The 113764-nt window shown below is 70.9% G+C and carries 99 protein-coding genes and 3 pseudogenes (2 of these 102 running past the window's edge); 53 read left to right on the top strand and 49 right to left on the bottom strand.

Annotated elements, in window-relative coordinates; translation table 11 throughout:
• From glyA to AB5L52_RS14365, 12 genes are all read left to right on the top strand, one after another.
• Window positions 1-1235: the 3' portion of a serine hydroxymethyltransferase gene (glyA, locus tag AB5L52_RS14420; RefSeq protein ID WP_369364350.1), read on the top strand. 4 nt of this gene lie to the left of the window's left edge; 1235 of the gene's 1239 nt are visible here — the last part of the coding sequence; the start codon falls outside the window, past its left edge; it ends in the stop codon at window positions 1233-1235.
• Window positions 1236-1391: 156 nt separating this feature from the next.
• On the top strand, window positions 1392-2717 hold the full coding sequence (locus tag AB5L52_RS14415) for an MraY family glycosyltransferase (RefSeq protein ID WP_351573510.1): 1326 nt from the start codon (window positions 1392-1394) through the stop codon (window positions 2715-2717).
• A 302-nt stretch (window positions 2718-3019) separates the two neighbouring features.
• Window positions 3020-3457, top strand: a complete 438-nt coding sequence (locus tag AB5L52_RS14410) for a hypothetical protein (RefSeq protein ID WP_369364348.1) — start codon at window positions 3020-3022, stop codon at window positions 3455-3457.
• Window positions 3458-3730: 273 nt separating this feature from the next.
• Window positions 3731-4501, top strand: coding sequence for a F0F1 ATP synthase subunit A (gene atpB / locus AB5L52_RS14405; RefSeq protein WP_369364346.1), 771 nt, complete (start codon window positions 3731-3733; stop codon window positions 4499-4501).
• Window positions 4502-4578: 77 nt separating this feature from the next.
• Window positions 4579-4827: an ATP synthase F0 subunit C gene (atpE, locus tag AB5L52_RS14400; protein ID WP_023546735.1), complete on the top strand. Its 249-nt coding sequence runs from the start codon at window positions 4579-4581 to the stop codon at window positions 4825-4827.
• 39 nt (window positions 4828-4866) lie between these two features.
• On the top strand, window positions 4867-5415 hold the full coding sequence (locus AB5L52_RS14395; RefSeq protein ID WP_369364344.1) for a F0F1 ATP synthase subunit B: 549 nt from the start codon (window positions 4867-4869) through the stop codon (window positions 5413-5415).
• Window positions 5416-5420: 5 nt separating this feature from the next.
• Complete coding sequence (locus AB5L52_RS14390) at window positions 5421-6236, top strand: F0F1 ATP synthase subunit delta (RefSeq protein WP_369368873.1); 816 nt, start codon at window positions 5421-5423, stop codon at window positions 6234-6236.
• Between the two features lie 129 nt (window positions 6237-6365).
• Window positions 6366-7958, top strand: coding sequence for a F0F1 ATP synthase subunit alpha (atpA, locus tag AB5L52_RS14385; protein WP_351029297.1), 1593 nt, complete (start codon window positions 6366-6368; stop codon window positions 7956-7958).
• A gap of 21 nt (window positions 7959-7979) precedes the next feature.
• The gene (locus AB5L52_RS14380) at window positions 7980-8897 is read left to right on the top strand and encodes a F0F1 ATP synthase subunit gamma (protein ID WP_351029299.1); all 918 of its coding nucleotides are present in this window, start codon (window positions 7980-7982) and stop codon (window positions 8895-8897) included.
• On the top strand, window positions 8897-10333 hold the full coding sequence (atpD, locus tag AB5L52_RS14375) for a F0F1 ATP synthase subunit beta (RefSeq protein WP_351029301.1): 1437 nt from the start codon (window positions 8897-8899) through the stop codon (window positions 10331-10333). Before AB5L52_RS14380 ends, atpD begins: the two co-directional genes overlap by 1 nt.
• 129 nt (window positions 10334-10462) lie before the next feature.
• A complete protein-coding gene (locus AB5L52_RS14370) occupies window positions 10463-10837 on the top strand; it encodes a F0F1 ATP synthase subunit epsilon (protein WP_023546729.1) in 375 nt (124 codons plus the stop codon).
• Between the two features lie 151 nt (window positions 10838-10988).
• Entirely contained in the window at window positions 10989-11435 is a 447-nt protein-coding gene (locus AB5L52_RS14365) for a DUF2550 domain-containing protein (protein WP_351029303.1), read from the top strand.
• 17 nt (window positions 11436-11452) lie between these two features.
• Here AB5L52_RS14365 and AB5L52_RS14360 read toward each other — a convergent pair whose 3' ends face one another.
• The 3 genes from AB5L52_RS14360 to AB5L52_RS14350 form a co-directional block, all read right to left on the bottom strand.
• On the bottom strand, window positions 11453-13279 hold the full coding sequence (locus tag AB5L52_RS14360; RefSeq protein WP_369364340.1) for a glycosyl hydrolase family 18 protein: 1827 nt from the start codon (window positions 13277-13279) through the stop codon (window positions 11453-11455).
• Between the two features lie 131 nt (window positions 13280-13410).
• Window positions 13411-14052 carry a response regulator transcription factor gene (locus AB5L52_RS14355; protein WP_351029307.1) on the bottom strand — a complete coding sequence of 214 codons (642 nt, stop codon included), beginning with the start codon at window positions 14050-14052 and terminating at the stop codon, window positions 13411-13413.
• Entirely contained in the window at window positions 14049-15290 is a 1242-nt protein-coding gene (locus AB5L52_RS14350; protein ID WP_369364338.1) for a sensor histidine kinase, read from the bottom strand. The genes AB5L52_RS14355 and AB5L52_RS14350 overlap by 4 nt, the downstream gene beginning before the upstream one ends.
• A 151-nt stretch (window positions 15291-15441) precedes the next feature.
• Here AB5L52_RS14350 and AB5L52_RS14345 point away from each other — a divergent pair, with 151 nt between their 5' ends.
• Entirely contained in the window at window positions 15442-15975 is a 534-nt protein-coding gene (locus AB5L52_RS14345) for a hypothetical protein (protein ID WP_351029310.1), read from the top strand.
• 18 nt (window positions 15976-15993) lie between these two features.
• Here the strand turns inward: AB5L52_RS14345 and AB5L52_RS14340 are convergent, their stop codons facing one another.
• The 3 genes from AB5L52_RS14340 to AB5L52_RS14330 are packed head-to-tail and all read right to left on the bottom strand — an operon-like array spanning window position 15994 to window position 18128.
• Window positions 15994-16569 (bottom strand): cob(I)yrinic acid a,c-diamide adenosyltransferase, encoded by a 576-nt coding sequence (locus tag AB5L52_RS14340; protein WP_369364336.1) that lies wholly within the window; start codon window positions 16567-16569, stop codon window positions 15994-15996.
• Window positions 16570-16582: 13 nt separating this feature from the next.
• Window positions 16583-17332: an ABC transporter permease gene (locus AB5L52_RS14335; protein ID WP_351029314.1), complete on the bottom strand. Its 750-nt coding sequence runs from the start codon at window positions 17330-17332 to the stop codon at window positions 16583-16585.
• 10 nt (window positions 17333-17342) lie between these two features.
• Window positions 17343-18128: an ABC transporter ATP-binding protein gene (locus AB5L52_RS14330; RefSeq protein ID WP_369364334.1), complete on the bottom strand. Its 786-nt coding sequence runs from the start codon at window positions 18126-18128 to the stop codon at window positions 17343-17345.
• 113 nt (window positions 18129-18241) lie between these two features.
• Between AB5L52_RS14330 and AB5L52_RS14325 the strand changes: the two genes are divergently transcribed.
• The 3 genes from AB5L52_RS14325 to AB5L52_RS14315 all read left to right on the top strand — a co-directional run bounded on the left by AB5L52_RS14325 (window position 18242) and on the right by AB5L52_RS14315 (window position 19518).
• Complete coding sequence (locus AB5L52_RS14325; protein WP_369364332.1) at window positions 18242-18883, top strand: TetR/AcrR family transcriptional regulator; 642 nt, start codon at window positions 18242-18244, stop codon at window positions 18881-18883.
• 132 nt (window positions 18884-19015) lie between these two features.
• Complete coding sequence (locus AB5L52_RS14320) at window positions 19016-19246, top strand: hypothetical protein (protein ID WP_369364330.1); 231 nt, start codon at window positions 19016-19018, stop codon at window positions 19244-19246.
• Window positions 19243-19518: a hypothetical protein gene (locus tag AB5L52_RS14315; RefSeq protein ID WP_369364328.1), complete on the top strand. Its 276-nt coding sequence runs from the start codon at window positions 19243-19245 to the stop codon at window positions 19516-19518. Before AB5L52_RS14320 ends, AB5L52_RS14315 begins: the two co-directional genes overlap by 4 nt.
• A gap of 30 nt (window positions 19519-19548) precedes the next feature.
• Here the strand turns inward: AB5L52_RS14315 and AB5L52_RS14310 are convergent, their stop codons facing one another.
• The 3 genes from AB5L52_RS14310 to AB5L52_RS14300 are packed head-to-tail and all read right to left on the bottom strand — an operon-like array spanning window position 19549 to window position 21403.
• Window positions 19549-20247, bottom strand: a complete 699-nt coding sequence (locus tag AB5L52_RS14310) for a hypothetical protein (protein ID WP_369364326.1) — start codon at window positions 20245-20247, stop codon at window positions 19549-19551.
• Between the two features lie 11 nt (window positions 20248-20258).
• Complete coding sequence (locus tag AB5L52_RS14305) at window positions 20259-21146, bottom strand: XRE family transcriptional regulator (RefSeq protein WP_351029328.1); 888 nt, start codon at window positions 21144-21146, stop codon at window positions 20259-20261.
• Complete coding sequence (locus AB5L52_RS14300; protein ID WP_351029330.1) at window positions 21143-21403, bottom strand: hypothetical protein; 261 nt, start codon at window positions 21401-21403, stop codon at window positions 21143-21145. The genes AB5L52_RS14305 and AB5L52_RS14300 overlap by 4 nt, the downstream gene beginning before the upstream one ends.
• A 343-nt stretch (window positions 21404-21746) precedes the next feature.
• Between AB5L52_RS14300 and AB5L52_RS14295 the strand changes: the two genes are divergently transcribed.
• The 3 genes from AB5L52_RS14295 to AB5L52_RS14285 all read left to right on the top strand — a co-directional run bounded on the left by AB5L52_RS14295 (window position 21747) and on the right by AB5L52_RS14285 (window position 25877).
• On the top strand, window positions 21747-22595 hold the full coding sequence (locus tag AB5L52_RS14295; protein WP_351029331.1) for a 3-hydroxyacyl-CoA dehydrogenase family protein: 849 nt from the start codon (window positions 21747-21749) through the stop codon (window positions 22593-22595).
• A 223-nt stretch (window positions 22596-22818) separates the two neighbouring features.
• The gene (locus AB5L52_RS14290; RefSeq protein ID WP_351029428.1) at window positions 22819-23142 is read left to right on the top strand and encodes an STAS domain-containing protein; all 324 of its coding nucleotides are present in this window, start codon (window positions 22819-22821) and stop codon (window positions 23140-23142) included.
• A 314-nt stretch (window positions 23143-23456) separates the two neighbouring features.
• Window positions 23457-25877, top strand: a complete 2421-nt coding sequence (locus tag AB5L52_RS14285; RefSeq protein ID WP_369368872.1) for an ATP-binding protein — start codon at window positions 23457-23459, stop codon at window positions 25875-25877.
• A gap of 77 nt (window positions 25878-25954) precedes the next feature.
• Here the strand turns inward: AB5L52_RS14285 and nucS are convergent, their stop codons facing one another.
• Entirely contained in the window at window positions 25955-26626 is a 672-nt protein-coding gene (nucS, locus tag AB5L52_RS14280; RefSeq protein WP_351029333.1) for an endonuclease NucS, read from the bottom strand.
• 276 nt (window positions 26627-26902) lie between these two features.
• Between nucS and AB5L52_RS14275 the strand changes: the two genes are divergently transcribed.
• Window positions 26903-27295 (top strand): SCO5389 family protein, encoded by a 393-nt coding sequence (locus tag AB5L52_RS14275; RefSeq protein WP_369364323.1) that lies wholly within the window; start codon window positions 26903-26905, stop codon window positions 27293-27295.
• A gap of 117 nt (window positions 27296-27412) precedes the next feature.
• Here the strand turns inward: AB5L52_RS14275 and AB5L52_RS14270 are convergent, their stop codons facing one another.
• Complete coding sequence (locus AB5L52_RS14270; protein WP_351029337.1) at window positions 27413-28441, bottom strand: LLM class flavin-dependent oxidoreductase; 1029 nt, start codon at window positions 28439-28441, stop codon at window positions 27413-27415.
• Between the two features lie 226 nt (window positions 28442-28667).
• Between AB5L52_RS14270 and AB5L52_RS14265 the strand changes: the two genes are divergently transcribed.
• Window positions 28668-29000: an ATP/GTP-binding protein gene (locus AB5L52_RS14265; protein WP_351029339.1), complete on the top strand. Its 333-nt coding sequence runs from the start codon at window positions 28668-28670 to the stop codon at window positions 28998-29000.
• 20 nt (window positions 29001-29020) lie between these two features.
• Here AB5L52_RS14265 and AB5L52_RS14260 read toward each other — a convergent pair whose 3' ends face one another.
• The 7 genes from AB5L52_RS14260 to mce all read right to left on the bottom strand — a co-directional run bounded on the left by AB5L52_RS14260 (window position 29021) and on the right by mce (window position 38979).
• Window positions 29021-29908, bottom strand: a complete 888-nt coding sequence (locus AB5L52_RS14260) for an ABC transporter permease subunit (protein ID WP_351573562.1) — start codon at window positions 29906-29908, stop codon at window positions 29021-29023.
• A complete protein-coding gene (locus AB5L52_RS14255; protein ID WP_369364320.1) occupies window positions 29905-31251 on the bottom strand; it encodes an ABC transporter ATP-binding protein in 1347 nt (448 codons plus the stop codon). Before AB5L52_RS14255 ends, AB5L52_RS14260 begins: the two co-directional genes overlap by 4 nt.
• 131 nt (window positions 31252-31382) lie before the next feature.
• Window positions 31383-32153 carry an ABC transporter permease gene (locus tag AB5L52_RS14250; RefSeq protein ID WP_369364318.1) on the bottom strand — a complete coding sequence of 257 codons (771 nt, stop codon included), beginning with the start codon at window positions 32151-32153 and terminating at the stop codon, window positions 31383-31385.
• A 3-nt stretch (window positions 32154-32156) separates the two neighbouring features.
• Entirely contained in the window at window positions 32157-33110 is a 954-nt protein-coding gene (locus tag AB5L52_RS14245; RefSeq protein WP_369364316.1) for an ATP-binding cassette domain-containing protein, read from the bottom strand.
• A gap of 152 nt (window positions 33111-33262) precedes the next feature.
• Window positions 33263-34198 carry a cellulose-binding protein gene (locus AB5L52_RS14240; RefSeq protein ID WP_351029348.1) on the bottom strand — a complete coding sequence of 312 codons (936 nt, stop codon included), beginning with the start codon at window positions 34196-34198 and terminating at the stop codon, window positions 33263-33265.
• Window positions 34199-34382: 184 nt separating this feature from the next.
• On the bottom strand, window positions 34383-38330 hold the full coding sequence (gene scy, locus AB5L52_RS14235) for a polarized growth protein Scy (protein WP_369364314.1): 3948 nt from the start codon (window positions 38328-38330) through the stop codon (window positions 34383-34385).
• Window positions 38331-38538: 208 nt separating this feature from the next.
• Window positions 38539-38979 (bottom strand): methylmalonyl-CoA epimerase, encoded by a 441-nt coding sequence (mce, locus tag AB5L52_RS14230; RefSeq protein ID WP_351029352.1) that lies wholly within the window; start codon window positions 38977-38979, stop codon window positions 38539-38541.
• Between the two features lie 148 nt (window positions 38980-39127).
• Between mce and AB5L52_RS14225 the strand changes: the two genes are divergently transcribed.
• From AB5L52_RS14225 to AB5L52_RS14215, 3 genes are all read left to right on the top strand, one after another.
• Window positions 39128-40327, top strand: coding sequence for an acetyl-CoA C-acetyltransferase (locus AB5L52_RS14225; RefSeq protein WP_351573574.1), 1200 nt, complete (start codon window positions 39128-39130; stop codon window positions 40325-40327).
• A gap of 48 nt (window positions 40328-40375) precedes the next feature.
• Window positions 40376-41332 (top strand): methylmalonyl Co-A mutase-associated GTPase MeaB, encoded by a 957-nt coding sequence (gene meaB, locus AB5L52_RS14220; RefSeq protein WP_351029356.1) that lies wholly within the window; start codon window positions 40376-40378, stop codon window positions 41330-41332.
• A 146-nt stretch (window positions 41333-41478) separates the two neighbouring features.
• Window positions 41479-42723, top strand: coding sequence for an MFS transporter (locus tag AB5L52_RS14215; RefSeq protein WP_369364311.1), 1245 nt, complete (start codon window positions 41479-41481; stop codon window positions 42721-42723).
• A gap of 48 nt (window positions 42724-42771) precedes the next feature.
• Here AB5L52_RS14215 and AB5L52_RS14210 read toward each other — a convergent pair whose 3' ends face one another.
• The 4 genes from AB5L52_RS14210 to AB5L52_RS14195 all read right to left on the bottom strand — a co-directional run bounded on the left by AB5L52_RS14210 (window position 42772) and on the right by AB5L52_RS14195 (window position 45437).
• Entirely contained in the window at window positions 42772-43248 is a 477-nt protein-coding gene (locus AB5L52_RS14210) for a MarR family winged helix-turn-helix transcriptional regulator (protein WP_023546702.1), read from the bottom strand.
• Window positions 43249-43340: 92 nt separating this feature from the next.
• A complete protein-coding gene (locus tag AB5L52_RS14205; RefSeq protein WP_351029360.1) occupies window positions 43341-44156 on the bottom strand; it encodes an AIM24 family protein in 816 nt (271 codons plus the stop codon).
• Entirely contained in the window at window positions 44153-44803 is a 651-nt protein-coding gene (locus AB5L52_RS14200; RefSeq protein WP_351029362.1) for an AIM24 family protein, read from the bottom strand. Before AB5L52_RS14200 ends, AB5L52_RS14205 begins: the two co-directional genes overlap by 4 nt.
• Window position 44804: 1 nt before the next feature.
• A complete protein-coding gene (locus tag AB5L52_RS14195; protein ID WP_351029432.1) occupies window positions 44805-45437 on the bottom strand; it encodes an AIM24 family protein in 633 nt (210 codons plus the stop codon).
• A 194-nt stretch (window positions 45438-45631) separates the two neighbouring features.
• On the opposite strand from AB5L52_RS14195, the gene AB5L52_RS14190 reads away from it, so the two are divergent.
• Window positions 45632-45976 carry a DUF3817 domain-containing protein gene (locus AB5L52_RS14190; protein WP_351029364.1) on the top strand — a complete coding sequence of 115 codons (345 nt, stop codon included), beginning with the start codon at window positions 45632-45634 and terminating at the stop codon, window positions 45974-45976.
• The gene (locus tag AB5L52_RS14185; protein WP_351029366.1) at window positions 45973-46263 is read left to right on the top strand and encodes an MTH1187 family thiamine-binding protein; all 291 of its coding nucleotides are present in this window, start codon (window positions 45973-45975) and stop codon (window positions 46261-46263) included. Before AB5L52_RS14190 ends, AB5L52_RS14185 begins: the two co-directional genes overlap by 4 nt.
• A 19-nt stretch (window positions 46264-46282) precedes the next feature.
• Here AB5L52_RS14185 and AB5L52_RS14180 read toward each other — a convergent pair whose 3' ends face one another.
• Complete coding sequence (locus AB5L52_RS14180; RefSeq protein ID WP_369364307.1) at window positions 46283-47269, bottom strand: DUF5937 family protein; 987 nt, start codon at window positions 47267-47269, stop codon at window positions 46283-46285.
• 97 nt (window positions 47270-47366) lie between these two features.
• Between AB5L52_RS14180 and AB5L52_RS14175 the strand changes: the two genes are divergently transcribed.
• The 4 genes from AB5L52_RS14175 (at window position 47367) to AB5L52_RS14160 (ending at window position 51390) form a co-directional block, all read left to right on the top strand.
• A complete protein-coding gene (locus AB5L52_RS14175; RefSeq protein WP_369364305.1) occupies window positions 47367-48689 on the top strand; it encodes an MFS transporter in 1323 nt (440 codons plus the stop codon).
• An 11-nt stretch (window positions 48690-48700) separates the two neighbouring features.
• Window positions 48701-49210, top strand: a complete 510-nt coding sequence (locus AB5L52_RS14170; protein ID WP_369364303.1) for a MarR family winged helix-turn-helix transcriptional regulator — start codon at window positions 48701-48703, stop codon at window positions 49208-49210.
• 55 nt (window positions 49211-49265) lie between these two features.
• Window positions 49266-49604: a DUF3817 domain-containing protein gene (locus AB5L52_RS14165; RefSeq protein ID WP_351029373.1), complete on the top strand. Its 339-nt coding sequence runs from the start codon at window positions 49266-49268 to the stop codon at window positions 49602-49604.
• An 85-nt stretch (window positions 49605-49689) separates the two neighbouring features.
• Window positions 49690-51390 (top strand): methylmalonyl-CoA mutase family protein, encoded by a 1701-nt coding sequence (locus tag AB5L52_RS14160; protein ID WP_351029375.1) that lies wholly within the window; start codon window positions 49690-49692, stop codon window positions 51388-51390.
• A gap of 30 nt (window positions 51391-51420) precedes the next feature.
• Here the strand turns inward: AB5L52_RS14160 and AB5L52_RS14155 are convergent, their stop codons facing one another.
• On the bottom strand, window positions 51421-52053 hold the full coding sequence (locus AB5L52_RS14155) for a TetR/AcrR family transcriptional regulator (protein WP_351573593.1): 633 nt from the start codon (window positions 52051-52053) through the stop codon (window positions 51421-51423).
• A gap of 221 nt (window positions 52054-52274) precedes the next feature.
• On the opposite strand from AB5L52_RS14155, the gene AB5L52_RS14150 reads away from it, so the two are divergent.
• From AB5L52_RS14150 to AB5L52_RS14135, 4 genes are all read left to right on the top strand, one after another.
• A complete protein-coding gene (locus AB5L52_RS14150; protein ID WP_351766518.1) occupies window positions 52275-53243 on the top strand; it encodes a tetratricopeptide repeat protein in 969 nt (322 codons plus the stop codon).
• Between the two features lie 623 nt (window positions 53244-53866).
• Window positions 53867-54499 (top strand): DUF6230 family protein, encoded by a 633-nt coding sequence (locus AB5L52_RS14145; protein ID WP_351029381.1) that lies wholly within the window; start codon window positions 53867-53869, stop codon window positions 54497-54499.
• Between the two features lie 116 nt (window positions 54500-54615).
• Window positions 54616-55170, top strand: a complete 555-nt coding sequence (locus AB5L52_RS14140; RefSeq protein WP_351029382.1) for a DUF6114 domain-containing protein — start codon at window positions 54616-54618, stop codon at window positions 55168-55170.
• Window positions 55160-56524, top strand: coding sequence for a hypothetical protein (locus tag AB5L52_RS14135; protein ID WP_369364299.1), 1365 nt, complete (start codon window positions 55160-55162; stop codon window positions 56522-56524). Before AB5L52_RS14140 ends, AB5L52_RS14135 begins: the two co-directional genes overlap by 11 nt.
• Window positions 56525-56622: 98 nt before the next feature.
• Here AB5L52_RS14135 and pyk read toward each other — a convergent pair whose 3' ends face one another.
• From pyk to pta, 3 genes are all read right to left on the bottom strand, one after another.
• Window positions 56623-58050: a pyruvate kinase gene (gene pyk, locus AB5L52_RS14130; protein ID WP_351029386.1), complete on the bottom strand. Its 1428-nt coding sequence runs from the start codon at window positions 58048-58050 to the stop codon at window positions 56623-56625.
• 84 nt (window positions 58051-58134) lie between these two features.
• Window positions 58135-59343, bottom strand: coding sequence for an acetate kinase (locus AB5L52_RS14125; protein ID WP_351029388.1), 1209 nt, complete (start codon window positions 59341-59343; stop codon window positions 58135-58137).
• A gap of 34 nt (window positions 59344-59377) precedes the next feature.
• Window positions 59378-61453: a phosphate acetyltransferase gene (gene pta, locus AB5L52_RS14120; RefSeq protein WP_351029389.1), complete on the bottom strand. Its 2076-nt coding sequence runs from the start codon at window positions 61451-61453 to the stop codon at window positions 59378-59380.
• Window positions 61454-61691: 238 nt separating this feature from the next.
• On the opposite strand from pta, the gene AB5L52_RS14115 reads away from it, so the two are divergent.
• Window positions 61692-62717 (top strand): ATP-dependent 6-phosphofructokinase, encoded by a 1026-nt coding sequence (locus AB5L52_RS14115; protein WP_351029391.1) that lies wholly within the window; start codon window positions 61692-61694, stop codon window positions 62715-62717.
• 6 nt (window positions 62718-62723) lie between these two features.
• On the opposite strand, the gene AB5L52_RS14110 is transcribed toward AB5L52_RS14115, so the two are convergent.
• From AB5L52_RS14110 to AB5L52_RS14080, 7 genes and pseudogenes are all read right to left on the bottom strand, one after another.
• A complete protein-coding gene (locus AB5L52_RS14110; RefSeq protein WP_369364296.1) occupies window positions 62724-63413 on the bottom strand; it encodes an XRE family transcriptional regulator in 690 nt (229 codons plus the stop codon).
• 138 nt (window positions 63414-63551) lie between these two features.
• Window positions 63552-64379 carry a carbohydrate ABC transporter permease gene (locus AB5L52_RS14105; protein WP_351029394.1) on the bottom strand — a complete coding sequence of 276 codons (828 nt, stop codon included), beginning with the start codon at window positions 64377-64379 and terminating at the stop codon, window positions 63552-63554.
• Window positions 64380-64386: 7 nt separating this feature from the next.
• Window positions 64387-65250, bottom strand: a complete 864-nt coding sequence (locus AB5L52_RS14100; RefSeq protein WP_369364294.1) for a carbohydrate ABC transporter permease — start codon at window positions 65248-65250, stop codon at window positions 64387-64389.
• A pseudogene (locus AB5L52_RS14095) lies at window positions 65250-66588 on the bottom strand (extracellular solute-binding protein). The gene AB5L52_RS14100 and the pseudogene AB5L52_RS14095 overlap by 1 nt, the downstream one beginning before the upstream one ends.
• 58 nt (window positions 66589-66646) lie before the next feature.
• Window positions 66647-66802: pseudogene (locus AB5L52_RS14090) on the bottom strand (ABC transporter substrate-binding protein); the annotation flags it as partial.
• 128 nt (window positions 66803-66930) lie between these two features.
• Window positions 66931-67623: a response regulator gene (locus AB5L52_RS14085; RefSeq protein ID WP_351029404.1), complete on the bottom strand. Its 693-nt coding sequence runs from the start codon at window positions 67621-67623 to the stop codon at window positions 66931-66933.
• The gene (locus tag AB5L52_RS14080) at window positions 67620-69248 is read right to left on the bottom strand and encodes an ATP-binding protein (RefSeq protein ID WP_369364292.1); all 1629 of its coding nucleotides are present in this window, start codon (window positions 69246-69248) and stop codon (window positions 67620-67622) included. Before AB5L52_RS14080 ends, AB5L52_RS14085 begins: the two co-directional genes overlap by 4 nt.
• A gap of 133 nt (window positions 69249-69381) precedes the next feature.
• On the opposite strand from AB5L52_RS14080, the gene AB5L52_RS14075 reads away from it, so the two are divergent.
• Complete coding sequence (locus tag AB5L52_RS14075) at window positions 69382-70791, top strand: cation:dicarboxylate symporter family transporter (RefSeq protein ID WP_351029436.1); 1410 nt, start codon at window positions 69382-69384, stop codon at window positions 70789-70791.
• Window positions 70792-70926: 135 nt separating this feature from the next.
• Here the strand turns inward: AB5L52_RS14075 and AB5L52_RS14070 are convergent, their stop codons facing one another.
• Complete coding sequence (locus AB5L52_RS14070; RefSeq protein WP_351029408.1) at window positions 70927-71565, bottom strand: TetR/AcrR family transcriptional regulator; 639 nt, start codon at window positions 71563-71565, stop codon at window positions 70927-70929.
• Between the two features lie 174 nt (window positions 71566-71739).
• Between AB5L52_RS14070 and AB5L52_RS14065 the strand changes: the two genes are divergently transcribed.
• Both AB5L52_RS14065 and AB5L52_RS14060 read left to right on the top strand, forming a co-directional pair.
• Window positions 71740-73413, top strand: a complete 1674-nt coding sequence (locus tag AB5L52_RS14065) for an MFS transporter (protein WP_369364289.1) — start codon at window positions 71740-71742, stop codon at window positions 73411-73413.
• Between the two features lie 108 nt (window positions 73414-73521).
• Window positions 73522-74286: a DUF2127 domain-containing protein gene (locus AB5L52_RS14060; RefSeq protein WP_369364288.1), complete on the top strand. Its 765-nt coding sequence runs from the start codon at window positions 73522-73524 to the stop codon at window positions 74284-74286.
• On the opposite strand, the gene AB5L52_RS14055 is transcribed toward AB5L52_RS14060, so the two are convergent.
• Entirely contained in the window at window positions 74283-75161 is an 879-nt protein-coding gene (locus AB5L52_RS14055) for an aldo/keto reductase (protein WP_369364286.1), read from the bottom strand. The two genes, AB5L52_RS14060 and AB5L52_RS14055, sit on opposite strands and share 4 nt — an antisense overlap.
• Before the next feature lies 1 nt (window position 75162).
• Complete coding sequence (locus AB5L52_RS14050; protein WP_369364284.1) at window positions 75163-76071, bottom strand: NAD-dependent epimerase/dehydratase family protein; 909 nt, start codon at window positions 76069-76071, stop codon at window positions 75163-75165.
• Window positions 76072-76116: 45 nt separating this feature from the next.
• Here AB5L52_RS14050 and AB5L52_RS14045 point away from each other — a divergent pair, with 45 nt between their 5' ends.
• From AB5L52_RS14045 to AB5L52_RS14030, 4 genes are all read left to right on the top strand, one after another.
• Entirely contained in the window at window positions 76117-76638 is a 522-nt protein-coding gene (locus AB5L52_RS14045; RefSeq protein ID WP_351029415.1) for an Lrp/AsnC family transcriptional regulator, read from the top strand.
• Between the two features lie 29 nt (window positions 76639-76667).
• The gene (locus AB5L52_RS14040; RefSeq protein ID WP_351029416.1) at window positions 76668-77096 is read left to right on the top strand and encodes a MerR family transcriptional regulator; all 429 of its coding nucleotides are present in this window, start codon (window positions 76668-76670) and stop codon (window positions 77094-77096) included.
• Window positions 77093-77425 (top strand): thioredoxin domain-containing protein, encoded by a 333-nt coding sequence (locus AB5L52_RS14035; RefSeq protein ID WP_351029417.1) that lies wholly within the window; start codon window positions 77093-77095, stop codon window positions 77423-77425. Before AB5L52_RS14040 ends, AB5L52_RS14035 begins: the two co-directional genes overlap by 4 nt.
• Before the next feature lie 170 nt (window positions 77426-77595).
• Window positions 77596-79827 carry a UvrD-helicase domain-containing protein gene (locus AB5L52_RS14030; protein WP_369368870.1) on the top strand — a complete coding sequence of 744 codons (2232 nt, stop codon included), beginning with the start codon at window positions 77596-77598 and terminating at the stop codon, window positions 79825-79827.
• On the opposite strand, the gene AB5L52_RS14025 is transcribed toward AB5L52_RS14030, so the two are convergent.
• The 5 genes from AB5L52_RS14025 to AB5L52_RS14005 form a co-directional block, all read right to left on the bottom strand.
• Window positions 79814-80674, bottom strand: a complete 861-nt coding sequence (locus AB5L52_RS14025) for a hypothetical protein (RefSeq protein ID WP_351029419.1) — start codon at window positions 80672-80674, stop codon at window positions 79814-79816. The two genes, AB5L52_RS14030 and AB5L52_RS14025, sit on opposite strands and share 14 nt — an antisense overlap.
• Window positions 80675-80719: 45 nt before the next feature.
• Window positions 80720-83053 (bottom strand): 1,4-alpha-glucan branching enzyme, encoded by a 2334-nt coding sequence (gene glgB, locus AB5L52_RS14020; RefSeq protein WP_369368868.1) that lies wholly within the window; start codon window positions 83051-83053, stop codon window positions 80720-80722.
• A complete protein-coding gene (locus tag AB5L52_RS14015) occupies window positions 82987-84390 on the bottom strand; it encodes a maltokinase (RefSeq protein WP_369364281.1) in 1404 nt (467 codons plus the stop codon). Before AB5L52_RS14015 ends, glgB begins: the two co-directional genes overlap by 67 nt.
• An 87-nt stretch (window positions 84391-84477) precedes the next feature.
• A complete protein-coding gene (gene treS / locus AB5L52_RS14010; protein ID WP_369364280.1) occupies window positions 84478-86178 on the bottom strand; it encodes a maltose alpha-D-glucosyltransferase in 1701 nt (566 codons plus the stop codon).
• Window positions 86175-88373: a maltotransferase domain-containing protein gene (locus AB5L52_RS14005; protein ID WP_369364278.1), complete on the bottom strand. Its 2199-nt coding sequence runs from the start codon at window positions 88371-88373 to the stop codon at window positions 86175-86177. The genes treS and AB5L52_RS14005 overlap by 4 nt, the downstream gene beginning before the upstream one ends.
• Window positions 88374-88705: 332 nt before the next feature.
• Here AB5L52_RS14005 and AB5L52_RS14000 point away from each other — a divergent pair, with 332 nt between their 5' ends.
• Entirely contained in the window at window positions 88706-91324 is a 2619-nt protein-coding gene (locus AB5L52_RS14000) for a glycosyltransferase family 1 protein (RefSeq protein WP_351579424.1), read from the top strand.
• A 19-nt stretch (window positions 91325-91343) separates the two neighbouring features.
• On the opposite strand, the gene AB5L52_RS13995 is transcribed toward AB5L52_RS14000, so the two are convergent.
• The 6 genes and pseudogenes from AB5L52_RS13995 to AB5L52_RS13970 all read right to left on the bottom strand — a co-directional run.
• Window positions 91344-91865: a DUF1990 domain-containing protein gene (locus AB5L52_RS13995; RefSeq protein WP_369364276.1), complete on the bottom strand. Its 522-nt coding sequence runs from the start codon at window positions 91863-91865 to the stop codon at window positions 91344-91346.
• 71 nt (window positions 91866-91936) lie between these two features.
• Entirely contained in the window at window positions 91937-93592 is a 1656-nt protein-coding gene (locus AB5L52_RS13990) for a M4 family metallopeptidase (RefSeq protein WP_369364274.1), read from the bottom strand.
• A 238-nt stretch (window positions 93593-93830) separates the two neighbouring features.
• On the bottom strand, window positions 93831-95882 hold the full coding sequence (locus tag AB5L52_RS13985; protein WP_369364272.1) for a M4 family metallopeptidase: 2052 nt from the start codon (window positions 95880-95882) through the stop codon (window positions 93831-93833).
• Window positions 95883-96191: 309 nt separating this feature from the next.
• Window positions 96192-97976 carry an ABC transporter ATP-binding protein gene (locus AB5L52_RS13980; protein WP_369364270.1) on the bottom strand — a complete coding sequence of 595 codons (1785 nt, stop codon included), beginning with the start codon at window positions 97974-97976 and terminating at the stop codon, window positions 96192-96194.
• On the bottom strand, window positions 97973-99703 hold the full coding sequence (locus tag AB5L52_RS13975; protein WP_369364268.1) for an ABC transporter ATP-binding protein: 1731 nt from the start codon (window positions 99701-99703) through the stop codon (window positions 97973-97975). Before AB5L52_RS13975 ends, AB5L52_RS13980 begins: the two co-directional genes overlap by 4 nt.
• A 122-nt stretch (window positions 99704-99825) precedes the next feature.
• A pseudogene (locus tag AB5L52_RS13970) lies at window positions 99826-100383 on the bottom strand (ABC transporter ATP-binding protein); the annotation flags it as partial.
• Window positions 100384-100590: 207 nt separating this feature from the next.
• On the opposite strand from AB5L52_RS13970, the gene AB5L52_RS13965 reads away from it, so the two are divergent.
• The 3 genes from AB5L52_RS13965 (at window position 100591) to AB5L52_RS13955 (ending at window position 105237) form a co-directional block, all read left to right on the top strand.
• The gene (locus AB5L52_RS13965) at window positions 100591-102462 is read left to right on the top strand and encodes an ABC transporter ATP-binding protein (protein WP_369364266.1); all 1872 of its coding nucleotides are present in this window, start codon (window positions 100591-100593) and stop codon (window positions 102460-102462) included.
• Window positions 102459-104336, top strand: coding sequence for an ABC transporter ATP-binding protein (locus AB5L52_RS13960; protein ID WP_369364265.1), 1878 nt, complete (start codon window positions 102459-102461; stop codon window positions 104334-104336). Before AB5L52_RS13965 ends, AB5L52_RS13960 begins: the two co-directional genes overlap by 4 nt.
• Window positions 104337-104712: 376 nt before the next feature.
• Window positions 104713-105237: a hypothetical protein gene (locus AB5L52_RS13955; RefSeq protein WP_369364263.1), complete on the top strand. Its 525-nt coding sequence runs from the start codon at window positions 104713-104715 to the stop codon at window positions 105235-105237.
• 78 nt (window positions 105238-105315) lie between these two features.
• Here AB5L52_RS13955 and glgX read toward each other — a convergent pair whose 3' ends face one another.
• Entirely contained in the window at window positions 105316-107562 is a 2247-nt protein-coding gene (gene glgX, locus AB5L52_RS13950) for a glycogen debranching protein GlgX (RefSeq protein ID WP_369364261.1), read from the bottom strand.
• Between the two features lie 347 nt (window positions 107563-107909).
• Between glgX and AB5L52_RS13945 the strand changes: the two genes are divergently transcribed.
• The 7 genes from AB5L52_RS13945 to AB5L52_RS13915 all read left to right on the top strand — a co-directional run.
• Window positions 107910-109067, top strand: coding sequence for an Ig-like domain-containing protein (locus tag AB5L52_RS13945; protein ID WP_351030020.1), 1158 nt, complete (start codon window positions 107910-107912; stop codon window positions 109065-109067).
• A gap of 167 nt (window positions 109068-109234) precedes the next feature.
• A complete protein-coding gene (locus tag AB5L52_RS13940) occupies window positions 109235-109528 on the top strand; it encodes a hypothetical protein (protein WP_351029995.1) in 294 nt (97 codons plus the stop codon).
• 223 nt (window positions 109529-109751) lie between these two features.
• Window positions 109752-110915 (top strand): Ig-like domain-containing protein, encoded by a 1164-nt coding sequence (locus tag AB5L52_RS13935; RefSeq protein WP_369364259.1) that lies wholly within the window; start codon window positions 109752-109754, stop codon window positions 110913-110915.
• A gap of 114 nt (window positions 110916-111029) precedes the next feature.
• Window positions 111030-111797 carry an enoyl-CoA hydratase/isomerase family protein gene (locus AB5L52_RS13930; protein ID WP_369364258.1) on the top strand — a complete coding sequence of 256 codons (768 nt, stop codon included), beginning with the start codon at window positions 111030-111032 and terminating at the stop codon, window positions 111795-111797.
• 299 nt (window positions 111798-112096) lie between these two features.
• Window positions 112097-112600: an ATP-binding protein gene (locus tag AB5L52_RS13925; RefSeq protein ID WP_351029989.1), complete on the top strand. Its 504-nt coding sequence runs from the start codon at window positions 112097-112099 to the stop codon at window positions 112598-112600.
• Between the two features lie 85 nt (window positions 112601-112685).
• Complete coding sequence (locus AB5L52_RS13920; RefSeq protein WP_351029987.1) at window positions 112686-113504, top strand: polysaccharide deacetylase family protein; 819 nt, start codon at window positions 112686-112688, stop codon at window positions 113502-113504.
• Window positions 113504-113764: the 5' portion of a hypothetical protein gene (locus AB5L52_RS13915; protein WP_351029986.1), read on the top strand. The gene runs 927 nt beyond the window's last position; only the first 261 of its 1188 coding nucleotides appear in the window; it begins with the start codon at window positions 113504-113506; its stop codon lies off the right edge, out of view. Before AB5L52_RS13920 ends, AB5L52_RS13915 begins: the two co-directional genes overlap by 1 nt.

Genomic DNA, 113764 nt, shown 5'->3' with positions numbered 1-113764 from the left:
CGGTCACCCCTACCCTCAAGACCGGCGTCCTGCGGCAACAGGACCCCGAGCTGGCCGAGATCCTGCTCGGCGAACTGCACCGGCAGTCGACCTCCCTGCAGCTGATCGCCGCCGAGAACTTCACCTCGCCCGCCGTGCTGGAAGCGCTCGGCTCGCCGCTCGCCAACAAGTACGCCGAGGGCTACCCCGGCGCCCGGTACCACGGCGGCTGCGAACTCGTCGACGTGGCCGAGCGGCTCGCCGTCGACCGGGCCAAGGCACTCTTCGGCGCCCAGCACGCCAACGTCCAGGCCCACTCGGGCTCTTCGGCCGTCCTGGCCGCCTACGCGGCCCTGCTGCGCCCCGGCGACACCGTCCTCGCCCTCGGCCTGCACTACGGCGGTCACCTCACCCACGGCTCACCCGCGAACTTCTCCGGCCGCTGGTTCGACTTCGTGGGGTACGGGGTGGACGCGGAGACCGGGCTCATCGATCACGACCAGGTTCGCCACCTCGCCCTGGGCCACCGGCCGAAGGCGATCGTGTGCGGCTCCATCGCCTACCCCCGCCACTTCGACTACGCCTTCTTCCGCGAGGTCGCCGACGAGGTCGGCGCCTATCTGATCGCGGATGCCGCACATCCCATCGGGCTGGTCGCCGGGGGAGCGGCGCCGAACCCGGTGCCGTACGCCGACGTCGTGTGCGCCACCACCCACAAGGTGCTGCGCGGTCCGCGCGGCGGGATGATCCTGTGCGGGCGCGAGCTGGCCGAGCGTGTCGACCGGGCGGTGTTCCCCTTCACCCAGGGCGGCGCCCAGATGCACACGATCGCCGCGAAGGCCGTGGCGTTCGGCGAGGCGGCGACACCGGCCTTCGGCGTGTACGCCCATCAGGTGGTCGCCAATGCGCGGGTGCTGGCCGGTCGGCTGGCCGCCGAGGGCCTCGTCGTCAGCACCGGCGGCACGGACACCCATCTGATCACCGCCGACCCCGCCCCGCTCGGCGTGGACGGCCGCAGCGCCCGCGGCCGGCTCATCGCCGCCGGGATCGTCCTGGACTGCTGTGTGCTGCCGCACGGAGACGGCCGCGGCCTGCGCCTGGGCACGGCCGCGGTGACCACGCAGGGCATGGGGGAGCCGGAGATGGCCCGGATCGCCTCGCTGATCGCCGGTGTCCTGAGAGGCGACGCCGAGACGCCCGAGGTCCGGCAGGCCGTCCGGGAACTGACGGAGGCCTTCCCGCCGTATCCGGTCTGACGGGACACGGCACGGGGCGCCCGGCAGACGCCTCGCGTGCGTGTCCGCGTACGGAAACAAGCCTGTGTCCATCCCGTCGCCGGCAGCTCTGGGGCACGAGCCGGGGGTTTATTGTGTGAGCTTGAGGTCGGCTACCGGAACTCGTGGGGCATATCTGTGCGTGAATTTCTGCTGACGTTGCTCATCACGGCCGCGGTCACGTATCTGGCGACCGGACCGGTGCGGAAGTTCGCCATCATGGCCGGTGCGATGCCCGAGATCCGGGCCCGTGACGTGCACCGGGAACCTACGCCCCGGCTCGGCGGTATCGCGATGTTCTTCGGGCTGTGCGCGGGTCTGCTCGTGGCCAGCCATCTCACCAACGTCGGCGAGATCTTCAAGACCTCCAATGAACCCCGCGCGCTGCTCTCCGGCGCCGCCCTCATCTGGCTCATCGGCGTCCTGGACGACAAGTTCGAGATCGACGCGCTGATCAAGCTCGGCGGCCAGATGATCGCCGCGGGCGTCATGGTCGTACAGGGTCTGACCATTCTGTGGCTGCCGGTACCCGGCGTGGGCATCGTCGCGCTGACCTCGTGGCAGGGCACGCTGCTCACCGTCGCGATGGTCGTGATCACCATCAACGCCGTGAACTTCGTCGACGGACTCGACGGCCTGGCCGCCGGCATGGTCGCCATCGCGTCCGTGGCCTTCTTCCTGTACGCGTACCGGATCTGGTACGGCTACAACATCGAGGCCGCCGCCCCCTCGACGCTCTTCGCCGCCTGCCTGATCGGCATGTGTCTGGGTTTCCTGCCGCACAACATGCATCCCGCCCGCATCTTCATGGGCGACTCGGGCTCGATGCTGCTGGGCCTGGTGCTCGCCGCAGCCGCCGTCTCCCTCACGGGCCAGGTGGATCCGGACGCGATGCGGCTGTTCTTCCACGGCAGCGAGCGGCAGACCGTGCAGGCCACCGTTCCGGTCTTCGTCCCGCTGCTGCTGCCGCTGACGGTCATCGCGATCCCGACGGCGGACCTGGTGCTCGCGATCGTCCGGCGCACCTGGCGCGGCCAGTCCCCGTTCGCCGCCGACCGGGGCCATCTGCACCACCGCCTGCTGGAGATCGGCCACTCGCACAGCCGGGCCGTGCTGATCATGTACTTCTGGTCGGCCCTGATCGCCTTCGGCGCCCTCGCGTACTCGGTGAACTCGGCCTCGATGTGGATCGTGCTCGGCGTGGTGTTCCTCAGCGCGGTCGGCCTGGTCCTCCTGCTGCTCCCGCGCTACACGCCGCGGGTGCCGAGGTGGACACAGCGGTTCCTGCCGCCGCGGTACCGCCAGCAGCGCCGTACCAGGGCCGCGGTGGCCGTGGTGAGGGAGGCCGGCGAGCCGGAGGAGACGCAGGGGACGAAGGATCGCGCCCCCGTCGCCGCCGGATTCTCAAGCGTCAACGGGGCGACCGCCATCGGCCCTCGTTCGCGTTTCGTTGATCGCCACTGAGGCGAACAAGGTAAGAATCTGACTAGAGCATTGCCCATTCATGGGGGTGCAAAATTCCCTATACCAGACAAATGGGCGCGGTTTTAGCTCAGGCGTGCACCGTCACTCTCATGTGTGACAGCAAGCACACCGAGCAGGTAAAGACCTCATCAAATAGTTTGTGATACGGTTCACGAGAACCCGGGATGGAGCCGAAGGACCGTAGTGCGACGGTCCATTGGTGTGAGGTCTCGATCACTCAGCCCGGGACTACGCTCGTCCATGACGACACCCTGCCCCCTTGTGAAAGCGGAGTTGCCGCCATGCCGTCCAAAGACGCCCGGAACCTACTGCAGATCGCTGTACCCACAGCGATCGCAGGCGTGATCGCTGTCGCCGTGAGCGCAGCGGTCGCGGGGGGCAAGGGTGCGCTCGGCGCGGCGGTCGGCACGGTGCTGGCCATCCTGTTCATGGGAATCGGCCTGTACGTGCTGCAGTGGACGGCAAAAACGCTCCCCCAGCTCTTCCAGATGATGGGGCTGCTGCTCTACGTAGCCCAGTTGCTGCTCCTCCTGATCTTCGTCGCTGTTTTCAAGGACACCTCTCTCTTCAACGCGAAGACGTTCGCCGTGTCGCTCGTCGTCGCGACCGTCGTGTGGATGGCCGCGCAGGCTCGTGCGCACATCAAGGCCAAGATCTTCTACATCGATCCGGCCCCTGAGAAGAGCGAGAAGCCCGAGAAGACAGGGCCGCCGTCGTGAGGGGTAGGGGCGGGATAAAGGGCTGTGAGATCTCCTGCTATCGTCCGGTGCCAACTGCGGCATCGCGGGCGCGGGCACCTGAGCTGACGCCTGCTCGATCGCGAGGCTCGATGCCCCCCAGCCGCCCCCACATCCGTAACACCAGTCCGGTGCCGATCCGCGGCCGCGCGCCGCGCCGACACAACGAGGTTGCCGTACCCATGCGTCACGCCGAAGGAGCCCGCGGTGAGTGCTGACCAGACCCAGCTCGCCTTTGACTGGAGTTGTCGGGTCATGTCCGACAACGGGTGCGGATTCCCGGCCCCGGGCCTGCAGTCCTTCCTGTTCAAGCCGCTCGTGACGGTCGGGGGCTTCGAGTTCAACAAGGTGATGTTGCTCGCGCTCGTCACCACCCTGCTCATCGTCGGCTTCTTCTGGGCCGCCTTCGGCAAGGCCAAGGTCGTCCCGGGCAAGCTCCAGATGGTCGGCGAGGCCGGTTACGACTTCGTGCGCCGCGGCATCGTTTACGAGACCCTCGGCAAGCGCGAGGGCGAGAAGTACGTCCCGTTCATGGTCTCGCTGTTCTTCTTCGTCTGGATCATGAACGTCTGGTCCGTGATCCCGCTGGCGCAGTTCCCGGTGTCCTCGGTCATCGCCTTCCCGGCGGTGCTGGCCGCGATCGTCTACATCACCTGGGTCTCGCTGACCTTCAAGAAGCACGGCTTCGTCGGCTTCTTCAAGAACGTCACGGGCTACGACAAGTCGCTCGGTGGCGTGCTGCCGCTCGTCATGGTCATCGAGTTCTTCTCGAACCTGCTGGTGCGCCCGTTCACGCACGCTGTGCGACTCTTCGCCAACATGTTCGCCGGTCACCTGATGCTGGTCATGTTCACCGTGGCCTCCTGGTACCTGCTGAACAGCTGGCTGGTCGTGGGCGCCGGCGTCTCCTTCGTGATGACGATGGCCATGATCTGCTTCGAGCTCTTCGTCCAGGCCGTCCAGGCGTACGTCTTCGTGCTGCTGGCCTGCTCCTACATTCAGGGCGCTCTCGCCGAGCACCACTGAGCCGTACCACCCCCGCCAACCCCCAGACGTCCGGTGGCCAACCCCCACCGGTCCATGAAAGAGAAGGAAGAACCGGCATGTCCGCTGCTCTTGAGACCCTCGCCGCCACCGCTGGTGTCCACGGCTCCGTCGGCTCGATCGGCTACGGCCTCGCTGCGATCGGCCCCGGCATCGGCGTCGGCATCATCTTCGGTAACGGTACGCAGGCCCTGGCCCGCCAGCCCGAGGCCGCCGGTCTGATCCGCGCCAACCAGATCCTGGGCTTCGCCTTCTGTGAGGCGCTCGCCCTGATCGGCATCGTTATGCCGTTCGTGTTCGGTAAGTAATCACCCCTTACCCGACACGAATCGACGAAAGGCACTGATGTGATCGCCAACCTGGTACAGCTGGCGGCCGAGACCGAGCAGAACCCGCTCGTTCCCGAGAGCCCTGAGCTGGTCGTCGGCACCATCGCCTTCGCCATCGTGTTCTTCTTCTTCTGGAAGAAGCTGCTTCCGAACATCAACAAGGTTCTGGAGGAGCGCCGCGCGGCGATCGAAGGTGGTATCGAAGAGGCCGACGCCATGAAGGTGGAGGCCGCGAGCGTCCTTGAGCAGTACAAGGCACAGCTCGCCGAGGCCCGGCACGAGGCCGCGCGCCTGCGCCAGGAGGCGCAGGAGCAGGGTGCCGCGCTCATCGCCGAGATGCGTGCCGAGGGTCAGCGGCAGCGCGAGGAGATCGTCGCCGCCGGCCACGCGCAGATCGACGCCGACCGCAAGGTCGCCGCGTCCACGCTGCGTCAGGACGTCGGCAAGCTCGCCACCGAACTGGCCGGCAAGCTCGTCGGCGAGTCCCTTGAGGACCACGCTCGCCAGAGCCGTGTGATCGACCGCTTCCTCGACGAGCTCGAGGAGAAGGCCGAGGCGACTCGATGACGGCCATGCACGGCGCGAGCCGCGAGGCCCTGGCGGCCGCGCGTGAGCGTCTCGACGCGCTGACGGACTCCACGTCCGTGGATGCCGTGCAGCTCGCCGACGAGCTGGCGGCCGTCACCGCGCTGCTCGACCGCGAGGCCGGGCTGCGCCGGGTCCTCACCGACCCGGCGCAGCCGGGAGAGGCCAAGGCGGAGCTGGTCCAGCGTCTGATCGGCGGCCAGGTGGGCGGCCCGACCGCCGACCTGGTGTCCGGACTGGCCCGCTCCCGCTGGTCGCAGCCCCGCGACCTGGTGGACGCGCTGGAGGAGCTGGCGAACATCGCCGACCTCACGGCAGCGGAGAAGGCGGGCACGCTGGACGATGCCGAGGACGAGCTGTTCCGGTTCGGCCGGATCGTCTCCTCCAGCACCGAGCTGCGTGCCGCGCTGACCGACCGCGCCGCGAGCGCTTCGGCGAAGGCCGAGCTGCTGCGCCGACTCCTCGGCGGCCGGGCCAAGCCCGCCACCGAGCGTCTGGTCGCGCGTCTCGTCACCGCGCCGCGTGGACGTAGCCTGGAAGCGGGACTGGAGTCCCTGTCCAAGCTCGCCGCCGAGCGCCGGGACCGTCTGGTGGCGATCGTCACCTCGGCGGTGCCGCTGAGCGACCGGCAGAAGCAGCGCCTGGGCGATGCCCTGGCGAAGCTCTACGGCCGCCGGATGCACCTCAACCTGGACGTGGATCCCGACGTGATCGGCGGGATCCGGGTGCAGGTCGGCGACGAGGTCATCAACGGCTCCCTCGCGGACCGGCTGGACGACGCCGCCCGCCGCATGGCGAGCTAGCAGCAACTCAAGAAGCAGTACGTACCTACGGCCCTGGTTGGGCCGTGCAGAGGATTCACCTCTTTATGGGGGGAGTCCCCATCCCCCCAAGTGAAACTTCGGGCCCAACAAGGAGAGCAGGGAACCCAGATGGCGGAGCTCACGATCCGGCCGGAGGAGATCCGGGACGCGCTGGAGAACTTCGTCCAGTCGTACAAGCCGGACGCGGCCTCGCGCGAGGAGGTCGGTACGGTCACCCTTGCCGGCGACGGCATCGCGAAGGTCGAGGGCCTGCCCTCGGCCATGGCCAACGAACTGCTGAAGTTCGAGGACGGCACCCTCGGCCTCGCCCTCAACCTCGAGGAGCGCGAGATCGGTGCCATCGTCCTCGGTGAGTTCAGCGGCATCGAGGAGGGGCAGCCGGTCACCCGTACCGGTGAGGTCCTCTCCGTCGCGGTCGGCGAGGGCTACCTCGGCCGTGTCGTCGACCCGCTCGGCAACCCGATCGACGGCCTCGGCGAGATCGAGACGTCCGGCCGCCGTGCGCTTGAGCTGCAGGCACCCACGGTCATGCAGCGCAAGTCGGTGCACGAGCCGATGGAGACGGGCTACAAGGCCGTCGACGCGATGACCCCGATCGGCCGTGGTCAGCGTCAGCTGATCATCGGTGACCGCCAGACCGGCAAGACCGCCCTGGCCGTCGACACGATCATCAACCAGCGCGACAACTGGCGCACCGGCGATCCGAAGAAGCAGGTCCGCTGCATCTACGTCGCCATCGGCCAGAAGGGCTCCACCATCGCCGGCGTGCGCCGCGCGCTGGAGGAGAACGGCGCCCTGGAGTACACGACCATCGTCGCCGCCCCGGCGTCCGACCCGGCCGGCTTCAAGTACCTTGCGCCGTACACCGGTTCGGCCATCGGTCAGCAGTGGATGTACGAGGGCAAGCACGTCCTCATCATCTTCGACGACCTGTCGAAGCAGGCCGACGCCTACCGCGCCGTGTCGCTGCTGCTGCGCCGCCCGCCGGGCCGTGAGGCCTACCCGGGTGACGTCTTCTACCTGCACTCCCGGCTGCTGGAGCGCTGCGCCAAGCTCTCCGACGACATGGGCGCCGGCTCGATGACCGGTCTGCCGATCGTCGAGACCAAGGCCAACGACGTCTCGGCGTTCATCCCGACCAACGTCATCTCCATCACCGACGGCCAGTGCTTCCTGGAGTCGGACCTGTTCAACGCCGGTCAGCGCCCCGCGCTGAACGTCGGTATCTCCGTCTCCCGAGTCGGTGGCAGCGCCCAGCACAAGGCGATGCGCCAGGTCTCCGGCCGCCTCCGTGTGGACCTCGCCCAGTTCCGTGAGCTGGAGGCGTTCGCCGCCTTCGGTTCCGACCTGGACGCGGCCTCGAAGGCGCAGTTGGAGCGCGGTTCGCGCATGGTCGAGCTGCTGAAGCAGGACCAGTACCAGCCGATGGCCACCGAGGACCAGGTCGTCTCCGTCTGGGCCGGCACCAACGGCCGTATGGACGACGTCCCGGTCGCCGACATCCGCCGCTTCGAGAAGGAACTGATCGACTTCCTGCACCGGAAGCACCAGGGCCTGATGACCTCCATCAAGGAGGGCGCCAAGATGTCGAGCGACACGATCCAGGCGGTCGACGACGCCGTGGCCGAGTTCAAGAAGCAGTTCGAGACCTCGGACGGCAAGCTGCTCGGCGAGGACGTTCCTGCCGCTGCCGCCAAGTGACGTAAGGAAGGGACCTGACTCATGGGAGCTCAGCTCCGGGTCTACAAGCGTCGCATCCGATCCGTCAGCGCGACCAAGAAGATCACCAAGGCGATGGAGATGATCGCCGCCTCGCGCGTCGTCAAGGCGCAGCGCAAGGTGGCGGCCTCCACGCCGTACGCGACCGAGCTGACGCGCGCGGTCACGGCGGTCGGCACCGGCTCGAACACCAAGCACCCGCTCACCACGGAGGCGGAGAACCCGGCCCGTGCCGCGGTCCTGCTCCTCACGAGCGACCGCGGTCTGGCCGGCGCCTTCAACTCCAACGCCATCAAGACGGCCGAGCAGCTGACCGAGCGCCTGGAGCGCGAGGGCAAGCAGGTCGACACGTATGTCGTCGGCCGCCGCGGTGTCGCCCACTACAACTTCCGCGAGCGCAAGATCGCGGAGTCGTTCACGGGCTTCACGGACGAGCCGACGTACGCGGACGCCAAGAAGGTCGCGGCGCCGCTGATCGAGGCCATCGAGAAGGAGACGGCCGAGGGTGGTGTGGACGAACTCCACATCGTCTTCACCGAGTTCGTCTCGATGATGACGCAGACGGCGCTCGACGCCCGGCTGCTGCCGCTGCGCCTCGAAGAGGTCGCGCAGGAGGCCGCCCCCCAGGGCGAGATCCTCCCGCTGTACGACTTCGAGCCCTCGGCGGAGGACGTCCTCGACGCCCTGCTGCCGCGCTACGTGGAGAGCCGTATCTACAACGCGCTGCTCCAGTCGGCCGCCTCGAAGCACGCCGCCACGCGGCGCGCGATGAAGTCGGCCACCGACAACGCGGGCGAGCTGATCAACACGCTCTCCCGTCTTGCCAACGCGGCCCGCCAGGCCGAAATCACCCAGGAAATCAGCGAGATCGTCGGTGGCGCCAGCGCCCTGGCCGACGCGACCGCGGGGAGTGACCGATAATGACCACCACTGTTGAGACCGCGACGGCTACGGGCCGCGTCGCCCGGGTCATCGGCCCGGTCGTCGACGTGGAGTTCCCCGTCGACGCGATGCCGGACATCTACAACGCCCTGCACGTCGAGGTCGCCGACCCGGCGAACGCGGGCGAGAAGAAGACGCTGACCCTGGAGGTCGCCCAGCACCTGGGTGACGGCCTGGTCCGCACCATCTCCATGCAGCCGACCGACGGTCTGGTCCGCCAGGCCCCGGTCACCGACACGGGCGCGGCCATCTCCGTCCCCGTCGGCGACTTCACCAAGGGCAAGGTGTTCAACACCCTCGGTGAGGTGCTGAACGTCGACGAGTCCTACGACGGCGAGCGCTGGCCGATCCACCGCAAGGCCCCGAACTTCGACGAGCTCGAGTCCAAGACCGAGATGTTCGAGACGGGCGTCAAGGTCATCGACCTGCTCACCCCGTACGTCAAGGGCGGCAAGATCGGCCTGTTCGGCGGTGCCGGCGTCGGCAAGACGGTGCTCATCCAGGAGATGATCTACCGTGTCGCCAACAACCACGACGGTGTCTCCGTGTTCGCCGGTGTCGGTGAGCGCACCCGTGAGGGCAACGACCTGATCGAGGAGATGTCGGACTCCGGCGTCATCGACAAGACCGCGCTGGTCTTCGGCCAGATGGACGAGCCCCCGGGCACCCGTCTGCGCGTGGCCCTCGCGGGTCTGACCATGGCGGAGTACTTCCGCGATGTGCAGAAGCAGGACGTGCTGTTCTTCATCGACAACATCTTCCGCTTCACGCAGGCCGGTTCCGAGGTGTCGACCCTGCTCGGCCGTATGCCCTCCGCGGTGGGCTACCAGCCGAACCTGGCCGACGAGATGGGTCTCCTCCAGGAGCGCATCACCTCGACCCGTGGTCACTCGATCACCTCGATGCAGGCGATCTACGTCCCCGCGGACGACCTGACCGACCCGGCTCCGGCCACCACCTTCGCCCACCTCGACGCGACGACGGTGCTGTCCCGTCCGATCTCCGAGAAGGGCATCTACCCGGCCGTGGACCCGCTGGACTCCACGTCCCGGATCCTGGACCCGCGCTACATCTCCGCGGACCACTACAACGCCGCCATGCGCGTGAAGACGGTCCTGCAGAAGTACAAGGACCTCCAGGACATCATCGCGATCCTCGGTATCGACGAGCTCGGCGAGGAGGACAAGCTCGTCGTCCACCGTGCCCGTCGCGTGGAGCGCTTCCTGTCCCAGAACACCCACGTCGCCAAGCAGTTCACCGGCGTCGACGGGTCGGACGTGCCGCTGGACGAGTCGATCACCGCGTTCAACGCAATCATCGACGGTGAGTACGACCACTTCCCGGAGCAGGCGTTCTTCATGTGCGGTGGCCTGGAGGACCTCAAGGCCAACGCCAAGGAGCTGGGCGTCTCCTGAACTCCCTGAGTTCGTGAGAGGGGCGCGGGCCCATCCCTTCCGGGGTGCGTCCAGCCCCTCTCTCCACGCCTACTAGAATTGACCCCAACACCCGGCAGAACCGCCGGGTGGTGACCCGAGGAGCCACCCTTGGCTGCTGAGCTGCACGTCGAGCTGGTCGCCGCGGACCGCCAGGTCTGGTCCGGCGAGGCCACCCTGGTCGTCGCGCGCACCACGTCCGGCGACATCGGCGTCATGCCCGGTCACCAGCCGCTGCTCGGTGTGCTGGAGTCGGGCCCGGTGACCATCCGTACGAGTGAAGGTGGAACGGTCGTCGCCGCGGTGCACGGCGGTTTCATCTCGTTCGCGGACAACAAGCTGTCTCTGCTGGCCGAGATCGCCGAGCTGTCGGACGAGATCGATGTCCAGCGCACGGAGCGGGAGCTGGAGCGCGCGAAGGCGGAGGGCGACGCCGCCGCCGAGCGCCGCGCAGACGTCCGCCTGCGTGCGGCGGCGGCTCGCTGAGTCCAGCGAGCGGTATGACGTCACTCAGCCGCGGCCGGCCCGGAGCAATCCGGTGCCGGTCGCGGCTGAGGCAGATGTGGGTGTTTTTCCGGTTTCATTACTCAGTGACAGTCACAGTTCCAGTACCTAGCAGACGAGGAGGTCGGTGCCGATGGTCCTCGCTCTGACTGTGTCCGGGATCGTGGTCGCGCTCGTGGTCGTGGGACTGTTCCTGTTCGGGCTGCGCCGCAGACTCATCCAGCGCTCCGGCGGCACCTTCGACTGTTCCCTGCGCTGGGACGTGGCCGAGAAACCGGACGCCAACGGCAAGGGCTGGAGCTATGGCGTCGCCCGCTACAACGGCGACCGCATCGAGTGGTACCGGGTCTTCTCCTACGCCCCCCGCCCCCGCCGCACCCTGGAGCGCGCGCAGATCGAGGTGGCCGGCCGCCGGCTGCCCGAGGGCGAGGAGGAACTGGCGCTGCTCTCCGACGCCGTGGTCCTCGCCTGTACGCATCGGGGCACCCGCCTCGAACTCGCCATGAGCGAAGACGCGCTGACCGGATTCCTCGCGTGGCTGGAGGCAGCCCCGCCCGGACAGCGCGTCAACGTCGCTTAAGGGCTCACTTACCGGTATTACAGGTTGCCGCTGATGGCGTTCACCAGCTCACCGTCGCTGGTGTCGCCGCTGAACTCCCAGAAGAACGCGCCGCCGAGCCCCTGGGACTTGGCCCAGCTCATCTTCCCGGCGATGGTCGACGGGGTGTCGTACGACCACCAGTTGCTGCCGCAGTGGGCGTACGCCGTGCCCGCGACGGTGCCGGTGACCGGGCAGGACGTCTTGAGCACCTTGTAGTCCTCGATGCCCTGTTCATAGGTGCCGGCCGCCGGTCCCGTGGCCGTGCCGCCCGGGGCGTCCTGGGTGACGCCGGTCCAGCCGCGGCCGTAGAGGCCGATGCCGATGAGCAGCTTGGACGCGGGGACCCCGATGGACCTGTACGTGGCGATCGCGTCGGCCGTGTCGAAGCCGGCCTTCGGTATGCCGGAGTACGAGGTGAGCGGGGAGTGCGGGGCGGTCGGGCCCTGGGCGTCCCAGGCGCCGAAGAAGTCGTACGACATCACGTTGTACCAGTCGGCGTACTGCGCGGCGCCCGCGTAGTCCGCGGCCTCGATCTTGCCGCCGGAGGAGCCGTCGGCGGTCACCGCGGCGGTGACGAGCTTGCTCGCACCGAACTTGGCGCGCAGCGCGGCCAGCACGTTCTTGAAGGCCGCCGCCCCGCTGGTGTCGCAGGACAGGCCGCAGGCGTTCGGATACTCCCAGTCGATGTCGATGCCGTCGAAGACATCGGCCCAGCGCGGGTCGTTGACCAGGTTGTAGCAGGAGTCGGCGAACGCGGTCGGGTTGGCCGCGGCCTGCGCGAACCCGCCGGACCAGGTCCAGCCGCCGAAGGACCACAGCACCTTGAGGTTCGGGTACTTGGCCTTCAGCTCACGCAGCTGGTTGAAGTTGCCGCGCAGCGGCTGGTCCCAGGTGTCGGCCACACCGCTCACCGACTGGTCGGCGGTGAAGGCCTTGTCGTAGTCGGCGTAGGAGTCGCCGATCGCGCACTGGCCGTTCGTCACGTTGCCGAAGGCGTAGTTGATGTGCGTGATCTTCGCCGCCGAGCCGGACGTCACCAGGTTCTTGACGTTGTAGCCCCGGCCGTAGATGCCCCACTCGGTGAAGTAGCCGAGCTTGACCTTGTCGCCGGTGGTCGGGGGAGTGGTGGTGCCGCCGCTGGTGTGCACCTTGACCGCGCCGCTGGCCGGGCCTGTCTGGCCGGCGGTGTCGCGGGCCTGCACGGTGTAGGAGTAGTCGGTGCCGGCGCTCAGGCCGCCGTCCGTGTACGAGGTGGTGGTCACCGTGCCGACGACCTTGCCGTCGCGCAGGACGTCGTAGTTCTTCACGCCCTTGTCGTCGGTGGCCGCGCCCCAGGAGAGTTTGACCGAGGTGTCGGTGATGTTCGAGGCGGTCGGGGTGCCGGGGGCGCTCGGCGGGTTGTCGCCGGGCACCGTCGTACCGTCGCAACTGGCGCCGTTCAGCTTGCAGTTGGACGGGGAGCCGGGGCCCGCGCCGTTGAAGCCGAAGGAGACGGAGGCGCCGGGGGCGAGGGTGCCGTTGTAGGACTTGTTCTTGGCGGTCCAGTGGGTGCCGGAGCTGGTCACGTCCGCGTCCCAGGCGGAGGTGACGGACGTACCGGAGGGGAAGTCCCACTCGACGGTCCAGGAGCTGATGCCGGTGGTGCCGGTGTTCTTGATGGTCCACTGGCCGCCGAAGCCGGTGCCCCAGTCGCTGGTCTTGGTGAAGCTCGCCGTCGCGGTGGCCGCGGCCTGGGCGGGGCTCGCGAGACCGACCAGGCCGGCCAGGGGGAGCAACAGGGTCGCGAGGCCCGCCGCGGCTCTGCGTCCGAGTCCGAAGCGCATGTGCGCCTCCTCGATATGGGGGATGTTGGGGAGTCGAGGGCATGACGGAGCCTTTACGCCCACGGTGCTGTGAGAGTAGAAAGGTCTGGACCACGGGTCAATAGGTCTGGACCAATCCGCCTCGTGCCCGACTAGACCCCCAACTCCTGGGCCAGGACCGCCGCTTGGACCCGGCTGCGTAGCCCCAGCTTGGCCAGCAACCGGCTCACGTGCGTCTTCACCGTGCCCTCCGCCATCTGCAGCCGCTCGGCGATCTCGGCGTTCGACAGCCCCTGGCCGACACAGGACAGCACCTCCCGCTCGCGCCGGGTCAGCCCGTCGAGGACGGCCGGATCCGCCTTCGGCTCCCGCACCGGACCGGCCGCGAACTCGGCGATCAGCCGCCGGGTCACGGCCGGCGCGACGATCCCCTCCCCACGCGCCACCGTCCGCACCGACTCCAGCAGATCCCGGGCCTCGGTGTTCTTCAGCAGAAAACCGGCCGCCCCCGCCCGCAGCGCCCCGAACACGTACTCGTCCAGGTCGAAGGTGGTCAGCACGAGCACGTCCGCGAGCCCCTCCGCCACGATCTGCCGGGTCGCCGACACCCCGTCCAGACGCGGCATCTGTATGTCCATCAGCACCAGGTCCGGCCGCAGTTCCCGGGCCAGCTCCACCGCCCGCTCCCCGTCCGCCGCCTCGCCGACCACCTCGATGTCGGGCGCGCTGCCCAGGATTAGGACCAGTCCGGCGCGTACGGCGGACTGGTCCTCGGCGACCAGGACACGGATCACGAGGGGTCTCCTTCGCTTCTTGCGGTCGTCTTGGTTCCTTCGGTCGCGGCTGCGGCTGCCGCTGCGGTTTCGGCTGCGGTTTCGGCCAGGGGAAGCGTGGCGCGTACGGCCCACCGCCCCGCCTCCGGCCCGGCCGTGAAGCCGCCGCCGAGCAGCGTCGCCCGCTCCCGCATCCCGGTCAGCCCCGAGCCCGAGCCGGGGGCGCGCGGGGTGTCACCGGGCCGGTAGGGGCTGCTGACCTCGACGCGCAGGGCGCCGTCGGCCTGCCGCAGGGTGACCAGGACGGGCCCCGGCGCCGCGTGCTTGAGCGCGTTGGTCAGCGACTCCTGCACGATGCGGTACGCGGCCAGCTCCACCGGTGCCGGCACCCGGCCGTGACCGGCCTCCAGGCGGACGTCGAGCCCGTTGGCGCACGCGCTCTTGACCAGGGCGGCGAGGCCGTCGAGCGTCGGTGTCGCGGCCGGTTCCAGATCGCCGCTGCTGTCCCGCAGGATACCGATCAGCCGGCGCATCTCGGCCAGCCCCTCCACGCTGTTCTCCCGGATCACGCTCAGCGCGTCGCGGGAGGTCTGCGGATCGTCGAGGGAGAGCGCGGCCGTGGAGTGGATCGCGATGGCGGACAGGTGGTTGGCGACCATGTCGTGCAACTCCCTTGCCATCCGCGCCCGTTCGGCCGTGACCGCCTGGGTGCGGTCCATCTCGGCGAGCAGCGCGGTCTGTTGGGCGCGCAGCCGGGCGGCCTCGGCGGCATCGCGATGATTGCGCACCACCCAGCCGGTGGCGGCGGGCGCGAGCGCGACGACGCCGATGCCCACGCCGATCAGCAGCCCCTGCGGATCGCGCCAGAGCGCGGCGGGTACGACCCCGCCGACCACCGTCAGCATCCCGGTGGTCCAGGGGATGCGGCGGGCCGAGGCGGGGCTGCCGTACAGGACGGCCGCGTACATCAGGTCGGTGTACATGACGATGGTGACGACGTTGCCCAACGTCACCGTGTCCAGGGTCAGCGCGAGCGTGCCGACGACCAGGGCGATGCGGGGCCGGACGCGGCGCAGCAGCTCGCACGCGGCGGTCGCCAACAGCGGCACCAGCGGCGCCCAGGACGCGTGCCACAGCACCAGTGGGTCCGAGGGCACGCGCGGATGGATCCCGAGGAGCCACAGCAGCATCCCGCCGAGCAGCCCGCCCACGGCGATGCGCAGGTCGTCACGGTGGGGCCGGGGGAGCGCGAGGGTCATGCGTCCATCCAACACGGCCCACGACCGGCCCGCGTGCTCCCCTGGCAGGGTCCTGCACTGCAACTTTCGCTTACGCCGGGTTCGCCCCCGCAGACGACGATCCGCGCCCCCGTCGCCGGGACCCTGGAGAGGTGAGCGAGGGGAGCGGACCATGGTTGTCGGATTGATCATCGCCTGTGAGGTGGCGTTCTGGGTGCTGCTGGCGGCCGGACTGACCTTCCGGTACGGGCTGCGGATGCCGCGGACCGGACTGGCGCTGCTGCTGTGCGAGCCGCTCCTGGAGGTCGTGCTCTTCGCGGTGACCGCGATCGACCTGAAGAACGGCGCCCAGCCGGACTGGCGGCACGGCCTGGCCGCCGTCTACATCGGCTTCACGGTCGGGCTCGGCCACTCCACGATCAAGTGGGCCGACGCCCGGGTCGCCCACCGCTTCGCCGGGGGCCCGCCCCCGGTGAAGCCGCCCCGCTACGGCACGGCCCGCGCCGTCCACGAATGGAAGGTCGCGGGCCGCTGGATCCTGGCCTCGGTGGTCGCCCTCGCCCTGCTGCAGTCCGCCATCTGGTACGTGGGCTCCACCGGCGACACCGGCTCCCTGCGCCAGTGGCAGGTGCGGATGCTCTGGCTGATCGGCATCAACGTGATCATCGCCGGCAGCTACACGCTGTTCCCGAAGCGCGAGCGCTGACGCTCCCGGGAGACGCCGTCACCCGCGCTCCCCGCCCGGCACCCACAGCACGTCCCCGACCTCCTTGTTCGCCGTCCGCGCCAGGATGAAGAGGAGGTCCGAGAGGCGGTTGAGGTAGGTCGCGGTGAGCGGGTTCATCGTGTCGCCGTGGGTCTCCAGGGCCGCCCAGGTGGAGCGTTCGGCGCGGCGTGCGACCGTGCAGGCCTGGTGGAGGAGGGCCGCGCCGGGGGTGCCGCCGGGCAGGATGAAGGAGCGGAGCTTCTCCAGCCGCTCGTTGAAGCGGTCGCAGTCCGCCTCCAGCTTGTCGATGTAGAACTGCTCCACCCTGAGCGGCGGGAACTCGGGGTTCTCCACCACCGGCGTCGACAGGTCCGCACCCACGTCGAACAGGTCGTTCTGGACGCGGGTGAGGACCGTGACGACCTCCGCGTCCAGCCCGCCCAGCGCGATCGCGGTACCGATCACCGCGTTGGCCTCGTTGGCGTCCGCGTACGCCGAGATCCTGAGGTCCGTCTTGGGCACCCGGCTCATGTCCCCGAGGTTGGTGGTGCCCTTGTCGCCGGTCCTGGTGTAGATGCGCGTCAGATTGACCATAAGGCCAGCCTAGTTACGCCCCGGCCGTCCGGAACACTCGTGTGCCCGCCGTCACCGCCAGCGCCGCGAAGCCGACGGCGACGAGGACGCCGTAGAGCATGTGGGCGCCGGCGTAGTGGCCGATGTAGGCGTCGCGGACCGCGTCCACCAGATAGCGGAACGGCACGAAGTGCGAGAGCACGTTCAGCCAGGTGGGCGCGAGGGTCATCGGGAGCATCAGGCCGGACAGCAGCATCGACGGCATCGACACCATGTTGATCAGCGGGCCGAACTCCTGCGGGGTGCGGACCGTCATGCCGAGTGCGTACGACAGCGAGGCCAGCGAGACCGTGAGCAGCGCGACGAACGCGAAGCCGATCAGGATGCCCGCGAGCGGCGCCCGCAGGCCCATCACCAGTGCGGCCAGCACCAGCAGCACCGCCTGGAACACGAAGACCGTGGCGTCGCGCAGCACCCGGCCGAGCAGGAGGGCGAGGCGGCTGACGGGGGTCACGCGCATCCGCTCCACCACCCCCTGCCCCTTCTCGATGATCACCGTGAAGCCGGCGAACAGAGCACCGAACAGCCCGAGTTGGAGCAGCAGGCCGGGCACGAGCACCTGCCAGGAACTGCCCGTGCCGCCGAGCGGCAGACCCGTGAGCAGGGGGCCGAAGAAGAGGAGATAGAGGAGCGGGGTGAGCACGCCGAAGAGCAGCGCGAAGCGGGAGCGCAGGGACTGGCGCAGATAGCGGCCGTAGATGAGGGCCGTGTCGTGAAGCAGCATGCGGGCGTTCCTATACGGCTATGGGGGCGGTGTCGGCCGGGGAGGGGCCGCGGCCGGTGATGGCGAGGAAGGTGTCCTGGAGGGTGGCGTCGAGCGAGCCGCCGTGCCGCAGCTTGAGCGCGCTCGGCGTGCCCTCGGCGGCGACCGTGCCCCGGTCGACGACCACCAGACGGTCGGCGAGGGCGTCGGCCTCGTCCAGGTAGTGGGTGGTCAGGAAGACGGTCGTGCCGTGCTCGTCGCGCAGTCGGCGGACCAGGTCCCACAGGTCGGCGCGGCTGCCCGGGTCGAGCCCGGTCGTCGGTTCGTCCAGGAACAGCACCTTCGGCCGGTGGGTGAGCGCCATCGCGATGTCCAGCCGCCGCCGCTGCCCGCCGGAGAGGGCGCCGGCCTTGCGGTCGAGGAAGCCGGTGAGGTCCAGCTCGCGCGCCAGCTCCTCCGCCCGCGCCACTGCCCGGGCCTTCGTCAGGCGGTACATCCGGGCCTGGGTGACCAGTTCCTCCCGCACGGTGATCTGCGGATCGACGCCGCCGGACTGGGCGACGTACCCGCTCGCCGCGCGCACCCCGGCCGGATCCGTCGCCAGATCGTGCCCGGCGACGGTGGCCGCGCCGCCGGTCGGCTTCAGCAGGGTGGTGAGCATCCGCAGGGTGGTCGTCTTGCCGGCGCCGTTGGGTCCGAGGAAGCCGAGGATCTCACCCTCCCGGACGGTGAGGTCGATGCCGCTCACGGCCGCCACGGGCCCGGACTTGGTGTGGAAGGTGCGGGCGAGTCCCGCCGCGCTGATGACTGCTGCCATGCCCACAGAAAAACAGAGTCTCTGAAATTTTGCAACGACACCAAGTTTCATCTCGTTGTAAGTTTTCTATGGCTTCAAGTTTTGAACGGGCCCAGCGAAGTTAGGATGCGGACATGGCAGAGGGGCTCAGGGAGCGGAAGAAGCGGCAGACCAGGCAGTACATCTCGGATGTCGCCACGGGGCTCTTCATCGAGCGCGGCTTCGACGCGGTGACGGTCGCGGAGATCGCCGAGGCGGCGAACGTCTCCGTCAACACCGTCTACAACTACTTCCCGGCCAAGGAGGACCTCTTCTTCGACCGCTCCGCCGGCATGGTCGACCGCCTCGCGCGCTGGGTCCGGGGCCGCCGCGAGGGCGAGTCGGCCGCCGTCGCCGTCCTGCGCGAGCTGCGCGAGGAGGTCGAGTCGATCTCCCCCCGGGTCGGCCTGCTGTCCGACTACGCGACCTTCATGAAGGTCATCGAGGAAGCCCCCGCCCTGCGCTCCCGTCTGTGGGCGGTCGCCCAGGAGGTCCAGGCCAACCTGGAGCAGGTCCTGCGCGAGGAGACCGGCGCGGGCGAAGAGGGCGAACTGCCCCATCTGATGGCCGGTCAGATCAGCTGGATCCATGGCACGGTCATCGCGGTCATCGGGCGCGAGATGGCCAAGGGCCGCGAACCGCGCGAAGTGTCCCGAGAGGTACTCGCCCTCCTCGATGACATGGAGGACCTGTTGAGCGAGAAGGTCCTCGGCTATGCGGTACGTGGGCACGACTAGGCCCAAGGCCGGACGCCGGCCGGCGCGGGCGTACCGCTGGCCGAGATCACGGCCGTACTGGACGCCGATCCGGACCGGTTCGCCGCCGCGCTCCTCGACGTCGAACGGCAACTCACCCGCCGGATCGACGAATTGATCGCACGGCGCGACACGCTGCACCGGCTCGCGGCCGGCGACCGGGCCCTGCTGCCCGACCGCGCCTGCACGTTCCTGGAGCGGATGCCCGGCCTCGGATACACCGCGGACGACGTGACCACGGTCCGCGAGGCCCTGGTGCTGGTCAGGGCCCTGGTCCCGGAAGGTTCGACAGCTGTCTCGCCCAGATCGAGCGCGGCCTCGACGATCCCCGGTACGCCGCCTTGATCCAGCGCTGCCGGCGCGCCGGCGACGGGGAACCCGACGACCCCCGGATCGACGCACTCGCCGCGGCCCTGGCCGGCCACTTCCTCGCCGATTCCTCGCTGCTGCCCGTCCTGACCGTACTCGACGACCGCGACGACGGCGCGATCCGGTACGAGCTGCTCACCCGCCACGGAGTAGACAAGAAGCCGGCCTGGGCCCGGCTGACCGTGCTGATCGAGACACATCTCCGCGCGGCGGGCATCGGCATCGCCTACCGGACACCAACCGACTGAGCCAGAGGGAACGACATGCGTGAGGCCCGCTCACCGCGCCGCTTCCGTGAGAAGTGAGCTGACCCGGTCGGCGAAACAGGGGCCCGGTACCGGTATCTCGACACCGGGGTACCGGGCGTAGCCGCTTCGGACCGCGTGGGCCACGTAGGACGTGACGACGTCGGTGCGCCGGGGCCGCCGACGCGCGCCCGGAGACGTAAGACGGCTGAGGACTCTGAGCACCGTGGGGACGGACGCGTCGAAGGTGCAGCTCACCGGTGGGCGGACACCGGTCACGGGGATGGTGTCGTGGTCGGTCACGGCGTCGAGGCCGGTCTGGTCGTACCAGAACGCGGCCGCGTGGGCCTCGCCGCGCGCGCGATGGTGCAGGGAGAGGCAGTAGGCGGACGGGGCGTGGCCGGCGCCGGCCGCGTACTGCCACCAGAAGCGGGCTCCCTCGTCGATCCCGGCGACGTGCAGCGCGCAGCCGAGCAGCCAGGCGCACTCGGGCTCGGGGAGTTGGTCGGTGAGGAAGCGGAGCGAGCCGGGGGCGAGCGCGCCGAGGAGGGAGTCGCACAGGGTGCGCAGGTCGCGGATCGCGGCCGGGTCGGCGGGGCGGGCGTCGGCGACGCAGGTGATGTCCTCGCCGTACCCGGGGTAGGCGCTGTCCTCGTAGGGGACGGTGTCGGCGGGGACGTCGGGGCTCCGGCGCAGGCGGGCGCGGGCGAGGAGGGCGTCTATGTCGATCATGGCGGTAGGGGTCACTCCCGGATGCCGGCGCGGGGCACCAGGTCTTCGAGGGCCGCGCGGGCGTGGTGGTCGACGGCGTGGGTGATGGCCGGGCTCAGACCGGTGACGTAGGGGATCGTTTCCTCCGGGTCCAGGCCGCACAGGTGACCCAGCACGACCACGTCCATCTGGTCCTGGGGCAGGCGGGCTATGGCGTCGAAGAGGTCCACCAGGTCGGTCATCATGACGAGATGGCCCGGCACGCTGTCGCTGACCTCCTCGGTGGAGAAGACGGCGGCACGCAGGTCGGGGCGGCCGTCGCGGCGGGCGGCCCGGGCGAGCACGCGGGACCGCAGCAGAAGCCAGGCGCTGCGCCGGACGTTCTCGCTGCTCGCGACCGTGTTCCAGGACAGCCACAGGAGGTCGAAGGTCTCGCCCACCGCCCAGCGGACGCGGTCCTCGGCCAGCAGGAAGGCGCGTGCGTAGGCGGTGTAGGGCGCGTGCATCGACTCGGTGAAGGCCTGGTGGGCCAGGGGCGGGGGCTCCGGTTCGCAGGCCACCTGCTCGATGCACTGCTCTATCCACCACTGTTCCTTGCGGGCTTCGCGTGCCGCGGCGATCCACAGTCGCCGCATCGGCCGCACGGGCAGGCCGAGCGCGCGGATCACGCTGAAGGTGATCTCCCAGACGGGGTAGTAACCGTTGCCGCGCAGCAGCTCGCTGATCCGGGTCTTGGAGTAGCCGGAGCGCAGGACGAGGTCGTCCAGGGTCAGGCCGGTGCGGAAGACGTGGTGGCGCACCGGCTCCAGCCAGGCCCGGTGCGCCACTCCCGCCGCCGCGGAGATGGGGGCCGGTTTCCGGCCGCGCCTGCCGCCGGTCTCCGAAGGAGCCGGTTGGCCATTGCCGAGGGGTGAGGTCATCGGGGTTGCTCCTCCCTGGCGGCGGTGGAGGTGGGTGCGAGGTCGGGGTCCGGGCCGGGGGTGCGGTCGGTGGTGGGGCCGGCGGGTGCCCGGGGGCCGTCGGGACCGGTCAGGGCCTGGACCGTCTGCTGCACGAGCAGGCCCAGGGACGGGAGCAGGGTGGCCATGGCGGCGACCTGTCCCAGCACGGTCATCACCGTGCTCCACGTGAGGACCGTCACCAGCACGGCGACGGTCCACACCTTCTTACTCGACATCACGCGCTTCGTTTCTGTGAGCAGGTCTCACTCCAACTGCCCCTCCGTCAAGCAGTACTGAAGCACCATCAAGAGGGGCAGCCAGCATGACCCCGCTTCCGTCCGCCACGCCACGTGATCATGGAGTTACGGAACAATGACCGCAGGGGCGGCCTGTATCACCCCCGCAGGAAGAGGCCGCGGGCGCGGCTCGATCGGGGCCTGACGGGGGCGTTCGTACCCCTGCCGGTGTGATGTCCGCCAAATGAGACGTGACGCGCGTTACTTACCGGTCACACAGCGGCTCCGGAGCGCTATGGTCCGCCGGAGAAGCAGACTTGGAGCGCGTTCGAGGGAGTCGTCAGTGTCACGGAAGCTCGCCGTCATCGGGGCCGGTCTCATGGGGTCCGGAATCGCTCAGGTCGCCGCGCAGGCGGGCTGGGACGTCGTCCTGCGCGACGTCACCGACGAGGCACTGAAGCGTGGCACCGACGGCATCAAGGCCTCGTACGACAAGTTCGTGAGCAAGGGGAAGCTGGCGGCGCAGGACGCCGAGGCCGCCCTCGGCCGCATCACCCCCACCACCGACCTGGACGCCGCCGCCGACGCGGACGTCGTCGTGGAAGCCGTCTTCGAGAAGCTGGAGGTGAAGCACGAGATCTTCCGCGCGCTCGACAAGATCGTGCGCCCGGACACCGTGCTCGCCTCCAACACCTCCGCCATCCCTATCACCAAGATCGCGGCCGCCACCGAGCGCCCCGAGCGGGTCGTCGGCGTCCACTTCTTCTCGCCGGTGCCGATGATGCAGCTCGTCGAGCTGGTCCGCGGCTACAAGACGAGCGACGAAACCCTCGCCACCGCACGGGAGTTCGCCGAGTCCGTCGGCAAGACCTGCATCGTCGTCAACCGCGACGTGGCCGGCTTCGTGACCACCCGCCTGATCTCCGCCCTCGTGGTGGAGGCGACCAAGCTCTACGAGTCCGGTGTCGCCACGGCCGAGGACATCGACCTCGCCTGCAAGCTGGGCTTCGGCCATGCCATGGGCCCGCTCGCCACCGCCGACCTCACCGGCGTGGACATCCTGCTGCACGCCACCAGCAACATCTACACCGAGTCCCAGGACGAGAAGTTCGCGCCGCCGGAGCTGATGCGCCGGATGGTGGACGCCGGTGACATCGGCCGCAAGAGCGGGCAGGGCTTTTACACGTACTGAGTTCCGTCAGTACGTCGTACCGAGACTCATCAGCACGCCCCAGCGAGACCCACCCGTACGCACACACGCCGGACATTCACCCCGGGAACATCACCCCCCGGGGTGAATTCGGTATCGGTTCGCTTACAAGCAGCAACCGCATCACCACTCACGCAGTCAGACGGTGCACAGCATCGTCACCATCGTCACCGAGTACGCCAACCGCATTCAACGGGGAGCGCATATGCACATCAGGGGCGACCATGCCGAGCTGGTCGTCGGGGGCCGCCTCGACGTCCGGAGCGCGGCGGACGCCCGTACGGCCCTGCACTCGGCCGTCGACACCGGCGTCGGTGACCTGGTGCTCGACCTGTCCGAACTGGACTCCTGGGATGCCACCGGGCTCGGGGTGATCATGGGTGCCCATCGGCGGGCCGGCCGCTGCGGCCGCCGTCTGGTGCTGCGCGATGTCCCGCCGCAGATGCAGCGCCTGCTGGTGGCCACCCGGCTGCACCGCATCCTCGCCATCGAGGGCGGCATCGGGGTCGAGTCGCTGCCCCGGGCCTGACCCGGCGAACGACCGGGGCGCGGGTGCGGGGTGACGAGGGGACACGGGCGACGGGCGAGAACCGGGCGCAGCCGCCGAAGCGCACGTCGCGGGCAATCCTCACCGGACTGTGACGTCTCGGACCGCACGGCACCCCGCCCTGTCGGAGATACTGTGCAAAGGTTTAGGGTTCGGTCGCCCGCCGCCTCGCAACCCTCGACCGAGCGGGCCCGGACCAGAAGCGACAGCGCGGTGTGCGACAAGGCCGGGAGGGGCCTCAATCACGGGCACACAACGCTTTTTGGGGGGCTGAACCCATGGAACGCATGGAACCCATGGACCCGATCGACGCGGGACCCGAGGAGCACGGCCAGGCGCACAGCCGCCGCCCGCCCCGGGAATCCCTCACCTCCGACTTCGGCCAGAGCGCGCCCGCGCTCGCCCGTACGGCGCAACTCGTCGCCGGTGACCTGCTGCTGACCGTCAACCCCGTCGACGGCAGCGAGATCGAACCCTGCCCGCCGGCCCAGCGGCCGGAAGCGCCCCGCAAGCGCACCGCCGCCGAGCGCGCCGAGGCCGAGCGGGCCGCCCGGCCGCCCGTGCCGCCCGGCCCCGCCCAGCCGGCGCTCGCCCTGCTGGAGCGGCAGGACGAACGCGAGCGCCTCGTCCGGCTGCTGGCCCGCGGCCGCACCGTCCGGCTCACCGGCCCCGGCGGCTCCGGCCGCACCGCCCTGCTGGACCTCGTCGCCGAGGACTGCGTGGACCTCGCGCCCGACGGCGTGGTCCGGCTCACCGGCTTCCACCGCACCACCCCCGACCTCCTGCACGACCTCTTCCACGCCGTCCACGACGCCCCGCAGCACCGCCTCGACCCGGACGAGCTGCGCGCCCGCGTCCGCGAGATCGGCGCGGTCGTCGTGCTGGACGACATCGAGTTCGGCGGCGCCGCCCTCGACGAACTGCTCGACGCCACCCCCGAGTGCGCCTTCCTGATCGGCGCCACCCCCGAGGTGCCCGCGCCCTCCGCCGAGTCCGCCGTCGAGGAGGTTTTCCTCGGCGGTCTCGACCGCGCCGCCGGCGTGGAGCTCCTGGAGCGGACCGTCGGCCGCGTCCTCACCGAGGAGGAGTCCAACTGGGCCGGCGACCTGTGGTTCGAGTCCGAGGGACTGCCGCTGCGGTTCGTCCAGGCCGGCGCCCTGCTGAAACAGCGGGACGAACTGCGGGCCGACGCGGAGGCCGTGGACGAGTACGGCGTCTTCGAGGACGTACGCGAACCGGCCGAGCCGTCCCTGGCGGCGGAGGCAGTCCCGCTGCCGTCCCTCGGCGAGGCCGCCGCGCCCGCCCCGCTGCTCGCCTCCCGGCTCAGCGCCTCCGCCCGCGCCACCCTGCGCTTCGCCGTCGCCCTCGGCGGCGAGGTGCCGCACCAGGCGCATCTGCCGGCGCTGATCGGAGACACCCACGCCGACGCCGCCCTCGGCGAACTGGCGGGCTGCGGACTGGTCTCCCCGGTCGGCACCCGCTACCGCCTCGCGGCCGGCGTACAGACCCAGCTGGAGGCCGCCGGGTACGGCGACGACGCGGGGGCCGAGGCACTGGCCGTCGCCGAGCACTACGCCTGGTGGGCCGGGCATCCCTCGGTCACGCCCGAGCGGGTGTGCGCGGAGGCCGACGCGGTGCTGGCCGCGCTCGCCGCGGTCGTCCCGCAGACGGTCCCGTCCGCCGAGGGGGAGACGCACCGCGCGGTACGGCTCGCCCGCACGGCCGCGCCCGCCTTCGCCGCCGGACTGCACTGGAGCGCCTGGGAGCGGGCCCTGCGCGCCGGCGCGGAGGCCTCCCGGCTCGCCGGTGAGGTGCATGAACAGGCCTATTTTCACCACGAGTTGGGCGTCCTTGCGCTGTGCGCGGGGCAGCTCGACCGGGCCCGCGCCGAGCTGGAGGCGTCCATCGGGCTGCGCGGCGCACTCGCCGACAAGCGGGGCACCGTCGCCGGACGCCGTGCCCTCGCCCTGGTCGCCGACCGCTCCGGCGAGCTGCCCGGCATCGCGGCGACGCCGGGGGAGGAGCCGCCGGAGATACGGCACGAGGAGTCGGCGCCGCCGCCGTACGTGCCCCTCGGCGACCCCCTGGTCACGCAGCGGCTCCCCGCCGCCCCGTCGCGGGTCGCGGGCCTCAAGCGGCTGGCCCGTCGCAATCTCGTCGCGGTCGGCTCCGGCGCGCTGCTCGCCGCCGTGCTCGGTACGGTCGTCACGCTCGGCATGACGTCCAACGAGAACGCCGACAAGAACCCGGCCGGGAAGGTCGACGTCAACCCGTCGGCGAGCCAGGGCACGGGCGACGGCAGTCTCGGCGCGGACCCGAGGCAGGACCCGGCGGCGGGCACCGGTCCGGCCCCGGCCCACGGCCGCACGACGCATGCGGGTCCCGGCGGTACGCACGGCACGACGGGCGACCCGGCGCCGTCGGGTCCGGCCACGACGCCTTCGGCGGACCCGAGCGACACCGGGAGCACGGGCAGCGGGGGAGACACGTCCCCGACCCCGTCCAAGTCCCATACGACCAAGCCGGGTTCCCCGACGCCGACGAAGCCGACGCCCTCGGGTAGTACGTCCTCCTCGCCGTCGCCGACCTCCCCCACGCCCACGTCACCGACTCCGACCCAGACGGGCACGACCCCGACCACGACGAACTCGGCAAGCGGCCCGACGACGCCGCAGACTTCGGGAAGCGCGTCGAAGTCTCCGGGCTCGGTGATCTAGGCCCTGTCCCGGTCCCGCCGCCGGGCTTGTGCGGCGGCGGGACAAAGATCAAAGGCCGCCAGGTCAAAGGCCGCCGCTCAGAACAGGCGGAGCTTGTCGTCCTCGATGCCGCGCAGGGCGTCGTAGTCGAGGATCTGGCAGTTGATGCCGCGGTCGGTGGCGAGGACGCGGGCCTGGGGTTTGATCTCCTGGGCGGCGAAGACACCGCGGACCGGCGCCAGGTGGGGGTCGCGGTTCAACAGCTCCAGATAGCGCGTGAGTTGCTCCACGCCGTCGATCTCACCACGCCGCTTGATCTCGACCGCGACCGTCCGGCCGTCCGCGTCGCGGCACAGGATGTCCACCGGGCCGATGGCCGTCATGTACTCGCGGCGGATGAGCGTGTAGCCCTCGCCGAGCGTCTCGATGCGGTCGGCGAGCAGCTCCTGCAGGTGCGCTTCCACGCCGTCCTTGATCAGACCCGGATCCACGCCGAGTTCGTGCGAGGAGTCGTGGAGGATCTCCTCCATCGTGATGATCAGTTTCTCGCCCGTCTTGTTGATGACGGTCCACACCCCCTCGTCCTCGCCGGTCCCCTCCTTCAGCGTGCAGGGCGGCGACATCCAGTTGAGGGGCTTGTAGGCCCGGTCGTCGGCGTGGATGGAGACGCTGCCGTCCGCCTTGACCAGGATCAGACGGGGTGCCGAGGGCAGGTGGGCGGTGAGCCGGCCGGCGTAGTCGACCGAGCACCGGGCAATGACGAGACGCATGGTCGGCAACGCTACTCGACGCGCGCCGGTGCACGCGATTCGCCCATCGCGCTCCCCGGGTAACGCCCCAATTGCCCCTGGAAACTCTTGTTCATCCCTGGCCGATTGTGCCCGTAACGGGACCGTTCCATATACGCATTCTGCTGGTGTGGTCACCTACGGTTGCCTACCGTAGGGAACGGGAGGTCGCCGCCCATGTACTGAGCGTGTTCGAAATCGCGAACTCCCTGACCTGTCCGGCAACCCCTGCTCTTCGGGGGTGCGAGAGGAGAACCCATGTCGCTCGACGTCTCACCGGCCCTACTCGAACAGGCCGAGCGAGGCGAGGTCGACGAAGCAGAATTCGTCGACTGCGTCCGGACCTCCCTGCCCTACGCGTGGGAGATGATCAGCTCCCTGGTGGCCCAGCTGAAGGTCGACGGCGGACCGTTCGCCGACAACCAGACGCCCCCGCCGGACGAGCAGGCACGCGGCCAGCTGCTGCGTGCGCTCGCGAGTGACGCCATCCGCAGCGCCCTGCAGCGGCACTTCGGTGTGCGGCTGGCCTTCCAGAACTGCCACCGGGTGGCGGTGTTCCCGCCGGACTCCTCGGTGGACGAGACACTGGCCCGCTTCACGTCCGTGCGCAGCCAGCTGCTGAACCAGTCGCCGGAATTCCGGGACTGCTGACGCGCTGCCCCGGCACGGCGCAGGCAGTGAGCCGCTCGCTTGCCGCTCCACCCGCGGGAGGTGCATGCACCACTGGGGCGGCAAGCCCCCGAGGCGACAGGGGAGTTGCAGGGGCGCTCAGCGCAGCTGGGGCAGTACCTCGGCGCCGAGGCGCCGCAGGTTCTCCTCCGTCGCCGCGAGGTCGCCCGAGCCCTCCACCAACAGGGCGAACCGGGAGATGCCGGTGCGCTCGGAGGTGGCCGCGAGCCGGTCGGCGGCAAGCCGCGGGGTGCCGACCGGGTGCAGGCCGCAGAGCAGTTCGGTGTAGGCGTGCGGGTCGCGCATGGTGCGCGCCCGGCCGTCGACCGTCACATGCGCCTCCAGGCCCTGCCTCAGCCAGCCCGGCATCGCCTTCAGCAGTGCCTCCGCCGCGTCCGTGCGCCGGTCCGCGAGCTGGCACACGCCGGCCGAGACATGCGCGGCGCCCGCGATCTCCTCGGCCGGCCGGCCGGCCGCGCGGGCGCAGTGCCGCCACAGGGTGACCATCTCGGCCTTCTCCTCGTCCCCGACGTGCATGCCGAGAAGCATCGGCAGCCCGCGCTCGGCGGCCAGCCGTACGCTCGCCGGGGAGGTGCAGGCGACGACGACCTCGGGTCCCGGGGTCTCCGTCAGCGCCTCCGACGGGCGGGGTACGACCGGCACCTCACGGAAGGAGAAGTGCTCGCCGTCGGCCGCCACGGAGGGCTCGCGCAGCCAGCGCAGCAGCAGATCGAGCGACTCCGGGAACCCCTGTTCGTACGCCGCGAGGCCGGTGCCGAACACCTCCAGGTCCACCCAGGGGCCGCCGCGGCCCACGCCGAGCGTGAACCGTCCGCCGCTCGTCAGATGCAGCAGCGCGGCCTGTTCGCCGAGGGCGACCGGGTGGGCGGTGGGCAGCACGCTGACCGCCGTGCCGACGCGGATACGGCGGGTGCGGCCGAGCAGTAACGCGGCCAGGGTGACGGCGGACGGGCATGTGCCGTACGGCACGAAGTGGTGCTCGGCCAGCCATACGGAGTCCAGCCCGGCCTCCTCGGTGACCTCCGCCGAGCGGACCGCGCGGTGCAGGGCCTCCCCCGGGCCCTGGCCCGGGAACTGGGCGCCCAGCACAAAACTTCCTACGTACATCGTGTCTTTTCCTGCTTCCTCGGCTCCGACCCGGAGCTCCCCCACCCGGCATAACCGTCTGACACGTGCCCAGGACACGGCCTGGCGGAGAGATTTGCCGATTGTCTGCAGAATGGCTGGCCCCGGAGGGGGACTTGTGCGGTTTTGGTTCCGTACGAGTACCCCGCTCGGCGGCGCGTAGGCTGGCTGCAGCCCCTGCTTCCTGTATAGCCCCGAGAGGTGTCCCGTGTCCCCGCGTCGCAACCGACCGAAGGCAGCCGGATCGTCGGACCGGAGCCCCGGGGACGACCCGGCCGGCCGGTACGGCGGCTGGCAGTCGACCGAGAGCTGGCAGGGCGAGGAGTGGAGCGTGCGCCATGTCGCCGGGGCGAGCGCGGAGGGCAAGACGTACCGCTGTCCGGGCTGCGACCAGCTGATCCCCTCCGCTGTCCCGCACGTGGTGGCCTGGCCTGAGTTCGCGGGCGTCGACGACCGCCGCCACTGGCACAAGGCGTGCTGGAACGCGAAGGACCGCCGCACCACGCGGGTGCAGCGGTCCCGTAACGCGCCGAAGTTCTAGAGCCGGCCGAACTCCCTGAGCTACACGTCCCGCTTCTGCAGCAGCGCGTAGGCACCGGCGAACGCGGCCGCCGACAGGCCCAGCATGATCCACAGCGGGTCCCAGCCGGTGGGGCCGGAGCGGCTCAGGGAGTTGTCGTAGAAGACGCTCATCTGGCTCGGGATCGAGTACTCCAGCAGCCACTGGCGCACCTTCTCCAGCGACTGCGTGGCCATGAACAGCGCGATCACCAGCGGGGCCAGCACCGCGCCGATCATGATGGTGATGGCGCCCGCCGAGTGCCGGATGATCGAGCCGATGAGCAGCGAGAACAGCCCGAGCAGCGCGATGTAGAGGCTGATCCCGACGGTCGCCTTGAACCATTCGCTGCCGGAGGGGGTCTTGGCACCGCCGACGCCTTCGAGCATGGACGCCTGCAACATGGCCACGAGGCCGGACGTGACCAGGGTGACGACGAAGGCGACGGCGAAGAACACGATCGCCTTGGCGGCGAGCACCCGGGCCCGGCTCGGGCACGCGGTCATCGTCGTACGGATCATGCCGGTGCCGTACTCCGAGGCCGTGGTCAGCACGCCGAGCGTGATGATACACATGCTGCCGAGGAGCAGGCCGAAGAAGCCGAACTGGATCGGGGTCTCGTTCGACAGGCTCTCCGACCCGGAGTGGGCGCTGACCACCGAGGCGAACAGCAGGCCGATGCCGAAGACGAGCACGACGAAGACGCCGAGCGTCCACATCGTCGACCGGACCGACCTGATCTTCGTCCACTCGGAGGCGAGCGCGTGCCCGAGGTGGGTGCGCACGACCGGGATCGGCGAGGTGTAACCGGGGTACGACCCGCCGGGCGCCGCCTGCCAGTCGGGCGCGGGTGCGGGGGCCTGCGGCATCGGGGGCTGGTGGGTGCTCATCGGGCGTCCTCGGGCTTGGTCAGGTCGGCGGGAGCGGGAGCGGGGGCGGGAGCGGCGGCCGGAGCCGGAGCGGCGGCGGGCGCCTGCCGCGGCGCGGGCGGGGCCACGGCGGCCGGGACCGGTGGCTGGGCCTGCGGGGCCTGAGGTGCCGGCTGCGCGTGCGGGGCCTGAGGAGCCCCCTGCGCCTGCTGGGCGTACGGGTTGGGGGCACCGGCGCCCGGGACGCCGGGAGCGCCGTAGCCGCCCGCCTGGGCGCCGTCGTAGGGCCCGGCGGGCGCCCCGGGACCGGGGGCCGGCATCGCGAACGGCTGGCCGCCCTGCTGGGGCGGCGGCGGGGCGTACCAGCCGGGCTGGCCCTGGCCGGGCACCGGCACGGGCGGCTGGGCGCCGGGCGGCAGCGGCTGCTGCAGGCCCGCCCGCTGGTCGACGGTCGAGCGGTAGTCCACCGCGCCCTGCGTCATCCGCATGTACGCCTCCTCCAGCGAGGCCTGGTGCGGGGACAGCTCCCACAGCCGGACGCCCGCCTCGTGCGCGACGTCGCTGATCCGGGGCAGCGGCAGCCCGGTCACCCGCAGTGCGCCGTCCTGCTCCGGCAGCACATGGCCGCCCGCCTCGGCGAGCGCGCTGCCCAGCTTCTCGCGCAGCTGCGGCTCGGTGTCGGGGGTGCGCACGCGCGCGAAGTCGGCGGAGTTGGCCGAAATGAAGTCCTTCACGCTCATGTCGGCGAGCAGCTGGCCGCGTCCGATGACGATGAGGTGGTCGGCGGTCAGCGCCATCTCGCTCATCAGGTGCGAGGAGACGAAGACCGTACGACCCTCGGCCGCGAGCGCCTTCATCAGATTGCGGACCCAGAGGATGCCCTCGGGGTCGAGGCCGTTGACCGGCTCGTCGAACAGCAGTACCTGGGGGTCGCCGAGCAGCGCGGCGGCGATGCCGAGGCGCTGGCCCATGCCGAGCGAGAAGCCCTTGGAGCGCTTCTTGGCCACGTCCTGCAGGCCCACGACCCCGAGCACCTCGTCCACGCGCCGGGCCGGGATGCCCGAGAGCTGGGCGAGGCTCAGCAGGTGGTTGCGGGCGGCACGGCCGCCGTGCACGGCCTTGGCGTCGAGCAGCGCACCGACCTGCCGGGGGGCGTTGGGCAGCCTGCGATAGGGGTAGCCGCCGATCGTCACCGACCCGGACGTCGGGTTGTCCAGCCCGAGGATCATCCGCATCGTCGTCGACTTGCCCGAGCCGTTCGGCCCGAGGAAGCCGGTGACGGCGCCGGGCCGCACCTGGAAGGAAAGGTTGTACACGGCGGTCTTGTCGCCGTAGCGCTTGGTCAGGCCGACAGCCTCGATCATGCTCCGCACCCATCGAAAGGTTCAGGAAAGCGGGGCGCACGCCCCCGTAAGGGTTAGGAGGATATCGGGGCGCTGACGGTTCCGCCCAAAAGAAAGTAAAGTCATATCGCTACGCTGCGTGACGAAGGGGGCTACTGTGCGTCCCTGCGCTGCAGCAGGACGTACCCGCCCGCGAGCGCGCCGAGCACCCACAGCACCATGATCCCGAGCCCGCCCCAGGGCCCGTACGGGACGTCGTCGGCCCTCGGCACCACCTGCATGATCCGGCTGCCCGCCTGGTCCGGCAGGAACCGGCCGATCTTCTTCGTGGCGTCCACCCCGCCGAGGATGCTGGAGATCAGGAAGAAGAACGGCATCAGGACGCCGAGCGACAGCATCGGCGAGCGCAGCATCGCGGCGACGCCCATGGAGAACATCGCGATCAGTGTCATGTACAGCCCGCCGCCGAGCACCGCGCGCAGCACCCCGGGGTCGCCGATCCGTGCCCGGTGGGGGCCGAGCATCGCCTGGCCGAGGAAGAACGCGGCGAAGCTCGTGCACATGCCGACCACCAGCGCGAGCCCGGTGGCCACCGCGATCTTGCTGAACAGGAAGGTGGCGCGCTGCGGTACGGCGGCCAGGGAGACCCGGATCATGCCGGTGCTGTACTCGTTGGAGACGACCAGCACACCGAACACGATCATGGCGAGCTGACCGAGGCTCATGCCCGCGAACGACACATAGGTCGGATCGAACGCCGGCCGGTCCCGCACCGGCATCGAGTCGAGCTGGCTCCGGGACAGCGCGGAGATCAGCATCCCGAGGGCGATGGTGACGACCACGGCCAGCGACAGCGTCCACACCGTGGACGCCACCGACCGGATCTTGGTCCACTCGGACCGGATGACCTGTACGGCCGCCATCCCTCACACCCCCTTCCAGCCGGCGCCCCAGTCCTGCGCGGCGGGCCCGGGCCCGGCGTGCGCGTGGTACTCCACCGACTCCGCCGTCAGCTGCATGAACGCCTCCTCCAGCGAGGCGTGCTGCGGGCTCAGCTCGTGCAGCACGAGCCCGTACCGCGCGGCCAGCTCGCCGATCTGCTCGGCCTTGCCGCCCTCCACCTCCAGCACCCCGCCGCCCGCCTGCACGACGGTGATCCCGCCCTCGTGCAGCACATCGAGCAGCCGCTCGCGCTGCGGGGAGCGGATCCGCACGTACGACCGCGAGTTCTCCCGGATGAAGTCGGGCATGGAGGTGTCCGCGAGCAGCCGCCCCTGCCCGATGACCACCAGGTGATCGGCGGTCAGCGCCATCTCGCTCATCAGGTGACTGGACACGAACACCGTCCGGCCCTGCGCGGCCAGCGATTTCATCAGGTTGCGGATCCAGTGGATGCCCTCCGGGTCGAGCCCGTTCACCGGCTCGTCGAACATCAGGATCCGCGGATCCCCGAGCAGCGCCGCGGCGATCCCCAGCCGCTGCCCCATGCCCAGCGAGAACCCCTTGGCCTTCTTGCGCGCCACCGCGCCGAGCCCGACGGTGTCCAGCACCTCCGCCACCCGGCGCCTGGGGATCCCGTTGCTCTGCGCGAGACACAGCAGGTGGTTGCAGGCGCTGCGCCCGCCGTGCACGTCCTTGGCGTCCAGCAGCGCGCCGATGTACGTCAGCGGGTCCTTCAGCTGCGCGTAGTGCTTGCCGTCGATCCGGACGTCGCCGGCGGTGGGGTGATCGAGCCCGAGGATCATCCGCATGGTCGTGGACTTCCCGGCACCGTTGGGTCCGAGGAATCCGGTCACGATGCCGGGCCGGACGGCGAAGCTGAGCCCGTCGACCGCCACCTTCTCGCCGTACCGCTTGGTCAGCCCCTCCAGCTCGATCATGCGGCCACGCTAAGACGAGCCGAAGCCCCCTGCCACTTGAGGACAGGGGGCTCCACAGCGCGCCCGAAGGGGCGCGGGGCTGAGTCGATATGCGGCTCCGCCGCGTGGGCGCGACCGGCCACAGCCGGCCCGCGGTTACCCACGAACCAACGTCACCGGGTCTGCTGCGCCGGCACCCCACGGGAGATGGGCTCGTCGTCGCCCGGCGTGCCCGCGGCGGCGACCGCCGCGCCGGTCAGCGTGGCGAGCATCTCGCGGACGTTCGTCAGCTGGGCGTTGATGCTGTCGCGGCGGTTGGTGAGGGCCGCCAGCTCGCGCTCGGATTCCGAACGGATGCGGTCCGCCTTGGCATTGGCGTCGGCCACGATGTCCTCGGCCTGGCGCTGGGCCGTCTCCACCGTCTGGCGGGCGCGGCGCTCGGCGTCCGTGCGCAGCTTCTCCGCCTCCAGGCGCAGCTGCTCGGCCCGGTGCTCGATCTCCGCCAGCCGCTTCTCGGCCTTCTGCTGACGCGAGGCCAGGTCGCGCTCGGACTGCTCGCGGCGCTTGGCGAGATTTGTCTCGAAGTCGGCGGCGGCCTGCGCGGCCTTGGCGCGGGTCTCCTCGAAGAGGGCGTCCGCCTCCTCGCGCTTGGACTGCGCGTCCTTCTGCGCCTCGGCACGCAGTCCGGAGGCGTCGGCCTTCGCCTTCTCGACGATCCGGACGCCCTCGTCCTCGGCCTTGGCCTTGCGCTCGGCGGCGTAGGCCTCGGCGTCGTTACGGACCTGCTGAGCCGACGACTCGGCCAGGTCGCGGTGCTGTTCGGCCGCCCGCCGGGCCTCCTCACGCAGCTCCTTGGCCTCTTCCTCGGCCAGGCGCAGGATCTTCTCGACCCGCGCACCGAGACCCGCGTACGACGGCTCGGCGTCGGCGACCTGGGCCTGGGCGTTCTGCGTTTCGAGGTGGAGCTCCTCGATGCGCTTCTCCAGGGCGGTGATGCGGGCGAGAGCGCTGTCACGGTCGGAGACGAGCTTGGAGATACGTTCGTCCACCTGAGCGCGGTCGTACCCACGCCGCACAAGCTCGAAGCCGTAGGGGGAAGTGTCGCTCATGGGGTTCCTGTCGAATGAGACCGGTGAGGTGATAGGGGGAATCCTAGGGGCCGAAGCGGTGTGTCATCGAGCGGATACGTGTTTGATCTGGAGAATGAGACCTCTTTCGGGTGGCGGATGGCCGGGGGGCTTGCCAAAAGAGTCGGGCAAAGCCCCCAGAAGACACCGGAACGTGCCTCTCGCGCTAGCCCTCTGACGACTTGCCACCCGAACGGGGGGCACCCACCGTCGCACCGGCCTTGACTCCGCCGTCCTTGCCGGACGACGGGGCCTCGAAGGACTCCAACGCCTCCAGGACGTCCTGGACACGGGAGATCTCGGCGTTGATGTCCTCACGCCGGCGCACCAGGACCTCCAGCTCGCGCTTGCCCTCCTCGACCGTGCGCCGCGCCTCGCGGATCGCCTCGGCCTTGAGCTCCTCGGCCTCCTTGACCAGGCTGGCCTTCTTCAGCTCGGCCTCCTTGAGCAGCCCCTCCGCCTTCTTGACGGCGGCGATACGCACCTTGCCCGCCTCGGAGTTCGCCTCCGACACCAGCTCCTTGGCCTTCGCCTCCGCCTTCTCCAGCTGCTCCTCGGCGGCCTTGATGAGCGCGTCACAGCGGTCGCCGGTGGACTTCATGGTCTCCGCGGCCTCGCGGCGGGCCCGCTCGTGCAGCTCCTCGATCTCGGTGGTGATGCGGTCGCGCAGCTCCTCCGCCCGCTCCCTTATCGCGGTCGCGTCCCGGCGGGCACCGACCAGCAGCTCGTCGGCGTCCGTGCGGGCCTTCTCCACGAGCGAGTTGCCCTCGACGGTCGCCTCGGAGACGATCCGCTCGGCCTCGCTGCGGGCCACGCCGACCATCGTGTCGGCCTGCGACTCGGCGTCCGCGGTGGTCTTCAGCGCCTGCTGCTGCGCCTCACCGAGCAGCTTGTCCGCCTCGGCCGTGGTCTCGGTGATGAGCGTGTCGACCTGCTCGGCCGCCTCCGAACGCCGCTTGTTGGCGTCCTTGCGGGCCTCGTCCAGGGTGCGCTCGGACTCCTCGCGCGCGGAGCTGACGAGCCGTTCGGCCTCCGCCTCCGCGTCCGCCTTGAGCCGCCTGGCCTCCGCCCGCACCCGCTCGGCGTGCTGCCGGGCCGAGCCGACCGTCTCGGCGGCCTCGGCACGCAGCCGCTCGGCCTCGCCGGTGGCCTCGCCCATGAGCTGCTCGGCGGCCGCCCGGGCCTCCGTGCGCACCCGGTCCGCCTCGGCGAGGGACTCGGTGCGCACCCGCTCGGCCTCGGCCGCGGTCTCCGTCGTGAGCCGCTCGGCCTCGGTCAGCGCCTCCGTGCGCAGCCGGTCGGTCTCCGCGGCCGTCTCGGTGGTGAGCCGCTCGGCCTCGTTACGGGCCTCGGTGATGAGGGTGTCGGCCTGGGTCGCCGCGTCCGAGCGGATGCGGTTGGCGTCCTCGCGGGCGTCCGCCCGGGTGCGGGCCGCCGCCTGGTCGGCCTCGGCGAGCGCGTCCGAGGCCTCCGTGCGCACCCGCTGGGCGTACTCGGACGTGTCCGCGCGCAGCCGCTCGGCCTCCCCGATCGCCTCCGCGACCGTACGCTCGGCCAGCGCCTTGGCGGCCTCCGTCTCCTCATTCGCCTCGCGCCGGATCCGCGCGGCGTCCTCGCTCGCCCGCTCCCGCTCGGCGTAGGCGTCGGTGCGGACCCGGTCCGCCTCCTCCTCGGCCTCCCGCCGCGTACGGTCCGCGGCGTGCTCGGCGGCCGAGCGCAGCCCGGTGATCTCCTCCTGCGCCTGCTCGTGCAGCCCGGCGACGGAGTCCCGTACCTGCTGGGCGTGCTGTTCGGCGGCGGAGACCATCTCGGTGGCGCGCCGGTCGGCCTCCTCGACCAGCCGGACCGCCTCGGCCTGTGCGTCCTCGACCCGCTTGCGGGCGGAGGCCAGCAGCTCCTCGCTCTGCTCGCGGGCCCGCAGCCGCTCCTGGTCGGCCTCTTCGCGGGCGGACCCGAGCGTCTCCTCGGCCTCACGGCGGCGCCGGACGGCCTCCTCCTGGGCGGCGGCCAGCGTCTCGGACGCCTCCGCGCCGAGCCGCTCGGCGGCGGCCTGTGCCTCGGCGCGCACCCGGTCGGCGGTCTCCTGCGCCTCCGCCTTCAGCCGCTCGGCCTCGGCGGCAGCCTCGGAGCGCAGCCGTACGGCGACGGCCTCGCCCTCGGCGCGGGAGGCGGACGCGTCGGACGCGGCCTCGGAGCGCAGCCGTTCGGCCTCGGCCTCGGCCTGTTCCTGGAGGGTGCGGATCCGCTCCGCCGCCTCGGCGCGCAGCCGTTCGCTCTCCTCGCCGGCCTCACGGCGGATCCGGCCGGCGTCCTCGCGGGCCTCGGTCAGCGCCTGTTCGGCCGACTCGAGCCGCTCCTGCGCCTCGGTCTGCAGCCGCGTCAGCTCCTCGGCGGCCTCGGCACGGCGGGCCTCGACGCCGCGCTCGGTCTCCTCGCGCAGTTCACGCGCGGCGGTCTCGGCGTCCGTACGGACCGTCTCGGCCTGCTCGTCGGCCTCGGCGCGCAGCCGCTCGGCTTCCTTGCGGGCGCGGTCCAGGGTCTCCTCGGCCTGCCGGCGCAGGCCGGTGGCCCGCTCGATGGCCTCGGTGCGGACCTTCTCGCTGTCGGTGGTCGCGGTCTGCCGCAGCTCGTCGGCGTCCGCCTTGGCCTTGGCCAGCAGCTCCTCGGCGGACCTGGCCGCCTCCTCGATCTGCGCCACCGCCTCCCGGCGGGCCTCCGCGCGGATCGACTCGCCCTCGGCGACCGCGTCGGCGCGCAGCTGCTCGGCCTCGCCGCGCAGCCGGCGGGCCTCCTCCTGCAGCTCGACCGTCTTGGCGCGGTACTCCTTGGTGTCGTCCTTCGCCGCGCCCTTGAGCTGCTCGGCGATGTCGTGCGCCTCGGCGCGCAGCCGGTCCGCCTCGGCCTCGGCCTCGGTGCGGATCCGCTCGGCTTCCTCGGCCGCGGCCTTGGTGGTGTTCTTGGCCTCCTCCGACGCCTTGTTGAGCACGTCCTCGGCCGTCTTGGCGGCCTTGGACAGCTGGGTCGCGCTCTCCTCGGCGGTGACCGTGCGGGCCTTCTCGGAGGCCTCCGCGACGATCTTCTCGGCCTCGGCCCGCGCGTCGGCGACGAGCTGTTCGGCCTCGCCCCTGGTGGTCTCGGCCTCCTTGGTGGCCTCCTCGACCAGCCGGGCGACCTGCTCCTTCGCCGTGCGCGTGCGGGCCTCGCCCGCGGCCTCGGCGCTCGCCAGCGTCTTGGCGGCGGCCTGCTCGGCCTCGGTGACCAGCTTCTCGGCCTCGGCCTGCGCCTTGCGCAGCGCCTCCTCGGCCGCCGTCATCCGCTCCTCGGCGGCCCGGCTCAGCTCGGCGGACTGCCGGCGGGCCGCGTCCGACTCGCTGGCCGTGCTGGTACGCAGCTGCTCGGCGTGGTCGGTGGCCTCCTGGGCCTGCGTGGACGCCGCGTTCAGCAGGCGCTCGGCGTCCGTGCGGGCGCGGCGCAGGATCTGCTCGGCCTCGGTGCGAGCCGCCTCGGCGTCGTTCTGCAGCCGCTCGCGGGCCTCCCGGGTGAGCCGCTCGGCCTCCGCGCGGGCGGTGGCCATCGCCTGGTCGGCCTCGGCGCGGGACTCGTCGAGGAGCCGGCGGGCCTGCTGCTCGGTGCGGGCGCGCAGCTGCTCCGCCCAGGCCACGTTCTCGTTGACGTGCGACTCGACGGTGGCGCGGCGCTCGGCCAGCTCCTGGTCGAGCTGCTGGCGCCGGGTGACCGCCTCCTGGTGCAGTTCGGCCTGGAGCCGGGCGGCCTGCTCGGCGTGCTCCTGCAGGATCCGCTGCGTCTGCGCGCGGGCCTCCGCGGCCATCCGCTCGGCTTCCTGGCGCAGCTGGTCGGCCTGGATCTGGGCATTGCGGAGCAACTGCTCGGCCTGATAGCCGATGTCACCGCCGTCGAAGGCGGGCCGGGTCATGAGGGTGCGGCGCGCCTCGTGCAGCTTGGCGCGCAGCACCTCGACCTGGTAGCCGAGGTCCTCGGCGTGCTGGATCGCCTTTTCCCGCTCGGTCTTCAGCCGCTTCATCTCGGCCTCGAACCGAGAGAGGTGGTCGACGTCAGCCGCCGGCTCTCGCTCCTGGCTCTCGTAGCCCCGCACTGCGCGGTCCCATCCGTCCCCTGGTCAGCTTCTCCAACGAGCTCCGTCCATCCGCCGAACGGGGCCCCCGGGGAATGGTGTCAGATCAACGGCGGAGCACGGGCTGCTGCCCCGACGCTCGTCCCCCGAAACCCGGACCCCGGCATGCGGTCGTCCCCGGTCCTGAGGGACGACCGCCCCCAACCCTACCGGCCCTTATGTACGGGGGTCAGTGCTCGGGCGACTCAACCGGGGCCGAAGTGACCAGTTCTGTCAGGACGCCGTGGCAGTCCTTGGGGTGCAGGAAGGTGATCCGCGACCCCATGGAACCGCGCCGGGGCTCGTCGTACAGCACGCGTACGCCCTTGCCGCGGATCTCCTCGGAGTCGGTGTCGACATCGGCCGTGCCGAAGGCGATGTGGTGGACGCCCTCGCCGTTCTTGGCCAGCCACTTGCCGACCGCGGAGTCCTCGCGGGTCGGCTCCAGCAGCTGGAGGTAGGAGGCGCCGCCGTCCGAGGTCTCGTTGATCTTGAGCATGGCCTCGCGCACGCCCTGCTCCTCGTTGACCTCGGTGTGGAACACCTCGAAGCCGTACGTCGCCTTGTAGAACTCGACGGTCGCGTCGAGGTCGTGGCAGGCGATCCCGATGTGGTCGATTCGCGTCAGCATGGATTCAGTGCAGCGCGCCGCGCATGGTTACGCAACGTGCGCGCGATCACACCGACGGCCCGGTGACGGCACGGAGTGCCATCAGTACATTCGAAGTAAACCCTCGTTCACTCCTCGGCTGTGCAGGCCGGTAAGGGGATCGCAGCTCATGCCTTCTGGAACGACCAGCTCCGTGATCGTCGCGGGCGCTCGCACGCCCATGGGACGACTTCTCGGCTCCCTCAAGTCCTTCTCCGGGGCCGACCTGGGCGGCTTCGCGATCAAGGCCGCCCTCGACCGTGCGGGGATCGGCGGCGACCAGGTGCAGTACGTGATCATGGGCCAGGTGCTGCAGGCCGGCGCCGGTCAGATCCCGGCCCGCCAGGCCGCCGTCAAGGCCGGCATCCCGATGAACGTCCCGGCGCTCACCGTCAACAAGGTGTGTCTCTCCGGCCTCGACGCCATCGCCCTGGCCGACCAGCTGATCCGCGCCGGCGAGTTCGACATCGTCGTGGCCGGCGGCCAGGAGTCCATGACCAACGCCCCGCACCTGCTGCCGAAGTCCCGCGAGGGCTTCAAGTACGGCGCCGTGGAGATGCTCGACGCGATGGCCCACGACGGCCTGACCGACTCCTTCGAGGGCATCGCCATGGGCGAGTCCACCGAGAAGCACAACACCCGCCTCGGCATCGGCCGCCCCGAGCAGGACGAGATCGCCGCCCTGTCCCACCAGCGGGCCGCCGCCGCGCAGAAGAACGGCCTGTTCGAGGCCGAGATCACCCCGGTGGAGATCCCGCAGCGCAAGGGCGACCCGGTCCTGTTCAGCAAGGACGAGGGCATCCGCGGCGACACCACGGTGGAGTCCCTCGGCAAGCTCCGCCCGGCCTTCTCCCGCGAGGGCACGATCACCGCCGGCACCTCCTCGCAGATCTCCGACGGTGCGGCCGCCGTGGTCGTGATGAGCAAGGCCAAGGCCGAGGAGCTCGGCCTGACCTGGCTCGCCGAGATCGGCGCGCACGGCAATGTGGCCGGCCCGGACAACTCCCTGCAGTCCCAGCCGTCCAACGCCATACTGCACGCCCTGAAGAAGGACGGCCTGGAGGTCTCCGACCTCGACCTCATCGAGATCAACGAGGCCTTCGCCGCGGTCGCCGTGCAGTCAATGAAGGACCTCGGCGTGTCCACGGAAAGGGTGAACGTCAACGGCGGCGCGATCGCGCTGGGCCACCCGATCGGCATGTCCGGCGCCCGTCTCGTGCTCCACTTGGCGCTCGAACTCAAGCGCCGCGGCGGCGGTGTCGGCGCGGCCGCGCTGTGCGGCGGTGGCGGCCAGGGCGACGCGCTCATCGTGCGGGTGCCGAAGGCCTGAGTGTTCCCTCGTCGATCTGTACGTTGCTGAAGTGAACGGAGTTGTCGGATGCAGGACGTCTCCTCTCTGGTGGCCGGGGCCAGGGAAGGCCGGCCGCGGGCCGTGGCCCGGCTGATCTCCCTGGTGGAGGGGGCGTCCCCGCAGCTCAGGGAGGTCATGGCGGCCCTGGCCCCGCTGACCGGCAACGCCTATGTGGTCGGTCTCACGGGCTCCCCGGGCGTCGGCAAGTCGACCTCCACCTCGGCGCTCGTGACTGCCTATCGCAAACAGGGAAAGCGGGTCGGCGTCCTGGCCGTCGACCCGTCCTCCCCGTTCTCCGGCGGCGCCCTGCTCGGCGACCGGGTGCGGATGTCGGAGCACGCGTCGGACCCCGGGGTCTACATCCGCTCGATGGCCACCCGCGGCCACCTGGGCGGCCTCGCCTGGGCGGCCCCGCAGGCGATCCGGGTCCTCGACGCGGCAGGCTGCGACGTGATCCTGGTCGAGACGGTGGGCGTCGGCCAGTCGGAGGTGGAGATCGCCTCCCAGGCGGACACGTCGGTGGTCCTGCTGGCCCCGGGCATGGGCGACGGCATCCAGGCGGCGAAGGCGGGCATCCTGGAGATCGGCGACGTGTACGTCGTCAACAAGGCCGACCGGGACGGCGCCGACGCCACGGCCCGCGAGCTGAACCACATGCTGGGCCTCGGCGAGTCCCGCGGCCCCGGCGACTGGCGCCCGCCGATCGTGAAGACCGTCGCGGCCCGCGCCGAGGGCATCGACGAGGTCGTGGAGGCCCTGGAGAAGCACCGCGCCTGGATGGAGGAGCGCGGTGTGCTCGCCGAGCGCCGCAGGGCCCGCGCGGCCCGCGAGGTGGAGACCATCGCCGTCACGGCGCTGCGCGAGCGCATCGGCGACCTGCACGGCGACCGCCGCCTGAGCGCCCTCGCGGAGCGGATCGTCGCGGGCGAACTGGACCCGTACCGCGCGGCGGACGAACTGGTGGCGGGCCTGACGCAGAGCTGAGTTCCCTCAACCGGGCGATCTCGGTGCTAGATTGACGAGCATGTTCCTCACCTTGGCGTAGAGCGCACACCGGACCGCGAGAGAGCCGATCAGGCCCTCGCGTCCTTCGGTGTCCCCTCTTCCGCCTCCCACAGAGGAACTTCAGCATGTCCACGCATGCCCCTTCGCGGCCCTCGTACGCCGCCGTCCTGCGCGTCCCGCACGCCCGCCGCGCCTTCGTCTCCGCCCTGGCGGCCCGTCTGTCCTACGGCACGGTGTCGCTCTCGGCACTGCTGTCCGTCACCCGGGCCACCGGGTCCTACGCCGTCTCCGGCGCGGTCATGTCGCTGTTCGGCGCGGCGACGGTCTTCCTGATGCCGTTCCGGGCGTCCCTGATCGACCGCTACGGCCCCCGCCGTGCCCTGCTGCCCATGTCGATGCTCTACGGCACCCTGCTGTGCGCGCTGGCCGCCCTGACCTGGCGCCCCGGGGCATCGCCGGTGGTCATCGGCGCCGCGGCGGCCCTCGCGGGCGCGTGCGCGCCCCCGCTGGGGCCGACGATGCGCGCCCTGTGGTCCGAACTGGTCCCCGACCGGGGTCTGTTGCAGCGCGCCTACAGCCTGGACGGCGTCGCCGAGGAACTGCTCTACGTCTCCGGCCCGGTGCTGATCGGCGTGCTGGTGGGCTTCGCGCCGCCGGCGTCCGGCATCCTGCTCAGCGCGTTCCTGATCGTGACCGGCACCGGCGTCTTCACCCTGTCCCCGGCACTGCCTGGACCCCGGCCCAGGGCTGCGGGGCGGCAACGGGCCGGCGCCCTGCGCGGCCTGTGGGCTCCCGTCGTCGTGGCCACCGGCGCCGGGCTCGCCCTGAGCGGCGTGGACCTGCTCGTGATGGCCTTCGCCGCGCAGCACTCCTACGACCCCGACGTGGTCCCCTGGGTGCTGGGCGCGCTCTCGGCGGGCAGCGCGCTGGGCGGGCTGGCCAACGGGGCGGTGCGGTGGCGTGCGTCGGCCCGCGTCCGGCTGTGCTGGTTCGCCGTGGGCCTGGGGCTGGTGGTCGCCGTGGCGGGCCTGGCTCCCGGCCTGTGGACCCTCACGGCGGCCATGGCCTGCGCCGGTGCGTTCATCGCTCCCGCTCTGACGACGGCGTACCTGCTGGCGGACGAGACAGCGGACGACGCTTCGCGGACTCGGGCGGGAGCGTGGGTGAACACGGGGGTCAACGCCGGGAGTTCGGTAGGTGTGATGGTGGTCGGGGTGCTCGTCGGGCGGCTGCCGCTGGGGGTGTGCTTCCTGCTGGCGGGCGCGGCGGCCTTCGTGGCCGCCCTGGCTGCGGGCGGTCGTGCAGCCGGGGCGGCACGGGTCGGCGCTGGGGTACCTCCTCTGGAGGAGGCACCTTGCCGGCGCCGGTGAGCGACCCGGCCCCCGCGTAGCTACCGCGACCCTCGGCCTCTCAGGGGCTCAGGGACGCCCCCGCTGCCCTCTCAGGTGGTCGGCGATCGGCTTCAGGGCCTTGTCCAGTTCCGTCAGCGCCTCCGGCGACAGCAGATCGATGAAGTGCCGTCGCACGGAGGCGACATGATGTGGCGCCACCTTCTTCATCGTCTCCATGCCGTGCTCGGTCAGCACCGCGTACAGCCCCCGCCGGTCGGACTCGCAGTTCTCGCGGCGCACCAGATTCGCGTTCTCCATGCGCGTGATCTGGTGCGAGAGCCGGCTCTTGGACTGCAGGGTCGCGGAGGCGAGGTCGCTCATCCGCATGCGCAGGTCGTCCGACTCGGACAGGTTCACGAGGATCTCGTAGTCGTTCATCGTCAGGCCGAACGGCTGCAGATCCTTCTCCAGCTGGTACGTCAACAGCCTGTTGACCTCCAGGTGGGTGCGCCAGGCGCACTGCTCCGCATCGGTCAGCCAGTGCGTGGCCGTCTCAGTCTCCATGAATGAAGTCTACCTAAGAAGTTGAATGGCGAACTACTTTGGATGGTGTGACAGTGCGCACGCGTTCGACGTCACACTCCGCAGACTACCGCTCACAGCCCGAAGCGACGCTGGAGGTCCCCCAGCTGTCCGGGAAGGCGCGGTGCGCCGGACGGTTGCGGACCGTGTCCGCCCGGTGCCGCACCGCCACCTCCGGGTACCCCTGGTTCGGACGGTACGACCCCCGTCGCCGTCTCTTCCATGAGGGTCTCCGTCGACTGCAGCAGGACCGTCCCGGCACCCACGAACTCGAACTGGTGCTCCTCCCCGGAAACCCCGCCGAGGCCCGTCATCGCACGTAGACCGCCCAGCACACCCGTCAGATAGCCGTGGTCGTAGTGATGGCACGGCGACGGGCAGTCGGCCCACCCGACGAGCGCCTGTGGGTCGACCCGGATCGGAGGCTCCATGAACACCACCGGCCCGTTAGACGCGGCCACAAACTTTCCGGTTCCGATAAGGGTCAGAAAACCCGGCACGATCGATTGCTTGAGTGCGAGACTTGGCTGAAAAGCGAGCAGATTGCCCGCGCGAATGGTCAAGTTCCCGTCGTCCAGGTCGTAGGAGTTGACGTCGAAGGCCCGGTCGGCGAGGAGCATCTTGCCCGAGCCGGATGCCACGACCCAGTCGCTCGCGTGCAGTGGCGAATGGAAAGACGTGCGGACAATTCGGTCGAGTCGGCCGTGTCCGATGCCGTTGAACTCGATCGCCCCGTAGTAGGCGATCATCTTGCCCTTCTGCAGGAACCACTGCGCGCTCTTGAGCTCGACGGAGAACGTGTACCTGTTCACGTTGTCGTCGGCGGGCAGGGTCATCGGGTCGTACACGACCGGTCCCGCCCCTGCGCCCGGAGTTCCGTAGGTGCTCACAGCTTCTCCTCCGACGCCTGGACGTACACCGTGCCGCTGCCGCTCAGCTCCAGCTGGAAGGCCTCGCCGGAACCGCGCCCGACCATCTCGCGCCAGCCGAGCGCGGCGGACAGCTTGTTGCGTACGTCGCCGTGATGGGCGACGTACGCCTGCGGGTCGACATGGACCGGGCGCCCGGGGGTGATCGGGATCTCGAAGACGCCGCCGTGCGCCATCACGGCGACCGCGCCCTGGCCCTGGAGGGTGGTGGTGAACAGGCCCTGCCCGGTGACCTGGCCCCGGACCAGGCCCATCACCCCGCCCTGCGAGCCCATGAACATCGTGCCCTGCCGGAGCGTGCCCTCGAAGGCGAGCAGCCGGTCGGCCTCGACATAGAGGGTGTCGCCGGTGAGGGCGATGACATGGACGTGGTGGCCGCCGTGCCCGAAGAAGACGGTGCCGCTGCCCTCGACGGTCATCAGCGGGGTCGCCTCGCCGGACACCCGGCGCCCGATCATGGACATCAGGCCGCCCTGGCCGCCCTGGATGTTCGGGGTGAAGGACACGTCCCCCTTGTAGGCGAGCATCGCGCCGCGCTGGCTGTACAGCCGCTGCCCGGGCAGCACGGTCGCCTCGACCATCTTGGAGTTGATCTCCCGGAACGTCATGTCAGAGATCCCCCGCGATCGTGTTCCGCTCGCTCGGCTGCACATACACCAGTCCGTCGCCCTCGAAGCGGATCTGGAAGGCCTCGCCGCCGCCCTCGCCGAGGAACGTGCGGAACGTCACGCCGGACTGGAAGGACTGCCGGACGTTGCCCTGATGGGCGATGTACGCACCCGGGTCGACGATCAGCGGGTACTGCGGGCTGACCCGGAGCACCACCGCCGGACCGTCGGACATGATCGCCGCCTGGCCGTGTCCCTCGACGGTCGTCGTGAACAGCCCGTTGCCCTGCGAGGCGCCGCGCAGTCCGGTGAACGTCGTGCCCGTCCGCAGCCCCGCGTCCGTGGCGAGCAGATTGCTCGACTCGACGTACAGCTTGTCCCCCTGGAGGCTCACGAGGTTGATCTCCGAGGCGCGGTCCGCGAACCAGCAGGTCCCCTGCCCCTTCACCTCCATCACCGTCATCTGCTCGCCGGTGAGCCGCCGGGTCACCATCCCGCGCAGTCCCTCACCTCCGCCGGTGAGCTTCTTGAAGCTCATCTGTCCGTCGTACGCGACCATCGAGCCGTTCTTCGCCTTCACGGCATCCCCGGTCATCTCGACGGCCAGCACCTTGCTGCCTTGAAGTCGGAACATCGCCACGCAGCGAAAGTAGCGGCGCGGCGGGTGGACGGAACAGGCCCCGTAGGTGGATACCGACCCTGAGCGGACCCCTAGGGTTGCCGTTTGCCACAATGGGTGACGCTTGTGCGTGCATTCACAAACGGCAGCCCCCAGCCGACGGACCGTAACCGGCAGACCGTCGCGAAAACTCCCACCGAAGGTGACCCGTGGACATCAAGACCGCCACCGCCCTCCGCCGCCTCCGCCTGGTCTCGGCCCCGGAGGCCGTGTCCTTCCTGATCCTGCTCGTCTGCTCGGTGCTGAAGCGGACCACGGACTTCAACGCGGTCCCCGTCATGGGCGCGGTCCATGGCGTCCTCTTCGTCCTCTACGTGATCTTCTGGGCGGACGCCTGGAACCGCGCCAAGTGGCCGCTGAAGACCGCCGCCCTGTACTTCGTCCTCTCGGTGCTGCCCACCGGCGGCTTCTTCGCCGAGCGCAAGCTCAAGCGCGCCGCCGAGGACGAGGTCATCGCCGCCCGCGCCCGCAAGGAAGGGGTCGTCAACGCATGATCGTCGCCTTCTCCGTGACGCCCCTCGGCGTCGGCGAGGACGTGGGGGAGTACGTCGCCGACGCCGTGCGCGTGGTGCGCGAGTCGGGGCTGCCCAACCGGACCGACGCGATGTTCACCTCCGTCGAGGGGGAGTGGGACGAGGTGATGGACGTCGTCAGGCGGGCCGTCGCCGTGGTGGAGGACCGGGCGCCGCGGGTTTCCCTGGTGCTCAAGGCCGACATTCGCCCGGGCGTGACGGACGGACTCACGTCCAAGGTGGAAACGGTCGAACGCCACCTGGCGTAGGTTTCGGCCCCGCGCCCCTTCAGGCCGGCGCTCCCGCCGTCAGTGCCATCCCCAGCGGTGTTCGTTCGTACATCACCTGGTGGCCGTAGCGGCGGGACGTCAGCAGGCCCGCGTCGCGCAGGACCGTCAGATGGGACGAGACCGAGGACGGGGCCAGGCCCAGGCGGTGTGCCAGGGCGGTCGTCGTCGCGGGTTCGTCCAGCGCGGACAGGACCGCCGCCCGGTTGGCGCCCAGCAGTCGTACCAGCGCGTCCGGAGTGCGGGTGCCCGGTTCGGTCCACAGGCCGGCGATGCCGCGGGCCGGGTAGACCAGGGTGGGCTGCCACGGGGGTTCGAAGCCCGTGATCACGTCGGGCCAGGAGAACACGCTCGGCATCAGGACCAGGCCCTGGCCGGCCAGGTCGCGCGCGTACTCGATGTGCTGCGCGAGCGTCAGCGTACGGCCGTCCCAGGACAGCCGGGGGTCCAGCTCCGGCAGCAGCGTGCCGAGCCCCACCTCGGCCAGCCGGCGCGAGTGGAAGGCCACGTCCGCCTCCAGCAGGGACCGCAGCCGGGGCCAGTCCGGTGCGATCAGCACCCGCCACGCCTCTTCCACGGCGTCCGCCAGCTCCGTGATCATGCGGGCCGGATCCGCCAGCCAGGCCCGGCCCCGCGCCGAGTCCGGCGCGCCCGGTGTGCAGGCCAGGGAGAGGGCGGTGTCCTCGCGGGCCGCCTCCGGGTCCGAGGCCCGAACGGCCGCGATCTCCTCCTCGAACGTCGCGGCCGGACCGATGGGCGGCGGTCCCAGCCAGTCCGGGGCGTGCCCCCGGCGGGGCATCAGCAGCCAGAGCGAGGCCAGGTCCAGCCCCGCCGCCGCCCTGCGGATCCGGCGCAGCCAGGGCGCCTGATAGGCGTGCCGGTCCGGCCGCTTCAGGGTGCGCACGGCCTCCTGCGTCTCCCACAGCGGCGAGATCGCGAACCGGCAGCGCAGGAAGTCCTCGTCACCGAAGCGCAGCTGTGACGGCACCGGCCACCTCCGGAGGACTCGGCGAGAAGAGGGCAGCCAGGATTCGGCTGGAGCCGAAACTTTACGCTTTCCCCCCGCCGCCGGGCACGCTCCCCGCATGTCCGCACCGTCCCAGGCCGCCCCGGCATCCGCCGGCTACGGCCGTGTCTTCGCCGTGCCCGAGTTCCGGGCCGTCTTCGCCGCCCATGTGCTGTCCATGCTCGGCATCATCGTCAGCGAGATCTCGCTGACCTTCCTCGTCTACGACCTCACCCGCTCACCCCTGCTGAGCGCGCTCACCTTCGCCCTGGGCTTCCTGCCGTACGCCGTCGGCGGCACCCTGCTCGCGCCCGTCGCCGACCGCTTCCCGGCCCGCCGGGTGCTGGTGGTCTGCGATCTGGTGTGCGCGGGCTGTGTGGCCGCGATGACCGTGCCCGGGGCCGGCTTCGGCCTGCTGCTGGCGCTGCGGTGCTGCCTCGCCGTCGTCTCCCCGGTGTTCGCCGGCACCCGCATGGCCACCCTCGCCGACGTCCTCGGCGACGGCGATCTGTTCGTGCTCGGCCGCTCCCTGTTGCGGATCGTCGCCCAGAGCGCCCTGCTCGTCGGCTACGGCCTCGGCGGGCTGCTCCTCACGGTCGTCGCGCCCCGCCACGCCCTGCTGATCACCGTCGGCACCTTCCTCGCCTCCGCCACCCTGCTGCGCTACGGCACCCGGCACCGCCCCGCCCGCACCCGGCAGAGCGGCACCGGGACCCCGCCGGGGCTGCGCCGCCTCTTCGCCGAGCGGCGGATCCGCGTCCTGCTCCTGCTGTTCTGGGTACCGGCCGCCTTCTCCGTCGTCCCCGAGGCGCTGGCCGCGCCGTACGCCGCCGCGCTCGGCAGCGGGTCCGCCGGGCTCGGGCTGCTGATGTGCGCGCTGCCCGTCGGCACCATCGCCGGCGAGCTGTTCGCCGGAGCGCGGCTGAAGCCCGCGAGCCGGGAACGCGTGGCGCTCCCGCTCGTCTGCGGCACGCTCCTGCCGTACCTCGGCTTCGCCCTGCGCCCCGGGCTCGTCGTGTCCCTGCTGCTCCTGCTGGTGTCCGGGGCCGGGTCGGCGTACACCCTGGGCCTGGACCAGTGGTTCGTGAAGGCCGTGCCGGAGGAGCTGCGCGGGCGGGCCATGACCCTGCTCAGCGCCGGGCTGATGACCGTCCAGGGCGTGGGCATGGCGCTGGCCGGGGTGGCGGCGGAAGCGGTCGGGGTGCGCACCGCGGTCGCCGGGGCCGGGCTGGCCGGGGTGCTGTGCTGCGGTGCGCTCGCCGTCGCGGCCCGGAGGAGCGAAGGGGCAAGGCGGCCGGGAGCGGGCGGGAACGGGGCGGCGGCCGGGGGCGGGGCGGCGTGCGCGAGCGGCGCGGCGACCGAAAGCCGAGACGGGGCTGCCCGGAATATGACTGGCCGGTAGGGTCTGATGACGTGCCCAAGCCACTCAGCCTCCCCTTCGACCCCATCGCCCGTGCCGACGAGCTCTGGAAGCAGCGCTGGGGAAACGTGCCGTCCATGGCCGCGATCACCTCGATCATGCGGGCCCAGCAGATCCTGCTCGCCGAGGTGGACGCGGTGGTCAAGCCGTACGGACTGACGTTCGCGCGGTACGAGGCGCTGGTGCTGCTCACCTTCTCCAAGGCCGGCGAGCTGCCCATGTCCAAGATCGGTGAGCGGCTCATGGTGCATCCCACGTCCGTGACGAACACCGTGGACCGCCTGGTGAAGTCGGGGCTGGTCGCCAAGCGGCCCAACCCCAACGACGGCCGCGGCACCCTCGCCGTCATCACCGACAAGGGCCGCGAGGTGGTCGACGCGGCCACCCGCGACCTGATGGCCATGGATTTCGGGCTCGGGGCGTACGACGCGGACGAGTGCGCGGAGATCTTCGCGATGCTGCGTCCGCTGCGGATCGCTGCGCGGGACTTCGACGAGGACTGAGACGAGGGGCGACCCCGGCCAAGATCTCCCGGAACGGGTGGTTACGCTCGACCCCATGAAACGAAGCGTGCTGACCCGCTACCGCGTCATGGCCTACACCACCGGTGTCCTGCTGGTGCTGCTGTGCCTGAGCATGATCGCCAAGTACGGGCTGGACATCAGCGGTGCCGCGGACTTCACGCGGGTCGTGGCCATCGCCCACGGCTGGCTGTACGTCGTCTACCTGGTCGTCGCCTTCGACCTGGGCTCCAAGACGAAGATGCCGATCGGCAAGCAGCTGTGGGTGCTGGTCGCGGGGACGATCCCGACGGCCGCCTTCTTCGTCGAGCGCAGGATCAGCCGCGAGCTGGAGGCCAAGGTCGCCGACCGGGCCCCGGCCGTCGCCGAGGCGTAGGGGCGACCGGCGTCACACCGCCGTACGGCATCGTGCGGCGGTCGGCCATCGACATTTACTTGGACGTCCTAGTAAATTCGATGGTATGGACGCTCACGCCATCGAGGAGGGCCGCCGGCGCTGGCAGGCCCGCTACGACGCCGCGCGCACGCGCGACGCTGACTTCACCACGCTCTCCGGTGATCCCGTGGAGCCGGTGTACGGGCCCCGACCGGGCGACACGTACGAGGGATTCGAGCGGATCGGCTGGCCCGGGGAGTACCCCTTCACGCGCGGGCTCCATCCGACCGGCTACCGCGGGCGCACCTGGACGATCCGGCAGTTCGCCGGGTTCGGCAACGCCGAGCAGACCAACGAGCGGTACAAGATGATCCTCGGCAACGGCGGCGGAGGGCTGTCCGTCGCCTTCGACATGCCGACGCTCATGGGGCGGGACTCCGACGACCCGCGCTCGCTCGGCGAGGTCGGGCACTGCGGTGTCGCCATCGACTCGGCCGCCGACATGGAGATCCTGTTCAAGGACATCCCGCTCGGCGACGTCACCACCTCCATGACCATCAGTGGGCCCGCCGTGCCCGTCTTCTGCATGTACCTGGTCGCCGCCGAGCGGCAGGGCGTGGATCCGTCGGTCCTCAACGGCACGCTCCAGACCGACATATTCAAGGAGTACATCGCGCAGAAGGAGTGGCTCTTCCAGCCCGAGCCGCATCTGCGCCTGATCGGCGACCTGATGGAGTACTGCGCGGCCGGCATCCCCGCCTACAAGCCGCTGTCCGTCTCCGGCTACCACATCCGCGAGGCCGGGGCGACGGCCGCGCAGGAGCTGGCGTACACGCTGGCCGACGGCTTCGGCTACGTCGAGCTGGGGCTCAGCCGCGGCCTGGACGTCGACGTGTTCGCGCCCGGCCTCTCCTTCTTCTTCGACGCGCACGTCGATTTCTTCGAGGAGATCGCCAAGTTCCGTGCGGCGCGCCGGATCTGGGCACGGTGGATGCGGGACGTCTACGGCGCCCGGTCCGAGAAGGCGCAGTGGCTGCGGTTCCACACGCAGACCGCGGGTGTGTCGCTGACCGCGCAGCAGCCGTACAACAACGTGGTGCGTACGGCCGTGGAGGCGCTGGCCGCCGTGCTCGGCGGGACCAACTCGCTGCACACCAACGCGCTGGACGAGACGCTGGCCCTGCCGAGCGAGCAGGCGGCGGAGATCGCGCTGCGCACGCAGCAGGTGCTGATGGAGGAGACCGGGGTCGCCAACGTGGCCGATCCGCTGGGCGGTTCGTGGTTCGTCGAGCAGCTGACGGACCGGATCGAGGCCGACGCGGAGAAGATCTTCGAGCAGATCAAGGAGCGGGGCCTGCGGGCCCACCCGGACGGACAGCACCCGATCGGGCCGGTCACGTCCGGGATTCTGCGCGGGATCGAGGACGGCTGGTTCACCGGGGAGATCGCCGAGTCCGCGTTCCGCTACCAGCAGGCGCTGGAGAAGGGCGACAAGAAGGTCGTCGGCGTCAACGTCGCCACCGGGTCGGTCACCGGGGATCTGGAGATCCTGCGGGTGAGCCATGAGGTGGAGCGGGAGCAGGTCCGCATCCTGCGGGAGCGGAAGGGGGCGCGGGACGAGGCGGCGGTGCGCTCCGCGCTGGCGGCGATGCTGAGCGCCGCCCGGGACGGCTCCAGCATGATCGAGCCCATGCTGGACGCCGTGCGGGCCGAGGCGACGCTGGGCGAGATCTGCGGGGTGCTCCGCGAGGAGTGGGGGGTGTACACCGAGCCCGCCGGTTTCTAGGCACCGCTGCCCGCCGGGGGCCGTACGGGGTTACGGCTCCGGCTGCTGTGCTGCCCCCGTCAGGCCCAGCAGCAGTACCCGCGTGAAACTGTGGACCCAGTCCTCGTTCGCCGGTTTGCCGCTGACCAGGGTGCGGTGGACCACCGCGCCCGCGACCATGTCGAAGATCAGGTCCACCGTGCGGGCGGACGCCTCCGGGTCGGGTTCCGGGGGGAGTTCGCCGCGGCGCTGGGCGCGGGCGCGGCCCTCCAGAACCAGCCGCATCTGACGCTCCACGATGGAGGCGCGGATGCGCTCGCGCAGCGCGTCGTCGCGGGTGGACTCGGCGACCACCGCCATCAGGCCGCTCTTCGCCTCCGGACGGGCCAGGATCGCCGCGAACTGCAGGACCACGCCCTCGATGTCGGCCGCGAGGCTGCCCCGGTCGGGCAGTTCCAGCTCGTCGAAGAGTTCCGCCACCGCGTCGCACACCAGCTCCGGCTTGCCCGCCCAGCGGCGGTACAGCGTCGTCTTCGCAACCCCGGCGCGCGTCGCCACGTCTCCCAGGGTGAGCTTGGACCAGCCCAGTTCCACCAGCGCCTCCCGGGTCGCGGCCAGGATCGCGGTGTCCGCCGCGGCGCTGCGCGGACGTCCGGTACGGCTGGCGGGAGTGCGGCTCTGCATCCCTTGACCATAACCGGCGGGAACTGTGCGGTCGTGAGGGAGATCACCGGGGGGTGGTGTCGTGCGGGGTCCCGATGGCATTACGCTACGAGTCGTAGCGAAAGCTCGTGAGAGCTCGTGACGGACGTACGCGAGCGACGACCACGGGGTGTGGGGTGGGGACCCGGCGCCCGCACAGACGACTTTTTCATTCCGGCGCGGTAACGGGGGAGGATAGACGTATGCAGCCACGGAACATGTCCATGAGCGGCGTCGTCGACCTCGCCGCCGTGAAGGCGGCCCAGGAGGCCAAGGCCAAGGCCGAGCAGACGCGCGCCGAGGCCGCCCGGAAGGGCGGCGCGGGGGCGGTCGCCCCGGCCGATCTCGTCATCGACGTCGATGAGGTGGGGTTCGAGAGGGACGTCCTCCAGCGATCCGCCGAGGTTCCCGTCGTCATCGACTTCTGGGCCGAGTGGTGTCAGCCCTGCAAGCAGCTGAGCCCGGTCCTGGAGCGGCTCGCCGTCGAGTACAACGGGCGCTTCCTCCTCGCCAAGATCGACGTCGACGCCAACCAGATGCTGATGCAGCAGTTCGGGGTCCAGGGGATCCCGGCTGTCTTCGCCGTCGTCGCCGGCCAGGCGCTGCCGCTGTTCCAGGGCGCGGCCGACGAGCAGCAGATCCGGCAGACCCTGGACCAGCTGGTGCAGGTCGCCGAGCAGCGGTTCGGGCTCACCGGCCTGACCGTCGACCCGGACGCCCAGCCCGGTGCCGCGCCCGCCGAGGCCCAGGAGGGCCCGTACGACGCCGCGCTGAACGCGGCCGCCGACGCGCTGGACGCCGGTGACCTGGCCGGTGCCGTCCGGGCGTACCAGAACGTGCTGGCCGACGACCCGGGCCACCCCGAGGCCAAGCTGGGCCTGGCGCAGGCCGAGCTGCTGCAGCGGGTGCAGGGCTTCGATCCGCAGCAGGTCCGCCGGGAGGCCGCCGAGAAGCCGAAGGACGCCGCCGCGCAGATCGCCGCCGCCGACCTGGATCTGGTGGGCGGTCATGTCGAGGACGCCTTCGGGCGGCTGATCGAGGCCGTGCAGCGCACGGTCGGTGACGACCGGGACGCGGTGCGGCGCCGGCTGCTGGAGCTGTTCGAGGTCGTGGGTCCCGAGGACCCGCGCGTGGTGGGCGCGCGCAGGGCGCTCGCGCGCGCCTTGTTCTGACCAGTCACTAAACGCCACGGCTTGTGATGCCGGGGTGAAAGATTTGCCGACGAGTCGTCAGGGCGCCCCCGCTTTGCCAAATCTTGGTAAGAGCGCGATCTGTTACTCCGAGTAAGTCGAAGCCGTTGATCTGTCTGGATTTGTCCAGAGGTCAACGGCTTTGCTCTGCCTACGGATGCCACCCAGAGTCGCACTCCGAGACCGGTCGGTCGTACTCCGGTTATCCAGCCGTTACTAGCCAGTAACGAACCCCCTTGTGCCCGGCGCGAGAATGCACCACGATCGGCGACGCTCGGTCCATTCCCGTACCCCGACATCCGGTCGGGTCGCGGGAGACTCTGGGTCCCCACCGAGCAGAGCCGGCAGCAGTGGTGCCGGCTCTTGGGCAGGGGGGTCTTCGCCTACCCGGCGAAGCCTGTCCAGCAAGGTTGTGCGTGATGCGTGTCAGGCGCGACCAGTGGTTGTCGCTCGGGGAAGATCGCCGGTGATTCGGGCGCGGTTCGCGCCACCGAGCGCGGGCGTTCTCCTTCCCGAGGACGTAGCACTTCTCCCATCCCTGCCCGGATGAGTCGCCTGTTGGCGCGATTCCGGGCCAGGAGATGTACGTCCGAGAAGGAGGAAAAATGGAGTCCCAGGTGCGTGGCGGGACCAGATGGAAGCGGTTCGCTGTGGTCATGGTGCCCAGCGTGGCCGCCACGGCGTGTATAGGTGTCGCCCTCGCTCAGGGCGCTCTCGCGGCCTCGTTCAGCGTGTCCGGTCAGTCCTTCAAGGTGACCGCCGACAAACTGGTCGGCCAGGGTTTCGAGCAGTACGGCGCGATCGACAACGGCTACACCCTGAGCGGCCAGCAGACCGCTCACCCGGTCGCGGTCTCGGCCTTCAAGAGCGCCTCGATCAGCAACATGTGCCAGTCCGTCGTCACGCCGAACATCCCGGTGCTGGGCTCGGTGAGCCTGGTCCTGAAGGCGGGCGGCGACAAGCCGGTCGAGGCCGACAATCTCTACATCGACCTCGACGACCTCAGCGCCGACGCCACCTTCAACAACATCGACATCGGTGTGGCTGCCAAGGACGCCAACAAGGGTCCGGGTATGAAGGGCGGGAAGGAGCAGTCCAACCCGTACGGCTTCGCGCAGCAGGCCGACTCGGCCACGCTGACCGGTGTGAAGCAGACGGCCTGGGCGACCACGGCCGGAACCTTCAAGCTCAGCGGTCTGCACATGTCGGTGCAGACGGGTACGCACGAGTGCTACTGAGCACTCGCTGACGGGCGGGGGAGCCGGTGGCGCCCCCGCCCGCGCACTCTCCGGCCGTGCTTCACACGCGGTCCACATCACCACCACAGCAACGCCGCACCAGGGAGCTGTTTTCCATGAGCGCCGAGACTCCTGCCGCCGCATCCGGCCAGTTCACCCGCCGGAGGCTGCAGTTCCGCGCCTGGCGGGGCACCCGTCCGTTCTGGGCTGGTCTGTTCGTCTTGCTCGGCGGCTTTCCGATCATGTACTTCCCGTACGCCCATCTCCAGGTCGGACATCTGACGCTGGCGATGGCGACCACCGCGGGAGCCGGATCCCTGATCATCGGCGTGCTGCTCGTCGTCCTGGGCATCAGTCTCTGGTTCCAGAAGCACGTCCGCACGTTTGCGGGCGTCGCCGCGATCCTGCTCGCGCTGGTGTCCATCCCCGTGTCCAACTTCGGTGGCTTCGTCATGGGCTTCCTCTTCGCCCTCATCGGCGGAGCGATGGCCGTGGCCTGGGCGCCGGGCGCGCCTCCGCAGCAGCAGCCGCCTGCCGAGGCGGCTCCGGGCGAGGGCGGTGCACCGCAGTCCGCGGCGCTGCCGGACCAGCACGCGGACATGTTCGGGGAGAACGACCTGTCAGGAACGAGCCCGGCCAACGGGGCGAACGGGAGGCACAGTGCCGGCTGACGAGGTGACCCGCGGGACCGACGAGGACGGGTCCCGCGTGAGAACCGGGCCCCGCCACGCGGCCCCCAGAAAGCCGCTGTTCACCAGGTTCCACATGCCCGCCGGCAAGGCGATCGCCTCCGTGGCGATGCCGACGGCGGTGCTGATGGGCATGGGCTTCACGTCCACGCTCGCCCTGGCGGACAACGGCGGCAGCCCGTCCCCGTCGACCACGTCCAAGAGCCTGACGGCCAACGAGTACAAGGACTGTGTGAAGGCGCTGGACGGCTCCAAGGACGCCTCGGCGTCGCCGTCGCCCTCCGCCTCGAAGAGCGCGTCCGGGGACTCGGCCACGCCGACACCCTCGGCGAGCACCGGCGCCGGCGGGTCCAAGGACACGAAGTCCGGCGACTCGGGCAAGACCTCTTCGCCGGATTCAGGTTCCGGCGACAAGGCCTCGCCCAAGCCGACCGCGACCTCGGAGCCCTCCAGCTCCAGCTCGGGCTCCGGCTCGTCGGCCTCGTCGAGTGACTCGGCCACGCCGACCCCGTCGGCGTCCAAGAGCGGCGGCGGTCTGCTGGACACCATCGGCGACACGCTCGGCGGCATTCTCGGCGGCGGCAGCAAGGACTCCGGCTCCCCGTCCGCGAGCCCGACGCCGTCCGCGACCCCGTCGGCGAGCAAGTCCTCGGACTCGGCGTCCCCGTCGGACTCGTCGTCGTCCGGTTCCAAGGCCTCCGACACCGTCTCCAGTGCCGGCACGGCGGTCGGCGACACGGTCAAGAAGGCCACCGACTCGGTCAAGAACACCACCGGCTCGGTCTCCAAGACGGCGCAGGACACGGCCAAGGCGGCCGCGTCGGCCACGCCGAGCCCGTCCGCGAGCTCGTCGGCCCCGGCGAACTGTCCGGCCGCCACGAAAGACCAGGGCGGCGTCGACAACAAGGTGCCGGTGGCGGACGACCCCTGGTACCTGGACGCCAGCTCGCTGCTGCTCAAGGGCTCCGACTACAAGGGCATCGTCGAGGTGAAGACGGCTTCCGGCACCACCAAGAAGGTGCTGAAGTTCGTCATCTCCAGCGGTACGGACATCGGCGACCTGCACCAGACGGTGAAGGACAAGCTCTCGGGCAAGACCTACCACGTGCAGGCGGCCCAGGGTTCGACGTCCACCATCCGGGGCGGCGACACCGTGATGTACACCGAGAAGATCTCGGGCAATCTGTTCGGTCTGATCCCGATGACGTTCAGCCCCGACAGCCCGCCCCCGCTGAACCTCCCGCTGATCTACTTCACCCATGTGAAGGTGGTCCAGGCCGCCCAGTTCGGCGGCAACCTGCACGTGCCCGGCATGCATGTGTACACGACCGGCTGACCGGTCCCGCAAGCCCGTTCGGGAGCCGCAACACAGCTGAGGGCGCCCCCTGCTCCAGGGGGCGCCCTCAGCGCCGTTCAAGGCCCTTGTGGGGCTTGTCAGTTGGCCTGCGCGCCCAGGTGGTGGACGCGGAGCATGTTGGTGGTGCCGGGGACGCCGGGGGGCGAGCCGGCGGTGATGATGACCGTGTCGCCCGCGTCGAAGCGGCCCAGCTTGGCGACCTCCTGGTCCACCAGGTCGACCATCTCGTCCGTGGTGTTCACGAACGGCACGACGTGCGACTCCACGCCCCAGCTCAGGGTGAGCTGGTTGCGGGTGGCCTCGTCCGTGGTGAACGCGATGATCGGCTGGGTCGCGCGGTAGCGGGAGAGCCGGCGCGCGGTGTCACCGGACTTGGTGAAGGCGATCAGGCCCCGGCCGCCGAGGAAGTCGGCGATCTCGCAGGCCGCGCGGGCCACCGAACCACCCTGTGTGCGCGGCTTCTTGCCCGGCACCAGCGGCTGCAGGCCCTTGGAGAGCAGCTCCCCCTCGGCCGCCTGGACGATCTTCGACATGGTCTTGACCGTCTCGACCGGGTAGGCGCCCACCGACGACTCGGCGCTCAGCATGACCGCGTCGGCGCCGTCCAGGATCGCGTTGGCCACGTCGGAGGCCTCGGCGCGGGTCGGGCGGGAGTTGGTGATCATCGACTCCATCATCTGGGTCGCCACGATCACCGGCTTGGCGTTGCGCCGGCACAGCTCGATCAGGCGCTTCTGCACCATGGGGACCTTCTCGAGCGGGTACTCGACGGCCAGGTCGCCACGGGCCACCATCACGGCGTCGAAGGCCGCGACGACGTCCTCCATGTTCTGCACCGCCTGCGGCTTCTCCACCTTGGCGATGACCGGGACCCGGCGGCCCTCCTCGTCCATGACGCGGTGCACGTCCTGGACGTCCTTGGCGTCCCGGACGAAGGACAGCGCGACCATGTCGCAGCCCATGCGGAGGGCGAAGCGCAGGTCCTCGACGTCCTTCTCGCTCAGCGCGGGCACGTTGACGGCCGCGCCGGGCAGGTTGATGCCCTTGTGGTCGGAGACGACACCGCCCTCGATGACGATCGTCTTGACCCGGGGGCCCTCGACGTCCAGGACCTTCAGTTCGACGTTGCCGTCGTTGATCAGGACCTGGTCGCCGCGCGAGACGTCGCCCGGCAGCCCCTTGTACGTCGTACCGCAGATGTGCTTGTCGCCCGGGACGTCCTCGGTCGTGATGACGAACTCGTCACCGCGCTCGAGCTCCACCGGCCCCTCGGCGAAGGTCTCCAGACGGATCTTCGGGCCCTGCAGGTCGGCGAGGACACCGATGGCCCGGCCGGTCTCCTTGGCCGCGGCCCGGACGCGGTCGTACCGCGCCTGGTGCTCGGCGTGGGTGCCGTGGCTGAAGTTGAACCGGGCCACATTCATGCCGGCCTCGATCATCGAGACGAGCATCTCGTGGGAGTCGACCGCGGGGCCGAGAGTACAGACGATTTTCGAACGGCGCATGGGGCGATCCTATCGGTTTGTTTCGCTACGGAATATTCCGTCTGGCGGAAGATACAAATGAGTGGCACACCGCTCAGGTGCTATTCAGTTGTTCTTTCCGACCAGTGCGTAGGTCTGGGTCGCGATCTCCAGTTCTTCATCCGTCGGCACCACGGCGACGGCGACACGCGCGTCCCGCGGAGAGATCAGCCTGGCCTCGTCCGCTCGCACCGCGTTCAGCTCCGGCTCGACCGCCAGGCCCAGCCCCTCCAGGCCCGCGATCGCGGCCTCGCGCACCGGCGCCGCGTTCTCGCCGACCCCGGCGGTGAACGCCACCGCGTCCACCGTGCCGAGGACGGCGTAATAGGCGCCGATGTACTTCTTGAGCCGGTGAATGTAAATGTCGAACGCGAGAGCGGCCTCTTCGTCCCCCTCGTCGATCCGGCGGCGAATCTCCCGCATGTCGTTGTCCCCGCACAGACCGAACAGGCCGCTCCTCTTGTTGAGAAGAGTGTCGATCTCGTCCATGGACATATCCCCAACCCGCGCCAAATGGAAGATGACGGCGGGATCCAGATCACCGGAGCGCGTTCCCATGACGAGCCCCTCCAGCGGCGTCAGCCCCATGGAGGTGTCCACGCACCGGCCCTTCTCGACCGCGGACGCGGAGGCGCCGTTGCCCAGGTGCAGCACGATCACGTTGACCTCGGACGGGTCCTTGCCCAGCAGCCGCGCGGTCTGACGGGAGACGTACGCGTGCGAGGTGCCGTGGAAGCCGTAGCGGCGGATGCGGTGGCGGTCGGCGATCTTCGGGTCGATCGCGTAGCGCGCCGCGGACTCCGGCATCGTCGTGTGGAACGCGGTGTCGAAGACGGCGACCTGGGGCAGGTCGGGGCGGAGCGCCTGGGCGGTGCGGATGCCGGTGAGGTTGGCCGGGTTGTGCAGCGGGGCGACCGGGATCAGCCGCTCGATCTCGGCGAGCACCTCGTCGTCGATGACGGTCGGCTCGGTGAAGAACAGGCCGCCGTGCACCACCCGGTGCCCGATCGCGGCCAGTTCCGGCGAGTCGAGGCCGAGGCCGTCCCGGGTCAGCTCCTCGGCGACCGCCTTGAGCGCGGCGTCGTGGTCGGCGATGGGCCCGGTGTGCTCACGGGTCTCGCCGGTGCTGAGACAGGTGTGCTTGAGCCGGGAGGTCTGCTCGCCGATGCGCTCCACCAGGCCGACGGCGAGCCGGTCGGCGTCGCGCATGTCGAGGAGCTGGTACTTCACCGACGAGGAGCCGGAGTTGAGGACGAGGACGCGGGTGGCGGTCACGGTGATTCGGTTGCTCTCTGTGGTCAGTTGGTGGTCAGTTGGCGGGCGTCTGGGCCTGGATCGCCGTGATGGCGACGGTGTTGACGATGTCCTGGACGAGGGCGCCGCGGGACAGGTCGTTGACGGGCTTGCGCAGACCCTGCAGGACCGGTCCGACGGCGATCGCGCCGGCCGAGCGCTGCACGGCCTTGTACGTGTTGTTGCCTGTGTTGAGGTCCGGGAAGATCAGCACCGTTGCCTGCCCGGCGACATCCGAGTCCGGCAGCTTGGTGGCCGCGACCGACGGCTCCACGGCCGCGTCGTACTGGATCGGCCCCTCGATCTTCAGGTCCGGCCGGCGTGAGCGCGCCAGCTCGGTGGCCTCGCGCACCTTCTCGACATCGGCGCCGAAGCCGGACGTACCGGTGGAGTACGACAGCATCGCGATCCGCGGCTCCACCCCGAACCGGGCGGCCGTGACCGCCGATTGGATGGCGATGTCCGCGAGCTGCTCGGCGTTCGGGTCCGGGTTGACCGCGCAGTCGCCGTACACCAGCACCTTGTCGGCGAGGCACATGAAGAAGACGGACGAGACGATGGACGAATCCGGCCTGGTCTTGATGATCTCGAAGGCGGGGCGGATGGTGGCCGCGGTGGAGTGCACCGAGCCGGAGACCATGCCGTCGGCCAGGCCCTCCTGGACCATCAGGGTGCCGAAGTAGTTGACGTCCGAGACGACGTCGTAGGCGAGTTCGACCGTGACGCCCTTGTGGGCGCGCAGCGCCGCGTACTTCTCGGCGAAGGAGTCGCGCAGTTCGGAGCCGGCCGGGTCGATCAGCTGGGTGTCGCCGAGGTCGATGCCGAGGTCGGCGGCCTTCTTGCGGATCTGGTCCTCGGGCCCGAGCAGGGTCAGATCGCAGACGCCCCGGCGCAGCAGCACCTCGGCCGCGTGCAGCACCCGCGCCTCGGTGCCCTCGGGGAGGACGACGCGTCGCTTGTCGGAGCGGGCCTGTTCCAGGAGCTTGTGCTCGAACATCATCGGGGTGACCCGGTCGCTGCTCGGCGCCGAGACCCGGCGGGCCAGGTCGCCGGTGTCGGCGTACCGCTCGAACAGGCCGAGCGCGGTCTCCGCCTTGCGCGGGGTGGCCGCGGTCATCTTCCCCTCCAGCGAGAACAGCTGCTCGGCGGTGGGGAAGCTGTTGCCGGTCACGGACAGGACCGGGGTGCCCGGGGCGAGCCGGGCCGCGAGGGTGAGGATCTCCTCGCTCGGCACCTCGTTCAGGGTGAGGAGCACGCCGGCTATCGGCGGGGTGCCGGCGCTGTGCGCGGCCAGCGAGCCGACGACCAGGTCGGCGCGGTCGCCCGGGGTGACGACCAGACAGCCCGGGGTCAGGGCGGCGAGCAGGTTCGGCAGCATCGCGCCGCCGAAGACGAAGTCCAGCGCGTCCCGGGCGAGGCCCGAGTCGTCGCCGAGCAGCACCTTGGCGTCGAGGGCGTGGGCGATCTGGCTGACGGTCGGCGCGGACAGCGCGGGCTCGTCGGGGACGACGTAGCAGGGCACCGGCAGCCGGGTGGCGAGCCGCTCGGCGATCTCGTCGCGGTCCTCGCGGGCCACCCGGTTGGCGACCATGGCGAGGACGTCGCAGCCGAGGCCGTCGTAGGCGCGGTAGGCGTTGCGGGTCTCCGCCAGCACGGACTCGGCGGACTGCTTGCGGCCGCCGACCACCGGGATCACGGAGGCGCCGAACTCGTTGGCGAGGCGGGCGTTCAGGGACAGCTCGTCCGGTACCTGGGTGTCGGCGAAGTCGGTGCCGAGGACGAGGACGACGTCGTAGTCGCGCGCCACCAGGTGGAAGCGGTCGACCAGCGCCGAGACCAGCTCGTCGGTGCCCTGCTCGGCCTGGAGCGCGGAGGCCTCGTGGTAGTCCATGCCGTAGACCGTCGCCGGGTCCTGCGCGAGGCGGTAGCGCGACCGCAGCAGCTCGAACAGGCGATCGGGGCCGTCGTGCACGAGCGGACGGAAGACGCCCACCCGGTCGACCTGCCGGGTCAGCAGCTCCATGACTCCCAGCTCCACGACCTGGCGGCCGTCACCGCGCTCGATCCCGGTCACGTACACGCTGCGCGTCACGCGTCGACTCCGTTCCTCATGCCATATGTCTTGTATGTCTGTATGTCGGTGTATGTCTGCGTACCGGATAGAAGGTCGCGTCTTCGGCATAAAAATCGCCCACCAAGGTGAGCTGAACCCTCTTGACAATACCCCTGCCGCCGGATAAGGCGCCCGTCAAGTGGCTCACGGTCCCGGCGGACGTGGAACAATCGACACTGGCTCACCGGCACCGACAGCGAGCAGGAGACACAGCACGATGCGCATCGGAGTTCTCACCGCAGGCGGCGACTGCCCCGGCCTGAACGCCGTGATCCGGTCGGTCGTGCACCGGGCGGTGGCGCAGTACGGCGACGAGGTCATCGGCTTCGAGGACGGCTACCGGGGTCTGCTCGACCGTCACTACCGCTCCCTCGACCTGGACGGCGTCAGCGGCATCCTGGCCCGCGGCGGCACCATCCTCGGCTCCTCCCGGCTGGAGCGCGACCGGCTGCGCGAGGCCTGCGAGGGCGCCGCCGACATGGTCGAGGAGTTCGGCATCGACGCGCTGATCCCGATCGGCGGCGAGGGCACCCTGACCGCGGCCCGGATGCTCTCCGACGCGGGCCTCCCGGTCGTCGGCGTCCCCAAGACCATCGACAACGACATCTCCTCCACCGACCGCACCTTCGGTTTCGACACCGCGGTCGGCGTCGCCACCGAGGCGATGGACCGCCTGAAGACCACCGCCGAGTCCCACCAACGGGTGATGGTCGTCGAGGTCATGGGCCGGCACGCCGGCTGGATCGCCCTGGAGTCCGGCATGGCCGCCGGCGCCCACGGCATCTGCCTGCCCGAGCGGCCCTTCGACCCCGCGCACCTGGTCAAGATGGTCGAGGAGCGCTTCTCCCGCGGCAAGAAGTTCGCCGTCATCTGCGTCGCCGAGGGCGCCCACCCCGTCGAGGGCACCATGGACTACGGCAAGGGCGAGATCGACCAGTACGGCCACGAGCGCTTCCAGGGCATCGGTACGGCGCTCGCGTTCGAGCTGGAGCGACGCCTCGGCAAGGAGTCCAAGCCGGTCATCCTCGGCCACGTCCAGCGCGGCGGCGTCCCGACCGCCTACGACCGCGTCCTCGCCACCCGCTTCGGCTGGCACGCCGTCGAGGCCGCGCACCGCGGCGAGTTCGGCCGGATGACCGCGCTGCGCGGCACCGACGTCGTGATGGTGCCGCTCGCGGAGGCGGTCACCGAGCTGAAGACGGTGCCGAAGGACCGCATGGACGAGGCGGAGTCGGTCTTCTAGGGGACTTCAGGCGGTCCTGTTCTCGACCGCCGTCCAGAAGTTCTCCACGATCCGGTCGAGGAACTCCTCGCCGGGCTCGCCGGACTCCTTGCTGCCGCCACCCCAGCTGAGGGTGGCGGCCATGTGCCCCTGATAGTCCTGGTGCAGTTCCAGCAGCACCTCTTCCAGAACACCGCGGTCCACGGGCGCCAGCTTCGCCACCGGACGCACATAGGCCTGCCAGCGGGTGGTCACCGCGCTGTGCAGCAGCTCGGCGAGCTTGGCCTCGCGCCCGGTGACGGTCACGAAGTCGGGCAGCGCCAGCTGCAGCAGCTCCGCCAGCGCGGCCGACTGCCGCTCGTTGCCGCGCCAGGCTCCGCTCTCCTCCATCCGCAGATACGCCGGGAGGTCCGTGCCGATGGTCCGGGCCACGTCCTCCGGCGCGATCCCGCGCGCGATGCGATGCTCGCGCAGGGTCCGGGGCCGGCCGATGAGATCCCCCGCGGAACACCACAACACCCCTGCGAGGGCGGTGAGTTCGGGGCTGCTCGGGGCGGCGAGGCCGCGCTCCCAGGCGATGACGAGATCGGGCGTGACATGGGGCAGGCCGTACGAGGCCCGCATGCCGTAGGCGACATGCTCGGGGCCCATGCCGAGCGCGGCACGCAGCCTGCGGGCGGCCGCGGCGTTGAACGGAGGAGCTGAGGGTTGGCGCACCCCGCACAAGCTAGGGGTGCTCTCCCGTGCTGACTACGGTCCGTTCGAACGAGATCACACATCGTAGATTCGTACGTCTAGATCGCCCCCCTTGTCATGGCACTTGGTGTCACGCCCGTCACCTGGGGTTACTCAACGTTACCCCTTCACCGCGCCGCCCAGCGCGAAGCCGCCGCCCAGTCTGCGTGCCACCAGAACGTACAAAAGGATCACCGGCGTCGAATAGATGACGGAGAACGCGGCCAGCTGTCCGTAGGCGACCATGCCCCGGTTGCCGAAGAAGTCGTTGATGCTGACCGAGGCCGGCATCCGGTCCGGGCTGAGCAGCAGCATGAACGGGACGAAGAAGTTCCCCCACATCATCACGAACGAGAACACGGTGACGACGGCGAGACCCGGCCCCATCAGCGGCAGCACGATCCGGACCAGGGACTGCAGCGAGGACGCCCCGTCCGTCCAGGCCGCCTCCTCCAGCTCCTTCGGTACCCCGTCCATGAAGTTCTTCATCAGCCAGATGGCGAACGGGAGCTGGGAGGCGGCGAAGAAGAAGACCGTGCCCTGCAGGGTGTCGATCAGGTTCACCCGCACGAACAGCGCGTACACCGGCACCATGATCGCGGTGATCGGCAGGCTGGTCGCGAACAGGATCGTCAGCAGGAACGGCCGGTTGAGCCGGGACCGGAATCGGGAGAGGGGATAGGCGGCGAGGGCCGCGCACACGACGGTCAGCGCGGTGCCGCCGCCGCACAGGACCAGGCTGTTGAGCAGCGGGGTGTAGGTGATGTCCGGGGTCAGGATCGCGTCGAAGTTGCCCAGGGTGAAGCCGTCCGGGACCCTGACCCGCAGACCGGCGTGCGGATCCACGGAGGACAGCACCACCCAGGCCAGGGGCAGCGCGAAGGCGACGGCCACGACCAGCAGGGAGACGTCGGCGGCGAGCCGGCGGGAGGCGCGCTTGCGGGGCATCTCGGTCTCACACCTCCGTCCGCAGCAGCCGCAGATACACGACCGAGAACAGGGACCCGACGAGCAGCAGGAGCAGGGCGACCGCGGTGCCGTACCCGATCATGCTGTTCTGGAAGGCCTGCTCGTACATGAACAGCGGCAGCGTCTGGCTCTTGTTGCCGGGCCCGCCCCGGGTCATCACCCAGATCAGCCCGAAGACGGACAGCGTTTGCAGGGTGTTGAGCATGAGGTTGGTGCCGATGGACCGCCGGATCATCGGCAGCGTGATGTGCCACATCCGCCGCCACCCGCCGGCCCCGTCCACCTCGGCGGCCTCGGTGATCTCGCCCGGTATCTCGTCGAGGGCGGCGGAGTAGACGAGCATCGAGAACGCCGTACCGCGCCAGACGTTGGCGAAGGACACCGCGAGGACGGGCAGGGTGAACAGCCAGTTCTGGCGGGGGAGATGAAGCCAGTCGAGGATGGCGTTCAAGGTCCCCTCCCGCCGGAAGAACGCGTACAGCAGAAACCCGGCCACCACCTCGGGCAGCACCCAGGCCGTGATGACGACCCCGCCGGTGAGCGTGCGCACCGGCTTCGAGGCCCGCTTCATCAGCGCGGCCAGGGCGAGCCCCAGGGTGTTCTGCCCGACGAGCGAGGACAGCACGGTGAACACCAGCGTCAGCCAGACGGCGTTGCGGAACTCCGGGTCCTTAAAGGCGCGCCGGAAGTTGGCGAACCCGACGAACGACGCGTGCGCCTGCCCGGTCAACTGCAGGTCGGTGAAGGCGATGTAGACGCAGTAGGCGATCGGCCCGGCGAGGAGGAGCAGCAGGAGGACGACGGCGGGGGAGAGGGGGAGGGCCCGGGCGATCCGGCGCCGGTGGTGCATCACTTCCGGACCACTTGGCCGCCGGTGACGTCCTTGAGGGTCGAGTCGTACCCGTTTGCTGCCTTTTGTGCGGACGAGTCACCGGTCGTCACGCTGTCCATCGCCTCCTGGATCGCGGTCGACACCTTCGGATACGCCGGATAGGCGGGCCGGTAGTGGGTGCTGGAGACCAGGTCGGTGAAGAACTTGATGCCGGGCTGGGCGGTGGCGTACGCCGGGTCGGCGGCGACGTCCTTGCGGACCGAGATGCCGGAGTTGGCGATGTACCACTTCTTGGCGTTGGCCTCGCTCTGCATGGCCTTGATGAAGTCGAAGGCGAGGCCGGGGTTGCCCGCCTTGGCCGGGACGGCCCAGGTCCAGCCGCCGGACATGCTCACCTTGCCCGGCGCCTGCCCATGCTGGGTCGGCATGTACGCCAGCCCCAGCTGCTGGGACCAGTCCGGCCAGTCGCGCCCGCTGCCCGGGAGCCAAGTCTGCGGCAGCCAGGAGCCGTCGAGGTCGATGCCGAGCTTGCCCTGGGGGAGCAGCTCGCCCATGACGGTGGTGGCGTAGTTGGGGTCGAGGGCGTCGGAGACGTCGGGCCCAAGTTTCTCTTTGTAGACGCTCTCGACGAACTTCAGCGAGTCCGTGAACCCCTGGCTCCCCGCGATCCACTTCTTGCTGCCGCTGTCGTACAGGGGATCGGACTTTCCGTCGCCCGTGCCGTAGAGCAGCATCTCCATGCCCTGCATGGTGGCCCGCTCACCGGCCGGTTTGCCGGTGTACACGTTGAGCGGGACGACACCGGGGACCTTCTGCTTGATGGTGCGGGCGGCGGCGAGGACGTCGTCCCAGTTCTTCGGCTGCCAGTCCAGCGGCAGTCCGGCCGTGCGGAAGACGCGCTTGTCGAACCACAGCCCCCGGGTGTCGGTCCCGTCCGGGACGCCGTACGTCTTCCCGTCCTGCCCCCTGGCCGACGCCTTCGCGGTGTCGATGAACTGCTTCCACTCCGGCCACTGGGCCAGATACGGGTCGAGCGGCCTCAAGTACCCGCTGGTGATGTCGGAGTTGATGAGGAAGGTGTCCTCGTAGACCAGGTCCGGCGCGGTCCTCGGCGAGCGCATCATCTGCTGGACCTTGGTGTAGTACTCGGAGTCCGGGGCCTTGATCGGCACGAACTCGACCTTCTTTCCCGGGTACTTCTTCTCGAACTCCTTCTTGATCCCGGCGAGATACGTGTCCATCACCTTGACCGAGTTGTCGGTCGACTGTTTGTAGGACACCTTGAGGGTGTTCTTCTCGAACGGTGGCGGCGAGGGCGGCGGTGAGGAGGGCGGAGAGAGCGGCGGTGGGGCGCACGATCCTTCAACGTGGCCAGGTGGTTGCCGTGCGAAGGTAAGACTAGTCAGGTCAATGCGTCCATCACCTTGACCGAGTTGTCGGTCGACTGTTTGTAGGACACCTTGAGGGTGTTCGGGCTGCTTCCGGAGCCCGAGCCGCACGCGGTGAGGGCGGTGGCGGCGAGGGCGGCGGTGAGGAGGGCGGAGAGAGCGGCGGTGGGGCGCACGGGCATGACCTCCTGAGGGCGCACTTCAACGTGGCCAGGTGGTTGCCGTGCGAAGGTAAGAGGAGTGGTCTAGTCAGGTCAATGCGTGTGCGCGCAATTGGAGTACGCGGATCCTCCCGGCGCCGTTCACCGGCTCACCGCCCCTGCGGAACCCACCGATAAACCAGCTCGGGGCGCCCCACCTGTCCGTACTGCGGGCTGCGGTCGGCGCGGCCCGTGTCGACCAGGTGTTCCAGGTAGCGGCGTGCGGTGATGCGGGAGATGCCGACCGCCTCGGCCACGCCGGCGGCGGTGAGCCCGGCCGGTGCCTCCCGCAGGGTGCCCGTCACCCGCTCCAGCGTCGGCCCGCTCAGCCCCTTCGGCAGCGCCGCGGGCGACGGTGCCCGGAGCGTCGCCAGGGCGCGGTCGACCTCGTCCTGGCCGCTCGCCTCGCCCGCCGCCGCGTGGAACTCGGCGTAGCGGACCAGGCGGTCCCGGAGTGTGGCGAAGGTGAAGGGCTTCAGGACGTACTGGACCACGCCCAGCGAGACGCCCTCCCGCACGACCGCCAGATCGCGTGCCGACGTGACCGCTATGACGTCCGCGTGATGGCCGGCCGCGCGCAGGGAGCGGGCGAACTGCAGGCCGTGGACGTCGGGGAGGTGCAGATCCAGGAGCAGCAGGTCCACGGGCGTACGGTCCAGGACGCGGCGTGCCTCCGCGCCCGTGTGGGCCTTGCCGACCGCGACGAAGCCCGGTACCCGGCCGACGTACAGCACATGGGCGTCGGCGGCGACCGGGTCGTCCTCGACCACGAGGACCCGGATCGGCTGCTGGTCCGCGGTCATCCGCCGTCACCCGCCGCCGGCCGCAGCGGCAGCCGCACCTCGAACATCGCTCCGCCCTCGCCGTCCTCGTCCGACTCCGCCACCGTCAACGTGCCCTCGTGACGGGTCACCGCCTGCCGGACCAGGGCCAGCCCGAGACCCCGGCCGCCCGGCCCGGCCGGCTTCGTCGAGAACCCCCGCTGGAATACCAGGTCGGCATGGGCCGGGTCGACACCGGGGCCGGTGTCGGACACCCGCAGCACCAGTTCGGCGTCCGAGGCGTACGCCGTCACGGTCACCCGCGCCCGCGCGCTGCCCTGCGCCGCGTCCACCGCGTTGTCGATCAGGTTGCCGAGGATGGTGACGAGGTCCCGCGCGGACAGCCCTTCGGGGAGCAGGCCGTCGTCGAGGCGGCTGTCCGGGGACACCACCAGTTCCACGCCCCGTTCGTTGGCCTGGGCCGTCTTGCCGAGCAGCAGGGCCGCGAGCACCGGCTCGCCGACCGCCGCGACCACCTGGTCGGTCAGCGCCTGGGCCAGCTCCAGTTCCGCCGTGGCGAACGCCACCGCCTCCTCGGCCCGGCCCAGCTCGATCAGCGACACCACCGTGTGCAGGCGGTTCGCCGCTTCGTGCGCCTGGGAGCGCAGGGCCTGGGTGAAGCCGCGCTCCGAGTCCAACTCGCCCATCAGCGACTGGAGTTCGGTGACATCGCGCAAGGTCGCCACCGTTCCTCGCTGCTCACCTCCCGACACCGGGGACGTGTTCACCATCAGCACCCGGGTCGCCGTCAGATGCACCTCGTCGACCCGGGGCTGCGAGGACAGCAGCGCGCCGGTCAGGGGGGCCGGCAGGCCGAGGTCGGCGACCGAGCGGCCGATCACGTCATCCTCCGGGCCCACCCCCAGCAGTTCCCGTCCGCCGTCGTTGATCAGCGCCACCCTGTACTGCCCGTCCAGCATCAGCAGGCCCTCGCGGACCGCGTGCAGCGCCGCCTGGTGGTAGTCGTGCATCCGGCTCAGCTCGGCGGCGTTCATGCCGTGGGTGTGGCGGCGCAGCCGGGCGTTGACGACGTACGTGCCGACCGCGCCCAGCAGCAGGGTGCCGCCGGCCACCCCGAGCAGCGCCGTGACCTGGTCCTGGACCCGGGCGCTGATCTCCTCCACCTTGATGCCGGCGCTGACCAGGCCGATGACCCGGCCGTTCTCCTCGACGGGGGTCACCGCGCGGACGGACGGGCCGAGGGTGCCGGTGTAGGTCTCGGTGAAGGTGTGGCCGTGCAGGGCGGGGTCGATACGGCCGAGGAAGCGTTTGCCGATCTGGTTCCGGTCGGGGTGGGTCCAGCGGATCCCGTCCGGGTTCATGATCGTGACGAAGTCGACGTCCGTGTCCCGCATGACCTGCAGGGCGTACGGCTCCAGCGCGGCCGAGGGGTCGGCGGTGTGGATCGCCGAGCGGACCGAGGGCGCGTCCGCGATCGAGCGGGCCACCGCCGTGACCTGGCGGACCGCCGCGTCCTCGGCCTGCCGCTGGTCGCTGACGTAGGTGAACAGCGCGTACCCGGCCACGACCACCGCTATCAGCACGGCCTGCATGGCGAAGAGCTGGCCGGCCAGGCTGCGGGGCCGGGGGAGACGGGGGACGCGCATGCCAGCAGTGTGCCTCTTCGTGTGTCTCGTCGGTTAAGCGTGAACTAAATGAACGGAAGGGTGACCGCCCTCACAGGGCGGGAGATAGTCACGGCATCCCCCACAACCCCCGGACGTGAGCCGCACGCCGGTGATGCCGACGAAGACGTCAAGGAGGGCAGCCGTGGCCGCCAGCACCCCCGATACGGCACCTGCCGTGCCCCGTGTGAAACGGGACCGAACCCATTACCTGTACATCGCCGTCATCGTGGCGGTCGCGCTCGGCATCGCCGTGGGACTCATCTGGCCCGACGCCGCCGTCCAGCTGAAGCCGCTCGGTACCGGTTTCGTCAACCTGATCAAGATGATGATCTCGCCGATCATCTTCTGCACGATCGTGATCGGTATCGGGTCGGTACGGAAGGCCGCGAAGGTCGGTGCCGTCGGCGGTATCGCCCTCGGCTACTTCCTCGTGATGTCGCTCGTCGCGCTCGCCATCGGGCTCGTCGTCGGCAACGTGCTCCACCCCGGCGACGGACTGCACCTGACGAACGCGATCAAGCACACCGGCCACGCCCAGGTGTCCGCCGACGCCCTGCCGCCCGTCGACTTCGTGCTGTCGATCATCCCGACCACGTTCGTCTCCGCCTTCACCGGGGGCCAGGTCCTCCAGACGCTGCTGGTGGCCCTGCTCGCCGGGTTCGCGCTGCAGGCCATGGGCCCGGTCGGGCAGCCCGTGCTGCGCGGCGTCGAGCACATCCAGCGGCTCGTCTTCCGCATCCTGTCGATGGTCATGTGGGCCGCGCCGATCGGCGCCTTCGGCGCGATCGCGGCCGTGACCGGCTCGGCCGGCCTGGCCGCGCTGAAGAGCCTCGCCGTGCTGATGCTCGGGTTCTACGTCACCTGCGTCCTGTTCGTCTTCGTCGTACTCGGCGCGATCCTGCGGATCGTCGCGGGCCTGAACGTCTTCTCCCTCTGCAAGTACCTGGCGCGGGAGTTCCTGCTGATCCTGTCCACCTCGTCCTCCGAGTCCGCGCTGCCGCGGCTCATCGCGAAGATGGAGCACCTGGGCGTCAGCAAGCCGGTCGTCGGCATCACCGTGCCGACCGGCTACTCCTTCAACCTCGACGGCACGATGATCTACATGACCATGGCGTCGCTGTACATCGCGGACGCGCTGGGCACGCCGATGTCGGTCGGCGAGCAGATCCCGCTGCTGCTGTTCCTGCTGCTGGCGTCCAAGGGCGCGGCGGGCGTCAGCGGCGCCGGGCTCGCGACCCTGGCCGGCGGCCTCCAGTCGCACAAGCCCGCGCTGGTCGACGGTGTCGGCCTGATCGTCGGCATCGACCGCTTCATGAGCGAGGCCCGCGCCCTGACGAACTTCGCGGGCAACGCCGTCGCCACCGTGCTGGTGGGCACGTGGACCAAGGAGATCGACAAGGAGCGGGTGCACCGGGTGCTCGCCGGTGAGCTGCCGTTCGACGAGACCACGCTGCTGGACGAGCCCCAGGGGACGGTCACCGAGGTTCCCGAGCCGCAGGAGAAGGCGCTGGCCAAGGCCTGACCTGCAAAGATCACCGGATGTCCGGCCCCGCCTGAACCGGGGCCGGGCATCCGGCATTTTCCACGGCTGATGCGCCCACGGCTGATGCGCGGACCGCTGATTCGCCTACGGCTGATGCGCGGACCGCTGATTCGCCTACGACTGATGCGGCGACGGCTCTTCACTCACCTTGGCCACCAGCGCCGTGGCCGACGAGGCGGGCATGCCCGCCGCGGTCAGCACCGTGACCGTGGCCGAGCGGCCCGCCTCGTCCGCTGCCAGGAGGCCGTCGTTCACCGCCTCCATCACCGCGAACAGCAGCTGCTCGTGCACGTACGCCAGCGCCGGCGCCGGCAGCGGTGAGCTGAACACGCCTGCCGCCAGGCCCTGTTGGAGCACCTCGACCTTGTTGGCGCGCAGCGGGGCGAGGCGTTCGCGGATGCCCTGGACGGTGACCGTGCGCTGGGCCAGGGCCACCAGCAGCCGATAGCGGTCGGCGATCTCCCAGAGCGCGAGCACCGAGCGGGCCACCGCCTCCGCCGGATCCGTCACCCCCTCCCGCGCCCGGGCGTCCGCGTCCGCCAGCGCCTCCACGGCCCCGTCGACCAGCGTGCTGATCAGCGCCTCACGGCTGGGGAAATGGCCGTACACGGTCCGCCGTACGACGCCCGCGGCGCGCGCGATCTGGTCCATGGAGGCGTCGGGATCGCGCAGCAGTTCAGCGAGGGCGACGTCGAGGATGCGGCGCCGGTTGGCGTCGGCGCGGCTGATGTTACCCGTGGTCATGGCCGTCATTGTGCCTTCCCTCTGCCTTCGCTCGGTCTTCCCCGGCCGACTTGCACAGTCCTGTGCAACGGCGTACATTGCACATGGTTGTGCAATTCCACGGTTCTGTGCAAGTCCCGTGCGGGTCCACCGAGCGCAACCCGTGAAGTTCTCGTCGCGCATTTGAGGAAGGCGACCCCTGCCATGCGACTCGTCATGACCGAACCGGTCGAGAAGATGGAGCGCCCGTACGCCCGGCGCTGGTGGGCACTGCTCGTGCTCTGTCTGAGCCTGCTGATCATCGTGATGGCGAACACCGCCCTCACGGTCGCCGCACCCGACATGACGAAGGACCTCGGGCTCTCCAGCTCCGACCTGCAGTGGGTGATCGACGGCTACACCGTCCCCTACGCCGCGCTGATGCTGCTGCTCGGCGCGATCGGCGACAAGTACAGCCGGCGGGGCGCCCTGGTCCTCGGCCTCGTCGTCTTCGGCGGCGGCGCCGTCTTCGGCTACCTCGCCGACAGCGCGGCGACCGTCATCGCGGCCCGCGCCGTGATGGGCGTCGGCGCGGCGCTGATCATGCCCGCCACGCTCTCCCTGCTCGCCGCGACCTTCCCGCGAGCCGAGCGGGCCAAGGCGATCACGCTCTGGACCGCGACGGCCGGCCTCGCCATCGCCGCAGGTCCCGTCGTCGCGGGCGCGCTGCTGCGGGACCACGGCTGGGCCTCGACCTTCCTGATCAACGTGCCCATCGCAGCCGTGGCGATCGTCGCCGCCTTCGTGCTCATCCCGCCGTCCAAGGCCGGGCACCACGACCGCATCGACTACGTCGGCGGACTGCTGTCGGTGATCTGGACCGGCTCGCTGATCTACATGATCATCGAGGGCCCGCACTTCGGCTGGGGCGCGAAGGCGGTCACGGCCGCGGTCGTCGCCGGCGCCGGCCTGGTCGCCTTCGTCCCCTGGGAGCTGCGCCACCCCCGCCCGATCCTGGACGTCCGCCGCTTCGCGCAGCGCCGCTTCGCCGGCTCCAACCTCGCCGTGGCCCTGTTCTTCCTGGCCGTCTTCGGCGCCTTCTACTACCTCACCCAGCACCTCCAGTTCGTCCTCGGCTACGACGCCCTGGAGACCGGCGTACGGATGCTGCCGCTGGCCGGCGCCGTCTTCGTCGGCTCGGCCCTGACCGGCTTCCTGACCCCGCGCGTCGGCATGAAGTGGACCGTCACGGCGGGCATGGTCGGCGGCACGACCGCCCTCGCGCTGCTGACCCGGGTCGACGCGGGCTCCACGTACGGCGACTTCGTGGCCCCGCTGATCATCCTCGGCCTCGCCATCGGCCTCGCCCTCTCGCCCTGCACCGACGCCATCATGGGCGCCTTCCCGGAGTCCGAGCTGGGCGTCGGCGGCGCGGTCAACGACACCTCGCTGGAACTGGGCGGCTCGCTCGGCATCGCGATCCTCGGCTCACTGCTCGCCACGTCGTACGGCAACCACCTGCGCGACGCCACCGCCGGCAGCAAGCTGCCCGCGAGCGCCCTGGACACCGCGCAGGACTCGGTCGGCGCCGGATACGCCGTCGCGCAGGGCATCGTCGAGAAGGCGAACCAGCTGGGCACGCAGGCAGCCCACGCCACCAACCCGCAGCAGGCCGCCCAGCTCAAGCAGCAGGCCGCCGAACTCGCCGCCGGCGCCCGGCAGATGGCCCACGCGGTCGGCTCCTCCTTCTCCGACGCCGTCGCCCACACCAGCCTGGTCGGCGCGGTGATCCTCGGCGCCGGCACGATCCTCGTGGCCGTTCTGCTGCCACGCCGTGAAAAGGCCGCACCTGAGGTGAAGACCGAGGAGAGGGAACTGGCGAACAGCTCGGCCGGCTGAGCATCCCTTGCTCCGATCCACTAACGTGCCGCTCCGGATCATTCGGAACGGCACGTTCGTGTATGGCGTCAATACGTGTGAGTCAGCACCTGTACGGAGGCACGGGGGATGAAGATCGACTGGGACCGGCGGACCTGCGCGCGGAAGGGCCATGTGACCTACGCGCCCGACGACCCCCGCCTGCGCCTGCGGCTGCACGCCGAGACCGCGCTCGGGGACGTGTGGCGCTGTCTGCGCTGTGGTGACTTCGTGCTCGGGGAGCCGCACGGCTCGGGGCCGGCCGACGACGCCCCGCTGGTGGCGCGCGGAAAGGTGCTGCGGGATCTGTTCATCCTGCGCTTCCTGGCGATCGAGCGGGCGGTGCGCGGGGTGTTCATCGTGCTCGTCGCGGTCGCGGTGTGGAAGTTCAGCAACAGCCAGGATGCCGTGCGCCGGCTGTTCAACCAGAACCTGGACGTCTTCCGCCCGGTCTTCCGGCACTTCCACTACGACCTCGACCATTCCCCGGTCGTCGGCTCCATCCAGAAGGCCTTCGGCTACAAGCACTCCACGCTGCTGCTGGTGGCCGCCCTGCTGCTCGCCTACGCGCTGATCGAGCTGGTCGAGGCGGGCGGCCTCTGGTACGCCAAGCGCTGGGCCGAGTACCTGACCGTGGTCGCGACGGCCGCCTTCCTCCCGCTGGAGATCTACGAACTCTCCGAGAAGGTCAGCTACCTGAAGATCGTCACCCTGGTCCTGAACATCCTCGCCGTGCTCTACATCGCCCTCGCGAAGCGGCTGTTCGGGCTGCGCGGCGGCCGGAAGAAGTTCGAGGAGGAACGGCACAGCGCCTCGCTGATGGAGGTCGAGGAGTCGGCCGGGGTGACCGTCTAGGGCAGCCTCGCCAGCTCCGCGTCGGTCAGGTGCAGGTCCGCCGCGTGTGCCGAGTCCCGGATCGTCTCCGGCCGGCTCGCGCCCGGGATCGGGATCACCGCCGGGGAACGGGACAGCAGCCAGGCCAGGCAGACCTGCTGCGGGCTCACCCCGCGCTCGTGCGCCACCTCGTGAAACGCCGCGAACCGTGCGGCGCGCCGCGCCGGTCGCGACGGCCCGTCCAGGGAGCTGCGCGAGATCCCGCCCAGGGGGCTCCAGGGCAGGAACGCCAGCCCCAGTTCCGCGCACAGCCGCAGCTCCGGCTCGCTGTCGCGCACCTCGGGGGAGTAGCGGTTCTGCACCGACACCAGGCGGTCGCCGAGGATCGCGCGGGCGCGGTGGATCTGGTCCGTGGTCACGTTGGACAGGCCCGCCAGGCGGATCGTGCCCGCGTCCAGCAGTTCGCGCAGCGCGCCTACGGACTCCTCGAAGGGCACGGCCGGGTCGGGCTTGTGCAGCTGGTACAGCCCGATCGCCTCGACGCCGAGTCGCTTCGCGGAGGCCTCGGCGGCCGCCTTGAGGTGCCGGGGCGTGCCCGTCACCGTCCAGCTGCCGTCGGCCGGGCGGCCCCGGCCGCCCTTGGTGGCCACCAGCACGCCGTCGGTGTCACCGCCGTAGGTCGCGAGCGCACGCGCGACCAGGAGTTCGTTGTGGCCGGGGTCCTGGCCCGGCAGATGGTAGGAGTCGGCCGTGTCCAGCAGGGTCACGCCCGCCTCCAGCGCCGCGTGCACGGTGGCCAGGGCGCGTCCGTCGTCGGGGCGGCCCTCGATCGACAGCGGCATGGCTCCGAGCCCGACCGCGCTCACTGTGAGCCCGCCAAGGGTGCGGTAGTGCACGTCAGTTGTCCTTTCCCAGGGTCTCGGCGACGGCGTTCGGCAGCCACTGCCGTACCGTCCCGAAGGAGAAACCGAGCCGTACGGCCCGGGAGTTGTCCATGGCGTAGTGGCGCCGGAAGGCGAACGGGGAGACCTCGGCGGAGCCGGTCACCGCGAACACCGGCCCGGCCGCGCCGAGGTGGGCCGCCACCTCCGCGCACAGCTCCTCGACACCCAGCTCTCCGTGCGAGGCGGCGTTGACCGGGCCCGTGAACTCCTCGCCCGCCGCCCAGAACAGGAAGTCCGCGATCTCCTCGACGTGGAGGTACGTCGCCGGACGCGCGACCGGCGGTACGGCTATGGGGGCACCCGTGCGGATGCGGTCGGCGTAGTGCTGGAGACGGCCCGTGAAGTCGTCGTCACCGCCCAGGACATGGGCCACCCGGACGGACACGAACGGGAGGCCGGAGCCGTGCAGCACCGCCTCTGCCTGCCGCTTGCCCTCGCCGTAGTGGGACTCCAGGAACCCGGGGTCGTCCCAGGGCAGGTCCAGGTCCACCGCGTACGTGGCCGGGTCCACCGCGCTCTCCGGTACGGGCAGCCCGGAGTCCTCGTGCTCGTACACCTCCACCGTCGAGGTCAGCACATAGCGGCCGGTGCGCCCGGCGAGGACGCGGCGGGCGATCGCGGCCTGGCGCGGCGTGTAGCAGACCTGGTCGAGGACGACGTCGAACGTCCGCGTCCCGATGGCCTCGGCCAGGGCGTTCTCGTCGTTCCGGTCGGCGATCAGGTGCACCGCGCCCGGCGGCGGGGCCGTCGAACCCCGGTTCAGGACCGTCACCCGGTCACCGGCCGCCAGCAGCCGCCCGATCAGCCGCTTGCCGAAATAGCGGTTGCCGCCGATCACCAGTACGTCTCGCGCCGTTCCCATGTCCATAATTCTCCGGGCGGCACAGCGGTCCAAGAAGGGGGAGTCATGGGAGATACGGCCACCGCACCGAAAGAACCACGGCAGCTGCGGGCCGTCGCCAGCGAAACATCGGTGGCCTTCGACGGGGTGGACCGGCGGATCCTCGAACTGCTGCAGACGGACGGGCGGATCCGGCTCAGCGAGCTGGGCCGGCGGGTCAGTCTGAGCCCGGCGGCCGTGGCCGAGCGGGTGCGCCGGCTGGAGGCGGCGGGCGTGGTGGAGGGGTACGGCGCCCAGGTCGCGCCCGGCCGCCTCGGCTACGGCATCCAGGCCTTCATCCGGGTGAGCCCGCACGGCGGCTACACCCTCAAGCATCCGAGGACCCTGGAGCTGACCGGCCGGCCGGAGATCATCGAGGTGCACCACGTCGTCGGCGAGGACTGCTGGATCCTGAAGGCCGCCGTCACCGACACCGCGCACCTGGACGAGATCCTGGAGCAGACCTCGGCGCTGGGCCGTACGACGACCTCGATCGTGCTGTCCTCACCGGTGCGGCGCAAGCCGCTGCTGCCCCCGGCCTTGCCTTGACGCCGACGTCAACGCCTACCGTCGCAGGCATGCGAATCGGCGAGCTGGCCGCACGGGCCGGGACCACGACCCGCACCCTGCGCTACTACGAGGCACGCGGGCTGCTGCCGGCCCGGCGGGACGGCAACGGACACCGCACGTACGACGAGGCCGACCTGCGGCTGCTGGAGCAGATCCGGACGCTGCGGGACTTCGGGTTCGAGCTGGAGGAGACGCGGCCCTTCGTGGAGTGCCTGCGCGCCGGGCACCCGGAGGGCGACTCCTGCCCGGCCTCGCTGGACGTCTACCGGCGCAAGCTGGGCGAGCTGGACGCGCTCATGGGGCAGCTCGCGGCGGTGCGGGAGACGGTCGCGGGGCAGTTGCGGCGGGCCGAGCTGGCCCGGGACGCGCTGGCCGCCGAGGCGCTGGTTCCGGGGGGCCCGGAGCCCGTATGCGAACTGGGAGGGCTTTCGCGATGAGCGTGACGAGCGGACTGTCGCAGGTGACGGACGCCGATTTCGAGGCGGAGGTGATCGGCTCCGGTCTTCCGGTGCTGGTGCAGTTCACCGCCGACTGGTGCGGGCCGTGCCGGCAGCTCGCACCGGTGCTGAAGGACATCGCCTTCGAGGAGGGCGACCGGCTGAAGATCGTGCAACTGGATGTGGACCGCAATCCGCGGACGACCATCGCCTACGGCGTGCTGTCGACGCCGACCCTGATGGTCTTCCGGGACGGTGAGCCGGTGCGGTCGATGGTGGGGGCGCGGCCCAAGCGGCGACTGCTGGAGGAGCTCGCCGACGTGCTCTGAAGCGGAGCCGCCCACCAAAAAATCCCCTGAGCAATTGCGCTCGGGGGATTTCTGTGCGTATATTCAGTGGTTCGCGACTTCATTTCGAATTAGGTCGCGGAGAAGTTCACTGGGCACAGTATATCCGGGCGGGAGCGGAATTGTCAAACACCGAATTTCCGGACGATGAATTGCGGCGCGAGCAGGAATTCATCGACGGACTGTACGCGCGCGTGGACGTGCTGCGCGGCGAGACCGAGACCTCGGTCACGGACGCGCTCGCCCAGGGCGACAAGCCCATGCAGGCCCGGCTGGAGCGGGACATCCTGGTGGCCGAGCGCTCGGGGCTGCTCGCCGCGCTGAACGCCGTGGACGGCTCGCTCTGCTTCGGCCGGATCGACCTGGCCGACGGCACCGCCCACCACATCGGCCGGATCGGGCTGCGCGAGGACGACGCCGAGCACACGCCGGTCCTCATCGACTGGCGGGCCGATGTCGCCCGCCCCTTCTACCTGGCCACCGGGTACACCCCGATGGGCCTGCGGCGGCGCCGGCACATCACCACCGAGGGCCGGACCGTGACCTCGCTGCACGACGAGATCCTCGATCTCGGCGACGCGACCCGCACCGGGTACGAGGACCACAACGGCGACGCCGTGCTGCTGGCCGCGCTCAACAGCGCACGCACCGGCCGGATGAGCGACATCGTGCAGACCATCCAGGCCGAGCAGGACGAGATCATCCGGGCGCCGTACCGCGGGGTGCTGGTGGTCGAGGGCGGGCCGGGTACGGGGAAGACGGCGGTCGCGCTGCACCGCGCCGCCTATCTCCTCTACGAGTACCGCGAGCTGCTGGCCCGCCGGGCCGTGCTGATCGTCGGCCCCAACCCGGCCTTCCTCGGCTACATCGGCGAGGTGCTGCCCTCGCTCGGTGAGACGGGCGTGCTGCTCGCCACGGTCGGCGAGCTGTTCCCCGGCGTGAAGGCCACCGCGACCGACACCCCGGAGGCGGCCGCCGTGAAGGGCCGCGCCGACATGGCCGAGGTGCTCGCCGCCGTCGTACGCGACCGGCAGGCCCTGCCCGACCCGGTGATCGCGATCGAGCACGACCGCGAGGTGCTGATGCTCGACGACGGGCTGGTCGGCGTCGCACGTGAGCGCACCCGCGCGGCCAAGCTGCCGCACAACACGGCCCGGGAGCACTTCGAGGGCCACATCCTCAACACCCTCACCGAGCTGTACGCCGAACGCGTGGGCACCGACCCGTACGACGGCGGCAGTCTGCTCGACGCCTCCGACATCACCCAGATCCGCGACGACCTCGCCGAGAACCCCGAAGTCTGGTCCGCCATAGACCAGTTGTGGCCGCGGATCAGCCCGCAGCGGCTGGTCGCCGACTTCCTCGCCGAGCCGCACGACTATCTGCCGCAGGCGGACGCGGACGCCGTCCGGCGCCCGGTGACCCGCGCCTGGACCGTCGCCGACGTCCCCCTGCTGGACGAGGCGGCCGAACTCCTCGGCGAGGACGACCGGCTGGTACGGGCGCGTGCCGAGCGTGAGCGCGAGACGCAGATCGCCTATGCGCAGGGCGTGCTGGACGTGTCGTACGCGTCCCGGACGTACGAGTTCGAGGACAAGCACGACGACGATTCCGAGGTGCTGTCCGCGCACGACATCATCGACGCCGAGCGGTTCGCCGAGCGGCAGGAGGAGGCGGACCACCGCAGCGCCGCCGAGCGGGCCGCGGCCGACCGGACCTGGGCGTTCGGGCACATCATCGTCGACGAGGCCCAGGAGCTGTCGCCGATGGCCTGGCGGCTGCTGATGCGGCGCAGCCCGACCCGCTCGATGACCCTGGTCGGCGACCCCGCCCAGACCGCCGAGGCGGCCGGTGTCGGCTCCTGGGCGGACATCCTCGCGCCCTATGTCGAGGACCGCTGGGAGCACACCCGGCTCGGCGTCAACTACCGCACCCCGGCCGAGATCATGGAGCTGGCCGCGGCCGTGGTCCGCGCCGAGCACCCGGGCTTCGAGCCGCCCAGCTCGGTCCGCTCCACGGGCGTACGGCCCTGGGTGCGGCAGGCGCACGGCGAGCTGCCCGAGGCCGTGGCCAAGGCGGTCGCCGAACTCACCCCGGACGAGGGCCGGCTCGCGGTCATCGCCCCGCGCGAGCTGCACCGCTCGCTGGCCGCCCGGCTGGACGGGGTCACGGCGGGTGCCGAGCCCGATCTGACCCGTACGGTCGTGCTGCTCGACCCCCGCCAGGCCAAGGGCCTCGAATTCGACTCGGTCCTGGTGGTGGAACCGGCCCGCTACGGCACCAGCGACCTGTACGTCGCCCTGACCCGGGCCACCCAGCGGCTCGGGGTGCTGTACACGGACCGGCTGCCGGGGGCGCTGGCGGCGGGCGTCACCGGGGCGTAGGGGCCGTCGTACGGGTCGGTGCGGCGGACGGCGGCGGGTAGCTCGGGTGCAGCGCGGAGGACAGCGGGGCCAGCTGCGCGCACAGCGCGGTCGGGAAGGCCGGTTCTCTGCGCTGCACGGCCCGGCAGCCGCCGCCCGTGCTCTCCAAGAACGGTTTCCAGCCGGAGCGCTCGGCCCGGAAGAACCAGCGGTCGCCCAGGGACGGCGAGCAGCCGGAGTTCTCGCCGCCGCCGTCGCCGCAGGCCGCCGGTCCCGTGCGCCAGGAGAAGTCCAGCACCAGCCACGTGCCGTCGCAGTGCTGGTCGTCACGGTAGGAGTGCAGGGGCGCGTCGACGGCGATCATGGCCTGTTCGTAGGAGGCCGTGGTGCAGCCGGTGGCCGGCGGGTGGCAGCCGAGCCGCCCGCACAGCCGCAGCGCGGGCGGCTTGGTGCCGTCGGCGGTGAAGACCGTGTCGTTGTCGACGATCAGATCCCGCTTGCCCAGCGGCTGCGGCAGCCGGACCTGTGCCGTGGCGGTGCGCTGCCCGGTGCATCCCGAACGCCGGTCCCCGTTCGGCGACTCGAAGGTGACCTGCACCCACATGTGCTCCGGCCCGGTGTCCGTCACCGCCGCCCTGAGGTTCCGCACGCAGGGGTCCTTGCCGCTGGGTATCCGCGCGTCGACGCTGAGCGTGCGGTGGTCGGCGCCGAGCCGGGCGCCGGTGACTCCGGAGGGCCCGAAGACGGTCCACGGGACCGGCCCGGTCCGCGCCGGAGAGGTCCCGCCGGCCGCCCGGGTGCCGCAGCCGCCCAGGAGCAGGACGGCGACGGCACACAGCAGGGCGGTCACCGGTCTGTAGGGTCGCACGTGCCTCAATCCCCCCGTAGCGCACTGAAGTTGACCTGGGGGGAACTATAGGGCGCGTCCCGGCCCGGACGGGCAGGCGGGCTTCAGCCAGACCGTGGCCAGCGGGGGCAGGGTCAGCCGCACACTGGCCGGGCGGCCGTGCCAGGCCCGGGGTTCCGGTTTGACGACATCGGGGTTGGTGACGCCGCTGCCGCCGTACCGCGTGGCGTCCGTGGTGAGGCTCTCGTGCCAGGCCGGTACGTCCTCCGGGACGCCGAGCCGGTAGTCGTGGCGGACCACCGGGGACAGATGGGAGACCGCGAGGAGCGGGTTGCCGTCGGCGTCGAGGCGCAGGAACGCGAAGACGTTGTCGTCCGCCGCGTCCCCGGCGATCCACTGGAAGCCCGCCGGGTCGGTGTCCCGCTGCCACAGGGCCGGGGTGTCCCGGTACAGGGTGTTCAGGTCGCGCACGAGATCCCGTACGCCCCGGTGGTCGGCCGCGGCGCCGTAGGACGGGTCGAGCAGCCACCAGTCGGGGCCGTGCGCCTCGGACCACTCGGCCCCCTGGGCGAACTCCTGGCCCATGAACAGGAGTTGCTTGCCGGGGTGGGCCCACATGAAGCCGAGATAGGCGCGGTGGTTGGCCCGGCGCTGCCACCAGTCGCCGGGCATCTTCGAGACCAGTGCCTGCTTGCCGTGCACGACCTCGTCGTGGGAGATCGGCAGCACGTAGTTCTCGCTGTACGCGTACACCATCGAGAAGGTCATCTCGTGGTGGTGGTACTTGCGGTGCACCGGCTCGTGGGCCATGTACTGCAGCGAGTCGTGCATCCAGCCCATGTTCCACTTCAGGCCGAAGCCGAGCCCGCCGAAGCCGCTCGGGCCCTTGTGGTGGGTGGGGCGGGTGACGCCGTCCCAGGCCGTGGATTCCTCGGCGATGGTCACCACGCCCGGGCAGCGCCGGTAGACGGTGGCGTTCATCTCCTGCAGAAAGGCCACCGCGTCCAGGTTCTCCCGGCCGCCGTGCTCGTTCGGCTGCCACTGGCCCGGCTCGCGCGAGTAGTCGAGGTAGAGCATCGAGGCGACGGCGTCCACCCGCAGCCCGTCGATGTGGAACTCCTCGCACCAGTACACCGCGTTGGCGACCAGGAAGTTGCGCACCTCGCGGCGGCCGAAGTCGAACTCCAGGGTGCCCCAGTCGGGATGGGCGGCCCGCAGCGGATCGTGATGCTCGTACAGCGGACGCCCGTCGAACTCGGCCAGCGCCCAGTCGTCCCGCGGGAAGTGCGCCGGGACCCAGTCCATCAGCACGCCGATCCCGGCCTGGTGCAGCCGGTCCACCAGGTGCTTGAAGTCGTCCGGGGTGCCGAGCCGGGCCGTCGGGGCGTAGAAACCGGTGACCTGGTAGCCCCAGGAGCCGCCGAAGGGGTGCTCGGCGACCGGCATCAGCTCCACGTGGGTGAAGCCCAACTCCTTTACATAGGTGGGAAGTTGTTCGGCGAGTTCGCGATAGGTCAGGCCGGGCCGCCAGGAGGGCAGGTGGACCTCGTACACGGAGAACGGGGCCTCGTGCACCGGGGTGCCGGCCCGGTGCGCCATCCACTGCGCGTCGGCCCACTCGTGGTGCGAGGCGTCCACGATCGACGCGGTGGCGGGCGGCGCCTCGGTACGGCGGGCCAGCGGATCGGCGCGCAGGGTGCGCGAGCCGTCCGGGCGGGTGATCTCGAACTTGTACACCTCGCCCGCGCCGATCCCCGGCACGAACAGCTCCCACACCCCCGAGGAGCCCAGCGAGCGCATCGGGAAACCGGTGCCGTCCCAGAAGTTGAAGCCGCCCGTGACCCGGACGCCCCGCGCGTTGGGCGCCCACACCGCGAACCGGGTGCCCGGCACGCCCTGGTGGGTGGTGACGTGCGCGCCGAGCGCCCGCCACAGCTGCTCGTGCCGGCCCTCGCCGATCAGATGCAGGTCCAGCTCGCCGAGGGTGGGCAGGAAGCGGTAGGGGTCCTCGGTGTCCAGGACCGTCCCCTCGTACTCCACCAGCAGCCGGTACTCCGGTACGGCCCGCAGGGGCAGCAGCCCCGAGAAGAACCCCTCGCCGTCGTCGTGCAGCGTGACGCGCAGCTCGCCGGTGACGACCGTGACGGACAGCGCGTACGGCCGGAAGGCCCGGAAGGCGACGCCGCCGGGCACCGGGTGGGCGCCCAGGACGGCGTGCGGATCATGCTGGGTGCCGTCCGACAGCCGTGCGCGGTCGGCCGCCTCCAGCGCGGCGGAGACGGCGGCATCCGGGGTCCTCGGGGTCTTCTTCGAGGTGGCTGACTTCTTGGTCGTCACGAACGGGCCTCCAGGGCGGACGCGGCGAGGCGACGGATCGCCGACAGTGGTACGGGGAGCCAGTCGGGCCGGTGCCGGGCCTCGTAGACGACCTCGTAGACCGCCTTGTCGGTCTCGAAGGCCCGCAGCAGCACCGGATCGGTGCGCGGATCGCGGCCGGCCACCTCCGCGTACCCGGAGCAGTAGGCGGCCCGGCAGCCGCGCGCCCAGTCCGGCGCGGGCGGGCTCGCCGAGTGGGCCGCGTAGTCGAAGGAGCGCAGCATGCCCGCGATGTCCCGCACCGGCGGCTGCGGCAGCCGCCGTTCGGCCGGCGGCCGGGCCGGCTCGCCCTCGAAGTCGATCAGCGACCACGCTCCGGACGGCGAGCGCAGACACTGACCGAGGTGCAGATCGCCGTGGATCCGCTGCGCGGTCCAGGTGCGCCCCTCGCCGGCGAGTCCGGCCAGCGCCCGGTAGGACGCGCGCAGCCCGCTCTCGTACGGCCGCAGCGCCGGCACCGCCTGGACGGCCGCCGTCAGCCGCTCGGTCATCCCGTCGGCCAGCGACCGCAGCTGGGGGTGGCCGAGGGTGACCGTCGGCAGGGCGCGGGCGAGCGCGGTGTGCACCTCGGCGGTGGCCCGGCCCAGTTCACGCGCCGCCACGGCGAAGTCCTCGCCCTTGGCCAGCTCGCGCAGCGCCAGCTCCCAGCCGTCGCTCGCCCCGCTGATGAACGGCTGCAGCACGGCCAGCACGTACGGCTCGGTGCCGATCTCGGTGTGCAGCCAGGCCGTCGGCGCGGGCACCCGGGGGCAGCCCTCCCGGGCCAGCGCCAGCGGGAGCTCCAGATCGGGGTTGACGCCGGGCACGACCCGGCGCAGCAGTTTCAGGATGAACGTATCGCCGTAGACGACCGACGAGTTGGACTGCTCGGCGGTCATCAGCCGGGCCACCAGGCCCTCGCGGATCTCCTGGCGCGGGTCCCGCTCGAAACAGAGCCCGCCGATGCGGGCCTGGGTGCGCAGGGCCTCCAGGAGCAGCTCGGCGGGCCGGGGGTCGTACAGGGCCTCGTACACCGTGCGTCCGGTGAGCGGCCCGCCCTCCACATGTCCGATCAGCGCGGGCGCCAGCCGGGGCGGCAGCGCCTCGCGCACGCCTATGAGGAGCTGGTAGCAGTCACCGGGGTGGGGCTCGGCGCCCAGTACGGACGGCTGGTGGACGCGCAGCAGCAGATGGTAGAGCCCCAACCGGCCATCGGGCGGAAGCAGTTCGGTGGCGGCCACGGGCGTGAACCCGGTGACCGGGCGCCCCTTTCCGGCGAACCAGCGCTGCCGGGGCAGCCACTCGCGCAGCAGGGGATCGAGCGAAGCGAGGAGGTGACCGGTCGTACGGGAGCTGTCGGAAGGGGTGACCGTTTCCGCCATGGGTGGCACGTCCTTTCCCCGGATCGTCGGGGTGTTACTGATGCGTGCCCCGGGTGGGACGGTGGAAACCGCCCCACCCGCAGCGCCCTAAGCCGCGTCCGGCCGCAGCCGGAACCAGTAGAAGCCGTGCCCCGCGAGGGTGAGCAGGTACGGCAGCTCGCCGATCGCCGGGAAGCGGACCCCGCCGAACAGCTCGACCGGGTGCCGCCCGCAGAACCGGCTCAGGTCCAGCTCCGTGGGCTGGGCGAAGCGCGAGAAGTTGTGGACGCACAGCACCAGGTCGTCCTCGTACTCGCGCAGAAAGGCGAGCACCGCCGGGTTGGAGGACTGCAGCTCGTTGTAGGACCCCAGTCCGAAGGCAGGATTCTGCTTGCGGATCTCGATCATGCGGCGGGTCCAGTGCAGCAGCGAGGACGGCGAGGACATCGAGGCCTCGACGTTGGTGACCTGGTAGCCGTAGACCGGGTCCATGATCGTGGGCAGGAACAGGCGTCCAGGGTCGCTGGACGAGAAACCCGCGTTGCGGTCGGGGGTCCACTGCATCGGGGTGCGGACGGCGTCGCGGTCGCCGAGCCAGATGTTGTCGCCCATGCCGATCTCGTCGCCGTAGTAGAGGATCGGCGAGCCGGGCAGGGAGAGCAGCAGGGCGGTGAACAGCTCGATCTGGTTGCGGTCGTTGTCGAGCAGGGGGGCGAGGCGGCGGCGGATGCCGATGTTGGCGCGCATCCGTGGGTCTTTCGCGTATTCGGCCCACATGTAGTCGCGCTCTTCGTCGGTGACCATTTCGAGGGTCAGCTCGTCGTGGTTGCGCAGGAAGATGCCCCACTGGCAGCCGGAGGGGATGGCTGGTGTCTTGGCGAGGATCTCGGAGACGGGGTAGCGGGATTCGCGGCGGACGGCCATGAAGATGCGTGGCATGACCGGGAAGTGGAAGGCCATGTGGCACTCGTCGCCGCCGGAGGCGAAGTCGCCGAAGTAGTCGACGACGTCCTCCGGCCACTGGTTGGCCTCGGCCAGCAGCACGGTGTCCGGGTACTGGGTGTCGATCTCCTTGCGCACCCGCTTCAGGAACTGGTGGGTCGCGGGCAGGTTCTCGCAGTTGGTGCCCTCCTGCTGGTACAGGTACGGCACGGCGTCGAGCCGGAATCCGTCGATGCCGAGATCCAGCCAGAACCTGAGCGCCGAGATCATCTCCTCCTGCACGGCCGGGTTCTCGTAGTTGAGGTCCGGCTGATGCGAGAAGAAGCGGTGCCAGTAGTACTGCTTGCGTACGGGGTCGTACGTCCAGTTGGAGGCCTCGGTGTCGACGAAGATGATGCGGGCGCCCTGGAACTGCTTGTCGTCGTCGGCCCAGACGTAGTAGTCCCCGTACGGACCGTCCGGATCCCGCCTCGACTCCTGGAACCACGGGTGCTGGTCGCTGGTGTGGTTCATGACGAAGTCGATGATGACGCGCATGCCGCGTTGGTGGGCGGCGTCCACGAACTCCACGAAGTCGGCGAGGTCACCGAAGTCCGGGAGCACGGCGGTGTAGTCGGAGACGTCGTAACCGCCGTCCCTGAGCGGGGACTTGAAGAACGGCGGCAGCCACAGGCAGTCCACGCCGAGCCACTGCAGATAGTCCAGCTTGGCGGTCAGACCCTTCAGGTCGCCGATGCCGTCGCCGTCGCTGTCCTGGAAGGAGCGGACCAGGACCTCGTAGAAGACGGCGCGTTTGAACCAGTCCGGGTCCCGGTCCCCCGCGGGAGTGTCCTCGAAGGTGTCCGGGACGGGTTCGTTGACGATCATATGGTGGGTGACCCTCCGATCTGCGGGTTGGACGGTCGCAGGACGAAGACGTGCGCGGGCCTGTGACCCGGTTCGAGGCGCACGTAGTTGGCCCTGCCCCAGTAGTAGGTCTCGCCGGTGAGCTCGTCGCGCACCGGCACGGACTCGTGCCAGTCCAGGCCGAGTTGCGGCATGTCCAACGAGACCGTGGCTTCCTGGGTGTGGTGGGGGTCGAGGTTGGCGACCACCACAACGGTGTTCGAGCCACTCCGCTTGGAGTAGGCGATGACCGGGTCCTTGTCGGCGTGGTGGAAGTGCAGATCGCGCAGCCGGCGCAGGGCCGGGTTCTGCCTCCGGATGGCGTTGAGCCTGGTGATGAGCGGTGCGATGGTGCGGCCCTCGCGCGCCGCGGCCTCCCAGTCGCGTGGCTTGAGCTGGTACTTCTCGGAGTTGAGGTATTCCTCGCTGCCTTCGCGCAGCGGGGTGTTCTCGCACAGTTCGTAGCCGCTGTAGATGCCCCAGGTGGGGGAGAGGGTCGCGGCGAGCACGGCGCGGACCTCGAAGGCGGGCCGGCCGCCGTGCTGCAGATACGCGTGCAGGATGTCCGGGGTGTTGGCGAAGAGGTTCGGCCGCATGTAGGCCGCCGCCTCACCCGCCAACTCACCGAAATACTCGGTGAGTTCCTGCTTGCTGTTGCGCCAGGTGAAGTAGGTGTACGACTGCTGGAACCCGATCTGCGCCAGGGTGTGCATCATGGCCGGGCGGGTGAACGCCTCGGCCAGGAAGATCACGTCCGGGTCGCGGCCGTTGACCTCGGCGAGGACCCGCTCCCAGAACACGACGGGCTTGGTGTGCGGGTTGTCGACCCGGAAGATCCGCACCCCGTGCCCCATCCAGTGCCGCAGGATCCGTACCGTCTCGGCGACCAGCCCGTCCAGGTCCGCGTCGAAGGCGACCGGGTAGATGTCCTGGTACTTCTTCGGCGGGTTCTCGGCGTAGGCGATCGTGCCGTCGGGGCGGTGATGGAACCACTCGGGATGCTTGTGCACCCAGGGATGGTCGGGCGAACACTGCAACGCGAAGTCCAGCGCCACCTCCAGGCCCAGCTTGCGGGCCTCGGCGACGAAGAAGTCGAAGTCCTCGATCGTGCCGAGAGCGGGGTGGACGCTGTCGTGGCCGCCCTCGGGAGAGCCGATCGCCCAGGGCACGCCCACGTCGTCGGGGCCGGCGGTGAGGGTGTTGTCGGGCCCTTTGCGGAAGGTCGTGCCGATGGGGTGGACGGGGGGGAGGTAGACGACGTCGAAGCCCATCTCCGCGATGGGCTTGAGCCGACGCGCGGCCGTGCGGAAGGTGCCGTGCGGCTGTTCGGCGGTGCCTTCGGAGCGGGGGAAGAACTCGTACCAGGAGCCGTACAGGGCCCGTTCGCGTTCCACCAGCAGCGGCATCGGGTCGGAGGCGGTGACCAGGTCCCGCAACGGGTGACGAGCCAGCAGCGCTTCCACGTCCGGGGCCAGCGCCGCCGCGAGGCGCCAGGCGGCCGGCCGGTCCTCGTCCCGCAGGGCCCGGACCGCCTCCCGCAGGACCGGCCGCTGCCCTGCGGGCACTTCGGCCGCCGCGCGCTCGTACAGCCGCGCGCCCTCCTCCAGGACCAGTTCGGTGTCCATGCCCGCGGGGATCTTGATGCGAGCGTGGTGCCGCCAGGTGGCGACCGGGTCGGACCAGGCCTCCACCGTGTAGGTCCAGCGGCCCGGTTCGCCCGCGGTGACGGTGGCGCCCCAGCGGTCGGTGCCCGGGGCGAGTTCGCGCAGCGGTGTCCACGGGCCGACGCGGCCCTTCGGGTCGCGCAGGACCACATTGGCGCCCACGGCGTCGTGCCCCTCCCGGAACACGGTGGCGGACACCTCGAACGACTCACCGGTCACCGCTTTGGCCGGCCTGCGCCCGTGCTGCACCACGGGGCGCACGTCGAGGACGGGGATACGGCCGAGGGTGGTCTGCGCGGCGGCGGCGGGCCGGGTGCCGGCGGGGCCCGGCGGACCGGGCGGACCGGGCACGCGGGCGGCGGGCTTCGCGGCCTTCTTGCCCGTTGTCTTCTTTGCCGTTGCCTTCTTCGCCGCTGTCTTCTTTGCCGGCTCTTTCCCGGCCGGTTCCTTCTCTGCCTCTGCCGTGGGCTCGCTGCTGTTCGGAGGTGCTGACGAATGGTGCGTGGCGGGCATGACCGCTCCTGTCCGCGTCAACGTGGGTGTGGGCGGAGGTATGTGGGGAGGTGGGTCCTGCGGAGGTGCTGTGGGACGTCTGTGGGGTGTGTACCGGAGGAGCCTTCCCACCCTGTTCGGGTGGGCAATCCGGAACTTTGTTAACTACTCACGCGTATGTCCACCCGGAAGACCGGCCCCCATTTTCCAGGTGCCCGCAGGCAGCCTCCGCACACCCCCGACACCCCCGTCGGGCGCCTCCCCACCGACGCCCGGGTAACCACTACCGTCGGGGATGACGAGGAGACGTACGGCGCCGTACGTCTCGCCCCGTAACGCGCCCGAGGTGGAATGTGAAGGCGATCCGTCGGTTCACCGTCCGTCCCGTTCTCCCCGAACCCCTCCGGCCGCTGAGCGACCTGGCGCGCAATCTGCGCTGGTCCTGGCATGCGGAAACGCGCGATCTGTTCCAGTCCGTCGACCCCGAGGCCTGGACCGCCGCCGGGGCCGACCCGGTGCGGATACTGGGCCGGGTGCGGCCCGCCCGGCTGGCCGAGCTGGCCGGGGACCGGCGCTTTCTGCGCCGGCTGACCGCGGTCGCGGACGACCTCGACGACTATCTGACCGGCGACCGCTGGTACCAGACCCAGGCCGGCGGTCTGCCCGCCGCCGTCGCCTACTTCTCCCCGGAGTTCGGCATCACGGCCGCGCTGCCCCAGTACTCCGGCGGGCTCGGCATCCTCGCCGGCGACCATCTGAAGGCGGCCAGCGACCTCGGCGTACCCCTGATCGGTGTCGGTCTCCTCTACCGGCACGGATACTTCCGGCAGACCCTGTCCCGGGACGGCTGGCAGCAGGAGCACTATCCGGTGCTCGACCCCAACGAGCTGCCGCTCTCCCAGCTGAAAGAGCCCGACGGCGGCCCGGCGCAGCTCTCGCTCGCCCTGCCCGGCGGCCGGGCGCTGCACGCCCGGATCTGGCTGGCGCAGGTCGGCCGGGTGCCGCTGCTGCTGCTCGACTCCGACGTGGAGGAGAACGACCTCGGCGAACGCGGGGTGACCGACCGGCTCTACGGCGGCGGCAGCGAACACCGGCTGCTGCAGGAGATGCTGCTCGGCATAGGGGGTGTGCGGGCCGTACGGACGTACTGCCGGCTCACCGGGCACCCGGAGCCGGAGGTGTTCCACACCAACGAGGGGCACGCGGGCTTCCTCGGCCTGGAGCGGATCGCCGAACTGTGCGCGGACGGCTCGGACTTCGCCGCGGCGCTGGAGGCCGTGCGCGGCGGCACGGTCTTCACGACGCACACCCCCGTCCCGGCCGGCATCGACCGCTTCGACCGGGAGCTGGTCGCCCGGCACTTCGGGGCGGACGCCGAGCTGCCCGGCATCGAGGTCGACCGCGTGCTGCGCCTCGGCATGGAGACCTACCCGGGCGGCGAGCCGAATCTGTTCAACATGGCCGTGATGGGGCTCAGGCTGGCCCAGCGGGCCAACGGGGTGTCGCTGCTGCACGGGCAGGTCAGCCGGGAGATGTTCGCCGGGCTGTGGCCGGGATTCGACGCCGAGGAGGTGCCGATCACCTCCGTGACCAACGGGGTGCACGCGCCGACCTGGGTCGCCCCCGAGGTGCTGCGGCTCGGTGCCCGGCAGGTCGGCCCCGCGCGGGCCGAGGACGCGCTGAGCGTCGGCGGCTCCGAGCGCTGGGACTCGGTCGCGGAGATCGACGACCAGGAGATCTGGGAGCTGCGCCGCACCCTGCGCGAACAGCTGGTGCTGGAGGTGCGCGAGCGGCTGCGCGTGTCCTGGCGGCAACGCGGGGCGGGGAACGCCGAGTTGGGCTGGATCGACGGGGTGCTGGACCCGGACGTCCTGACGATCGGATTCGCGCGCAGGGTCCCGTCGTACAAACGCCTGACCTTGATGCTGCGCGATCGCGACCGGCTGATGGAACTCCTGCTCCACCCGGAGCGCCCGCTGCAGATCGTGGTCGCCGGCAAGGCGCACCCGGCGGACGACAGCGGCAAGCGCCTGGTCCAGGAGCTGGTCCGCTTCGCCGACGACCCGCGCGTCCGCCATCGCATCGTCTTCCTGCCCGACTACGGCATGGCGATGGCGCAGAAGCTCTACCCCGGCTGCGACGTCTGGCTGAACAACCCGCTGCGCCCGCTGGAGGCCTGTGGCACGAGCGGCATGAAGGCGGCGCTGAACGGCTGTCTGAATCTCTCCGTCCTGGACGGCTGGTGGAACGAATGGTTCCAGCCGGACTTCGGCTGGGCCATCCCGACGGCGGACGGCGCCGGCACCGATCCGGACCGCCGCGACGACATCGAGGCGGCGGCCCTGTACGACCTCCTCGAACAGCGGATCACCCCCCGCTTCTACGAACGCGGACGCGCCGGACTGCCCGACCGCTGGATCCAGATGGTCCGCCAGACCCTCACCCTGCTCGGCCCCAAGGTGCTGGCCGGCCGTATGGTCCGCGAGTACGTCGAGCGGCTCTACGTCCCCGCCGCGCAGGCGCACCGCGCGCTGACCCCCGAGGCGGCGCGGGAACTGGCCGGGTGGAAGGCGCGGGTGCGGGCGGCCTGGCCCGGGGTGAGCGTCGACCATGTGGAGACGAGCGCGACGACGGTCACCGCGGAACTGGGCACGACCGTGGGCCTCAGGGTCCGGGTGGGCCTCGGCGAGCTGACCCCGGACGACGTGGAGGTCCAGGCGGTGTCCGGCCGGGTGGACGCCGAGGACCGCATCACCGACGCGACGGTCGTCCCGCTGAAGCCGGCCGGCACCCCGGACCTGGAGGGCCGCCTGCTGTACGAGGGCCCCCTCGCCCTGGACCGCACCGGCTCCTACGGCTACACGGTCCGCATCCTCCCCACCCACCCCCTCCTCGCCTCCAGCGCCGAACCGGGCCTGGTGGCCATGCCTTCGGGTGAGGGGGTGGAGGGGGCGGGGATGTTGCTGCGGTAGTGCGGTAGTGCTTTTTCGGTCAGCTCTCGTCGAACTCGGCGCAGAGTCTGCGCAGCACCGTGCCGCAGCGGCGGGCGTAGGCGTGCTGGAGGCCTCGGGTCGCCGGGCCGCCTGCCTTCGCGTACCACTTGGCCGGTCTGCTGAAGGCCGCGACCGTGAGCCAGACCGTGCCGTCGCCCGTGCGGTCGACGACGAAGGCCTCCTCGCCGCATTCGGGGTGGCCTTCGAGGGTGCCGTAGGCCCAGCCGGACCGGCGGGGTTCCTCGGTGGTCCAGATGATGCGGCAGGGGGCCTTGACGAGGGCGGCCAGGGTGACCGTGACGTCGATGCCGGGGGCCGCGCGGTCGGCGCCGGCGTCGATGCCCACGCCGAGGGCGCGGTGCATCTCCCAGCCGAGGACCGCCTCGGCGGCCCGGTGGAAGAGTTTCTGGCCCTCGCCGAGGCGGGCGCGGACGTACAGAGGATGGAAGCCGGGCGGGCAGTACGTCAGGTCGTCGCGGGTCGCGCCGGCCGGCTCGTAGGTGAAGGGCGCCGAGGACATGGGTCACAAGCGTAGGGCGACACCCGGGACGTCTTCCTCCCGGGTGTCGCCCGTCCTCAAGCGCGTGAGGGTCAGCCGACGTTGACCGCCGACCAGGCCGCCGCCACCGTCTTGTACTCGGTGCTGTCGGCGCCGTACAGGTCGGACGCCGCCTTCAGGGTGCCCGAGCGGGCGTCCGCGTAGTTGGTGGTCGACGTGAAGTACGTCGTCAGCGCCTTGTACCAGATCTGCAGCGCCTTGTCCCGGCCGATGCCGGTGACCTTGGAGCCGTCGGAGGTCGGGGAGTCGTACGAGACCCCGTTGATCGTCTTGGCGCCGCTGCCCTCCGACAGGAGGTAGAAGAAGTGGTTCGCGACACCGGACGAGTAGTGGACGTCGAGGTCGCCGACGGAGGAGGACCAGGAGTCCGCCGAGTTGCCGTCCTTGCTGGGCTTGTCCATGTAGCGCAGCGGGGTGCCGTCGCCGTTGATGTTGATCTTCTCGCCGATGAGGTAGTCGCCCTTGTCCGACGCGTTGTTGGCGAAGAACTCCACGCCGGTGCCCATGATGTCGCTGGTGGCCTCGTTCAGGCCGCCGGACTCACCGCTGTAGTCCAGGCCCGCGGTGTTGGCGGTGACACCGTGGCTCATCTCGTGGCCGGCCACGTCCAGCGAGGTCAGCGGGTCCTTGTTGCCCTGGCCGTCGCCGTAGGTCATGCAGAAGCAGCTGTCGTCCCAGAAGGCGTTGACGTAGCTGCTGCCGTAGTGGACGCGGGAGTAGGCGCCGACGCCGTCGTTCTTGATGCCGCTGCGGCCGAAGGTGCTCTTGTAGAAGTCCCAGGTCTCCTGGGCGCCGTAGGCGGCGTCCGCGGCGGCCGTCTGGTCGCTGGCGGACGTGGAGGCGGTGCCGGTGCCGAAGGTGTTGGTCGAGTTGCTGACCAGGGTGCCCTTGCCGGACGTCTTGCGGGCCAGGTTGTAGGTCTTGTGACCGCCGCGGGAGGCGTCGGTGAGGTTGTACGACGAGCCCGACTGCGTGGTGGTGAGGCTGACGGAGCCCGAGTACAGCGTCTTGCCGGTGCCGGTCGCGTTCTCGATGCCCTGGTACTGGAAGAGCTTCTTGCCGGTGGCGGCGTCGGTGATGACGTGCAGCTGGTTCGGGGTGCCGTCGTCCTGCAGGCCGCCGACGATCGTCTCGTAGGCGAGGACGGGCGTGCCGGAGCCGGCCCAGATCACCTTGCGGGCGCCGTTCGCGGACGACTTGGCGGAGCCGAGGGTCCTGGCGGCGGACACCGCCTGCTGCGCGGCCTTGGCGGCGGTGATCTGCGGCTTGAGCGAGGCCACCTTGATGGTCGCCTTGGTCGCCTTGGTGACGCCCTCGGTCCTGCCGGACTTGGCGGTGTGCACGACGAGGTCGCCGCCGAGCACCGGGAGGCCCGCGTAGGTGCGCTCGTAGCGGGTGTGGACGGTGCCGTCGGCGTCTCTGACGATGTCCTTGACGACCAGCTTCTCCTTGGCGCCGAGGCCTATCTGCTGCGCCGTCGCGGCGGCACCGGCCTGCGCCTTCTGTATCAGGGAGATGCGGGCGGCGGCGGACAGCGCGCTCGGGGCGGCCAGGGGCTTGGCGGCGGTACCGGCCGGGGTCTGGGCGGAGGCGCTGGAGGCCAGACTCGTGGAGATGAGGGCTCCGGCGGCGACGGCGGTGGCGACGGCCAGAGTGGCACGCTTGTGACGCGCATAGAGGGGGCTCACGCAAGCTCCTTCTCGTGGGGGAGTCCGGTCGGCGTGGGGATACTGACCGGAGTGATGTGGTGAAGCTCTGCGGCGGGTGAAGGAAGGGTGACATCTAGGGCGCGTACATGTCAGGGCCCTGAAGTGATGTTGGCCGGAAAGCGACTGTCCGAGAAACGTTTCAGGTGTGTTAAGCGGCGCCGCCCGAGGGTGCCAGACCCTCGGACGGCGCCCAATTCCCGGGCTTTTTGCAGGCGATTTACGGGAACGTCAGCTTCCAGCCGTTGATCGTTCCGCTGTCGTACGTGGCCTGATCCTGTACCCGCAACTTCCAGGTGCCGTTGGCCTGTTCGGCGGCCGCGTTGACCGTGTAGGTCTGCTTCACATCGTGCGTCGAGTCCGAGGAGCTGAAGTTCTTCAGCCGGTAGGTCTTGCCCGACGGGCCGACGAGGTCGATCACCAGGTCACCGCGCCAGGTGTGCGTGATGTCGACGCTCACCTGAAGGTTGCTCGGTGCTTTGCCGCTGCGGCCGGAGACCGTGATGTCCGAGGTGACGGCCGGCCCGTTGTCCGGGATGGCCACCTGGACATGGCTCTCGTACGACGTACCGGTGTTGCCGCCGCCGGAGCGCGCACCGACCGCCACGCCCGCCCAGGCGTCCTGCACCGCGTTGTACTCGGCGCTGGAGGTGCCGTACAGCTCACCGGCCGCCGCGAGGGTGCCGGTGCGGGCGTCGGCGTAGTTCGTGGTGGAGGTGAACTTGGTGGTCAGCGCCTTGTACCAGATCTGCAGCGCCTTGTCCCGGCCGATGCCGGTGACCGGAAGCCCGTCCGCCGTCGGGGAGTCGTAGCTGACGCCGTTGATCGTCTTGGCGCCGCTGCCCTCGCTCAGCAGATAGAAGAAGTGGTTGGCGACGCCCGAGGAGTAGTGCACGTCGAGGTTGCCGACGCCCGAGTACCAGGAGTCGGCCGAGTTGCCGTCCTTGCTGGGCTTGTCCATGTAGCGCAGCGGGGTGCCGTCGCCGTTGATGTTGATCTTCTCGCCGATGAGGTAGTCACCGGGGTCGGAGGCGTTGTTGGCGTAGAACTCCACGCCGGTGCCCATGATGTCGCTGGTCGCCTCGTTCAGGCCGCCGGACTCGTCGCTGTAGTTCAGGCCCGCGGTGTTGGCGGTGACGCCGTGGCTCATCTCGTGGCCGGCGACGTCGAGGCTGGTCAGCGGGTCCTGGTCGCCCGAGCCGTCGCCGTAGGTCATGCAGAAGCAGCCGTCGTCCCAGAAGGCGTTGACGTAGCTGCTGCCGTAGTGGACGCGGGAGTAGGCGCCGACGCCGTCGTTCTTGATGCCGCTGCGGCCGAAGGTGTTCTTGTAGAAGTCCCAGGTCTCCTGCGCGCCGTAGTGGGCGTCCGCGCCCGCGGTCGCCGCGTTCGACGTGGTCCCGTCGCCCCAGGTGTCGTTGTTCTGCGAGAACAGCGTTCCGGTGCCGTCGGTGCCGTGGTCCAGGTTGTACGTCTTGTGCCCGCCGCGCGCCCCGTCGGTCAGCGTGTACGACGAACCCGACTGCGTCGTCGTCAGGTTCACCTGCCCGCTGTAGTGGGTGTTGCCCACGCCGGTCTCGATGCCCTGGTACTCGTAGAGCTTCTTGCCGGTCGTGGCGTCGGTGATGACGTGCAGCTGGTTCGGGGTGCCGTCGTCCTGCAGGCCGCCGACGACCGTCTCGTAGGCGAGGACGGGCTTTCCGCTCGCTGCCCAGATCACCTTGCGGACGCTGTTCGCCGCGGACTTGCTGCCGCCGCGGGCCTTGGCCTGCTTGACGGCCTGCTGTTCCGCAGCGGCCTTCGACACGGCCGGGGTGAGACTCGCGACCTTCACCGTGGCGCGGGTGGCCCTGATGACGTCCATGGTCTTGCCCGACGCGGAGGTGTGGACGACGAGGTCGCCGCCGAGCACCGGGAGGCCGGCATAGGTGCGCTCGTAGCGGGTGTGGACGGTGCCGTCGCCGTCCTTGAGGACGTCCCTGACGACCAGCTTCTCCTGGGCGCCGAGGCCGAGCGACCGCGCGGTGGTCGCCTTCGTGCTGTCGGCGTGGCGGATCAGCTCGACCCGCTGCGAGGCGGTCAGCCGGACCGCGGCGTGGGCCTGATTCACCTTGCCCGCCTGCGGCTTCGCCGGTGCGGCGCTGGCCGCGCCCGACTGGACGGCGGCGGCGATCAGGGCGGCGACACCGGCGAGGGCGACGGCGGCGGTACGGCGGTGCGCCATGGCGCGCTGTGCTGTGTGGGAGGTGCGTCTGCGAGAGGAAGTGCTGCTCACACTGACTCCTTCTGCGTGACCGCGGGTCGCGCGGCCAGGGGAGACCGGACGGTGGGTTGGGGCGTCCGGGCAGAACAGGGCATTCGCGGAACCACGTGCAGGCCGCTCGTGTACAGCGATGGAAACGTGGGGTTGCTGTGAGTCGGCCTGGGAAGAGTGACAGGGGATCAGCGCACCTGTCAGGACTGCGTCACAAAGTTGGCCGGAAATGGTCCGTTGACCGGATGTTCATGTTCGATATGCGAACCGATTACTGAGGAGGGCCCGCGGTCACCAGGGTGGACGGTCGGGTCACCAGGGAGTTGGGGGTCATGGCCGCTCGGCGGTGTCCCCGTGCCAGGTCCGCCACAGCGCCGCGTAGGCGCCGTCGGCCGTCACCAGGTCGTCGTGCGTGCCCAGTTCCGTCAGGCGGCCGTTCTCCATGACCGCCACCCGGTCCGCGTCGTGGGCCGTGTGCAGCCGGTGCGCGATGGCGATGACCGTACGGCCCTCCAGTACGGCGGCGAGCGCGCGTTCGGCGTGCCGGGCCGTCGTGGGGTCCAGCAGGGCGGTCGCCTCGTCCAGGATCAGGGTGTGCGGGTTGGCCAGGACCACGCGGGACAGGGCGAGTTGCTGGGCCTGGGAGCCGTCGGTGGCAGGGCCGCCCTCGCCGAGGCGGGTGTCGAGGCCGTCCGGCAGCTCACGCACCCACTCGTCGGCCCCGACCGCGGTGAGCGCCGCCCACAAGTCGGCGTCCGTGGCCTCCGGTTCGGCGATCAGCAGGTTGTCACGGACCGTGCCGAGGAACACATGGTGTTCCTGTGTCACCAGGACGACCTGGCGGCGCAGCACCTCCGGCTCCAGCTCGGCGACCGGCACTCCGCCCACCGTCACCGCGCCGGTCCCGGGCCGGTCGACACCGGCGAGCAGCCGGCTGAGCGTCGTCTTCCCGGCACCGGAGGGCCCCACCACCGCGAGTCGCTCCCCGGGCCGTACCGTCAGATCCACCCCACGCAGCACCTCGCCACCGCGCTCGTAGGCGTAGCGGACTCCGCGCACGTCGATACGGTCGTCTGCGGGGACGGGGACGGGGACGGGGACGGGGGAGCCCGCCCCGCTCTCTCCCCGAGGCGCCTGTGCCAGGCCCTCCACGCGGGCGAACGACGCGCTGCTGCTCTGCAGTTGTTCCACGCGCATCAGGATCTGGTCCAGCGGTTCGGTGAACTGCCGTAGATACAGGGCCGCGGCCACCACCGCGCCGATCCCGACCGCGCCCCGCTGGTGCAGCCAGCCGCCGAGCAGCAGCACGCCCGCCACCGGCACGGTGTACGTCACCTCGACCGCCGGGAAGAACACCGTGCGCAGGAACAGCGTGTAGAAGCGGGTACGGCGGGACTTCTCCAGCGCGTCCCGGCTCGCCGTGATCCGCCGCTGCCGCAGCCCGAACGCCTCGACGGTGCGCGCCCCGGCCGCGGTGGCGGCGAGGATCTCGGCGACCTCCGACGTGGCCGCGCCCTCGGCGAGATAGCCGTCCCGGGCCCGGCGCAGATACCAGCGCAGCGCCAGCCAGATCGGCGTCAGCCCGAGCAGCCCGAACGCGCCGAGCAGCGGGTCGAGCGCGCACACGGCGGCCAGGACGAACAGCGCCTGCACGGTGTTGACCAGCAGCTCCGGGCCGACGTCCCGCAGGGTGGTGCCGACGATCGCCACGTCCGCCGTGCCGCGCGCCGTCAGATCATCGGTGCCGGCCCGCTCCACCACGGACGCGGGCAGCGCCAGCACCCGCTCGACGTACTCCTCGCGCACCCGGGCCAGCGTCCGCTCCCCGAACCGGTAGCCCACCAGGCGCGCCCAGCGGGCCAGCAGCACCTGTGCCAGCGCGCACAGCAGGATCCACGGCGCGAGCCGGTCCACCGCACCGGCCCCGTGCCCGCCCCGCACCTCGTCGACGATCCGTCCGACCAGCCACGGCCCGACCAGTCCCGCGCCCGCGGCGAGCGAGTTCAGCAGCAGCGTGGCGGTGAACGCCCGCCCGTCGGCCCGCACCAGCCGCAGTGCGGCCCGCCGTACCCGGCCCCGGTCCGCGACCGGCAGCAGTCCCTGGCCCGCGGTCACCGTACGGCTCCTTCCGCGTCCCGTTCGCTGTCCTGTTCCATGTCCCGGGCGACGAGCGCGCGATAGCCCGGCTCCGCCGCCAGCAGCCGACGGTGCGGGCCGCTCGCCGCGACCTTCCCGTCGACCAGGAACAGGACCGTGTCCGCGCGGTCCAGCACCAGCGGCGAGGTGGACGTCACCAGCGTCGTACGGCCCGCCCGCGCCTCCCGCAGCCGGTGCGCGACCACCGCCTCCGTGTGCGCGTCCAGCGCCGAGGTCGGCTCCGTGGCGAGCAGCACCTCGGGGTCGGCGAGCAACGCCCGTACCAGCCGCACCCGTTGCCGCTGCCCGCCCGAGAGGCTGCGGCCCTGTCCGGCCACCGCCGAGTCCGGCCCGTCCGGCAGCCCGCGTACGACGTCCTCGGCGGCGGCCGCGTACAGCGCCCGGCGCAACTCCGCCTCCCCGGCCGGACGCCCGGCCGCCACGGCCTCCCGCAGCGGCCCGGCGAACAGATCGGCCTCGTTGTCCGCGACCAGGATCCGCCGCCGTACGTCGGTGAGCGGGACCGCGTCGAGCCTCACCGGACCCCAGGTGGCATCGGTCGGCCCGAACCGGCCGAGCCGGTCGACCACGGCGGCGGCCTCGGCGGGCCGGGCGGCGGCGAGCGCGGTCAGCCGGCCCGGTGCCACCCGCACCCCGGACGCCGGATCGTGCAGCTCGGCCGGGCCGTCGGGCGCCGGCAGCGTGCCCTCGTCCGGCTCCGGTGCCAGCCGCAGCAGCCGTACGACGCGGCGCGCGGCCACCACGCCCCGGTTCATGTCATAGGTCACCTGCACCAAGAAGGCCACCGGTCCGATCAGCACCGCCACATAGCCGTACACCGACACCAACTCGCCGACGCTGATGGAGTGTTCGGCCGCGAGCCGGGCGGCGAGCCAGGTCACCACGGCGAGGAACAGGGTGGGCAGGCCCACGCCGAGCGCCTGCACCCAGCTGGCCACCGCGCCCACCCGGTAGCCCTGCGCCCGCAGCCGCTGCGAGTCCCCGCGGAAGGCATCCGCGAACAGCCCCTTGCCGCCCAGGCCGTTGAGCACGCGCAGCCCGCCCGCGAGATCCCCGATCCGCGCCGTGAGCACCCCCTGCCGCTCCCGGTACGCGCTCTCCGCGCCCTGCAGCCGCACCGTCAGCGGCCCGGTGACCAGCGCGATCACCGGCAGCCCGAGCAGCACGACGGCGGCGAGCGGAACCGAGATCGTCATCAGCAGCCCGGCCACTACCACGTAGACCACGGCCGAGCCGGTGCCCGGACCGACCACGGTCAGCGCCTGCGCGATGGTCTGCACATCGCCGACCCCGATCGTCACCACCTCACCGGCCCCCGCCCGGCGCGGCAGCGCGGCCCCGAGCCGCACCACATGCCCCATGACCACCTTCACCGTGCGGAAGTTGGCGTCCATCCGCATCCGGGTCATCGTGCGGTGCCGCATGATGCTCAGCCAGGCGTTCACCGACCCGAGCACGAACATCACCCCGGTCCACCCGGCCAGCACCCCCAGCCGCCCCGGCACCAGCCCGTCGTCCACGGCCCGCGCCATCAGATACGGCTGCGCGGCCATCAGCACCATCCACACAGTGCCCAGCACCGCCCCGGCCACCGCCCGGCCCGGCTGGCGCAGCACCAGCCACCACAGATAGCGCCAGCCGCCACGGGTGTCGGGCGTCCCCGGTTCCTCGTACGCGTCGATCATCCGTCCCCCGATCGGCTCGGCCCCGCCGGCAAACGTCGAACGTATCGGGACCGGGGACGGCGGCTCCATCGATTAAAGAGGCCGCGTGCCGCGTGGACCAGGCGGGAGGCGACCGCGGGGGAGAGGACCGTGCGGCCCTCGGCTGCGGCGCGGACGTCCTCGATGAGCTGCCAGGTGTCCCGGCGGGCACGCGGATCGAGGCCGGTGGTCAGCTCGTCCAGCACCACCACCCGGGGACTGCCGATGAGCGCCGGCGCGATGGACAGGCGCTGGCGCTGCCTGCCGGACAGCTTGCCGAACCGGGTGGCCAACTTCGGTGCCAGGCCGAGGCGTTCGGCCGGCGGCCGCCAGTCGGCCGGGTCCGGGTAGAAGGCGGCGTACAGCTCCAGCGCCTCCCGCACGGTGAGCCTGGCCTGGAGTTCGCTCTGCTGGAGCTGGGCGCCGAGGATCCTCGCGACCTCGTCGTGGTCGGCGACGGGGTCGTGACCGGCGACCCGGACCCGGCCGCCGTCGGGGACCCGCAGCCCCTCGACGCACTCCACGGTGGTGGTCCTGCCTGCGCCGTTCGGGCCGAGGATCCCGAAGATCCCGCCCTCCTCGACGGCGAAGGAGACGCCGTCGACGACGGCCCGGCCGCCGTACGACTTGCGCAGATCGGTGACTTCGGTGACGGATGGCATGCCTGGAGAATCCCGTTCGGGCGGGGCCGGACACATCGGCCGGGCCGCTCGAAGCGCCATCGTCCGATCGGTTGATGCCGGGCCACGACCCCCGGGGCGTGCCGGTGTGCGAGGGGCCGAACAGGCAGGTCGTAGGACCAAGGGAGGAGGGAGGGTCGGGCCGAAACTCGGTGGGCGATGCCCGTGCCGATCCGTACGCTCGCGGTGATGGCCACGACACGTGCAACCACCGAGGACCGCTCCGCCGTCCGTACCCTGCTGCGGCTGTGGCCGTACGTCCGCCCCGTGCGGGCGCGGCTGTTCACGGCCGCGTTCATCGCGGTCGTCGCCTCCTGCACCGGGCTGGTGATCCCGCTCGTCCTGAAGTGGATCGTGGACGGACCGGTCGCCCACCGGGACCCGGCCGGCGTCTGGCTCGGTGCGCTGTATCTGCTCCTCCTCGGGATCGCCGAGGCGGTCTTGTTCGGTGTACGGCGCTGGCTGGTGGCCCGTCCGCTGTCGCGCGTCGAGGCGGAGATGCGGGCGAGTCTCTACGGCCGGCTGCAGCGGCTGCCCGTCGCCTTCCACGACCGCTGGCCCTTGGGCCAGTTGCTGTCCCGGGGCACCGCCGATCTGGCGCTGCTGCGTCTGTTCCTCGCCTTTCCACTGACGTATCTGCTGGTCAACGGCGTCACGATCGTCGTCGGCGTGGCGATCATGCTGATGCAGGACTGGGTGCTGGGGCTGGTCATCCTCGGCCCCGCGATTCCCGTGATGTGGACCTGCGCGGTCTTCGAGCGGCGGTACGCCGAGCTGGCGCGGCGCGCGCAGGACCAGGTCGGCGATCTGACGACGGTGGTCGAGGAGAGCGTCCTCGGCATCCGCGTCATCAAGGGCTTCGGCCGGCACCGCAGCCAGGCGCGGGCGTTCCGCGCGCTGTCCGTCACCCTGCGCGGCACCGAGCTGCGCAAGGCGCGGCTGCTCGCCACCATCTGGGCGGTCATCGTGACCCTGCCGGAGCTGGCGATCGGAGCGGCGCTCGTGCTGGGAGTGGTGCGGGTGGCCGGCCACGGACTGTCGGCGGGCACGCTGGTCGCCTTTCTGAGCACGGCACTCGCGCTGCGGTGGCCGGTGGACTCGATCGGCTTCCTGCTGGCGATGAGCCAGGAGGCGGCCACGGCGACCGAGCGGTACTTCGAGGTGATGGACGAGGAGCCGGAGGGCGCGGCCGCGGGCAGTCGTGCCGCCGGGGCGGCGCCCGTCCCGCGGACAGCGGCACCCCGCGAGCGCGGGCCGGCGATCCCGCGCCCGGCCGGCACCGGCACCGGACTTCGTTTCGAGAACGTCCAGTTCCGCTACCCCGACGCACCCCCCGACTCCCCGCCCCTGCTCCACCACATAGACCTCCACATACGCCCCGGCGAGTCCATGGCCCTGGTCGGAGCCACCGGCAGCGGGAAGACGACGCTCACGGCGCTCGTCCCCCGCCTGCACGAGGTCACCTCGGGCCGGATCACGCTCGACGGCGTCGACATATCCGCCATGCCGCGCGAGCAGCTGCGCGCCAAGGTGGCCGTCGCCTTCGAGGAACCGACCCTGTTCTCCGCGAGCGTCGGCGAGAACGTCCTCATGGGCGCGGCGGACGGCGCCGAAAAGGCGGACCTGGACCGCGCACTGGCCGTCGCCCAGGCCGACTTCGCGCACGCCCTCCCCCAGGGCACCGACACCCGCGTCGGCGAGCAGGGCCTCAGCCTCTCCGGCGGCCAGCGGCAGCGCCTCGCGCTGGCCCGCGCGGTGGTCGGCAGACCGGAGTTCCTGGTGCTGGACGACCCCCTGTCCGCCCTGGACGTGCACACGGAGGCCGCCGTCGAGGCCGCGCTGCGGCAGGTCCTCGCCGACACCACCGCGCTGATCGTGGCCCACCGGCCGTCGACCGTGCTGCTCGCCGACCGGGTCGCCCTGCTCTCGAACGGCCGGATCGCCGCCGTCGGCACCCATCACGAACTGCTGCGCAGCAACGCCGAGTACGCGCATCTGATGTCCGGAGACTCCGGGGACTCCGGGTACTCCGGGGATGGGGATACGGAGGACTCCCGTTGACCACCACGACCGCCGCCACGCCCACCGCCGGGGACGACGAACTCCCCGGCCCGCCCGGATCGTACGACGCCGGCGACGGTGCCGGCGACGCCTTCGACCGTGACGTGCTGCCCGCCCCGCCCGGCGCCACCACGGCCCTGCTGCGCTCCCTGCTCGCGCCCCTGAAGGCCCGCGCCGTGGTGACCACGCTCCTGCTGCTGCTCCAGCAGGCAGCGGTCCAGGTGGGCCCGCTGCTGGTGGCGTACGCCATCGACAACGCCGTACCGGCGTTCCGGGAGCACCGGTACGGCCCGCTGGTCGCGGTCGCCGTCGGCTGTCTGCTGTCCGCGCTGCTCTCCGGCGTGCTGCAGTTCGCCTTCATCGAGACCTCCGCCCGGGTCAGCCAGGACGTGCTGCTCGATCTGCGCGGCCGGATCTTCCGGCACGCGCAGGCCCTGAGCATCGACTTCCACGAGCGGTACACGTCCGGCCGGCTGATCTCCCGTGCCACCGCGGACGTCGAGTCGCTGCGCGAGCTGCTCAACGAAGGTCTGCAGGAGCTGGTGACCGTCGTGCTGTCCTTCGTCTACATCTCGGCGCTGCTGTTGTGGCTGGACCTCGGCCTGGGCGCGGTCGCGGTGGCCTCCTTCGGGCCGCTGTATCTGCTCGTCCGGCTGTATCAGCGGCGGGCGGGACGGGTGTTCGGGGCGCGGTCCACGGCGATCGCGGCGGTGATCGTGAAGTTCGTGGAGACGATGAACGGCATCCGCCCGGTGCGCGCCTTCCGCCGGGAGACCGCGAACGACGCCGAGTTCGCCGTTCTCAACCGGCGGCACGAGCGCACCAACGGCGACACGCTGCTGGAGATGGCCCGCTATGTGGTCGGCTCCCGGCTGGTGGCCAACACGGCCGTCGCGGGGATCGTGCTGTGGGGCGCCTACCGGGTGGCGTCCGGCTCGCTGGCGCTGGGCGTGCTGGCGGCGGCCGTGCTGTATCTGCGCCGGCTGTACGACCCGATCGACCGGCTGGGGGTCTTCCTGAACTCGTACCAGTCGGCCGCCGCCTCCCTGGAGAAGATCGCCGGGCTGCTGGCGCAGGCCCCGTCCGTGCCGGAGCCGGAGGTTCCCCGTGAACTCCCGCCGCTGAAGGGGGACTTCCCGGGCCGTGAGGTCGTCTTCGACCGGGTCCGGTTCGGCTACCGCACCGGCGGCGAGGTGCTGCCCCGCTTCGATCTGACCCTGCCGGCCGGGCAGACGGTCGCCGTGGTCGGGGCCACCGGCGCCGGCAAGTCCACCCTCGCCAAGCTCCTCGCCCGCTTCTACGACCCCTCCGCCGGCCGGGTGCTGCTGGACGGGGTGGACGTGCGCGAGCTGTCCGGGCCGGAACTGCGGCGCGGGGTGGTCATGGTGACCCAGGAGGCGTTCCTGTTCTCCGGCACGGTCGCGGACAACATCGCCATCGGCCGGCCCGACGCCTCCCGCGAGGAGATCGAGGAGGCGGCGAAGGCGATCGGCGCGCACGAGTTCATCAGCGCCCTGCCCGACAGCTACGACACCGACGTCCGCAAGCGCGGCGGCCGTATCTCCGCCGGGCAGCGCCAACTGGTCGCCTTCGCCCGCGCGTTGCTCGCCGACCCGGCGGTGCTGATCCTGGACGAGGCGACCAGTTCGCTGGACGTCCCGGGCGAGCGGGCCGTGCAGCGGGCCATGTCGACGGTCCTGCGGGGCCGTACGGCCGTGGTGATCGCACACCGGCTGTCGACGGTCGGGATCGCGGACCGGGTCCTGGTGATGGAACACGGCCGCATCGTCGAGGACGGCCCCCCGGCCGAACTCATCGCCGGCACGGGCCGGTTCGCACACCTGCACAGGGCGTGGCGGGACAGCCTGGCCTGAGGACCGGAGGTGCGGGTTCCACAGCCTCGTGACAACGCCGCCTGATCATGAGCGGCAGCTGCGGGATCACGAGGTCGCCTGACCGAGGTGATCCGGCCGACCCGGGAAACCGTCGTTCAGTGTGCGTTCACGCGGGCTATGGTGGATGGTTGACGAGACGTCACGCCACCTTGCCCGCGTGTCCGAGGCCCCTTCCGGGCCCGTCGTCAAGGCCATGTCAAGGCTTCGTTTCGCGCCGTTCGTGCGTGGACAAACGTTCAATCAAGGGAGCCCTCGGTCGGGCAAAGGGGTCTACTCGCATAGATGATCCCGGTGCTGTCATGCCCATGACCGCCCGGAAATTCCGCCGGGCGTACCCCCACCGGGAGACCCCCACATGTCCCGAATCTCACGCCCCCTGGTGACCACCCTCTCCGCCCTCGCCCTCGCGGCCGCGGGCCTCATCGTCACCACCGGCTCCGCCCACGCCGCGAGCTGCAGCCAGTCCTACCTCCCCCTGCCGGACCCGGCCTGTACGCCGGGCGCCCTCAACCCCGACGTCACCCAGTCCACCATCGGCAAGACCATCTGCGTCTCCGGCTGGACCTCCACCGTACGGCCGCCCAGCTCCTACACCACGGCGCTGAAGAAGAAGCAGATCGTCGAGTACGGCTACTCCGACACCAGCCTCTCGGACTACGAGGAGGACCACTTCGTCCCGCTCGAACTCGGCGGTTCCCCGAAGAGCGAGCAGAACCTCTGGCCCGAGCCGCACTACGGCAACAAGACCTCCGCCGACAAGGACTCCGTCGAGAACAAGCTGAAGACGGCCGTCTGCGCCAACAAGGTCAGCCTCTCCGCCGCGCAGAACGCCCTGATCAAGGACTGGACGACCGCGCTCGCCAGCCTCGGTCTGAGCTGAAACCTTCCCTCACCGCGGGGCCGGGTCCTCCCCGTCCGGGAGGACCCGGCCCTCCCGCCTGGTCCCCTGGGGTGCCGCTCAGACGACCCGCAGCAACAGCACCGCCCGCTCCGGCACCGTGATCTCCGTCCCCGCCCCGTGCACCGTGCCCGGCGGCTCGGTCTGGTCCTCCCGGGAGGTGTCCACGACCACCTCGTACCGCTCGGCCCACGGCGGACCGGGCAGGACGAAGCCCACCGGGCCGTCACCCGCGTGCAGCACCGCGAGAAAGCTGTCGTCCACGACCGGCGCACCCCGCTCGTCCCGGCCCGGGATGTCCCGCCCGGACAGATACATCCCGAGCGTGGCCGCGGGGGCGTACCAGTCGGCCTCGGTCATCTCCGTGCCCCGCGGGGTGAACCAGGCCAGATCGCGCAGCCCGTCCGCGGAGTGCGCGCGGCCGGAGAAGAAGGCGCGGCGGTGCAGCACCGGATGCCGGTGGCGCAGGTCGATCAGCCGGCAGGTCAGCTCGAACAGCGGGCGCCAGGCCGGGTCGTCCCGCAGCGACCAGTCCAGCCAGCCGATCTCGTTGTCCTGGCAGTAGGCGTTGTTGTTGCCGCGCTGGGTGCGGCCGAGTTCGTCACCGGCCACCAGCATGGGCACGCCGGTGGAGAGGAGGAGGGTCGTCAGGAGATTCCTCAGCTGACGGCGGCGCAGGGCCCGTATCCGCTCGTCCTCGGTCTCGCCCTCCGCCCCGCAGTTCCAGGACCGGTTGTCGTCGGTGCCGTCGCGGTTGTTCTCGCCGTTGGCCTCGTTGTGCTTGCGCCCGTACGACACCAGGTCGCGCAGCGTGAACCCGTCGTGCGCGGTGACGTAGTTGACCGAGGCGTACGGGCGCCGGCCGCCCCAGGCGTACAGGTCGCTGGAGCCGGACAGGCGGTAGCCCATCTCGCGGACGTCCGGCAGGGCGTGCCGCCAGAAGTCCCGGACCGCGTTGCGGTAGCGGTCGTTCCACTCCGTCCACAGCGGCGGGAAGGCGCCCACCTGGTAGCCGCCCGAGCCGACGTCCCACGGCTCGGCGATCAGCTTGACACGCCTGAGGACCGGGTCCTGGGCGATCACCGCGAGGAACGGGGAGAGCATGTCGACGTCGTGCATCGAGCGGGCCAGCGCCGCCGCGAGGTCGAAGCGGAAGCCGTCCACGCCCATCTCGGTCACCCAGTAGCGCAGTGAGTCGGTGATCAGCCGCAGCACCTGGGGCTGGACGACATGCAGGGTGTTGCCGCAGCCGGTGTAGTCGGCGAACCGGCGGGCGTCGTCCTGGAGGCGGTAGTAGCCGCGGTTGTCGATGCCCTTCAGGGACAGCGTCGGGCCCAACTCGCCCGCTTCCGCCGTGTGGTTGTAGACCACGTCGAGGATGACCTCGATGCCGGCCGCGTGCAGCGCGCGCACCATCCGCTTGAACTCGCCGACCTGCTGGCCCGTCGTACCGGAGGCGGCGTAGGCGGCGTGCGGGGCGAAGTAGCCGATGGAGTTGTAGCCCCAGTAGTTCCTGAGGCCCCGGCGCAGCAGATGGTCCTCGTGCGCGAACTGGTGGACCGGGAGCAGCTCCACGGCCGTCACGCCCAGTTTCACCAGATGCTCGATCGCCGCCGGATGCGCCAGACCGGCGTACGTGCCGCGCAGCTCCTCGGGGATGCCCGGGTGCAGCTTGGTGAAGCCGCGCACATGCAGCTCGTAGATCACCGAGTCCGCCCAGGGCGTCTTGGGCCGCCGGTCGTCGGACCAGTCGTCGTCATCGTGCACGACGACGCCCTTCGGGACGTGGGGCGCCGAGTCCCGGTCGTCGCGGACGGTGTCGGCGACGGACTGCTCGGGCCAGTCCCGGACGTGCCCGTACACCTCCGGCGGCAGCCCGAACTCGCCGTCCACCGCCCGCGCGTACGGGTCCAGCAGCAGCTTGGCCGGGTTCCAGCGGGCGCCGGTCCACGGGTCCCAGCGGCCGTCCAGCCGGTAGCCGTACCGCTGCCCCGGCATCACCCCCGGCACGAAGCCGTGCCAGATCTCGTGCGTCAGCTCGGTCAGGGCGAGCCGGGTCTCCCGGCCCTGCTCGTCGAAGAGGCACACCCGGACCGCCTCCGCGCCGGCCGCCCACAGGGCGAAGTTGGTGCCCGCGACCCCGTCCGGGCCGACCCGGAACCGGGCCCCCAGCGGGGTCGGCACGCCCGGCCACACCACCGGGGCCGGCACCGCGGCGCGCCGGACGCCGTTCACCACGGCCGGCTGCTGCCCGGTCCCGGCGGCCGGCTCCCCGGCCGGTGCCCGCTGCTCGGCTGCGCTCGTCACCTGTCGGCCCCTCTTTCAGTGGCTCGCCTCCGGGCGGCGCAGTCGGCCGTGCCGAAGGGCCGGGTGTGCCCCACGGCATCCCGGCCACCCGGTACGGCTGCGCCCCGGCAGGAGGGGGTGCCTTCCCGATCGGACCGGCGTCGCCCGTTCCGTCCCGTGCAGTCGGCTGATCCGGAAGGCGCCCCTCCTGCCGGGCGCGGCGGCTCCCCAGCGTGTCGTCCTTCCCTGTCTTCTGCCCAGTGCGTGCGTCGCACTCACGTTTCCCCGGAGCGGGCCCGGTCGTTGAGCCCGTCGTGAGGCACGTAGAAGGATGCGCACGGCGCGCGGGAGCCGCGCTGGCCGCCGTCATGACCGGGGCGGCCCTGCTCGCCGGGTGCGCCGGCCCGTTGGGCCCGGCCGGGCAGCCCGGCGCACCTCCGGCACCCGAGGACGTCATCCATGTCACCCCCGCCGACGACAGCAAGGCCGTCCGCCCCGGCCGGCGGCTGCGGGTCCGGGTGCCCCGGGGGCGCCTGGAGCGGGTGACCGTCGTGAAGTCGCAGGACGCCCAGGACTCCGCCGTCCCCGGGCACATCGGCGCCGACGGCCGCAGCTGGCGGCCGGACGACGACCGGCTGGCGCTCGCCGCCCAGTACACCGTCGACGTGGTCGCCGAGGACGCGGAGGGCCACCGCTCGGCCCGGCACACCACCTTCACCACGCTCGTCCCCGACGAGCGGTTCATCGGCTACGTCACCCCCGAGAACCGGGCCGTCGTCGGCACCGGCATGATCGTCTCGCTCGCCTTCAACCGGGAGATCGCCGACCGCGCCGCCGTCGCCCGCGCCGTCCGGGTCAGCGCACGGCCGCCCGTCGAGATCCGCCCGCACTGGTTCGGCCGGACCCGGCTGGACTTCCGCCCCGAGCAGTACTGGAAACCCGGCACCGAGGTCACCGTCGACCTGAACCTGCGGGACGTCCAGGGGGCGCCCGGCGTCTACGGGCTGCAGGACAAGACCTTCGCCTTCACCGTCGGCCGCAGCCAGGTCTCGCGGGTGGACGCGGCCCGGCACACCATGGAGGTCCGCCGGGACGGCCGGCTGCTCGCCACCGTGCCGATCACCGCGGGCGCCCCGCGGAACCCCACGTACAACGGCAAGATGGTGGTGATGGACATGCTGGACGTCACCCGCATGAACAGCCGCACGGTCGGTTTCGGCGGCGAGTACGACATCCCCGACGTCCCGCACGCCATGAAGCTCACCGACTCCGGCACCTTCCTGCACGGCAACTACTGGTCGCCGGACGCGCCCGGACGGGCCAACGTCAGCCACGGCTGCGTGGGCCTGAGGGACGTCAGGGGCGGCAGCTCGGACACCCCCGCGGGCTGGTTCTTCGACCGCAGCCTCGTCGGCGACGTCATCGAGGTCGTCAACAGCGCAGAGAAGACCGTCGCCCCCGACAACGGCCTGGGCGGCTGGAACATGACGTGGCAGGAGTGGACGGCGAACCCCGCGGCCAAGTGACAACGGGGAGGCGGGACTTCGGCCGGGCGCGGCCGTGCAGGATCTCCGGTTTGCGCCGGCTGCCGGGGACGACGGTGCCCGGATGTCCGGTGCGCTGCTCCCGGAGGCCGATCAGGGCGGACGGCCCGGTGAGCGCCCCCGTCAGGGCGTAGCACCGGACGTCCTCGGTGCACACCGCCGCGGCCAAGTGCCGCGTCCTCGCCGTCTGCGCGGTGACCGGCCGGCCTCGGGGCACGGTCGGCACGGAACCCGTCGGACCGCTGGTACGACGCCGGCGGGAACGCCGCTGCCGCCCGCAGCCGGACGTCGCGTTGGCCGCCCACCTCTCCACCGGGGTCTTCCCGGGACGTGACGCCGGACGAGACCGCCATCGGGCGTTCCTTCCGGCCGGCACCGCCGGCGCGGAGCTGCTCCGGGCCATGTCGCCGCGCACCGGCACTCTTTCGGCCCAGGGCGGGTAGACGTTCCAGGGACGGGGGCCGGGGCGACCGCGCCTCGCGCACATTGCGACGGAACGGTGACATTCACCTGACACCCCGCTCAGAACCAGACGGTTAATATGCGCGCACCAGTGTGGTGGGGAGCGGGTCTGACCAGGCCCGGCGAGGGGAGAACGACTTGAACGTGCGGCCTATACCGGGGGCGTCGGCGGCGGGGCGACGAGGTCGTAAGGGACTGGGGTTCATGGCCGGGGCTCTGGTGCTCTCGCTCGCCGCGTGCGGCGGGGGCGGCGGCAAGGGTGCGGACGACGGCAAGGGCAAGGACGGCACCCAGCAGGCCGAGCGGCAGTCCGCCGCCGCCGTCACCATCACGCCCAAGTCCGGTGCCACCGGCGTCGACACGAGCGGCGCGCTGAAGGTGGCCGTCGCCAAGGGCAAGCTGACCGAGGTCACCGTCAAGGACGCCAAGGGCGAGAAGGTCGACGGCACCGTCACCGGCGGCGGCGCCTCCTGGACGCCGTCGGCCCATCTGGCCGCCGCCACCAAGTACACGGTGCACGCGGTCGCCAAGGACTCCCAGGGCCGCGAGGCCGCCGAGGACTCCACGTTCACCACCCTGACCCCGAAGAACACCTTCCTCGGCGACTTCACCCCCGAGGACGGCTCCACCGTCGGCGTCGGCATGCCGTTCTCCGTCAACTTCACCCGGGGCATCACGAACCCCGGGGCCGTCGAGAAGTCCATCAAGATCACGACGCAGCCCGCCGTCGACGTCGAGGGCCACTGGTTCGGCAACGACCGTCTGGACTTCCGCCCCGAGAAGTACTGGAAGGAAGGCACCAAGGTCACCGTCGACCTCGACCTCGACGGGGTCGAGGGCCGCGACGGCGTCTATGGCAAGCAGCACAAGACCGTCAAGTTCACGATAGGCCGCAACCAGGTCTCCGTCGTGGACGCCAAGAAGCACACGATGCAGGTCACCCAGGACGGCAAGGTCGTCAAGACCCTGCCGGTCACCACCGGCAAGCCCGGCTACGACACGTGGAACGGCCAGATGGTCGTCAGCGAGAAGCTCGCGGTCACCCGGATGAACGGAGAGACCGTCGGCTACGGCGGCGAGTACGACATCAAGGACGTCCCGCACGCCATGCGCCTGACCAGCTCCGGCACCTTCCTGCACGGCAACTACTGGGGCGGCGACGCCTTCGGCAACTACAACGCCAGCCACGGCTGCGTCGGCCTGAGCGACGTACGCGGCGGCTACGACAACTCCACCCCGGCCGCCTGGATGTTCGACCACACGATCATCGGCGACGTGGTGGTCGTGAAGAACGCGCACGACGGCACGGTGGGCCCGGACAACGGGCTGAACGGCTGGAACATGTCCTGGGCGGACTGGACGAAGTAGGGGCGCTCCGCGCCCCGTAAGGGGCGCGGGGAGCTGCGCGAGCAACCACGACGGCCCGCACTCGGCGACATACCGGTGGTCCCCTCCGCGTGAACGGCCGCTAACCTGCGGAGCATGACCGTCACTCTCGAAGTCGCCGAAGGCGTCGGCACCCTGCTTCTGGACCGGCCGCCGATGAACGCGCTGGACGTCGCCACCCAGGACCGGCTGAAGGAACTCGCCGAGGAGGCCACGCGCCGCGACGACGTGCGCGCCGTGGTGATCTACGGCGGCGAGCGGGTGTTCGCGGCCGGCGCCGACATCAAGGAAATGCAGGACATGGACCACACCGCGATGGTGCTGCGCTCCCGTGCCCTGCAGGACTCCTTCACCGCCGTGGCCCGCATTCCCAAGCCCGTCGTCGCCGCCATCACCGGCTACGCCCTCGGCGGCGGCTGCGAACTGGCCCTGTGCGCCGACTACCGCATCGCCGCCGACAACGCCAAGCTCGGCCAGCCCGAGATCCTGCTCGGTCTGATCCCGGGCGCCGGCGGCACCCAGCGGCTGCCCCGGCTGGTCGGCCCCTCCAAGGCCAAGGACCTCATCTTCACGGGCCGTCAGGTCAAGGCCGACGAGGCCCTGGCGATCGGCCTGGTGGACCGGGTCGTCCCGGCCGCCGAGGTCTACGAGCAGGCGCACGCCTGGGCCGCGAAGCTCGCCCAGGGCCCGGCGATCGCCCTGCGGGCGGCCAAGGAGTCGGTCGACACCGGTCTGGAGACCGACATCGACACCGGACTCGCCGTCGAACGGAACTGGTTCGCGGGCCTGTTCGCCACCGAGGACCGCGAGACCGGCATGCGCAGCTTCGTCGAGGAGGGCCCGGGGAAGGCCAAATTCCGCTGACCGGCAACCGGGTGAACTTCCCGGTAACTTCTGCGGACCCCCTTGCAATTGACGCCTCGTCTCATCCGGGTCCCTCGATGGAGCGGTTTATGGGAGCCTTAAGGCAGCCTTAAGCGTGCGCTGTCGAGGGAGCCTGACGCTTGCCCGGAAGTGAGCCGTTCTCGCAGGTCAACCGACCCCTACTGGCCGGTGACATGACGTCGGCATATGCCGGTCGCGCTGTGTGGAACGGGGGCGTGCGGGGGGCGTATTCCGCCGGAACGGCCCCCAACACGGCTCCGGGCCGCCATCATGGGGGCATGGCGGGGCTGGAGGGCATCGAACAGCCGCGGGGACACAGTCGTGCGGCCGCGGCACGCTGGTCGCCCGGGGTCGAGGACGAACAGGCGCTGAAGGCGCTCGAACTGTTCGGCAACCCCACGGAGGCGGAGGTGCCGCTGCCGTCCCGCCCGGAGTCCGCGGCAACCGCCCGCCGGCTCGCCCAGGTCGTCGTTCTGCGCACCTGGCGGCTGACCCCCAAACTGACCGAAGACGCGGTCTTACTCGTGTCGGAACTCGTCGGCAACGCCGTACGGCACACCGGCGCCCGGGTCTTCGGCCTGCGGATGCGCCGCCGCCCCGGCTGGATCCGGGTGGAGGTCCGCGACCCCTCGCGCGGCCTGCCCTGCCTGATGCCGGTGCAGGAACTGGACGTCAGCGGCCGCGGCCTCTTCCTCGTGGACAAACTCTCCGACCGCTGGGGCGTGGACCTGCTGCCCCGCGGCAAGACCACCTGGTTCGAGATGCGGGTGGCCGACCGGTAGCGAGGACGTGGAATCGTCCTTACGGCGACCCGAAATCATCCCTCTTTCGGACCAATCAGTGGTTTTCTTACCTATCGCCCCTTAAATGATGCGGGTGACCACCACCAACCGACGCGGGGTGCTGCGCGCTGGCGCCGGGCTCGTCGCCGGCGGCGCGCTCGCCGCCGGTTGCGGCGCAGGCCAGGCCGCCCCGCCCCACGCCCCCGACTCCGAGTCCCCGTCCGCCGCCCCCTCCGGCCACCCCGCGGCCAGTGCCTCCGGAGCCGGCACACAGGCGGCCCCCGCCCCGCGCGCCTACCCCGGGCAGCCGGCCCAGATCACCCACGGCCCACGCACCCGCCCCCGAGTCGCCCTCACCTTCCACGGCCAGGGCGATCCCGCCATCGCCCACTCCCTGCTCGACACCGCGGAGAAGCACGGCTCCCACCTCACCGTGCTCGCCGTCGGCACCTGGCTGGACGAACACCCCGACATCGCCCGCCGGATCCTCGACGGCGGCCACGACCTCGGCAACCACACCCAGCGGCACATCTCCGTCAACACCCTGGCCGAGGCCGACGCCCGCAAGGAGATCACCGACTGCGCGGACCGGCTCAAGCGGCTCACCGGATCCATCGGCACCTGGTTCCGCCCCTCCCGCTCACCGACTGCGTCCCCGCTGGTCGCCCGGCTCGCCCGCGCCGCCGGCTACCCGCACGTGCTGTCGTACGACGTCGACTCGCTCGACTACACCCGCCCCGGCGCCGCCGCCGTCACCCGCAAGGTTCTCGCCGAGGTGCGCAACGGGTCGGTGGTGAGCCTGCACTTCGGGTACCCGGACACCGTCGCCGCCCTGCCCGACCTCCTCCACGAACTCGACCGCCGCGGACTGCACGCGGTCACCACCACGGAGCTGCTGAGCTGATGAGAACGAAGAAAGCCGCCCGCCTGCTGGCCGCCGGCGCCGCCCTCACCGCACTGACGCTGCTGTCCGCATGCGGTTCCGGCTCCCAGCACCACAAGAACGAGCACCTCGGCAGCAAGGCGCCGGCGCGGCCTCAGGTCAACGCGCAGCGGGTGAACGTACTGCCCGGGATGCCGCCGGTCGAGCACCCCGAGGACCTCTACTCCGCCGACCGGCCGAACCAACTGTCGCCGGTCGTCAAGGACTTCCCGTCCCGGGTG

This window comes from Streptomyces sp. CG4 (assembly GCF_041080655.1).
In the GTDB taxonomy this organism is placed as follows: domain Bacteria; phylum Actinomycetota; class Actinomycetes; order Streptomycetales; family Streptomycetaceae; genus Streptomyces.
The sequence above is the reverse complement of the archived record's forward strand: the minus strand, read 5'-3'. Positions and strand labels throughout refer to the sequence as shown.

What these genes read in the sequence shown, in the direction of transcription:
- AB5L52_RS14410 (WP_369364348.1), top strand. Translation starts at nt 3,020, where the DNA reads ATGCCGTCCAAAGACGCCCGGAACCTACTGCAGATCGCTGTACCCACA.
- atpB (WP_369364346.1), top strand. Translation starts at nt 3,731, where the DNA reads ATGTCCGACAACGGGTGCGGATTCCCGGCCCCGGGCCTGCAGTCCTTC.
- atpE (WP_023546735.1), top strand. Translation starts at nt 4,579, where the DNA reads ATGTCCGCTGCTCTTGAGACCCTCGCCGCCACCGCTGGTGTCCACGGC.
- AB5L52_RS14390 (WP_369368873.1), top strand. Translation starts at nt 5,421, where the DNA reads ATGCACGGCGCGAGCCGCGAGGCCCTGGCGGCCGCGCGTGAGCGTCTC.
- atpA (WP_351029297.1), top strand. Translation starts at nt 6,366, where the DNA reads ATGGCGGAGCTCACGATCCGGCCGGAGGAGATCCGGGACGCGCTGGAG.
- AB5L52_RS14380 (WP_351029299.1), top strand. Translation starts at nt 7,980, where the DNA reads ATGGGAGCTCAGCTCCGGGTCTACAAGCGTCGCATCCGATCCGTCAGC.
- atpD (WP_351029301.1), top strand. Translation starts at nt 8,897, where the DNA reads ATGACCACCACTGTTGAGACCGCGACGGCTACGGGCCGCGTCGCCCGG.
- AB5L52_RS14365 (WP_351029303.1), top strand. Translation starts at nt 10,989, where the DNA reads ATGGTCCTCGCTCTGACTGTGTCCGGGATCGTGGTCGCGCTCGTGGTC.
- AB5L52_RS14360 (WP_369364340.1), bottom strand. Translation starts at nt 13,279, where the DNA reads ATGCGCTTCGGACTCGGACGCAGAGCCGCGGCGGGCCTCGCGACCCTG.
- AB5L52_RS14350 (WP_369364338.1), bottom strand. Translation starts at nt 15,290, where the DNA reads ATGACCCTCGCGCTCCCCCGGCCCCACCGTGACGACCTGCGCATCGCC.
- AB5L52_RS14345 (WP_351029310.1), top strand. Translation starts at nt 15,442, where the DNA reads ATGGTTGTCGGATTGATCATCGCCTGTGAGGTGGCGTTCTGGGTGCTG.
- AB5L52_RS14340 (WP_369364336.1), bottom strand. Translation starts at nt 16,569, where the DNA reads ATGGTCAATCTGACGCGCATCTACACCAGGACCGGCGACAAGGGCACC.
- AB5L52_RS14335 (WP_351029314.1), bottom strand. Translation starts at nt 17,332, where the DNA reads ATGCTGCTTCACGACACGGCCCTCATCTACGGCCGCTATCTGCGCCAG.
- AB5L52_RS14330 (WP_369364334.1), bottom strand. Translation starts at nt 18,128, where the DNA reads ATGGCAGCAGTCATCAGCGCGGCGGGACTCGCCCGCACCTTCCACACC.
- AB5L52_RS14325 (WP_369364332.1), top strand. Translation starts at nt 18,242, where the DNA reads ATGGCAGAGGGGCTCAGGGAGCGGAAGAAGCGGCAGACCAGGCAGTAC.
- AB5L52_RS14310 (WP_369364326.1), bottom strand. Translation starts at nt 20,247, where the DNA reads ATGATCGACATAGACGCCCTCCTCGCCCGCGCCCGCCTGCGCCGGAGC.
- AB5L52_RS14305 (WP_351029328.1), bottom strand. Translation starts at nt 21,146, where the DNA reads ATGACCTCACCCCTCGGCAATGGCCAACCGGCTCCTTCGGAGACCGGC.
- AB5L52_RS14300 (WP_351029330.1), bottom strand. Translation starts at nt 21,403, where the DNA reads ATGTCGAGTAAGAAGGTGTGGACCGTCGCCGTGCTGGTGACGGTCCTC.
- AB5L52_RS14290 (WP_351029428.1), top strand. Translation starts at nt 22,819, where the DNA reads ATGCACATCAGGGGCGACCATGCCGAGCTGGTCGTCGGGGGCCGCCTC.
- AB5L52_RS14285 (WP_369368872.1), top strand. Translation starts at nt 23,457, where the DNA reads ATGGACCCGATCGACGCGGGACCCGAGGAGCACGGCCAGGCGCACAGC.
- nucS (WP_351029333.1), bottom strand. Translation starts at nt 26,626, where the DNA reads ATGCGTCTCGTCATTGCCCGGTGCTCGGTCGACTACGCCGGCCGGCTC.
- AB5L52_RS14275 (WP_369364323.1), top strand. Translation starts at nt 26,903, where the DNA reads ATGTCGCTCGACGTCTCACCGGCCCTACTCGAACAGGCCGAGCGAGGC.
- AB5L52_RS14270 (WP_351029337.1), bottom strand. Translation starts at nt 28,441, where the DNA reads ATGTACGTAGGAAGTTTTGTGCTGGGCGCCCAGTTCCCGGGCCAGGGC.
- AB5L52_RS14260 (WP_351573562.1), bottom strand. Translation starts at nt 29,908, where the DNA reads ATGAGCACCCACCAGCCCCCGATGCCGCAGGCCCCCGCACCCGCGCCC.
- AB5L52_RS14255 (WP_369364320.1), bottom strand. Translation starts at nt 31,251, where the DNA reads ATGATCGAGGCTGTCGGCCTGACCAAGCGCTACGGCGACAAGACCGCC.
- AB5L52_RS14250 (WP_369364318.1), bottom strand. Translation starts at nt 32,153, where the DNA reads ATGGCGGCCGTACAGGTCATCCGGTCCGAGTGGACCAAGATCCGGTCG.
- AB5L52_RS14245 (WP_369364316.1), bottom strand. Translation starts at nt 33,110, where the DNA reads ATGATCGAGCTGGAGGGGCTGACCAAGCGGTACGGCGAGAAGGTGGCG.
- AB5L52_RS14240 (WP_351029348.1), bottom strand. Translation starts at nt 34,198, where the DNA reads ATGAGCGACACTTCCCCCTACGGCTTCGAGCTTGTGCGGCGTGGGTAC.
- mce (WP_351029352.1), bottom strand. Translation starts at nt 38,979, where the DNA reads ATGCTGACGCGAATCGACCACATCGGGATCGCCTGCCACGACCTCGAC.
- AB5L52_RS14225 (WP_351573574.1), top strand. Translation starts at nt 39,128, where the DNA reads ATGCCTTCTGGAACGACCAGCTCCGTGATCGTCGCGGGCGCTCGCACG.
- meaB (WP_351029356.1), top strand. Translation starts at nt 40,376, where the DNA reads ATGCAGGACGTCTCCTCTCTGGTGGCCGGGGCCAGGGAAGGCCGGCCG.
- AB5L52_RS14215 (WP_369364311.1), top strand. Translation starts at nt 41,479, where the DNA reads ATGTCCACGCATGCCCCTTCGCGGCCCTCGTACGCCGCCGTCCTGCGC.
- AB5L52_RS14210 (WP_023546702.1), bottom strand. Translation starts at nt 43,248, where the DNA reads ATGGAGACTGAGACGGCCACGCACTGGCTGACCGATGCGGAGCAGTGC.
- AB5L52_RS14200 (WP_351029362.1), bottom strand. Translation starts at nt 44,803, where the DNA reads ATGACGTTCCGGGAGATCAACTCCAAGATGGTCGAGGCGACCGTGCTG.
- AB5L52_RS14195 (WP_351029432.1), bottom strand. Translation starts at nt 45,437, where the DNA reads ATGTTCCGACTTCAAGGCAGCAAGGTGCTGGCCGTCGAGATGACCGGG.
- AB5L52_RS14185 (WP_351029366.1), top strand. Translation starts at nt 45,973, where the DNA reads ATGATCGTCGCCTTCTCCGTGACGCCCCTCGGCGTCGGCGAGGACGTG.
- AB5L52_RS14175 (WP_369364305.1), top strand. Translation starts at nt 47,367, where the DNA reads ATGTCCGCACCGTCCCAGGCCGCCCCGGCATCCGCCGGCTACGGCCGT.
- AB5L52_RS14165 (WP_351029373.1), top strand. Translation starts at nt 49,266, where the DNA reads ATGAAACGAAGCGTGCTGACCCGCTACCGCGTCATGGCCTACACCACC.
- AB5L52_RS14160 (WP_351029375.1), top strand. Translation starts at nt 49,690, where the DNA reads ATGGACGCTCACGCCATCGAGGAGGGCCGCCGGCGCTGGCAGGCCCGC.
- AB5L52_RS14155 (WP_351573593.1), bottom strand. Translation starts at nt 52,053, where the DNA reads ATGCAGAGCCGCACTCCCGCCAGCCGTACCGGACGTCCGCGCAGCGCC.
- AB5L52_RS14150 (WP_351766518.1), top strand. Translation starts at nt 52,275, where the DNA reads ATGCAGCCACGGAACATGTCCATGAGCGGCGTCGTCGACCTCGCCGCC.
- AB5L52_RS14145 (WP_351029381.1), top strand. Translation starts at nt 53,867, where the DNA reads ATGGAGTCCCAGGTGCGTGGCGGGACCAGATGGAAGCGGTTCGCTGTG.
- AB5L52_RS14140 (WP_351029382.1), top strand. Translation starts at nt 54,616, where the DNA reads ATGAGCGCCGAGACTCCTGCCGCCGCATCCGGCCAGTTCACCCGCCGG.
- pyk (WP_351029386.1), bottom strand. Translation starts at nt 58,050, where the DNA reads ATGCGCCGTTCGAAAATCGTCTGTACTCTCGGCCCCGCGGTCGACTCC.
- AB5L52_RS14115 (WP_351029391.1), top strand. Translation starts at nt 61,692, where the DNA reads ATGCGCATCGGAGTTCTCACCGCAGGCGGCGACTGCCCCGGCCTGAAC.
- AB5L52_RS14105 (WP_351029394.1), bottom strand. Translation starts at nt 64,379, where the DNA reads ATGCCCCGCAAGCGCGCCTCCCGCCGGCTCGCCGCCGACGTCTCCCTG.
- AB5L52_RS14100 (WP_369364294.1), bottom strand. Translation starts at nt 65,250, where the DNA reads ATGCACCACCGGCGCCGGATCGCCCGGGCCCTCCCCCTCTCCCCCGCC.
- AB5L52_RS14085 (WP_351029404.1), bottom strand. Translation starts at nt 67,623, where the DNA reads ATGACCGCGGACCAGCAGCCGATCCGGGTCCTCGTGGTCGAGGACGAC.
- AB5L52_RS14080 (WP_369364292.1), bottom strand. Translation starts at nt 69,248, where the DNA reads ATGCGCGTCCCCCGTCTCCCCCGGCCCCGCAGCCTGGCCGGCCAGCTC.
- AB5L52_RS14075 (WP_351029436.1), top strand. Translation starts at nt 69,382, where the DNA reads ATGCCGACGAAGACGTCAAGGAGGGCAGCCGTGGCCGCCAGCACCCCC.
- AB5L52_RS14070 (WP_351029408.1), bottom strand. Translation starts at nt 71,565, where the DNA reads ATGACGGCCATGACCACGGGTAACATCAGCCGCGCCGACGCCAACCGG.
- AB5L52_RS14065 (WP_369364289.1), top strand. Translation starts at nt 71,740, where the DNA reads ATGCGACTCGTCATGACCGAACCGGTCGAGAAGATGGAGCGCCCGTAC.
- AB5L52_RS14060 (WP_369364288.1), top strand. Translation starts at nt 73,522, where the DNA reads ATGAAGATCGACTGGGACCGGCGGACCTGCGCGCGGAAGGGCCATGTG.
- AB5L52_RS14050 (WP_369364284.1), bottom strand. Translation starts at nt 76,071, where the DNA reads ATGGGAACGGCGCGAGACGTACTGGTGATCGGCGGCAACCGCTATTTC.
- AB5L52_RS14045 (WP_351029415.1), top strand. Translation starts at nt 76,117, where the DNA reads ATGGGAGATACGGCCACCGCACCGAAAGAACCACGGCAGCTGCGGGCC.
- AB5L52_RS14040 (WP_351029416.1), top strand. Translation starts at nt 76,668, where the DNA reads ATGCGAATCGGCGAGCTGGCCGCACGGGCCGGGACCACGACCCGCACC.
- AB5L52_RS14035 (WP_351029417.1), top strand. Translation starts at nt 77,093, where the DNA reads ATGAGCGTGACGAGCGGACTGTCGCAGGTGACGGACGCCGATTTCGAG.
- AB5L52_RS14015 (WP_369364281.1), bottom strand. Translation starts at nt 84,390, where the DNA reads ATGGCGGAAACGGTCACCCCTTCCGACAGCTCCCGTACGACCGGTCAC.
- treS (WP_369364280.1), bottom strand. Translation starts at nt 86,178, where the DNA reads ATGATCGTCAACGAACCCGTCCCGGACACCTTCGAGGACACTCCCGCG.
- AB5L52_RS14005 (WP_369364278.1), bottom strand. Translation starts at nt 88,373, where the DNA reads ATGCCCGCCACGCACCATTCGTCAGCACCTCCGAACAGCAGCGAGCCC.
- AB5L52_RS13995 (WP_369364276.1), bottom strand. Translation starts at nt 91,865, where the DNA reads ATGTCCTCGGCGCCCTTCACCTACGAGCCGGCCGGCGCGACCCGCGAC.
- AB5L52_RS13975 (WP_369364268.1), bottom strand. Translation starts at nt 99,703, where the DNA reads ATGATCGACGCGTACGAGGAACCGGGGACGCCCGACACCCGTGGCGGC.
- AB5L52_RS13965 (WP_369364266.1), top strand. Translation starts at nt 100,591, where the DNA reads ATGGCCACGACACGTGCAACCACCGAGGACCGCTCCGCCGTCCGTACC.
- AB5L52_RS13955 (WP_369364263.1), top strand. Translation starts at nt 104,713, where the DNA reads ATGTCCCGAATCTCACGCCCCCTGGTGACCACCCTCTCCGCCCTCGCC.
- AB5L52_RS13945 (WP_351030020.1), top strand. Translation starts at nt 107,910, where the DNA reads ATGACCGGGGCGGCCCTGCTCGCCGGGTGCGCCGGCCCGTTGGGCCCG.
- AB5L52_RS13935 (WP_369364259.1), top strand. Translation starts at nt 109,752, where the DNA reads ATGGCCGGGGCTCTGGTGCTCTCGCTCGCCGCGTGCGGCGGGGGCGGC.
- AB5L52_RS13930 (WP_369364258.1), top strand. Translation starts at nt 111,030, where the DNA reads ATGACCGTCACTCTCGAAGTCGCCGAAGGCGTCGGCACCCTGCTTCTG.
- AB5L52_RS13925 (WP_351029989.1), top strand. Translation starts at nt 112,097, where the DNA reads ATGGCGGGGCTGGAGGGCATCGAACAGCCGCGGGGACACAGTCGTGCG.
- AB5L52_RS13920 (WP_351029987.1), top strand. Translation starts at nt 112,686, where the DNA reads ATGATGCGGGTGACCACCACCAACCGACGCGGGGTGCTGCGCGCTGGC.